Annotated in this window: 100 protein-coding genes and 2 pseudogenes (2 of these 102 cut by a window edge); 29 read left to right on the forward strand and 73 right to left on the reverse strand. The window is 56.3% G+C overall.

The window, feature by feature from the left end; all coding sequences use genetic code 11:
- The 3 genes from AB1644_09265 to mazG all read right to left on the reverse strand — a co-directional run.
- Positions 1-474: the start of a protein kinase gene (locus AB1644_09265; GenBank protein ID MEW6051232.1), read on the reverse strand. Its footprint begins 1,263 nt before the window's first position; the window shows 474 of its 1,737 coding nt (coding positions 1-474); it begins with the start codon at positions 472-474; its stop codon lies off the left edge, out of view.
- 133 nt (positions 475-607) lie between these two features.
- Positions 608-1,918: a hypothetical protein gene (locus AB1644_09270; GenBank protein ID MEW6051233.1), complete on the reverse strand. Its 1,311-nt coding sequence runs from the start codon at positions 1,916-1,918 to the stop codon at positions 608-610.
- 432 nt (positions 1,919-2,350) lie between these two features.
- Entirely contained in the window at positions 2,351-3,151 is an 801-nt protein-coding gene (gene mazG, locus AB1644_09275) for a nucleoside triphosphate pyrophosphohydrolase (protein MEW6051234.1), read from the reverse strand.
- 155 nt (positions 3,152-3,306) lie between these two features.
- Between mazG and AB1644_09280 the strand changes: the two genes are divergently transcribed.
- Positions 3,307-5,973, forward strand: coding sequence for a valine--tRNA ligase (locus AB1644_09280; protein ID MEW6051235.1), 2,667 nt, complete (start codon positions 3,307-3,309; stop codon positions 5,971-5,973).
- Between the two features lie 553 nt (positions 5,974-6,526).
- Here the strand turns inward: AB1644_09280 and AB1644_09285 are convergent.
- The 13 genes from AB1644_09285 to serS all read right to left on the reverse strand — a co-directional run bounded on the left by AB1644_09285 (position 6,527) and on the right by serS (position 20,102).
- Positions 6,527-6,973 carry a hypothetical protein gene (locus AB1644_09285; GenBank protein ID MEW6051236.1) on the reverse strand — a complete coding sequence of 149 codons (447 nt, stop codon included), beginning with the start codon at positions 6,971-6,973 and terminating at the stop codon, positions 6,527-6,529.
- Positions 6,974-7,256: 283 nt separating this feature from the next.
- Positions 7,257-8,681, reverse strand: coding sequence for a sigma-54 dependent transcriptional regulator (locus AB1644_09290; GenBank protein ID MEW6051237.1), 1,425 nt, complete (start codon positions 8,679-8,681; stop codon positions 7,257-7,259).
- Between the two features lie 100 nt (positions 8,682-8,781).
- On the reverse strand, positions 8,782-10,920 hold the full coding sequence (locus tag AB1644_09295) for a response regulator (GenBank protein ID MEW6051238.1): 2,139 nt from the start codon (positions 10,918-10,920) through the stop codon (positions 8,782-8,784).
- Positions 10,917-12,314: an ATP-binding protein gene (locus tag AB1644_09300; protein ID MEW6051239.1), complete on the reverse strand. Its 1,398-nt coding sequence runs from the start codon at positions 12,312-12,314 to the stop codon at positions 10,917-10,919. Before AB1644_09300 ends, AB1644_09295 begins: the two co-directional genes overlap by 4 nt.
- Positions 12,308-13,234, reverse strand: coding sequence for a cyanophycin synthetase (locus AB1644_09305; protein MEW6051240.1), 927 nt, complete (start codon positions 13,232-13,234; stop codon positions 12,308-12,310). The genes AB1644_09300 and AB1644_09305 overlap by 7 nt, the downstream gene beginning before the upstream one ends.
- Positions 13,231-13,590, reverse strand: a complete 360-nt coding sequence (locus tag AB1644_09310; protein MEW6051241.1) for a hypothetical protein — start codon at positions 13,588-13,590, stop codon at positions 13,231-13,233. Before AB1644_09310 ends, AB1644_09305 begins: the two co-directional genes overlap by 4 nt.
- Positions 13,587-14,432, reverse strand: a complete 846-nt coding sequence (gene accD, locus AB1644_09315; protein MEW6051242.1) for an acetyl-CoA carboxylase, carboxyltransferase subunit beta — start codon at positions 14,430-14,432, stop codon at positions 13,587-13,589. The genes AB1644_09310 and accD overlap by 4 nt, the downstream gene beginning before the upstream one ends.
- A gap of 13 nt (positions 14,433-14,445) precedes the next feature.
- Positions 14,446-14,922 carry a ribosomal protein S18-alanine N-acetyltransferase gene (gene rimI, locus AB1644_09320; protein MEW6051243.1) on the reverse strand — a complete coding sequence of 159 codons (477 nt, stop codon included), beginning with the start codon at positions 14,920-14,922 and terminating at the stop codon, positions 14,446-14,448.
- Positions 14,897-15,580, reverse strand: a complete 684-nt coding sequence (gene tsaB, locus AB1644_09325) for a tRNA (adenosine(37)-N6)-threonylcarbamoyltransferase complex dimerization subunit type 1 TsaB (protein ID MEW6051244.1) — start codon at positions 15,578-15,580, stop codon at positions 14,897-14,899. The genes rimI and tsaB overlap by 26 nt, the downstream gene beginning before the upstream one ends.
- A complete protein-coding gene (gene tsaE, locus AB1644_09330) occupies positions 15,577-16,017 on the reverse strand; it encodes a tRNA (adenosine(37)-N6)-threonylcarbamoyltransferase complex ATPase subunit type 1 TsaE (GenBank protein MEW6051245.1) in 441 nt (146 codons plus the stop codon). Before tsaE ends, tsaB begins: the two co-directional genes overlap by 4 nt.
- The gene (locus tag AB1644_09335) at positions 16,014-17,573 is read right to left on the reverse strand and encodes a response regulator (protein MEW6051246.1); all 1,560 of its coding nucleotides are present in this window, start codon (positions 17,571-17,573) and stop codon (positions 16,014-16,016) included. Before AB1644_09335 ends, tsaE begins: the two co-directional genes overlap by 4 nt.
- Positions 17,530-18,837, reverse strand: a complete 1,308-nt coding sequence (locus tag AB1644_09340) for a HAMP domain-containing sensor histidine kinase (GenBank protein ID MEW6051247.1) — start codon at positions 18,835-18,837, stop codon at positions 17,530-17,532. Before AB1644_09340 ends, AB1644_09335 begins: the two co-directional genes overlap by 44 nt.
- Positions 18,837-20,102, reverse strand: coding sequence for a serine--tRNA ligase (gene serS / locus AB1644_09345; GenBank protein ID MEW6051248.1), 1,266 nt, complete (start codon positions 20,100-20,102; stop codon positions 18,837-18,839). Before serS ends, AB1644_09340 begins: the two co-directional genes overlap by 1 nt.
- Before the next feature lie 204 nt (positions 20,103-20,306).
- On the opposite strand from serS, the gene rpmB reads away from it, so the two are divergent.
- Entirely contained in the window at positions 20,307-20,528 is a 222-nt protein-coding gene (rpmB, locus tag AB1644_09350; protein ID MEW6051249.1) for a 50S ribosomal protein L28, read from the forward strand.
- Positions 20,529-20,613: 85 nt separating this feature from the next.
- On the opposite strand, the gene AB1644_09355 is transcribed toward rpmB, so the two are convergent.
- The 15 genes and pseudogenes from AB1644_09355 to mraZ form a co-directional block, all read right to left on the reverse strand.
- Positions 20,614-21,381, reverse strand: coding sequence for a flagellin (locus tag AB1644_09355; protein MEW6051250.1), 768 nt, complete (start codon positions 21,379-21,381; stop codon positions 20,614-20,616).
- Positions 21,382-21,982: 601 nt separating this feature from the next.
- Positions 21,983-23,008, reverse strand: a pseudogene (gene ftsZ / locus AB1644_09360) (cell division protein FtsZ).
- 32 nt (positions 23,009-23,040) lie between these two features.
- Positions 23,041-24,264 (reverse strand): cell division protein FtsA, encoded by a 1,224-nt coding sequence (ftsA, locus tag AB1644_09365; protein MEW6051251.1) that lies wholly within the window; start codon positions 24,262-24,264, stop codon positions 23,041-23,043.
- Positions 24,257-25,261, reverse strand: coding sequence for a hypothetical protein (locus AB1644_09370; protein MEW6051252.1), 1,005 nt, complete (start codon positions 25,259-25,261; stop codon positions 24,257-24,259). Before AB1644_09370 ends, ftsA begins: the two co-directional genes overlap by 8 nt.
- A 23-nt stretch (positions 25,262-25,284) precedes the next feature.
- Positions 25,285-26,718: a UDP-N-acetylmuramate--L-alanine ligase gene (murC, locus tag AB1644_09375; GenBank protein ID MEW6051253.1), complete on the reverse strand. Its 1,434-nt coding sequence runs from the start codon at positions 26,716-26,718 to the stop codon at positions 25,285-25,287.
- Positions 26,715-27,863 carry an undecaprenyldiphospho-muramoylpentapeptide beta-N-acetylglucosaminyltransferase gene (murG, locus tag AB1644_09380; GenBank protein MEW6051254.1) on the reverse strand — a complete coding sequence of 383 codons (1,149 nt, stop codon included), beginning with the start codon at positions 27,861-27,863 and terminating at the stop codon, positions 26,715-26,717. Before murG ends, murC begins: the two co-directional genes overlap by 4 nt.
- Complete coding sequence (gene ftsW / locus AB1644_09385; protein MEW6051255.1) at positions 27,860-28,960, reverse strand: putative lipid II flippase FtsW; 1,101 nt, start codon at positions 28,958-28,960, stop codon at positions 27,860-27,862. Before ftsW ends, murG begins: the two co-directional genes overlap by 4 nt.
- Positions 28,944-30,332, reverse strand: coding sequence for a UDP-N-acetylmuramoyl-L-alanine--D-glutamate ligase (gene murD / locus AB1644_09390; GenBank protein MEW6051256.1), 1,389 nt, complete (start codon positions 30,330-30,332; stop codon positions 28,944-28,946). The genes ftsW and murD overlap by 17 nt, the downstream gene beginning before the upstream one ends.
- Positions 30,329-31,417, reverse strand: a complete 1,089-nt coding sequence (mraY, locus tag AB1644_09395; GenBank protein MEW6051257.1) for a phospho-N-acetylmuramoyl-pentapeptide-transferase — start codon at positions 31,415-31,417, stop codon at positions 30,329-30,331. Before mraY ends, murD begins: the two co-directional genes overlap by 4 nt.
- Positions 31,417-32,802: a UDP-N-acetylmuramoyl-tripeptide--D-alanyl-D-alanine ligase gene (murF, locus tag AB1644_09400; GenBank protein ID MEW6051258.1), complete on the reverse strand. Its 1,386-nt coding sequence runs from the start codon at positions 32,800-32,802 to the stop codon at positions 31,417-31,419. The genes mraY and murF overlap by 1 nt, the downstream gene beginning before the upstream one ends.
- Positions 32,803-32,807: 5 nt before the next feature.
- Positions 32,808-34,274, reverse strand: a complete 1,467-nt coding sequence (locus AB1644_09405; GenBank protein ID MEW6051259.1) for a UDP-N-acetylmuramoyl-L-alanyl-D-glutamate--2,6-diaminopimelate ligase — start codon at positions 34,272-34,274, stop codon at positions 32,808-32,810.
- 24 nt (positions 34,275-34,298) lie between these two features.
- Positions 34,299-36,377: a penicillin-binding transpeptidase domain-containing protein gene (locus AB1644_09410; protein MEW6051260.1), complete on the reverse strand. Its 2,079-nt coding sequence runs from the start codon at positions 36,375-36,377 to the stop codon at positions 34,299-34,301.
- Positions 36,374-36,868 (reverse strand): cell division protein FtsL, encoded by a 495-nt coding sequence (locus tag AB1644_09415; protein ID MEW6051261.1) that lies wholly within the window; start codon positions 36,866-36,868, stop codon positions 36,374-36,376. Before AB1644_09415 ends, AB1644_09410 begins: the two co-directional genes overlap by 4 nt.
- Before the next feature lie 2 nt (positions 36,869-36,870).
- The gene (rsmH, locus tag AB1644_09420; protein MEW6051262.1) at positions 36,871-37,815 is read right to left on the reverse strand and encodes a 16S rRNA (cytosine(1402)-N(4))-methyltransferase RsmH; all 945 of its coding nucleotides are present in this window, start codon (positions 37,813-37,815) and stop codon (positions 36,871-36,873) included.
- The gene (gene mraZ, locus AB1644_09425; GenBank protein MEW6051263.1) at positions 37,796-38,269 is read right to left on the reverse strand and encodes a division/cell wall cluster transcriptional repressor MraZ; all 474 of its coding nucleotides are present in this window, start codon (positions 38,267-38,269) and stop codon (positions 37,796-37,798) included. Before mraZ ends, rsmH begins: the two co-directional genes overlap by 20 nt.
- Positions 38,270-38,702: 433 nt before the next feature.
- Here mraZ and AB1644_09430 point away from each other — a divergent pair, with 433 nt between their 5' ends.
- A complete protein-coding gene (locus AB1644_09430) occupies positions 38,703-41,015 on the forward strand; it encodes a C25 family cysteine peptidase (protein MEW6051264.1) in 2,313 nt (770 codons plus the stop codon).
- 12 nt (positions 41,016-41,027) lie between these two features.
- Here the strand turns inward: AB1644_09430 and AB1644_09435 are convergent, their stop codons facing one another.
- The 9 genes and pseudogenes from AB1644_09435 to AB1644_09475 all read right to left on the reverse strand — a co-directional run bounded on the left by AB1644_09435 (position 41,028) and on the right by AB1644_09475 (position 52,081).
- Complete coding sequence (locus AB1644_09435; protein ID MEW6051265.1) at positions 41,028-42,275, reverse strand: glycosyltransferase; 1,248 nt, start codon at positions 42,273-42,275, stop codon at positions 41,028-41,030.
- Positions 42,272-43,348, reverse strand: coding sequence for a glycosyltransferase (locus AB1644_09440; GenBank protein MEW6051266.1), 1,077 nt, complete (start codon positions 43,346-43,348; stop codon positions 42,272-42,274). Before AB1644_09440 ends, AB1644_09435 begins: the two co-directional genes overlap by 4 nt.
- Entirely contained in the window at positions 43,345-44,274 is a 930-nt protein-coding gene (locus AB1644_09445; GenBank protein ID MEW6051267.1) for a GNAT family N-acetyltransferase, read from the reverse strand. The genes AB1644_09440 and AB1644_09445 overlap by 4 nt, the downstream gene beginning before the upstream one ends.
- Positions 44,271-46,493, reverse strand: coding sequence for a hypothetical protein (locus tag AB1644_09450; protein ID MEW6051268.1), 2,223 nt, complete (start codon positions 46,491-46,493; stop codon positions 44,271-44,273). Before AB1644_09450 ends, AB1644_09445 begins: the two co-directional genes overlap by 4 nt.
- Positions 46,460-48,043, reverse strand: a complete 1,584-nt coding sequence (gene lnt / locus AB1644_09455) for an apolipoprotein N-acyltransferase (protein MEW6051269.1) — start codon at positions 48,041-48,043, stop codon at positions 46,460-46,462. The genes AB1644_09450 and lnt overlap by 34 nt, the downstream gene beginning before the upstream one ends.
- Before the next feature lie 7 nt (positions 48,044-48,050).
- On the reverse strand, positions 48,051-49,652 hold the full coding sequence (gene gpmI / locus AB1644_09460; protein ID MEW6051270.1) for a 2,3-bisphosphoglycerate-independent phosphoglycerate mutase: 1,602 nt from the start codon (positions 49,650-49,652) through the stop codon (positions 48,051-48,053).
- A gap of 5 nt (positions 49,653-49,657) precedes the next feature.
- The gene (gene purM, locus AB1644_09465) at positions 49,658-50,707 is read right to left on the reverse strand and encodes a phosphoribosylformylglycinamidine cyclo-ligase (GenBank protein ID MEW6051271.1); all 1,050 of its coding nucleotides are present in this window, start codon (positions 50,705-50,707) and stop codon (positions 49,658-49,660) included.
- Positions 50,708-50,763: 56 nt separating this feature from the next.
- Positions 50,764-51,462 carry a pirin family protein gene (locus tag AB1644_09470; GenBank protein MEW6051272.1) on the reverse strand — a complete coding sequence of 233 codons (699 nt, stop codon included), beginning with the start codon at positions 51,460-51,462 and terminating at the stop codon, positions 50,764-50,766.
- Between the two features lie 22 nt (positions 51,463-51,484).
- Positions 51,485-52,081: pseudogene (locus AB1644_09475) on the reverse strand (superoxide dismutase).
- 346 nt (positions 52,082-52,427) lie between these two features.
- On the opposite strand from AB1644_09475, the gene AB1644_09480 reads away from it, so the two are divergent.
- Positions 52,428-53,060 carry a hypothetical protein gene (locus tag AB1644_09480; GenBank protein ID MEW6051273.1) on the forward strand — a complete coding sequence of 211 codons (633 nt, stop codon included), beginning with the start codon at positions 52,428-52,430 and terminating at the stop codon, positions 53,058-53,060.
- A 16-nt stretch (positions 53,061-53,076) separates the two neighbouring features.
- On the opposite strand, the gene AB1644_09485 is transcribed toward AB1644_09480, so the two are convergent.
- The 3 genes from AB1644_09485 to AB1644_09495 form a co-directional block, all read right to left on the reverse strand.
- Positions 53,077-54,621 carry an NAD(P)H-hydrate dehydratase gene (locus AB1644_09485; protein MEW6051274.1) on the reverse strand — a complete coding sequence of 515 codons (1,545 nt, stop codon included), beginning with the start codon at positions 54,619-54,621 and terminating at the stop codon, positions 53,077-53,079.
- Between the two features lie 3 nt (positions 54,622-54,624).
- Entirely contained in the window at positions 54,625-57,051 is a 2,427-nt protein-coding gene (gene lon / locus AB1644_09490) for an endopeptidase La (protein ID MEW6051275.1), read from the reverse strand.
- A gap of 87 nt (positions 57,052-57,138) precedes the next feature.
- Positions 57,139-58,179 (reverse strand): DUF933 domain-containing protein, encoded by a 1,041-nt coding sequence (locus AB1644_09495; GenBank protein MEW6051276.1) that lies wholly within the window; start codon positions 58,177-58,179, stop codon positions 57,139-57,141.
- Positions 58,180-58,410: 231 nt separating this feature from the next.
- Between AB1644_09495 and AB1644_09500 the strand changes: the two genes are divergently transcribed.
- Both AB1644_09500 and AB1644_09505 read left to right on the forward strand, forming a co-directional pair.
- On the forward strand, positions 58,411-58,869 hold the full coding sequence (locus AB1644_09500) for a hypothetical protein (GenBank protein ID MEW6051277.1): 459 nt from the start codon (positions 58,411-58,413) through the stop codon (positions 58,867-58,869).
- A gap of 137 nt (positions 58,870-59,006) precedes the next feature.
- Positions 59,007-59,573 (forward strand): hypothetical protein, encoded by a 567-nt coding sequence (locus tag AB1644_09505; protein ID MEW6051278.1) that lies wholly within the window; start codon positions 59,007-59,009, stop codon positions 59,571-59,573.
- Positions 59,574-59,586: 13 nt separating this feature from the next.
- On the opposite strand, the gene AB1644_09510 is transcribed toward AB1644_09505, so the two are convergent.
- From AB1644_09510 to AB1644_09520, 3 genes are all read right to left on the reverse strand, one after another.
- Entirely contained in the window at positions 59,587-60,432 is an 846-nt protein-coding gene (locus AB1644_09510; GenBank protein MEW6051279.1) for a deoxyribonuclease IV, read from the reverse strand.
- Between the two features lie 158 nt (positions 60,433-60,590).
- Positions 60,591-60,785 carry a DUF2892 domain-containing protein gene (locus AB1644_09515; GenBank protein MEW6051280.1) on the reverse strand — a complete coding sequence of 65 codons (195 nt, stop codon included), beginning with the start codon at positions 60,783-60,785 and terminating at the stop codon, positions 60,591-60,593.
- Positions 60,786-60,858: 73 nt separating this feature from the next.
- The gene (locus AB1644_09520) at positions 60,859-62,283 is read right to left on the reverse strand and encodes an aldehyde dehydrogenase family protein (protein ID MEW6051281.1); all 1,425 of its coding nucleotides are present in this window, start codon (positions 62,281-62,283) and stop codon (positions 60,859-60,861) included.
- A gap of 227 nt (positions 62,284-62,510) precedes the next feature.
- On the opposite strand from AB1644_09520, the gene AB1644_09525 reads away from it, so the two are divergent.
- From AB1644_09525 to AB1644_09545, 5 genes are all read left to right on the forward strand, one after another.
- Positions 62,511-64,190 (forward strand): PilX N-terminal domain-containing pilus assembly protein, encoded by a 1,680-nt coding sequence (locus tag AB1644_09525; protein ID MEW6051282.1) that lies wholly within the window; start codon positions 62,511-62,513, stop codon positions 64,188-64,190.
- A 324-nt stretch (positions 64,191-64,514) separates the two neighbouring features.
- On the forward strand, positions 64,515-64,880 hold the full coding sequence (locus AB1644_09530; protein MEW6051283.1) for a prepilin-type N-terminal cleavage/methylation domain-containing protein: 366 nt from the start codon (positions 64,515-64,517) through the stop codon (positions 64,878-64,880).
- 8 nt (positions 64,881-64,888) lie between these two features.
- Entirely contained in the window at positions 64,889-65,725 is an 837-nt protein-coding gene (locus AB1644_09535; protein MEW6051284.1) for a hypothetical protein, read from the forward strand.
- Positions 65,726-65,754: 29 nt separating this feature from the next.
- Positions 65,755-66,579, forward strand: coding sequence for a prepilin-type N-terminal cleavage/methylation domain-containing protein (locus AB1644_09540; protein MEW6051285.1), 825 nt, complete (start codon positions 65,755-65,757; stop codon positions 66,577-66,579).
- Between the two features lie 17 nt (positions 66,580-66,596).
- Complete coding sequence (locus AB1644_09545; protein ID MEW6051286.1) at positions 66,597-68,246, forward strand: PilX N-terminal domain-containing pilus assembly protein; 1,650 nt, start codon at positions 66,597-66,599, stop codon at positions 68,244-68,246.
- A 68-nt stretch (positions 68,247-68,314) separates the two neighbouring features.
- On the opposite strand, the gene sppA is transcribed toward AB1644_09545, so the two are convergent.
- From sppA to AB1644_09560, 3 genes are read right to left on the reverse strand one after another with little or no spacing between them, the layout of a single operon-like run.
- Complete coding sequence (gene sppA, locus AB1644_09550) at positions 68,315-70,741, reverse strand: signal peptide peptidase SppA (protein MEW6051287.1); 2,427 nt, start codon at positions 70,739-70,741, stop codon at positions 68,315-68,317.
- Positions 70,741-71,799, reverse strand: a complete 1,059-nt coding sequence (locus AB1644_09555; protein MEW6051288.1) for a hypothetical protein — start codon at positions 71,797-71,799, stop codon at positions 70,741-70,743. Before AB1644_09555 ends, sppA begins: the two co-directional genes overlap by 1 nt.
- 4 nt (positions 71,800-71,803) lie before the next feature.
- Entirely contained in the window at positions 71,804-72,595 is a 792-nt protein-coding gene (locus AB1644_09560) for an RNA methyltransferase (GenBank protein ID MEW6051289.1), read from the reverse strand.
- Positions 72,596-72,665: 70 nt separating this feature from the next.
- On the opposite strand from AB1644_09560, the gene AB1644_09565 reads away from it, so the two are divergent.
- The 11 genes from AB1644_09565 to AB1644_09615 all read left to right on the forward strand — a co-directional run bounded on the left by AB1644_09565 (position 72,666) and on the right by AB1644_09615 (position 84,676).
- On the forward strand, positions 72,666-75,275 hold the full coding sequence (locus tag AB1644_09565; GenBank protein ID MEW6051290.1) for a patatin-like phospholipase family protein: 2,610 nt from the start codon (positions 72,666-72,668) through the stop codon (positions 75,273-75,275).
- Positions 75,276-76,041: 766 nt separating this feature from the next.
- Entirely contained in the window at positions 76,042-76,269 is a 228-nt protein-coding gene (locus tag AB1644_09570; protein ID MEW6051291.1) for a hypothetical protein, read from the forward strand.
- Positions 76,262-76,582 carry a hypothetical protein gene (locus AB1644_09575; protein ID MEW6051292.1) on the forward strand — a complete coding sequence of 107 codons (321 nt, stop codon included), beginning with the start codon at positions 76,262-76,264 and terminating at the stop codon, positions 76,580-76,582. The genes AB1644_09570 and AB1644_09575 overlap by 8 nt, the downstream gene beginning before the upstream one ends.
- 171 nt (positions 76,583-76,753) lie before the next feature.
- A complete protein-coding gene (locus tag AB1644_09580; protein MEW6051293.1) occupies positions 76,754-77,200 on the forward strand; it encodes a hypothetical protein in 447 nt (148 codons plus the stop codon).
- Between the two features lie 125 nt (positions 77,201-77,325).
- A complete protein-coding gene (locus tag AB1644_09585) occupies positions 77,326-78,270 on the forward strand; it encodes a VanZ family protein (protein MEW6051294.1) in 945 nt (314 codons plus the stop codon).
- An 82-nt stretch (positions 78,271-78,352) separates the two neighbouring features.
- Complete coding sequence (locus AB1644_09590) at positions 78,353-79,039, forward strand: head GIN domain-containing protein (GenBank protein MEW6051295.1); 687 nt, start codon at positions 78,353-78,355, stop codon at positions 79,037-79,039.
- A gap of 262 nt (positions 79,040-79,301) precedes the next feature.
- Positions 79,302-79,637: a DUF721 domain-containing protein gene (locus tag AB1644_09595; GenBank protein MEW6051296.1), complete on the forward strand. Its 336-nt coding sequence runs from the start codon at positions 79,302-79,304 to the stop codon at positions 79,635-79,637.
- A gap of 5 nt (positions 79,638-79,642) precedes the next feature.
- Complete coding sequence (gene gyrB, locus AB1644_09600; protein ID MEW6051297.1) at positions 79,643-81,586, forward strand: DNA topoisomerase (ATP-hydrolyzing) subunit B; 1,944 nt, start codon at positions 79,643-79,645, stop codon at positions 81,584-81,586.
- 29 nt (positions 81,587-81,615) lie between these two features.
- Positions 81,616-82,701, forward strand: coding sequence for a phospholipase D-like domain-containing protein (locus tag AB1644_09605; protein ID MEW6051298.1), 1,086 nt, complete (start codon positions 81,616-81,618; stop codon positions 82,699-82,701).
- Positions 82,698-83,984, forward strand: a complete 1,287-nt coding sequence (locus AB1644_09610) for a DNA methyltransferase (protein ID MEW6051299.1) — start codon at positions 82,698-82,700, stop codon at positions 83,982-83,984. The genes AB1644_09605 and AB1644_09610 overlap by 4 nt, the downstream gene beginning before the upstream one ends.
- A 101-nt stretch (positions 83,985-84,085) precedes the next feature.
- A complete protein-coding gene (locus AB1644_09615) occupies positions 84,086-84,676 on the forward strand; it encodes a tetratricopeptide repeat protein (GenBank protein ID MEW6051300.1) in 591 nt (196 codons plus the stop codon).
- Between the two features lie 23 nt (positions 84,677-84,699).
- On the opposite strand, the gene AB1644_09620 is transcribed toward AB1644_09615, so the two are convergent.
- The 18 genes from AB1644_09620 to AB1644_09705 all read right to left on the reverse strand — a co-directional run bounded on the left by AB1644_09620 (position 84,700) and on the right by AB1644_09705 (position 98,846).
- Positions 84,700-85,188 (reverse strand): hypothetical protein, encoded by a 489-nt coding sequence (locus AB1644_09620; protein ID MEW6051301.1) that lies wholly within the window; start codon positions 85,186-85,188, stop codon positions 84,700-84,702.
- Positions 85,185-85,592, reverse strand: coding sequence for a hypothetical protein (locus tag AB1644_09625; GenBank protein MEW6051302.1), 408 nt, complete (start codon positions 85,590-85,592; stop codon positions 85,185-85,187). Before AB1644_09625 ends, AB1644_09620 begins: the two co-directional genes overlap by 4 nt.
- Positions 85,593-85,688: 96 nt before the next feature.
- Complete coding sequence (locus tag AB1644_09630; protein ID MEW6051303.1) at positions 85,689-85,901, reverse strand: hypothetical protein; 213 nt, start codon at positions 85,899-85,901, stop codon at positions 85,689-85,691.
- Positions 85,902-85,992: 91 nt separating this feature from the next.
- Positions 85,993-87,795, reverse strand: a complete 1,803-nt coding sequence (locus AB1644_09635) for a penicillin-binding protein activator (GenBank protein MEW6051304.1) — start codon at positions 87,793-87,795, stop codon at positions 85,993-85,995.
- A complete protein-coding gene (locus tag AB1644_09640; protein ID MEW6051305.1) occupies positions 87,796-88,290 on the reverse strand; it encodes a bifunctional nuclease family protein in 495 nt (164 codons plus the stop codon). It lies immediately after the preceding gene.
- 3 nt (positions 88,291-88,293) lie between these two features.
- Entirely contained in the window at positions 88,294-88,740 is a 447-nt protein-coding gene (gene rplI, locus AB1644_09645) for a 50S ribosomal protein L9 (protein ID MEW6051306.1), read from the reverse strand.
- Between the two features lie 31 nt (positions 88,741-88,771).
- Complete coding sequence (locus AB1644_09650; GenBank protein ID MEW6051307.1) at positions 88,772-89,809, reverse strand: DUF2232 domain-containing protein; 1,038 nt, start codon at positions 89,807-89,809, stop codon at positions 88,772-88,774.
- A complete protein-coding gene (gene rpsR, locus AB1644_09655) occupies positions 89,793-90,035 on the reverse strand; it encodes a 30S ribosomal protein S18 (GenBank protein ID MEW6051308.1) in 243 nt (80 codons plus the stop codon). The genes AB1644_09650 and rpsR overlap by 17 nt, the downstream gene beginning before the upstream one ends.
- 27 nt (positions 90,036-90,062) lie before the next feature.
- Positions 90,063-90,629 carry a 30S ribosomal protein S6 gene (rpsF, locus tag AB1644_09660; protein MEW6051309.1) on the reverse strand — a complete coding sequence of 189 codons (567 nt, stop codon included), beginning with the start codon at positions 90,627-90,629 and terminating at the stop codon, positions 90,063-90,065.
- 51 nt (positions 90,630-90,680) lie between these two features.
- Positions 90,681-91,268 (reverse strand): aminoacyl-tRNA hydrolase, encoded by a 588-nt coding sequence (gene pth, locus AB1644_09665; GenBank protein MEW6051310.1) that lies wholly within the window; start codon positions 91,266-91,268, stop codon positions 90,681-90,683.
- 66 nt (positions 91,269-91,334) lie between these two features.
- Positions 91,335-91,811 (reverse strand): VOC family protein, encoded by a 477-nt coding sequence (locus AB1644_09670; GenBank protein ID MEW6051311.1) that lies wholly within the window; start codon positions 91,809-91,811, stop codon positions 91,335-91,337.
- Positions 91,812-92,179: 368 nt separating this feature from the next.
- Complete coding sequence (locus AB1644_09675; GenBank protein ID MEW6051312.1) at positions 92,180-92,617, reverse strand: hypothetical protein; 438 nt, start codon at positions 92,615-92,617, stop codon at positions 92,180-92,182.
- A 203-nt stretch (positions 92,618-92,820) separates the two neighbouring features.
- Positions 92,821-93,519 (reverse strand): response regulator transcription factor, encoded by a 699-nt coding sequence (locus AB1644_09680; protein MEW6051313.1) that lies wholly within the window; start codon positions 93,517-93,519, stop codon positions 92,821-92,823.
- Positions 93,497-94,486 carry a HAMP domain-containing sensor histidine kinase gene (locus AB1644_09685; protein ID MEW6051314.1) on the reverse strand — a complete coding sequence of 330 codons (990 nt, stop codon included), beginning with the start codon at positions 94,484-94,486 and terminating at the stop codon, positions 93,497-93,499. Before AB1644_09685 ends, AB1644_09680 begins: the two co-directional genes overlap by 23 nt.
- 90 nt (positions 94,487-94,576) lie before the next feature.
- Entirely contained in the window at positions 94,577-96,784 is a 2,208-nt protein-coding gene (locus AB1644_09690) for a heavy metal translocating P-type ATPase (protein ID MEW6051315.1), read from the reverse strand.
- A gap of 50 nt (positions 96,785-96,834) precedes the next feature.
- Positions 96,835-97,467, reverse strand: a complete 633-nt coding sequence (locus tag AB1644_09695) for a sigma-70 family RNA polymerase sigma factor (GenBank protein ID MEW6051316.1) — start codon at positions 97,465-97,467, stop codon at positions 96,835-96,837.
- A 148-nt stretch (positions 97,468-97,615) separates the two neighbouring features.
- Positions 97,616-98,521 carry a M23 family metallopeptidase gene (locus AB1644_09700; GenBank protein ID MEW6051317.1) on the reverse strand — a complete coding sequence of 302 codons (906 nt, stop codon included), beginning with the start codon at positions 98,519-98,521 and terminating at the stop codon, positions 97,616-97,618.
- Between the two features lie 130 nt (positions 98,522-98,651).
- Positions 98,652-98,846, reverse strand: a complete 195-nt coding sequence (locus AB1644_09705) for a hypothetical protein (GenBank protein ID MEW6051318.1) — start codon at positions 98,844-98,846, stop codon at positions 98,652-98,654.
- A gap of 321 nt (positions 98,847-99,167) precedes the next feature.
- Between AB1644_09705 and AB1644_09710 the strand changes: the two genes are divergently transcribed.
- The 3 genes from AB1644_09710 (at position 99,168) to AB1644_09720 (ending at position 102,017) form a co-directional block, all read left to right on the forward strand.
- Positions 99,168-99,923, forward strand: coding sequence for an SDR family oxidoreductase (locus AB1644_09710; GenBank protein MEW6051319.1), 756 nt, complete (start codon positions 99,168-99,170; stop codon positions 99,921-99,923).
- Between the two features lie 92 nt (positions 99,924-100,015).
- Positions 100,016-101,362, forward strand: a complete 1,347-nt coding sequence (locus tag AB1644_09715) for a TrkH family potassium uptake protein (protein MEW6051320.1) — start codon at positions 100,016-100,018, stop codon at positions 101,360-101,362.
- A 4-nt stretch (positions 101,363-101,366) separates the two neighbouring features.
- Complete coding sequence (locus tag AB1644_09720; GenBank protein MEW6051321.1) at positions 101,367-102,017, forward strand: TrkA family potassium uptake protein; 651 nt, start codon at positions 101,367-101,369, stop codon at positions 102,015-102,017.
- A gap of 13 nt (positions 102,018-102,030) precedes the next feature.
- On the opposite strand, the gene AB1644_09725 is transcribed toward AB1644_09720, so the two are convergent.
- The 3 genes from AB1644_09725 to glnA form a co-directional block, all read right to left on the reverse strand.
- On the reverse strand, positions 102,031-102,498 hold the full coding sequence (locus tag AB1644_09725; GenBank protein MEW6051322.1) for a DinB family protein: 468 nt from the start codon (positions 102,496-102,498) through the stop codon (positions 102,031-102,033).
- 164 nt (positions 102,499-102,662) lie between these two features.
- Positions 102,663-102,950: a GIY-YIG nuclease family protein gene (locus AB1644_09730; GenBank protein MEW6051323.1), complete on the reverse strand. Its 288-nt coding sequence runs from the start codon at positions 102,948-102,950 to the stop codon at positions 102,663-102,665.
- A 171-nt stretch (positions 102,951-103,121) separates the two neighbouring features.
- Complete coding sequence (glnA, locus tag AB1644_09735) at positions 103,122-104,537, reverse strand: type I glutamate--ammonia ligase (protein MEW6051324.1); 1,416 nt, start codon at positions 104,535-104,537, stop codon at positions 103,122-103,124.
- A 476-nt stretch (positions 104,538-105,013) separates the two neighbouring features.
- Here glnA and AB1644_09740 point away from each other — a divergent pair, with 476 nt between their 5' ends.
- Positions 105,014-106,909, forward strand: coding sequence for a hypothetical protein (locus tag AB1644_09740; GenBank protein ID MEW6051325.1), 1,896 nt, complete (start codon positions 105,014-105,016; stop codon positions 106,907-106,909).
- Positions 106,910-106,930: 21 nt separating this feature from the next.
- The gene (locus AB1644_09745; GenBank protein ID MEW6051326.1) at positions 106,931-108,313 is read left to right on the forward strand and encodes a hypothetical protein; all 1,383 of its coding nucleotides are present in this window, start codon (positions 106,931-106,933) and stop codon (positions 108,311-108,313) included.
- An 829-nt stretch (positions 108,314-109,142) separates the two neighbouring features.
- Here the strand turns inward: AB1644_09745 and AB1644_09750 are convergent.
- Positions 109,143-109,997, reverse strand: a complete 855-nt coding sequence (locus AB1644_09750; GenBank protein MEW6051327.1) for an EamA family transporter — start codon at positions 109,995-109,997, stop codon at positions 109,143-109,145.
- Between the two features lie 218 nt (positions 109,998-110,215).
- Between AB1644_09750 and AB1644_09755 the strand changes: the two genes are divergently transcribed.
- A complete protein-coding gene (locus AB1644_09755) occupies positions 110,216-110,695 on the forward strand; it encodes a DUF2087 domain-containing protein (protein MEW6051328.1) in 480 nt (159 codons plus the stop codon).
- Between the two features lie 529 nt (positions 110,696-111,224).
- Here AB1644_09755 and AB1644_09760 read toward each other — a convergent pair.
- Positions 111,225-113,990: a DUF2723 domain-containing protein gene (locus AB1644_09760; GenBank protein ID MEW6051329.1), complete on the reverse strand. Its 2,766-nt coding sequence runs from the start codon at positions 113,988-113,990 to the stop codon at positions 111,225-111,227.
- 159 nt (positions 113,991-114,149) lie between these two features.
- Here AB1644_09760 and AB1644_09765 point away from each other — a divergent pair, with 159 nt between their 5' ends.
- Positions 114,150-114,398: a hypothetical protein gene (locus AB1644_09765; GenBank protein MEW6051330.1), complete on the forward strand. Its 249-nt coding sequence runs from the start codon at positions 114,150-114,152 to the stop codon at positions 114,396-114,398.
- Here the strand turns inward: AB1644_09765 and AB1644_09770 are convergent.
- Positions 114,395-115,343 carry the 3' portion of a tetratricopeptide repeat protein gene (locus AB1644_09770; GenBank protein ID MEW6051331.1) on the reverse strand. It continues 881 nt past the right edge of the window, so 949 of the gene's 1,830 nt are visible here — the last part of the coding sequence; its start codon lies off the right edge, out of view; its stop codon occupies positions 114,395-114,397. The genes AB1644_09765 and AB1644_09770 overlap by 4 nt on opposite strands.

Below are 115,343 nucleotides of genomic sequence, written 5' to 3' on the forward strand. Positions count from 1 at the left end.
ATTCGGGTCGGTCTTGCTTTTAGCAATTCCAAAATCGATCACCTTCACCTGACCCTGCTGATCGATCATGATATTACTGGGCTTTATGTCGCGGTGGTTGATCCCCTTCTCGTGAGCAAACTGAAGCGTATCGAGCACACGCGTGACAATGCTGATCGCCTCCGGGATCGGTATGCGTCCTTCCCGGGAGATGCGATCGTCAAGCGAGACGCCATCGATATACTCCATCGCAATGACCGTGTCTTCGCCATGACTGAAGAAATGTTTGATACGGCAGATGTTGGGATGACCGTCGAGGAGCGCGAGCTTGTCCGCCTCCTGGCGAAACCGGTCACCGAGACTCGGGTCACCGAGTATCTTGAGAATGACTTTGAGATTCGGCACATTCTGGTGCACGGCCAGGTACACCTTGGCCATGCCTCCCGCGCCGATCTTTCGGAGGACCCGATAGTCCCCAATAAACTGTTCGCTCATAACTCGTTAAATATATATGACCGTGTCTTGAGACGTGCAATGAAAAACATGTGCGAATGACCAGTGAGTAACACCGGAAAAACAAAGGGCAGGAGCGTTAGCTCCTGCCCTTGAACTATCTCGCCGAATGCGATTAGAACATCTCGTACAGGACGGAGACCTGGAAGTTCAGGTGGTCGGCTTCATCACTTCCGGAGATGAAGTTGAAACCATCCAGCACGATCTGCGGATCGGTGTAAGTGTCGATATGCAGACGATTGAAATTCAGACCAACGCCGAGGAACGTCGTGTTCTCGGCCCAGTTGCTCTTCACCTCGTCATAGTTTGAGGAGTACGTCGTTGATCCCTGGTCCCATTCAGCCTTGAAGGACTGCCAGTCTGACGTGGCTCCGAGGCGAACGTCCATCCAGTTGAACACTTCGCCCTCAAGCCCGATCCTCCAGTACGGAATATTGAACGTCCGCTCCTTCTGGTCGTCACGAGGGCTCGAACCGCTCGTGCCCTTCCACGCAATATCGGTGTTCTTGACCGAGCGATACTGAATCCCGAAGTCAAGAACGGCCAGGACGTTGGTGGTCGGCATATACTGCATACCGCAGCCCAATTCGAACGCGGCCTGCTTGCTCTTTACCCGGATGCCATTGTCATCAACCCACGGATCATCGGCCCAGCCGGCGGAATCGACCTTCTGTCCGTGCGAGCCGAACGTGGCGGCGGCATGAGGCACGAAGTTGATGGTCGGGTTGTACTGGTAAATATACCGGCCGCCAATCATGAAGTCGTAATAACCATCAGGCTCGGTCAGCTTGTATCCCAGCGGCGACTCGTCTGTCCAAGTCCCCATCGAGTATGAGATCGCCACGTCCCATTTCCCGTCCTCAGGAGTGAGCCCCAGCGCCACCGTATACTTTGAGAAGCTGTACTTGGTATTCAACGTGTCGTCCCATTTACGGCTGTCGCTACCGTGAGAGTAACCAAACCCGAATCCGAACTGGGTCGTCCCAAACTTCCGACCATACAGCAGATCGATTCGACGGTTCGTGCTCCGGGTATTGATTATCACATCGGACGGTTTAGCCGCGCCGTATTCGTACCACCAGTAGTTGCTGGTAAAACTGTAATTGGATATCTCGCTCGTCGAATATGTCGATGGAAGATCGTCCGGACCGAGCGAAATGTACGTACCAAGTACCCAGGGATTGCTTTCACTGAATTTCCAGTGAATGCCGAACTGATAGAAATCATCGAACCCCTGATAGTTCTCCATCTCGGCAATGCCAAGGTTCGGGTACTGGTTGATCCGGCTGGGATAGAGCCAGATGTTGGCATCGTCCAGCAGGACATTGTTGTTGTTGCCCATGGTGAGCACGCGGGTCCGCGTCGCGAACGCCATCGAACCCAGAGCAAACACCAACACGAGAGTGAGAATTAGCAGTTTTCTCATTGTTCCTTTTCCTCTATTACAGTTGGTTTTGATGTCAAACACTCGATACCCCCCAATGTCATCCTGACACCGGTTAAGGCATCCCTTGCCCTACGTTTCTTTCGCTTCCTGCCCTCCTTTCCGCGCCAGAGTACGTATAGCGCCACACAGCTAAGCCGCCTGTACGCCCACCCTCACTCCGTCACCGGAGCCGAAACAGACGTAAACGCGACTTGTGGAATCCTTTCAAGCTGGGCAATGCTATACAATTATCAATTCCGATTCAAGTAAAAAAACGCACAAACTGGTCAAACACAGTGCTCTTTTCCTTTGAACGGACGGGGCTTATTATCTTATTGTCCCTCAATACGTTCCGTCGGAGTATCTACTGTCGGTCCGGATTTCGTCGTCAAGATCACGAAAGAAAATCGTGGTGTTCGGTCAAATACAGAGCTATTTCAGCCGTTGCCAAATGGATTCGAGTTCTTGCAGCGAGTAGTCGTCGAAAGCCCGGCCGCTCGCCCGCACTTCGTCCTCAAGTCTTCCGAACCGATCTCGGAACTTATCAAGCGCCTTCCTGAGAGCGATCTCCGGCTCGATTTCCAGCTTGCGCGCAAATGATGCGGTCGCAAAGAGCAGATCACCGATCTCCTCGGTCATGCGTTCCTTGTCCGGTTTCGCACTGACTGTCAATTCCTTTCGGCATTCCCCGAGTTCTTCCTCGATTTTGTCAACCACATCGCGGGCATTTGCCCAATCAAAGCCAACTCCCCCCGCCTTCTCTCCCATGCGAAAGGCCATCGTAAGCGCCGGCATCGTACGCGGCAGTCCGCCAAGGACCGAGGGCTTCTCCCCCGTAGTCGTTTTGATTCTCTCCCACTGATCCCGGACTTCCTTGGGATTCAACTCCTTACGTTCGCCGAAAACATGAGGATGACGGTGAATGAGCTTCTCCACAACACCCGCAACAGCGTCATTGATCGTGAACTCCCCTCGTTCGGAAGCAAGCTGCGCGTGGAAAACGATTTGAGTCAAAAGGTCTCCGAGCTCTTCCTTGAGATCTTCGAGTTTCCCGGACTCGATCACCTCCACCACCTCGTAAGCCTCTTCGATCAAATACGGCAGCAGACTATGATGAGTCTGTTGACGGTCCCAGTTGCACCCCTCGGGCGAACGGAGGATTGCCATCACCAGCACAAGCCGCTCGAACGGCGTGAGGTTGGGGTCATTCACCCGATCATTGAGGTTGTTCATCTGCCGAGATAAATCCTTGCGCTATAAAGTAATGCCCAGCTCCATCAACAGGTGCCGCCCCTTGACAAACTCAGCCATGACGCCTATTATGCACGGCTAAAGAGCTACGGCTCCGTCATTTCCGGCGGCCGCCGAATATAACGAGCGGGAAACAGATGAGCAACAATACCGAAAGCAAAGATAAGAAATCCTCCGCCTACGATCCGCACGAGGTTGAGGACCGCATATACGCGAACTGGTTGACCGCCGGCTATTTTCACGGCGACCCTAATTCTCCTCAAAAGGCATACTCCGTGGTGATACCCCCGCCGAACGTCACCGATGTCCTTCATCTCGGTCATGCACTCAACAATACCGTTCAGGATATCCTGGTACGGCGCCATCGCATGGATCGCTTTGCCACTGAGTGGCTTCCCGGATGCGATCATGCCGGGATCGCAACACAGGTGATTGTCGAACGCCAATTGACTAAAGAAGGGACCAACCGCCGCCAGCTCGGCCGGGACAAGTTTGTCGAACGGACACGGTCCTGGGCCTACCGTAACAAAGATATCATCCTCGGGCAGCTTCGGAAGATCGGCTGTAGTTGCGACTGGGAGCGAACCCGCTTCACCCTCGATGATGGCCTGTCCAACGCCGTTGCGCTGACGTTCAGACATCTCTATGACAAGGGCTGGATCTACAAAGGGAACCGGATCGTCAATTGGTGCATATCGTGCAAGACCTCCCTGTCCGACGATGAAGTCGAACGCGAGAACAAAGACAGCCACCTCTGGTATATCAAATACAAACTCAAAGGGGCCGACGATTTCCTGACCGTCGCCACCACCCGTCCGGAAACCATGCTCGGCGACACGGCACTGGCAGTCTCTCCCAAAGATAGCCGGTACAAGAAATATGTGGGCAAGACCGTCATCCTGCCGATTCTCGAACGCGAGATACCCATCATCGCCGACAGTTACGTTGACCCCGAGTTCGGCACCGGCGTAGTAAAAGTCACCCCCGCCCACGACCCGAACGACTTTGAGATTGGCAAGCGTCATGACCTCGAAGAGATCAACATCCTCAATATCGACGGCACCCTCAATGAGAACGCCGGCAAATATAAGGGACTTGACCGCTTCGAGGGACGCCGGCAACTGGTCGATGACCTGCAAAAACGCGGGCTGATCGAGAAGGTCGACAAGTACGAACTGGTGGTCGGCACCTGTTATCGCTGTCACAACATTATTGAGCCTTATCTTTCCGAACAGTGGTTCGTGAAAATGAGCGAGATGGCCCAACCGGCAGTTGAGGCTGTCAAGACCGGCAAGCTCCGGTTCCACCCGGATTACTGGACCAAAACCTATCTGCACTGGATGGAAAACATCCGCGACTGGTGCATCTCCCGCCAACTCTGGTGGGGACATCGCATCCCGGTCTGGTACGCCGAAGACGGCACCATGTTCATCTCTGCCACCAGACCGACCGCAGAGCAGTGCAAACCATATGACCCTGCGTCCCTCAAGCAGGACGATGATGTCCTGGACACGTGGTTTTCCTCTTGGCTCTGGCCTTTTTCGACCTTCGGGTGGCCTGAGCAGACACCGGAACTCCAGAAGTTCTATCCGACCAAAGTGCTCGTGACCGCCTCGGAGATCATTTTTCTATGGGTCGCCCGCATGGTGATGGCCGGCTACGAGTTGATGGGGGAATGTCCGTTCACCGACGTCTATATCCACGGCACAGTGCGCGACGCTAACGGCATCAAGATGTCCAAATCACTCGGCAACGGCATCGACCCGCTCGAGATCATCGAAAAATACGGCGCCGACTCGCTCCGCATCTCCATGGTGCTTGCCACACCGGACGGCCAGGACCCCTGGATCAGCAAGAACACGTTCGAGGGGGGCCGCAATTTCGTCAACAAACTGTACCAGGTGTCGCGGTTCGTAATGATGCGCCTCGACGGTCGCCCGCCGGTGCTCGACAAAGTGGACGACACCGATCTGGTCCTGTTTGATCGATGGATACTCTCCCGCCTCGAGGGGACAATCGAGAACGTCAACAAGGCGTTCGCCGAGTACCGCCTGTCCGCTGCCGCCAAGACCCTGTACAATTTCGTGTGGGATGATTATTGCTCGTGGTATATCGAGTTGATCAAGCCGGACCAGCCGGGGCAGCCGATCCGCGAGAACTCCCTCAATGTCGCCACCTATGTGCTCCAGCAGATTCTTCGGCTCATGCACCCGTTCGTGCCGTTTGTCACCGAGGAAATCCAGCGCCAGTTATCGGGCGATGACAAGCGGACACTTGTGCTCGGTCCGTGGCCTTCCACCGATGGACGCCACAAGGACCTGAGGTTGGAGAACAGTCTGAAACAGATACAGGATGTGGTGACGGCTGTTCGTTCCATGCGCTCTGAGCTCAATGTCCCGCCCGGCAAGAAGGCGGACCTGTATATCAAAGTGAACGAACCGTCGCTGGGCACACTGCTCCAGAACCATATCGAGTATTTCCGCTCGCTGGCTCGTGTGGAGCAGTTGCACTGCGGCACCGATGTCAAGAAGCCGCCGTTTTCTTCATCAGCCGTAATCTCCGGCGCCGAGGTATTTTTGCCGCTCTCCGGGCTGATCGATCTGGAAACGGAAAAGGGACGCCTTCAAAAGAATCTGGACGAGTTGAAAGTGCAGCTTGAGAAGATTTCCAAGAAGCTGGCGAACGCCGATTTTCGTTCCAACGCCCCGAAGGACATTATCGATCGGGAAAAGGCCAAGAAGGAAGACTACCAGGAGCGGATCGAGAAACTCAACCGCAACCTCGAGCAGATCATGGGGTGGTGAGTTCTGTGCCGCACCTAACAGGTGCGCCTCCCCTTTGTTCGGTCAGGTCCTGCGACGCCGCGAGCGTCGTGTGACCTGACGGTCCCGCCCTCATTCCGCCGTAAGCCCTCCATTCCTCACGTTCGTCATTGCGAGCCCCGCTTCGAGCGGGGCGTGGCAATCTCGTTCCGTTGTAAGGCGGCAGACTGCCCACCATGTACGGTGGACCGACTGACCGAGGCGTCATTCCGAGAAGGCCCGCGCTTCGCGGACCGACGAGGAATCTGTCACGCACATCCATGCACACCTTGACGTGTCAGCGCATTCTCGCCGTCGTCGGATTGTCACGTCGTCCGCCTTCGGCGGACTCCTCACAATGACAGTTGAGCGGAAACGAGAGTCGCCCTCGTGTGTCATTCCCGCGTCAAGCGGGAACCCAGCGGGTGCCTCTGCCGTCTGTTCGAGCGGAGTCGAGAACCGCGTGCAGCCAGAGCTGGCTTCGCACACAAACAAGAAGACCGCCCAGAGGGGTCGGACGGTCTTCAACGGGAATGGGAAGGATATAAAACGGCAGTCAGTTCCGGTGCTTGTGTGCCAGTTCACCAAGAAACGTTGCCAGGCTCTTGGCTCCGGCGGCATCCGGATACGACGCCATCTCCAAAGGGAGTACGTAGTCAACTGCGTGTCCAATGGACTCGCCGACAAATTTGCGTATCGTCTCAGTCAATCGTCGGCCCGCCGCCTCCGCCCCCTGGCGCGAGGTTTCGGGAAACAACAACGCCAGCGAACTCTGGTCTACAAAACTGACCACATCGCTGGCTCTAATGTGTGCCCGCACAGCACCCTCGATCCCGGACAATCGGTCCGGACTCCAACCGCCCAGCAGGTTTTCCAGACCGGACAGGTCTATGACCACCAGCGAGACAAAGATCCGGTACCGCTCGGCCCGTTTTAGCTCAATCCCCGCGTGGCTGAGAAACGGGTCTCCACTCACAAGAGACATGCTCGTGCTGTCATTCATAGCTCACTCCGTCCAGGTGCCCGTACCTGTTCAACCTTAGTACAGCAACATTCATTCCATAATTCTGAACGCCCGGTTATCCACAGCTTTTCTACATGAGTTTATACATCGCACGGTAACAGAGCGCGCACAACCTGCTTTCGTACAGAAAGTTATGAATGAACCTGCTGTGGCGTGACATCAGCGCGGCTGTTCAGCAATGTTCAGAAATTATGCAGGGTTTTGCAGGAATGTGGTGGGGTGGCCAGTAAATGCGAGACCGGCTGGATCGGCGCAATGATTGTTACTTGGCGGTATTGAGATTGTAGTCTTTGATCTTGTACAGCAACGACCGGTAGCTTATCTGGAGAATCTCAGCCGCTTTCCGCCGGTTCCAGTTCGTCTTGTTAAGGACTTCGGCGATGAGCTTCTTTTCTTCGTCGGCGACCGTGCGGCCTACGCGGTTTTTGAGGGCAAACGAATCGGTTCCATTCCCTGCCGGCGTCTCAGCCGGCATCATTTCCTGGTGGTGTGGGGCCGTATGCAGAGGGGCCGGCGAAAATTGGCTCGTTGCAATGAGTTCTCGGATAATGCTCTCGTCACCTCGTACTACTACCTGTTTGATCATATTCTCGAGCTGCCGGACATTCCCAGGCCAGCTGAAATTGACCAACTGGTTGACCGTATCCGGCGAAAGTTGCCCGTATTCGCGTTTGTACAGCCTATTGTACTTGTCGAGGAAATGAGTCACCAGCAGTGAAATATCTTCACGTCGCTCGCGCAGTGGGGGAAGAAGCAAGGTGATCTCATTGAGGCGATAAAACAGGTCGTCGCGAAAACCATGCTCGGCAATCGCCCGCTCCAGGTTTCGGTTGGTGGCACAGATAATCCGGACATCGACGTGGATGTTGTGGATACCCCCCACCCTCACGAACTCCTGCTGTTCCAGCACCTGAAGCAGCTTGGACTGGAGCTCGAGCGGCATGTCCCCGATTTCATCGAGGAACATCGTCCCTTTGTTAGCCAGCTCAAAGCGTCCCTGTTTCTGCTTGTGAGCACCGGTGAAGGCTCCCTTTTCGTAGCCGAACAGTTCCGCCTCAAGGAGGTCGCGCGGAATGGCGGCACAGTTCACTTTGACAAACGGGTGGTCCCGCCGGCCCGACAACTGGTGCAGCGAACGAGCAACTATCTCTTTGCCGGTACCGGATTCTCCCCGGATAAGGACAGTCAGTTCCGAGTCGGCAACCTGTTCGATGATAGCTTTAACACGGCCCATTGCGCCGGAGTCGCCGATAAATCCGGCGTAGCTGCTTTTTGACTGGAGCTCTTTTCTGAGATCACTCACCTCGCGTTTGAGCCGTGACTTTTCAAGGACCCCGTTGATATGGATCTCGACTTCTTTGACATCGAACGGCTTGTCGATAAACTCCGCAGCCCCCAGTTTCACCGATTCCACCACGTATTTGGTGTCACCATGCCCGGAGATCATGATCACATCCGGGCGCCCCTCGAGTTTGTTGAGTTTTTCGAGCACCTCCAGACCGGTCATGCCCGGCATTTTGATGTCCAGCAGGATGAGGTCCGGCTTTTCGGTCGAGACCATCTGGATCCCCTCAATGCCGTCTCGCGCGGAGACAAACTCGAAACTGTTGGCGAGTCCCTCGGTCAGGATCCAAGAAACCTTCGGGTCATCATCGATGACGAGTATTTTTACCTTTGGTTTGGCCATATCTTGCTTGGACTTACTTCACTGGAAAGTATCGGCAGGGGTCCGAACAAATCAAGTCCGTTTTTGAGGTTTATTGCCACTTTTCGGCAAATCTGTGCAGCTATGCAGTGGCGGGAATCGGGAAATAGACAGTGAAGCAGGTGCCGACCCCTTCTGTCGACTCTACCTTGAGTGTGCCACCATGAGCGGATATGATCCGTTCGACTACTGCCAGTCCAAGTCCGGTACCAGTTTCTTTGGTGGTGTAATAGCGGTCGAATATCTTGGCCAGGTTCTCTTTCTTTATGCCGAATCCTGTATCGGCCACCCTGATCGCCAAATAGTCCAGCTTCTTGTGTTCCGGTCTCTCTTTGAGACCGGTGACGGTCAAGGTCCCCCCTTTCGGCATGGCATCGACAGCATTGATGAACAGATTCAAGAACAGTTCGAGGACCTGGTTCTTATTGACGATTATCTCATAGTCGAATTCATCGAAAGCGGTCTTGAAAGCCACCCGTTTCTTGCGCATGTCGGGACCGACCAGCTCTGATGCGCGGATGATGATCTGCCGAAGATCCGTCTTGGTTGTCTCGTACTTATTGGGATTGGAAAAGTCGACCAGTTCGCGCACCAGCTCGTTCATGCGGTAGATCTCGTCCTCGACCGTTTTGAAGAACTCGGAGCGTTCGGTCAATTCCGGCCAGCGCTGGCGGATGATATCGAGTCCCCCCTTGATGGAGGTGAGCGGTTTGCGCAAGTCGTGGGAGATCTCCGAGATCATGTTCCCCATAGTCAGCAGACGGGTGGCGTTGAGGAGCGATTTCTCCCGTTCAAACAGGAGGGCCGCCTGCGATATTACCAGCCTGGCCAGCGAAACATCATCCCGGCTGTAGCGGCGGTCCGACCTGGCGCCAAGACAGAATACATAGGCCAGTTCGCTGCTCCGGAGGATCGGCACGGCCATGAAAGCACCCGACGGATTCGGATAATGCACGTGGTCACTGAGGCGGGCGGCCACAATGGCCGATACCCGCGACACATCTCCCAGATCAACGTTCTCGAGATCCAGGCCCCCCAGCATCATGCTGTCGCGCGACATGCGGCTAAGGTCGATCCGTCCGCTTTCCGTCAGGGGGATATCGGCCAGACCAACTGCGCCATCGGGGACAAGTGTGCCGGTTGCGGCGATCCAGTTGAACCAGATGGCGTAATCGATGGGAAATACGCGCTGCAATTTCTTCACCAGCACGTTTCGAAAACTCGCGATAGTCTGGATGTTGGGCAACTCGTTTGATATTTCGTGGAGGATCTCAAATTCTTCCAATCGCCGCCGGCTCTTCTCGAATTGGTAGGCGTCATCGACCGCAATCGCCGCCTGCGAGGCAAACGTGCTGAGGAGGCGGAGGTCATCCTGCGTGAACGGTTTGCCCTCCTGCTTGTTGGCCATATTGATGACCCCGAGAACATCGTTCTTGATGCGGAGCGGTGTGCAAAGCAGGGATGCGGTGCCGTACCGTTCCTGGTTGATCCGCCGAAAGCGCTCATCGTGTTCCACATCGACCACCATCAGGGCTTCGCCGGTGTGGGCCACGTATCCGGCAATCGACTCACCAATAGGAAGACGGGTTGAATGAACGATTGTCTCATCGAGGCCGATGGCAGCCTCGATAGTGAGGAACTCCCTGGCCTCATCGAGCAGCATGATCGAGCCGACCTGCGCCTCGGTCACGGCCGAGGCGAGCACCACGATCTGGCGGAGCAGTTCGGAGAGATTGAGCGATGAACCGATCGATTTGCCCGCCTCGTACAAGGCATTCAGTTCGCCGATGCGCCGCTGGAGTATGATGTTGGAGAGTTTAAGCTCTTCCACCAGGCGAAGACGCGCCAGCTCCGCGCGCCGCTTGTCTATCGCCCGTTTGACCGCCAATTCCAGGTGGTGAAACTCGACCGGTTTGAGCAGGTAGTCGTACGCCCCTTTGCCGATAGCTTCGAGCGCAGAATCCAAAGAGGCATACCCGGTCATCAGGATGACCGGGATCCCTTCGTCCACTTCTTTGACGGCACGGAGTATTTGGATACCGTCCATCTCCGGCATCTTGATATCGGTCACCACCAGATCGACTTTCTCGGTCCGAATGACTTCGACCGCCTCGACTGACCGCTGGAAACCGGCCACTTGGTAGCCATCTCCCTGCAGCAGAGCGGTCAGCGAGTCGCACATCCGCTTCTCGTCGTCGATGATGATGATCTTCTCGCTCATGTGATCTGGCGTCCCTTGTCCTTCGGAGCGGTCGGCAGACTGATGGAGAAGCAGCCGCCGGGATGAAGGTTTCTGAATGTTATCGACCCGTTGTGGCTGCGGATTATGCTGTGACAGACCGAAAGTCCAAGTCCGGTCCCCTTCCCGGGCTCCTTGGTCGTGAAAAACGGGTCAAACACGCGAGGCACCAGTTCTTCGGGAATTCCCGGACCGGTATCACAGAAATCAATGGTCAGGCTCTCCCCCTCGGCGTAAACGGAGATGGTCAGTCGGCCGCTTTCCGGCATGGCGTCACGCGCATTGATGATCAGGTTCAGAAACACCTGTTTCAGATTGTCCGCTACCGCCAGAACAGCGGGCGTTGGCGCGTCTATCCGCGTTTCCAGCGCGATATTATTGGCCGCCAGCAGTCGTTCGGTCAGCACCAGCACCTCGGCAATGATGGGCGGTACCGAGAGCGGCTCGAACTTGAGCGGCTTGGGACGGTGGAAGTCGAGCAATTGTCGCACAATGGCCGCGATGCGATCGATCTCCTGCTCGACGATCCCGGTAAAGGCACGGACATCGCTACTTGCCGCGGCCGCTCGTTTGATCAGGACCAGATAGTTCTTGATGATACCGAGCGGGTTGTTCACTTCGTGCGCGATCTTCGCGGACATTTCTCCCAAAGCCGCCATCCGTTCCGACTGGATGAGCTGTTCCTGTGCGGCGCGCAACTGTTGAGTGGCCAGCCGCTCCCCCTCGTACAGGCGTGCGTTTTCAATTGCCACCGCGATCTGGTTGCCAAGTATGGAGAGAAACTCGATATCGTCGGTCTGAAACTCGCGACCGGAGATCTTATCCGCCATAGCGAAGATGCCGATGAGGCGCGTCTGATATATCAACGGTACTATGATGCCCGGATCAAAACAGAGCAGGATGGCCGTCTCAGAAGGCGTGGCGAGGTCTTTCAGCAACTCGGCGGTCAGGACCGGACGATTCAGTTTCGTCAGGTACTCTGCTACACGGGAGCTGGATTCGAACTGGTGTTCCGGTGGCGGGAAGTTGCCCGAGCCCTTGTATTTGGTGAGATAGAACTTCTCCCCCTGTCCATCCTTCTTGAGGAAGATCGCGCCTTTGAGCGCTCCAACCTGCCCCAGACAGGTAAAGATGAACGTGTCGAGCAGTGACTGGTATTTGAGGACAGCGCTGAAGTTCCGGCTGATCTCGAAAATGGTGTAAAGATCGAAGATCTTTCTCTTGAGTTGGCGGTTGGTCTCGGTCAGCAGGACCAGCTTGTCCTCAAGCTCCCCCTTGAGTTCCTCAAGCGACTCGCCCGTCGGACCGTCGTGGCCGCCGGGCTTGGCGGCCGGAACCGCAGCCGGTTTGCCGCTTTTTTTCAACCGTTTCACCATTTCAATTTACCGTATATGCTCAAGAACTCGCCTACCAGGTAGTGTGAACCGGACACGACTATTATATCGTCAGGTGTCAGGGAGCGCACCAGCCTTTCGTACGCACCGCGTATATCGTGGCTGCGGCGCGCCGTCATGCCCAATTCAGTGCAGATCTGCTGCATCTCGCGCGTGTCGCCGCTGCGCTTAGTCTTCAGTCTCACGATGTCGATCGATGCCGCGATCTCGGACAAGGATTTGAACATCTCACGATGCTGTTTCTTCTTCACGAACCCAACAATTACCGCAGCCCTTCGGCTGGGAAATTTGAGCTTGAACGCCTCTACGAAGGCAGACACACCGCCCATGTTGTGGCCGACATCGAGGATCACGGTGGGCCGGTGTGGCAAGCGAAGAATCTGAAAGCGGCCCGCCCAGGCGGTGCCTTCAATGCCTCTCTGCACTGCCGCCTTCGTCAGCACAACTCCCCGTTTCTTGAGCACGGAAACTGTCAGCAGGACCAACGCGGTGTTGCGCAGTTGGTGGACACCTATGAGCGATGGTTTCAGCGATCGCAAAGTCAACTGGTCAGAACGAAAATCAAGTTGCAGCGATCTCGGATGGATAATGAAGCTATCCTCTCTCAATCGATGCAAGGGCGCCCGCCGTGCTTCACACGTTCGCGACATCACTTCATCTGCCACTTTGGGCAGAAGCCCGATAACATGAGGCACGTGCGGTTTGATGATCCCGGCCTTCTCGCGAGCTATGTGTCTCAACGTTGAACCCAGAACATCCGTGTGATCGAAATTGATATCGGTGACGATCGTCATGATCGGTGCCAGGACATTGGTAGCATCGAGCCGTCCGCCGAGGCCAACCTCGATAACCCCGATGTCAATATGAGCGTCCGCGAAATGCCCGAACGCCAGCGCGGTCACCAATTCGAAAAACGAGAGTTTTTTTTTACGAGTTCAGGGCGATGCGCATTGATGAAGCGGGTCACCACCCGGCGCGGGATCATCTCACCGTCCACCCGGATGCGTTCGCGGAAATCGACCAGATGAGGCGACGTATACAAACCGGTGCGGTACCCCTGTGCCCGGAGAACGGCATCGAGCATAGCGGCCGTGGAACCCTTACCGTTGGTGCCGGCGATATGAATGGTACGATATGCGCGCTGGGGGTTTCCGAGTCGGTCGAGAAAGGCGGTGATATTCTCAAGCCCGAGTTTCATACCGAAGAACTCGCGGCTGAGAATGAACCGCTCGGCCTGGGCGTAGGAGTGACGCTTCACCGCTGCCTCCAGAAATAATGCAGAAGTTTGACCAAGGTGTCTCTCATGTCCTTACGGTCCACGATCTTGTCCAGGAATCCTTTGTCGAGAAAGAATTCTGATGACTGGAACCCTTCGGGCAGATCCTGTCCGATCGTCTGTTGAATGACACGCGGCCCGGCAAATCCCAGGAGCGCCTTTGGTTCCGCGATGATGACATCTCCAAGCGACGCATACGACGCCATAACGCCGGCGGTGGTCGGATTGGTCAGCACCGAGATATACGGAATTCTCTTTTCGGCCAGAATGGCAAGCAGCCCGGAGGTCTTGGCCATCTGCATCAGCGAGAGTATCCCCTCCTGCATACGGGCGCCGCCGGAGCACGAAACGATGATCAACGGTATTTCTTTCTCGATCGCGCGCTCGATGGCGCGTGCGATTTTTTCGCCGACCACTGACCCCATGGAACCACCGATGAAGGAAAAATCCATGATCGCAAATGAGACCGGCATGCCGTCGATCTCGCCCAGGCCGCTGATAACTCCCTCCACGCTTTCTGCCTTTTCCTGCGCAGCCTTCAGTCGGTCAGGATACCGCTTGGAGTCTTTGAAACCGAGAGGGTCGACTGACGACAGCATGTTGTCGAACTCCTCCAGGCGGCCGCCGTCGAGGAGGATCTCAAGGTACTTGCGGCTGGATATGCGGAAATGGTAACTGCACTTGGGGCAGACCCAAAGCAGCGTTTCCATTTTCTTGGTATAGACTATCTCGCCGCAGGACTCGCACTTGGTCCAGAGTCCCTCGGGAATATTCCGTTTTTCCTGCGGGACCAGTCCCGATTTGGCTTTACGAAACCATTCCATAGTCGATCCGCCGTTACGGTCGGGTCAGGTATCTCACCATCACCTGGGCATCCTCGATCGGACGGCGATAATAATTGCGCCGCCGATAGAGCTGTTCGAAGCCGAACTTTGTGTAGAAGGCGATGGCGGCTGCATTGGAGATACGGACCTCCAAAAGCAGCATTTCGCACCGGTGTTCATTAACGATGTCCAAGATACGCTGCATCAACCGGTTGGCAACTGATTTTCGACGCCACGCCGGCGCCACCGCGATATTCGCCAAATGCGCCTCCTGGGCCACAATAAGATAGCAGGCATAACCGATTATTTCTCCCCGGCATTCCGCCACCAGCCCGCCCCAGTCGGGACTCTCGAGCTGCTCCTCAAACGCCTCTCGCGGCCACGGGTCAGGGAACACCAATCGCTCCATAGCCAGTACGGTATCGATATCCTGCGGCCCAAGATACCGGATTGTGATTGCCGGTTCAGCCCTGTCGGTTTCGCTGTTCAAAACGAATCTCCGCCTGAGACTTTTGAAGGTACAACGGTTCGAGCGTGGTGAGGTCGTCCGGCCGGCCCTGTTCCAGTCGCAACCTACCAAGTTGCAGAAGGTAGGCCGCATCGAATGACAACTCGGATTGGCCATCGGGACTTCGCAATCGCGGAAGCGAATGTTGCAGATCGAATCCGATCGCCACATGATGAAGCTCTCCACTCTCTTGTATCACCTGTTCGTGCGTTAGAATGCGAATCTGGTTCAGATCACAGGCGCCATTTACTACGGTACCCATGAACAGTTCATCTTTCTTGAGAGGGATGAGAACACGGATTGGCTCGCGCATTTCCGACAGGCGGTAGGCCGCAACCTCGAACGTACTTATGCCCACAACGGGCAGGTGGAGCGCCACGGCCATCCCCTTTGCGGCTGCAAGGCCGATGCGAAGACCGGTAAACGAGCCGGGGCCGATCGAGACAACTATGCCGTGGAGATTTCGAGTCGTCAGCCCAGCCGACGCCAATAGCTCCCCGATCTTCTTGGTCAACACTTGCCCGTGCGAGCGCTCCATCAACTCTTCTGATTTCACCAGCCGGTCGGCACCGAAGCTCACCGCCAGTTTGAGCGCTCTGGTGGAGCTGTCGATTGCCAGCAGATTGTCAAATGGACTCACGACTGCTCCACAAGCGCGATGTCGATAGTGCGCCGGGTGTCATCGACCAGCGTGAACTCGATGAGATAGTATCGTGCCGGCAGGAGAAATTCGGCCCGTTCTCCCCATTCGATGACCGTGATACCGTCACGACTCAGATATTCGTCCCAACCGATTTCATACAGCTCAACCACGTCGCTGAGGCGGTAGAGGTCGAAATGAAACAGCGGCGGCTTGCCGGGGTACTCGTTGACGAAACCATATGACGGCGACGTGACCAGTTGGTCGTCAATACCCAAGCCTTGTGCCAGGCCCCTGACGAAAACAGTTTTGCCGGCACCCAGCGGGCCTTTGAGCACAATGACCTCACCGGTGTGAAACGAGGTCGCCAGCCGCTTGGCCAGAGCCAGCGTCTCCAGTTCCGAATGTGATGTGATGCTGAGCGCGTGCACGGTCATTTGGGACGTAGCACGGCCACCGGCACCACCATTTCATCAAGCGAGATGCCGCCATGCTGGAACGAGTTCTGGAACTGTCGCACCATCTCGTTGTAATTGTTCGGATACACGAAATAGAAATCTTCTTTGGCCAGAATATAGGTGGTAGCCAGATTGAATTTCGGCAGGCGCCACTGCTCCGGTTTCTTGATGAGGATCGATTCCTTGGGATCCGAGTTTAAGTTGTCGCCGTATTTGTAGCGCAGGTTTGTTGAGGTGCTCCGTTTTCCGTGCGCCATGGTGCCGCGCTGACACAACACCGAGCCATGGTCTGATGTGATGACCACCGTGAACTTACGCGAGGCGAACGCCTTGATGATGGCGAAAAGCGGTGAATGAACAAACCAGGTTTGCATGAGCGTCCGAAACGCCGCCTCGGTGCCGGCGATCTCCTTGAGGATGACATTATTGGAGCGTCCGTGCGCCAGAATATCGAGGAAGTTGAAGACGAACGTGACGAGCGCCGAATCGAAAAAGTCCGCTACGCGCTTGGCGTATTCCTCCCCCTCCGTATTGTTGTACACTTTGAGGTACTTGAACTGCTTGTCCAGCCGGATCCCCTGACGGGCCAGGTTGTCCGCCAGGAAGCGGTCTTCCATGCGGTTGAGCGAGCCCTCGTCCTGGACCTTGTAGTTGTCCGGGTAGGTGCGGTCGATGTCATCGGGAAACATCCCCGCGAACAGCGCGTTGCGCGCAAAGGGCGTGGCACTCGGCAGAAGGGAAAAGTAATAGTGCCTTTCCACATTGTAAAACTCCGCCACCAGCGGTTCGACCAGCATCCACTGGTCCAGCCGCATGCAGTCCACCACGATGAAGAGAACCTTTCGCTTCTGCTTCAGTTCGGGGACGACAAAGCTCCCCACCACGTCGGGTGAGAGCATGGGGCGCTTTTCCGACGACAGCCACCGCAGATACCGGCTTTCTATGTACTTGGTGAACTCCGTGTTCCACTCCCGGTGTGTCCCATCATGCGTGTCCCTGAGTCCCGGGTCGTTGCCGCGGTCGAGTTCCAGATTCCATTCGGCGATCAGGCGCGCCGCTTCGTGCCAATCCCGTGGCTCAATGTCGCCATAGAGCTTCTGGCTGAAACGGTTGATCTCGGTGATATAGCGCCGCATCGAGGAGGAGCTGATGATCCGTTTGGCATCAAGGATCCGCTTGATGACCAGCAGGATCTGCGAAGGGATGACCGGCTTGACAAGGTAATCATCGATCTTCTGCCCGATCGCCTGATCCATCAGACTCTCTTCTTCGGATTTGGTCACCATCACGACCGGCAGATGCGGCCTGAGGTCTTTGATCTCTTCCAGGGTGGAGAGGCCATCTTTGCCGGGCATATGCTCATCCAGGAGCACCAGGTCATACGCCTGATTCTGGACAGCCGCCACCGCATCATCACCCGACATGACGGGCGTAACGGCAAACCCGCGCTTCTCCAGAAAGAGAATGTGCGGTTTCAGCGAGTCGATCTCGTCATCGACCCACAGGATTTTCTTCTGATCGACTGTTGTCGCCATTCTTCACCCGTCGATTAGCTTGTTCGAGCGGCAAGGCCAAACGAAAGATCGTCTCACCGGGCTGTGATTTGTCCAGCCAGATGCGTCCGCCGTGATACTCTACGATGATCCGTCGCACCAACGTCAGGCCAAGTCCCCAGCCTCGTTTTTTGGTCGTGAAACCGGGCTGAAAGATCTTCCGCGCCGCGGCCGGCGTTATACCTTTGCCGCTGTCTTTTACTTCCACTTCAATGTGTCGTCCGTCCCCCGAAGGTGTAGTTCTCAAGTCGATTGCACCGGTTTTGGAGTCGACTGCCTCTATGGCGTTCTTCGTCAGATTCTCAAGCGCCCAGGTGAATAGTTCCGGATTCAGGGGAACCGTCGGAATCTCGCCAGGGTTAAACCGGATCTGTATTCCTTTGCCCTGAAACGGCAGGCGCCGGCGATAATAGTCCGCCACTTCCTGCACCAGTTCATTCGCGTCGGACATCCGGAGTTCCGGGGTCGACCCGATCTGTCCGAAACGGTTGGTGACGCGCTGAAGCCGTGCGATATCCACTTTCATATTGTCAACGATTGAGCCAAGCTGCTGGTTCGCGGACGCTGAGCCGCGCTCGGCACACTCTCCCTCGATCATTTCAATCCACCCCATGAGCGACGACAGCGGCGTCCCAAGCTGGTGTGCCGTCTCCTTGGCCATGCCAACCCAGATATGCCGCTCTTCGCTGCGCCGGATGGTCTGGAAGCCGATGATTCCCACCACCATGAACGCCAGCACAATGCCGATCTGGATAAACGGCATGATGCGAAGCTGATTGATGACTTCGGAATCGCCGTAGAGGAAATAGTTGACATGCTTGCCGGCAAAGTAAAGCGGATACTCACCATTATGGCCGTGCATCGAAGCGGCTTTCAGTCGCAACAGCGCATGGGACGTCGCGGTGGTGTCCTCGGGCGAAATGCCTGCCAGGTTTCGCCAGTAGAGCGGCTCGTGCATCGAGTCGGTCACGATGATCGGGAAGGTGGCCTTGACGATGATCTCGTTGAAGATGAACTGAAGCTCGTTGCCCGAGGTCGGCGAATTGGCGGCCAGCTGCCACAACTTGACGTATTTCTCCACCTGGTCCCGCGTGTCATGCTGCAGCTGCCGGATAACCGCGAACGTGTACCAAATGAACATTGTGGAGATAACGATCACTCCGATCAGGAGGAACACTTTCAGATACGTGGACTTCCCGATATACAGATCGGACGTCCGCGGGAGGATTCGCCCGGACCACGCCATCAGCCGATCTTTTCCATTCCGCGCATGTATGGCCGAAGCGGTTCCGGTACGGTAACGGTGCCGTCGGCGTTCTGATAATTCTCGAGTATGGTCGGAACCAGTCGAGCCAGCGCCAGGCCTGAGCCGTTGAGCGTGTGGGGGAATTTGACGGTCTTATCGGTGTCGCGAAACTTGCAGCCCATGCGGCGCGCCTGGAAATCCTCGAAATTCGACACGGAAGAGATTTCGAGATACTTCTCCACTCCTGCCGCCCAGAGTTCGATGTCAAAGCACTTGGCAGACGCGAACGAAAGGTCGCCGGAAGCAAGCATGGATATCCGATACGGCAGCTTGAGACCCTGGACTATCTTCTCGGCTTGAGCCAGAAGTGAATCCAGTTCGCCGTAGGAATTTTCCGGTCTGACAATCTTAACCAGCTCAACCTTGTCGAACTGATGCACGCGGATCATCCCTCGGGTATCCTTGCCGGCGGCGCCGGCCTCGCGGCGAAAACAGGGTGTGTAGGCCACCATGTAGATCGGAAGCTGCTCGTGCGAAAGTATCTCCTGCTTGTAGAGATTCGTCACCGGCACTTCGGCCGTCGGGATCAGCCACATCTGGTCCCCTTCGGTCTTATACATATCCTCCGCCAATTTGGGCAACTGCCCGGTTCCGAACATCGTGTCCGAGGTCACCAGGTACGGTACTTTGTGCTCAACGAAACCGGCAGCGGCGTGAGTGTCCAGCATGTAATTGACCAGCGCCCGTTCGAGCAGGGCACCAGCCCCTTTCAACACATAGAACCCTGATCCGGAAATCTTCGAGGCTCTGGGTAGATCCATAATCCCAAGCTTCTCACCGATCTCCCAATGGGGCAGGACCTTAAAACCGGGTTTCGGGATCTCGCCCCACTGCTTGACCACAACGTTGGCGGACTCGTCTTTCCCCACCGGCACCGATTCGTGCGGGATATTGGGGACCCAGATGAGCAGTCCGTTCATCTCATCTTCGAGCCGCCTCAGTTCGGCATCGTTCGCGGCGATCTCATCCCCCACCTTTCGCATCGCGGCAATGGTCGCTTCGACCGGTTCTCCGGCCTTCTTCTTTTTGGCGATTTCGTCTGAGACACGGTTTCGCTCAGCTTTGAGCTGGTCGGTCTTCTGAATGCCTTCACGTCGCCGGTGATCCAGCCGGAGGATGGCGTCAATATCACACGAGTGGTTTTTCTTGTTTATTCCGGCCTTGACCAGGTCTGGATGTTCCCGGATGAATTTAAGGTCAAGCATCTAATGTCCTGTCTGCCAATAGGTTCTTTCGTATTAGGTGGCAACTGGTGCGGCTACAGTATAGGGGATTGCAAGCGGCAAGTCAAACCCAGTCGGGTGGGCTGATGCTGCCGACAGTCGACGCCCTGTCCTCAGATTCCGCTTGCGCTTTCTGTATTGGGCTATAACTTAGAGGACTTTTGTAGAAGGAGCGACCACAGGACTATGGCCAAAGTTTGTGATATTTGCGGGAAAAAGCCGCTCAGCGGTCATCGGGTCTCACACGCCCACAACATCACCAAGCGACGCTGGATGCCGAATCTGCAGGAAGTCCGCGCGTATGTCAACGGAGTTCCCAAACGGCTTACGGTGTGCACGTCGTGCCTGAAGGCCGGCAAGGTCATCAAGAACGCGCAGGTCAAAACGGCAAAGCCGGCAGCGGCATGACATAAGGGGCGTCCCCCGGGTAATCTTGCCTTCGGCCCAGTTTACTCACCGCCCGGTCCCACGGGCGGTTTTCATTTATCCACCATCAACGCTTGAAAAGGTTGGCAATTTCACTACCGAGCATAGTCGAATGCGCCAGCATGGCAAGCGTGGCTTTTGTTTGTATCATACCGGCTACGAAATTGGAGTAGACGTCCGCGAAATCGGCATCGCGCAGCCGTGATTCGGCCGCGATCAGATTCTCTCGCGTAACTTCGAGCGAATCGCGACGCGACTCAAGGCCATATTTCTGCTCCGAGGCCAGATGTATCTCAACGGCGTCAAGTTCGCGTGTCGCCTCATCGATGATGGTCAGCGAATCCACAGCAAGGCTTCCGGATGACAGGTCCACCCCTGTCAACTCGCCGATATTGGCCAGCGCTCCGTCGTGCGTGCCGAACAGAAGCTGCCCGCCATACTCGGCACTGCGCACCGTGCGGTTGTAGCTCTCCACTAGAGCAGCGGCAGATGTCACAAAGGCTTCCTGGACCACCGGGTCGTTGCCCCCTTCGTTGGCGGCTCCGACCGCCAATGCTCGAAGCTCCCGCAATTGATCGTGCAATCCCAAGGTGGTTGAAGACGCAGCCTGATAGCGGCCGATCGACTGCGAGATCGATTCGATCTCGGCATTGAGCGAAGCGATCCGGCTGCGAAGCTGCTCGGATATAACCAGTCCTGCGGGGTCATCGGCGGCCGAGTTAATACGCCAGCCTGATGACAACTGCTGCAAGGCGCTGAACATGCGCGCATACGCCGAGCGGATAGCCGAAAGGCTGGGTCTGGCGGTATGGTTCGAAACAAGCGAACTCATCATAACCCCTCCCGGTGTGGGTGTCATGGTGTCGAGTAACAAATCCACAATAGCGAAGGCAAACCAGGTGCCTTCCCGACCGTCATTTGTATCACTTTGGATACTTTGAGGTTATGCACCGTCCGGAAATCGCGTTTTGAAAAAGTGATCAGACTTCATGGGGAAATGACCATACTATGGTGTCAGTCCATGACAAAGGGGAAATAGTAGCGCCGCCGGTAGGGTAGTTTGACCGGCGGCGCCGTTGAGGAACCAAACACCGTTGGGTTGATACAGTTGCGCTATATCAGTTGACCTGTTTGGTGATCAACATCTTGTCAAGTCGGCTTGCTTATCTCTATCTGTTCTGATCCAATCGCCGGATGTAGGCCGGAATGGTCCTGTCGTCCTCGCTGAAGATCGGCACGCGATGCCGGGTGTTGCCATTGCCGTTGCCGCCGGTCGGATGCGTCGATGTGCTGCTGAACATGGCGCTAGCGGCAATCGTGGTTTCCTGCGATTCGGAGGCTACCGCCTCCACCGGCTCGATAATTGTCGGAAGTGGACCGGGCGCGTGGTGCACTTCGGTGAAAGTCTCTTCGGGGAACAGAGAGATAGTCTTTCCCGGCTTCATCTCCTCGACTTTGCGTTCTTCGACCTTGACCGGCTCCTTCTTGGTTTCGCCGAGTCCGGTGGCGATCACCGTCACGCGCATCTTGCCGGGCATGGTGGGATCGATGACAGCGCCAAAAATGATGTTGGCGTCGGCGCCGGCCTGTTCATAGATCAACGATGTCGCGGTGTTGACATCGAACAGCGTCATGTCCTCGCCACCGGTCACGTTGATAAGGACACCGCGCGAGCCGCACAGAGAGACATTGCCGAGCAGCGGCGAGGAGATGGCGGCGCGGGCGGCATCGATAGCTTTGTCCTCACCTTCGCCCGATCCGGTCCCCATCAGAGCATCCCCCATTTCGAGCATAACCGTACGGACATCGGCGAAATCGCAGTTGATCAGGCCCGGGATCGTGATGAGGTCGGAGATCCCTTTGGTGGCCTGGTGGAGAACATCATCGGCCGTGGCGAATGCCTCGGTGAGCGTGGTGTTCTTGTCGACGATCTCCAGGAGACGTTCATTGGGGATAGTGATGAGCGTATCGACTTTTGATTTCAACTCAGCCAATCCCTGAAGAGCGCGGACAGAGCGCTTGTTCCCCTCAAAGCGGAATGGGGTGGTGACAATGGCCACGGTGAGCGCGCCGGACATTTTGGCGATCTCGGCCACGAGCGGTGCCGCACCGGTACCGGTACCACCTCCCATACCCGCCGTGATGAACACGAGGTTGGGGGTGCCGATCTCACGTGCCACTTCCTGGCGGCTTTCTTCGACGGCACGCCGTCCCACATCGGGGTTGGCGCCGGCGCCGAGGCCATTGGTGGTTTCACGTCCGATCTGAATTTTCTTCTCTGCCAGATTCTGGTCGAGCACCTGGGCATCGGTGTTGATGGCGATGAACTCGACACCGCGCAGGTTGGCTGCGATCATGCGATTGATCGCGTTGCCGCCGGCGCCGCCGACGCCCACCACTTTGATGTTGGCGTAGCCGACATAATCGGCCGCAAAATTGAACTGATGCTTGTGGTCCAACATGTCCGATTCCTCCTTGAATCAAACTACCCTATTTAGAATTTGTCTGTTATCCAGCTCTCGACACGTTTCCACCAGCCGCGAACGGCCCCCTTGCGCGAACCGATGGACGGCTCGTGGCCGAAACCATACAGGAGCAAGCCATGCGCGGTGGTGTACCGCATGCTGTTAAGTTCGTCCGGAATATGGGAGAATCCGCGGATCGTCCCGGTCCGGACCGGCATATCGAATATCTGTTCGGCAAGTTCCACCGTGCCCGGCAGAAGCGCGCCGCCGCCGGTGAGGATCATGCCGGCCGCCGCTGTGTCGCCACGATGCACGTTCTTGAGTTCCCGTGCGACCAGCGACAGTATCTCCTCCATGCGGGGCTCTATGATCGAGGCAACCACGTTGCGGGAGATATCGCGGCTGGCACGCCCGGCAATCCCCTGTACGTTTATCAACTCTTCCGGGTCCACCTGCGAGGCCAGGGCGTTGCCGTAGATGATCTTGATCTCCTCCGCCTGGTCGAGTGGTGTCCTGAGGCCGATCGCGATATCGCTGGTGACATTCTTACCGCCAAGTGAGACAACAGCGGTATGCCTGATGGAGCCGTCGTAGAAAAGCGCGATCGTGGTGATATCACCGCCCAGATCGACGATGATCGCGCCGCTGTCCAACTCGTCATCGGTCAGCAGCGCCTGCGACAAGCCGAGCGCTTCGAGCACGATATGGTCCACGCCGAGTTTGCACCGCTCCAGCGACCGGTAGATATTGCGTGCGGTGGTGACCGAGGCCGTCACCAGATGCGCCTCGACCTCAAGTCGCACGCCCGACATCCCCACCGGGTCCTTGATGCCTGTCTGTTCATCGACCGAGAATTCCTGCGGGATGACATGGATGATCTCGCGGTCGACCGGAATCGCCACCGTTCGGGCCGCTTCAATTGCTTTGGCGACGTCGGCCGATGTCACCTCGCTATCCGACCGGCTCACCGCCACGACACCGTGGCTATTGATAGACCGGACATGCTCGCCGGCGATCCCCACGCTCACGCGGTCGATCTCCGTGCCCGAGACCATCTGAGCATCCTCGATCGCTTTGCGAATTGAACGCACGGTTTTGTCCATATCGACAACCACGCCCCGGCGCAGCCCCTCGGCAAGAGACTGGCCATGCCCAATGACATAGATGTCTCCCTTTTCATCCATCTCTCCGACCAGGACGAATATTTTCGTGGTGCCCACATCGAGAGCGGCAATGATGCGCTCGTCAGCCATTCGATTTGGCCTTTCCCGCGCCGGAATGAGTATTTCCCGAAGGGGTTTTCTTCGGGGGCTTACTCGGGGCAGCATTCTTGCCGGACGGTTTCTTTACGATCTTCGACCTGGCGCCTGATGAATCTGCCTTTTTGGTCGAGGGTCTTTCCGCCGGTTGTGCGGTAATCTTTTTGGAGGCGGGCGTTTTTGATTGCGATGCCGCCGACTTCAATGCGCCCGCTTGAGACAGCGGCTGCCTTGTCACTGTGGACGCGATTGTGCCTGAGTCGCCGACCTGAGCGGCGCCCTTTTTCTTTTTCTCCGGCTGTGCCTCACGCACGATCATATTGTCATAGCGAAGATCGAACACCGAAGCGGTGAACAGATCCGCCTGGTATCGCTCGGCGAAACTGACAAACTCATCCAGTCGCTCGAGCAGCCGGTCAGCGTGAACCTTGAGCAGACAGGGCAGGCCGGAAACGCGGATGGTCAGGTAATCGGGGTGGCTGCAATCCACTTCGTTGATCAGCCGGTATAGCTGTGGATGCCGGTCACGAATCGCCAGGAGTTGCGGGACGATCAGGCTCACGCGTGCATCGGTGCTGTAGCTGTACATGCGAATCACGGCGGCGCCGGTGATAAACGGTTGTTCCCAATCGGGCGGTGCGTTCTTGTCCAACGGCACGACGCGGCCCGAAGCATCCAGCCCATACAGGATGCCGATATTAGCATCGAGAATGACACACACCGCTGTCAGGTCATTGGTTTCGATTCGGAGCATGTTGGGCAGCACGTAGTCAATGTTCACCGAACGGATCCCTTGTTGGGTCAGGAGTGCATCCGCCACACTGTCGACCGGTTGTTGCAGGATGGTGGCCGAGCGGCGAAGCCCCAATTGCCTGTCCCACGCCGGCACCCTCTCACCGTTAAGTGTGACGGCCTTGAGCTCGCACAACTCGGTGTAGCGCACGGCGAGAATGAGCGCCAGCGAACTTACCAGGAGTATGCCAGTGAGCAAGCGAATTTCCCGCGACACGTCTCTTATGCCCCTTGCAATCGATCCAATATGATTTTCTTAATATGGGTGATGGAGCCGGCCCCGATTGTGAGTACGATATCACCCGGTTTAGCTATCTTAAGAACTGCTTCGACGGCATGTTCCTTAACGCCGACATAACTGAAATCGCCGATCCCTTTGGTTGCTGCCGCCAGGCGAATCGTATCCGACGTGACGCCCGGAATCGGGAGTTCTCGGGCCGGATAAATGTCGGTCAGGATGCATTTGTCCGCCAATGCCAGAGCCTCGGCGAATTCATTGACGAACTGCTTGGTGCGGCTGAACAGGTGCGGCTGGAATATCGCGATGATCCTGCGCCCCGGATACAGGTCGCGGGCAGCCGTCAGCGTCGCCCGAAGCTCGGTCGGATGGTGCGCGTAGTCATCCACGACCATCACGCCGTTGGCTTCGCCTATGATCTCAAACCGGCGACCAACACCGCGGAAACTGCGAAGCGCATCGGCGATGGCCACGAAAGGTACATCGAGTTCTCTGGTCGTAGCGATGGCTGCCAGGGCATTGGCCATATTGTGCCGTCCCGGAACCCGCAGGATGATCTCACCCAGCAGTTCTTCGCGATGATAGACCGAGAACGTCGTGCGGCCCGCTCCCATCTGGATGTTGACCGGTCGATAGTCCGCCTGTGGCGTAAGGCCGAACGTGGCGTACGGCCGAGCGATCCGGTCGCGGAAACTGCGGGTGTTGGGATCGTCGGCTGAAATAATGGCCGAACCGTAGAACGGCACCCGGTTGATGTACGTCAGGAACGCATTTCTGAGATCATCCATGCCGTCGTAGCATTCCAGATGATCCGGCTCCACGTTGAGCACCACCGCCATGCTGGGGAACATGGAGAGAAACGACTTGTCGTACTCGTCAGCTTCGGCCACCAGGTAGTCGCCGCTGCCCAGTGCGGCGCCGGTGCCGAGCTCCGCTACCACGCCACCCACGATGAGCGTCGGGTTGAGATTCGCCTGCTGGAGTATGCGGCCGATCATCGAAGTGGTGGTGGTCTTGCCGTGCGTGCCGGCCACGCCAATCGAGAATTTGAGACGCATCAACTCACCAAGCATCTCGGCGCGTTTGATCACCGGGATGCCGTGCCTTTTGGCCTCGATTACTTCCGGGTTGTCCTGGCCGATGGCCGACGAAATAACCAGAACATCGACTTCGCGGACATTGGCGGCATCGTGCGAGTCGTTGATGCGAATCCCCTTGGACTTGAGATACTCCGTGATCTCGCTTGGGGTACCGTCCGAACCGCCGACCTGATAACCCAGATTGTGCAGGATCTCGGCGATACCGGACATACCGGCGCCGCCGATGCCGACGAAATAGAGTCGCTTGAATCGTCCAAACATTATCTTGTCACTCTGGAAGCGGTGAACGGTTTTGCTGAGCGTGGTGTCAAGTGTCAAGCCTCTTCTCCCTTTGTCTCCGGCCCGGAGATCAGTTGAATGATTTCTTCTGCGATCATATCGACAGCCGGTGTGCGGCCCTGATTGTTCTGTCTCATCCGCTCCCGCATCCGCGCCGCCTCGCCGTTGGCAAGCAGGTCATTCGCACTATCAACGAGGTCGATGCCCGGCAGCTCGTTCTCCTCGACCACCACCGCATACCCATTGGCGGAGAAGGCGGCGGCGTTCTTGCGTTGGTGGTCCCCGGCGGCGTGCGGATACGGTACCAATACGGCAGGGACTGCGCACGCCTCCAGTTCGGCCATGGTGATAGCTCCGGCTCGGGCGATCGCGATGTCCGCTGCGGCATACACCAGTTCCATCCGATTCTCAAAGGGGAAAAGAGAGTGACCGTGAACCTTCTCACCCGCTGATGCGATTACATCCGTGTAACCTCTTTTCCCCGTTTGCCACAAGAGTTGAATGTCTGAGTTGCCCGACAACCTGCCAAGTGAGTTCAGGACGGCCTGATTGATCGCTAGTGCTCCCTGGCTGCCACCCAGAACGAGAATTGTCTTCTTATTTGCATCGAGATTAAACGCGCGTTGCGCCTGAGCTCGATCACCGCCCGCGATATTTCGACGCACCGGATTGCCGGTGATCAGCACTCGGGCCTCAGTCTTGAGATACTCGGCTCCTTCTTCAAATCCCAGGAATATCCGCTGGGCATGCGGCGCCAACTGTCGCGTGCTGATACCTGGGAACGAATTCTGCTCTTGCAGCACCAATGGTATGTTTCTGCTTGCAGCCATTCGCCCGATCGGAAGACAGACATAGCCGCCGGTGGCTACCACGAGGTGCGGTTTGAATTTCGCCAGGAACGCCGACGAACGCCAAAGCGCCATCAGAAACACGAATGGCACTAACAGATTCTTGAGAGTCAGGGAGCGGGCCAGACCCCACACGGTGATGATATGCAGCGGGTAGCCAAGCGTGTCGCGCACGCGATATTCGATACCACGTTTGGTGCCGATAAACACGATCTCGACTTTCATTCGGGATTGCAGCAGCTCTTTTACTCGGTCGGCAATGGCGACCGCCGGGTACAGATGCCCGCCGGTACCACCGCCTGCAAAGACCAGACGCGCGACTCTTGGGGAATTCATGACACCGGCCTCTTTCTTGACAAGTTCAAGAGAACCGCGATGGCCGCGCTTGAGACAAGCAAAGACGATCCACCATAGCTGATGAACGGCAGCGGGACGCCGGTGACTGGAAGTATGGCGGTCACCACGCCGACATTTACGGCGATGTTGATAAACAGGGTCCAGGTCATACCGGAAGCGAGCAGATAGCCGAACTTGTCCGGCTGTGAGGTGGCGATCTTGAAGCCGCGATACAGGACGAAGAACAAGAGGCAAAGGATGAAGAGCAGGCCGATGAATCCGATCTCTTCGCCCGTGGCGCTGAAGATGAAGTCCGTGTGTGGATACGGCAGGAAAAACAACTTCTGCCGCCCTTCGCCGAGTCCGGTGCCGAGCAAACCGCCTGATCCCAGCGTGAGGGCCGATTGCTTCACCTGGTAACTCCCCATAAGCGGATCCATGACGGCATCGACGTGGTCGATGATACGAGCCCGCTTGTACCCCAGCACGAACACGACCAGCGCCGCCAGCCCGGCCAGGGGCAGGGTGGCGGATATGAGATGCTTCCACCGCATCCCGGCCAGAAAAAACAGGCCGAGTGCAGTAACCGAGACCAGAATGACCATGCCGAGATTCGGCTCGAGCATGATCAGCAGTAAACCGGCGCCTATCAGCGGCCCGTACGGCATAAGCAACTGCTTCAGATTGGTCAGGTCACGCTGCGGGTTGGCCAGCGAAAAGGCCAGGTAGCAGATCATAACGAATTTGAAGATCTCGGACGGTTGCATCGTAAGCGGTCCGAACATCAGCCAGCGGTGAGCGTCGTTGCGTGCCGGCATCAGAAAAACCAGCGACAAGAGCCCGAGTGAAACAAACAGCGCCGGGACCGACCAGACCGCGAGTTTTCGCAGATCGAGACGGACGATCAGGAACATTGCCACCAGCGACAAGAGCGTCCAAACCGCCTGATTGCGCAGAAAATGCAGGTGCGAACCGAAACGACTGTCGGCCATGATGGATGAGGTCGAATAAACCATGACCAGGCCAACCGCCACCAACAGCAGATAGGCCAGGAGCAGCGGTTCGTCGAACCGACGGCTGTCAGGATACGGTCTCACCCTTCTTCTTCCCGTTCTTCAGTGATGCGACCGCCGCTTTGAACACGCGACCGCGATGTTCGAAATTCTCAAACATGTCGAAACTGGCACAGGCCGGCGAGAGAAGCACTGTTTCGCCCGGGTGTGCCTGATCGAATCCTTTGGCCACTGCTTCTTCGAGGCTCTCCGCGAACACCACCGGAAATGTTCTTCCGAGCGCGTTGAAAATCTTTTCTCTCGCCTCGCCGATCACGATCAATCCGCGAATGACCTTCTTACCTGCTTCGACAATCGGCATGTAACTCCCCCCTTTGTCCCGTCCGCCGAGTATCAGGTAGGTGGGCTGGGTCATGGAGCGAAGCGCCACACATACGGAGTCCACGTTGGTCGCTTTGGAATCATTGATGAATGTCACTCCCGCCACGGTGCCGGCCCGTTCGAGGCGGTGTTCCACGCCGGCGAAACTCGCCAATACGCCGGCGATGACACGGGGTGGGATCTCGAACGGCAACGTGCACGCCAGAGCCGCAGCCGCATTCTGGAGGTTGTGCGGTCCCGGGATCGCAATTTCCGATGTCGTGCAGATAGCTCCCTCGCGGCCGCCAAACCGAAACCACAGCCGTCCGTCGCGCACGAAAGTGGCGGCATTGTCGTTTTCGCGCGTGGAGAACGTCATGCGAGTGGCTTTCGTCTCCGGTCGACTCGCCACGGACTCCGGGTCTTCACCGTTCAGAATGAAGTAATCATCGGCCGATTGGTTCTCCGCGATCCGGAATTTGGTCTTTCGATACTCGACCATCGAGCCATGGCGATCCAGATGATCGGGGGTGATATTCAGGATCGCGGCGACATGAGGTCTGAAATCGGCGACCGTTTCGAGTTGGAAACTGGACACTTCGACCACCGCGACACCGTTGGGTGGGACCTGGTCGGCCACCTCAGTGAACGCCAGACCGATATTGCCACAGACAAACGTGCTGAACCCGCCCGCTCTGAACAGCTCCCCGGCAAGCGTGGTGGTGGTGGTCTTGCCGTTCGTGCCGGTTATCGCCACGATGGCACCGCGGCAGACCCAGGATGCGAACTCCAACTCGGAAAAAACCGGGAGTCCTTTATGGAGAGCTCGTGTGATAATCTCCGCCTTCAGTGTGACACCCGGCGAGACAACGAGGTAGTCTGAATTCAGGAGCAGATCGGTGTGACCACCCACTTCAAAGGGGATACCGGCTTCTCTCAGACCTGCCATTTGCGCGGCCAGCTTTTCGGCCGGAGCCGTATCGGAGACAAACGGAATACCACCAAATCGTTTGGCGAGATGCGCCGCCCCCAGACCCGACCGGGCCATGCCGACAATGCCAATTCGTCGCTCTTTAATCCGTTCTTGTATAGTCATCGTATCTTCAATGTCGCCAGGGTTGCCAGCGCGAACATCGCGCCGATGATCCAAAACCGTACGACTACTTTCGTTTCTGACCATCCGGACAGTTCAAAATGATGATGTAGCGGTGCCATTTTGAATACCCGCTTGCCGCCACGATACCGATAGGAAATGACCTGAATGATGACCGACAAAGCGGTCAGCACAAATACGCCACCGACAATGCCCAGCAGCAGCTCCTTCTTGACGAGTATAGCCATAGCGCCAAGAGCGCCGCCGAGCGCAAGCGACCCGGTGTCTCCCATAAACACTTCCGCCGGATGGGAATTGAACCACAGAAATCCCAGCGAGGAACCCAGCGCCGCCCCGCAGAAGATCGCCAGCTCTCCCGCGCCGGGGAGATATTCAACCTGCAGATAATTGGAATAGTCCACACGACCGGTCACGTAGACGATCCCGCCGAAGGCCACAAAGCAGATCGCACACAATCCGATAGCCAAACCATCGAGTCCATCTGTCAGATTCACCGCGTTCGAGGAACCAGTGATCACCAGCATGATCCACGGGATATAGAGTATCCCCAGATTAAGCATGAAGTTCTTGAAAAACGGGATGCTCGTGGTGCCGTCGTATTGGCCGTCGGGTGCGACATAGGCAAGCAGCAGCCCGAATATCAATCCCAGTGCCAATTGGCCGGTAAATTTCTTGCGCGCCACCATGCCGCCGGGCTGCTTCTTGATCGCTTTGAGATAGTCATCCATGTAGCCGAGCAAACCGAGCCAGGCTGTGACCAAAAGGACCATCAACACGTAAAAATTGCTCAGGTTGGCCCACAGCAGCGTGGGGATGATAATGCCGGCGAGAATGATAAGTCCCCCCATCGTTGGTGTGCCGGCTTTTGCCTTATGGCTCTGCGGACCCTCTTCGCGGATATTTTCCCCTATCTGGTACTTCTTGAGGAGTCGTATGAAAAACGGACCCAGAAGCAGGCATATGATCAGGGCGGTCACCACTGCGCCGGCGGTGCGAAACGTGATATACCGGAACAGATTGAAGCCGGTGAAATACTGCGTGAGCGGCACCAGGAGGTGGTACAGCATTATTGCATCCCTCCCTGCTTCTGCCATGATTCGAGTATCGCTTCCAGCCCGATCCCACGCGAACCTTTCAGGTACACCAGGTCGTCTGCTTTCAGTAGTCCGGTCAGTGCCTCGGCACAGGCTGCGGCATTCGTGAAGTGCTTGAGCAATTCTCGCGGCACGCCATGCGAAGCGGCCTCATCGCGAGTGTGCACCGACATGGGGCCGACCAGGAGCGCGAGATCAATGGTCTGATCGGCCAGGAGGCGGCCGATTTCACGATGCAGTTGCTCGCTATCCGAGCCAAGCTCCAGCATATCGCCGAGCACGATGAGACGCCGGCCACGCGAGAGCACCTGCGCAAACGACTGAAGGCCCAGCTTCACTGATTCCGGATTGGCATTGTAACAATCAGCGATGAACGTAACGCCGTTCAGTACCACGTGCTGACCCCGCAGGGGAGCGGTGTCGAACTTGATGACAGTAGTGTCCATGTCGTCGAAGTCATACCCCATCGTCCGGCAGACCGCATAGCCGGCGAGGAGATTGTAGACCTGATGTTGGCCGAACAGCGGCATCAGAAACTGATGCCCCTCGACCGCTATCCGGGTGCCACCATCGGTATTCGTTGAAACTGAGTCAGGTCTGAACGAGGCGGTCGGTGACAGACCAAAGGTGATGATATCCTTGCGGATTTTGAGCGCAGCCGGAAGAAGCACCGGGTCATCCGCGTTGATTATCACAGGGACATCGGGGCGTGACGACGTCACCAATTCGAGCTTTGCTTTGGCTACCCCTTCGATCGAGCCAAGAAACTCCAGATGGGTAGCGCTGACATTCGTGATCACCACAACGTCCGGTCGGACTACCTGGGCCAACCGGGTCATTTCACCCGGGGTCGATATCCCCATTTCCATTACGGCGACACGTGTTTCCCTGGGCATGCCAAACAGCGCCAGCGGCGTACCAAAAGTGTTGTTCAGATTCCCCTGCGATTTGTAGACATCGGACTCCACCGCGCACAACAGCGCGTGGGTGATCTCTTTGGTGGTCGTCTTGCCGTTGGAACCCGTTATCCCGACGATTTCGGCACGGCAACTTTGACGATACTCCGAAGCCAACCGTATCATTGCTTCATGGCTGTTATGGACTGCAATAATCGCGACCGTGCGGGCGAGACTCCTGTTACCTGCGTACCGAGATTCCAGAACGATCCCCGCCGCCCCTTTATCGACCGCCTGCGAAATAAAATCGTGTCCGTCGACGCGTTCCCCCCTGATGGCGAAAAAGAGCTCGCCGGGGCGCAGAGTCCGGCTGTCGATCGACACGCCGGTAAACGTCTGGTCGGCCAGTGCCGTCGTTTGCAATGTACCCCCGCTCACGCGGGCTGCTTGATCGAATCGCAAACTGATCACCGCTCCTCTGCAATGTTGACGCCGGAGTAGCCCATACCGACGAGGCACTCTTTGGCCACTTCCATATCGCTGAAGGGGTGTCGCACCCCTTTGATCTCTTGATATGTCTCCGCCCCTTTGCCGGCCAACAGGACGGCGTCGCCCGGATTCGCCTTGCGGAGAATCGCCGCGATCGCCTCGCGGCGATCCGGGTGAATCTCGTAGTTTCGCCCGGTGAGTCCCGGCTTGATCTCTTCGATGATGGCAAGCGGCTCTTCGCTTCGCGGATTGTCACTCGTGACCACAACATGATCGGCGCTCGCCGTGGCAGCCTTCCCCATGAGCGGTCGTTTTCCTTTGTCCTTGTCGCCGCCGCAACCGAAGAGAAGGAGTATCCTGCCCTTGGTCACACCGCGGGCGGATTCACACAACCGCTCAAGGGCATCCGGTGTATGCGCAAAGTCGACAAATACTGCGAACGGCTGCCCCATTGAGATATGGTTGAACCGCCCCGGGATAGGCTCGGCCCGCTCCAATCCCGCCACAACACTCTCCAGGTCAACACCACAGGCGAATCCGCCGGCTGCTGCTGCTAGCGCGTTCATGAGGTTGAACCGTCCCGGCAGATGGTAATTGACCGTCCGCACACCCATCGGCGTTACCAGATCGAACGTGCTGCCGTCAGGGCGGATTTCGAAATCGCCGGCATAGATATCGGCCTTGCGATTCTGCAGCGAGTACGCCATGAACGCGCTGTTCACTTCGCCGAACAGCGCCTTGAACTCCGGCACGTCGAGATTGATCACCGCATAGCTCAGCGGACCTTCCAGCCGTTTGAGCAGAGTGGCCTTGACTCTGAAGTACTCTTCCATGGTACCGTGAAAATCGAGGTGGTCGCGGGTGAAATTGGTGAAGACCGCCACGCGGAAGCTGATATTGTCAACGCGGTGCAGTGCCAGGGCGTGCGACGACACCTCGACCACCGCGTTCACACAGTAGTTCTTGCGCATGAGGAACAGGAGTCGCTGCATATCGAGCGATTCGGGAGTGGTCCGTTCGGCCGCGAACCGCTCGGCGCCCGTGTCGTACAGGAGCGACGTGACCAGCCCGGTCCGTTTGCTGCGCGCCTCAAGGATCTTCTTGATCAGGTTACAGGTTGTGGTTTTGCCGTTCGTGCCGGTGACACCGCACACTTTGAGCCGCTGGCCGGGAAAGCCGTAGAATTTCGCCGCCACATATGACATCGCCTGCCGAACATTCTGCACCTGCACATACGCGCCTATGTCGCAGCTCTCGCGTTCGCCCATTACCGCCACCGCTCCGGCGCTCTTGGCCTGGTCCACATAGGCATAGCCGTCGGCACGATACCCTTTGATCGCCACGAACAGGGAATTCGGGCGGATCAAGCGGGAGTCGTATTCGATATTCTCGATCGCCACATCGGCGTTGCCGTGGAGCACCATTGATTCAAGACCTTCTGTCAATTCACGTAGCGTAATGACATCACCTCATAATGGCTGGCATTCCAGTTGACACATGGAGTCCGACCGGAGCGCTTCCCCCGCCGGAATCGACTGGCTGACCACGCGTCCATTCCCCTTGATCGTAAAACTTATACCGACATGCCGAAGCAGCGCCGACACCGTTCGCACCGGCAAACCGGTCATGTCAGGCATGTGGGCAACAGTGTCGGACGGCGACAGCAGGTGGACGACAACCTCTTCGCCCTTGAATATCAGTCGATTAGGAGCCGGATACTGCCAGATGACTGTTCCCGTGGTGTCTGCGGAACGGAGTTTAACCCCCCAGTATTCAGCCAGCTTGGCGGCAGACGCTATACTCCGGCCTACCAGATCGGGGGCTTGAATGGCGCTGTCCAGTCCGACCGGCTTTTGGGCGAGGTTGCCGCCATCGGTCGCAAACAGTTCCGGATTCAACGCGGCGTACCGCTCGGCGATGCGCCGGAATGTTGGACCGGAGGTGAGGCCACCGTAATGGATCGGTTGAGGGTCCACCAGAAGCACCACACCAGCAATGGCCGGCGACTGACACGGAAAGAACCCGGCGAAACTCCCCGCAAACCGATTCTTGAAATACCTGCCGGTCTCAAGGTCGGGCAGTTCCGCTGTTCCGGTCTTGCCGGCGATCTCAACGACTTTTGAGTTGACGACCTTGGCGGTTCCATTCTCGACGACGCCGCGAAGAAATGCTTTCAGCGAATCAAGCCCGCGGTTGCGCATAACCTCACCGATCACCTCTCGCGGCGCACTTGAGACGACGTATCCCTGATCACCGACCTGTCCCAGTATTAGCCGCGGTCGCACCAATTCGCCGCCGTTGGCAATGGCCGCAAAAGCTGACGCCAATTGAAGGGGGGTGACGGCGATGGAGTGACCCATGGCCACGGCGGCGATATTGTAGTCGGACCATTTCGACGGCGGCACCAGTCGTCCGGCTGCCTCGCCAGGCAGACCGCATTTCAGTCGCTTGCCAAAACCGAATCGGCGGTAGGTCTCAAATAACTCGTCCCCATCACGCTGTATCGCCCATTTGGCAATGCCGATGTTCGAGGACAGCTCAATGATCTCCCGAAAGTTCAACCAGCCGTGTTTCTTGTCGTCGTGAAGCGTTCTCCGCCCAAGCCCCCAGGCACCGTTCTCGCAGTATACCTGCTGAGTATAATCAACTTCGCCGGCGTCAATAACGCCGGCGGCGGTAAACGCCTTGAACACGGAGCCCGGCTCGAACTGGTCGCTGATCGCCCGGAGTTTGGTCGGCTTATCGCGGTTGGTTTCCGCCGGATCGAAATGACATATGGCCAGAATGTCACCGGCATTGCAGTCCAGATAGACGGCCATGCCGGCAGAGGCGTTGAAGGTGTCGACGGCGTGTTGCAGTTCCTGTTCAACTATATCCTGAAGCCGCCAATCAATCGTCAGTACCAGCGACGTTCCGGCGGTCGGCTTGATAAGAGCATGTTCGTCTACGCGATAGGTGTTGCGGAGACCATCGCGCCGAATATCGGCAAGCCCGGCCTGGCCCGCCATGAGCGAGTCGTACGCCAGTTCGAAGCCGGACTGTCCCTGGTTGTCAATATCCGTATAGCCGACGATCTGTTTGCCGACCAGACCAAACGGGTACTCCCGCTGGAAATCCTTGCGCAAATGTAATCCCGGTTGGGCATCGGCTTGCAGGCGGTTCGCTTCACCATCGGACAGGCGTCGCTTGATCCACCGGAATCGTTTGTTCTCGAGTTTGTACTCCCGCCTGGCTGTCCCTTCAGGCAGCTTGTAGAATCTGTCCAGATACCGCGCCACTGAATCGACTTCGGCCGGGCTGTCGGGATAGGCGTAGAGCGATGCTCCGATGACGTTCTTGGCCACCAGTTGTCCGTTGCGATCGTAGATAAGCCCCCGCTCGGCAGGGATAGTCAGCTTGCCGGAGGACTGCCGCTCTACGATGGCGCCGTACGGTTCCCTCAACAAGATCTGCAAGTGAACCAGACGCCCGACAAAAATCACGAAGCAGGTAATAACAAGGGCGAAGAGCAGACCAAGACGGCGGTTTTCCTGTTGGGTGCGACTCACTGGCCCGACCTCCCGGCGTTCACCGAATCGAATCTGATCGGCTTCAATTCGGCTGCCCCCGCCTGCGTCTCCGTGAGTACTGGGAGATATTCGGTCACTCGCTTTATCGATGTAATCATTTCGGCGAACTCGTCAGGACGGGTGCTGTCGCGCAGTTCTCGGACCAGCGTGAACACACGGTCCGGCGCGATCGGGGCCAGAGCGAGCGAATCGGCGGCGAACGATTCGATCCGAGAGGCCATGGAGAGCGCCGCGATTTCGGTCTGCACTTTCTTGGTGGCATCGACCAGCGACCGGTTTTCGGCCGCGAGATCACCGACTTCGCGAACCAATCGGATGACATGCACGCGCTGCCAGATATGCACGCACGCCACCAGCAGCACGGCGAAAAGCACCAGACCGATCGAGAAGTAAGGGTGTGAACGAAGACGCGTGAGAGGCGTCTCCCGCATTTCGAGGGTCTCTTTGAACTTTCGTACCGGCCCGGCCATTGTCAGACTTTCTCCGCCGCCCGCAGCTTGGCAGAGCGGGCTCGCGGATTGTTCCTCACCTCGGCAGGTTCAGGCGTAACAGGTTTTTTGGTCAGGAGGCGCAGTTGCGGCAGGCGGCCGCAGTCGCACACACCGATATCACGGTCGCAGTTGCACGCGGAACTCGACGCCGCTCGGAAGAACTGCTTGACGGTACGATCCTCAAGCGAATGATAGGAGATGACCACCAGCCGCCCCCCCACGTTCAACGTTCTCACGGCTGCCGGAAGGACTCGCGCAAGTTGGCCAAGCTCATCGTTGACGGCGATGCGCAGAGCCTGGAAGACACGGGCGAGCGATTTGGTTTGGTGGGGCGGATGAATTGTCTGTCGAACGACTGTCGCCAATTGCCGGGTGGTGAGGATCATATGCTTGCGTCTTTCCCTGACCAGCGCCTTGGCTATCCGCCGAGCCATCCGCTCTTCGCCGAAGTCGCTTATTATTGCTGTCAGTTTCCCTTCGTCGAGCGAGTTCACGAGATCGGCGGCGGAGTCACCGACCGACGGGTCAAATCGCATGTCCAACGGTCCGTCGTGCTGGTACGAAAATCCCCGCTGCGGGTCATCGATCTGCCTCGAGGAAATGCCCAGGTCCAGCAGGATGCCGTCGAACCCCTTCTCGTGTAACCGGCTCCGTTCAACACTCAGGTCGCCAAACGAAGCGTGCAAAACCTTTTTGAATTGACCAAACTGTTGGAGAGTCGCCGTGGCGTGTACGATCGCGGCAGGGTCCTTGTCCATCCCATACAACCGAGCCTGCTTCCCCAGTTTGGCAGCGAGCGCTTTCAGGTGCCCGCCACCACCAGCCGTCAGGTCGAGGTAGGCGCCATCAGGATCAGTGATGAGCAGCCCCACGACCGTATCGGCCAGGACCGGCTCGTGATAGGGATCAGCCTCCCGCGCGATCATGTCGTGTGAACAGTCTTTCCGCTACTTCCTCATAACTCCCGGCGTACTGCTCCAGGTACCCCAGCCACTTGCCCGGGTTCCATATCTCTACCGAACGATTCACTCCAATAATCAAAAGCTCCCGCTTGAGATCCGCCTCTTCGATTAAGTGCGAGGGGATTAGGATGCGACCCGTCTTGTCCGGCGACACGACCGTCGCTGCCGAATAGAAACGTCGACCGAAGAAACGAAAGTCGCGCTGTGTGAAATTCAGCGTCGACAAGCGCTGTTGTATTTCGTCCCACTCAATCTGGGGATACAGGCTCAGACATCCCTCCAGCCCTTTGGTCAACACCAGGTCTCCCTCCAGAAGCGGCTCCTCGGACAGCCCCCGCACGGCTCGTAATTTCGCGGGCAGTGCGAATCGACCTTTGTTGTCGAGAGTCGTTGGGTATTGTCCGTAGAACCCGGTCAAGGAATCCTCGCCACTTTGTCCCACTTTTGTCCGTTATCTGGTCTGATTATGGCACTCTTTCCCACCCAAGTCAAGTGCTTTTTGGAACTTGGTTCTGATTTTTTTTGAAATCGTAATTCAATACGGCGCAACGAATAACCAGTCACAGTTTTTTCATTTTTTTCATGCCATTGCCGCACATTGAGCACGCTGCACATCGATTTGACTTGACAACCACATTGAACTCGCTAAAGGCCAATTTGGTATTGGTTTAGTCCCAGTGTCTGTCCGGCCGGGTTACTGGAATTTCTTTCCCGTGTGCCAAAGTAGCGCTCTCTAATTCAATGCCGCGTAGTCGGTTTGAATTCCCTGTGTGTCAATATCGGCCTGTGCCTGCCCCGGCAAAGCTGTTGCGAATAGGGCAGCGGGTTCAACCTGAAACACGGGGTACACAGTGAGGAGAACGTTCGCGGCTGTCACAATTGCGCTCTGTCTGGCAAGCGGGAGTTGGGCCGAACTGCACACTATCGACATAGACCAGTATAGTCTTCATTTTGACGCGACTCAGATCTCGGTGCCGGACGGCAGCAATAAGTTGGCCGCAGTGGGCGCTGATGTTCGCCTTTCCATACTTTCGTTCGTCGTGCGTCTGCAGGACAGCGAACAGCTCTCATCCATTCGTTATCAAACGGCCGTACAGGAGACGCTCGGCGTCGTGAGTGATGCCAACGTATTGATCGACCAGCCAACGTCGATCGACAGCAGCTACGCCAGCCTGGCGCACCGTATTCCTGATTCGATGCGTCTTGGTCGGCGACCGGTTGTTGTTGAGGGTGAGACTGTACTCAACGGTGCTCGCTACGCAAGGCTGCTCGTGTTTCCGATCACAGTCGACTCAATGGGGCTGCTTCGCTCCAACCGTGCGATCGATCTGTATGTCGGGTCTCGGAAGATCGAGCCCGCAGACCTGATAGACGATGTGACATTTGCGGCAATCCAGTCAGCTGATAAGGCTGATGTCTCCCGTGCCGCCGACGCATCTGTTCTGGATTATGTCATTGTAACATCACGGGTACTGGCCGATGCGTTCGCACCTCTGGCCCAATATAAGAACGAAACCGGCATCAGAACGCAGATTGCAGCTATCGACAGCGTGCTGTCGCTGAATCCCGGTCGTGACGATGCTGAACGGCTGCGCGAATATTTCAAGCAGTTCTATGCTCAGGGGGGCCGATACGTGCTGTTGGGAGGAGACGGCCATATCCTCCCGACGCGACACGCATTCGATTTCAACGCCGACACGCTGCCGCATCTCGAAGAGCAGCAGGCGTGCGATTTATATTTCGCTGATCTGACAGGTGAATGGGACCGCGATAATGATGGTATCTGGGGAGAGCCGAGCGATGATCGCCCGGACCTGACTCCGGAGTTGTTTGTGGGCCGACTCCCGTTCGACAACATTCAACAGGTGACGAACTATGTCGAGAAGCTGAGCGAGTACGAGACGAATCCGGGATTCGGTGATCCCACCTATCTGGGGCGAGCGTTCTTCTTCTCGTCCGATCAGATGCGTGACTACTCCGGCGGGCAGCACAACCGGATCGCCGAAGTCTATCCCGCCACCATCACGGTTGACACGACATCTGGTGTCGAGCAGAGTAGTGGTAGTGATCCCGCACCTTACAATTTGCCTGCGGCAGAGCTACTCCCGGTGCTTTCGCAGGGGTACGGGATTGTCAATATTATCGCTCACGGCATGGCCACGAAATTCGGCGTGCGCAGCTCAGGCTATAACAACGCCCCGAGTTCGGCGTTTCGCACGGATACCACGGTGGTTGGCCTCGATCAGATCACTCGTCTCGACGCCAATCATCGCACATCACTGTACTATTCGTTGGCCTGCGACAACGGCGCTTTCGATAAGAACCTCCCGCCCTTCAATGCCGACCAGATGTGCGTGGCGACAGCTCTTCTCGCGCTCAAAGATGCCGGTGCGATTGCTTTTGTGGCCAATAGCAGATGGGGGTGGGTTGGATCAAGCTATCTGCTGCAACGGAGCTTTTTCGATTCGCTGTTGGCCCATCCGGATCGCCCCGCCGTTCAGGCAATGTACGGAGCCAAAGCGGAGCATTATTACTATCGCGACGTTGTATACGGTCAGTGCTTCTTCGGCGACCCCACTCTCAAGATCTACAACCGCGTGCCCGACCGGCTGGCGGTCACCGTTTCAGCCATCTATGATTCTCTTGTTGTGTCGGTAACCGCACTGACATCGCCTATTATCGGCTGCAGTGTCTTTGTTTCCCTTGACGGCACAGTCATCAAGACCGGCGTTACCAACACTGTGGGAGAAGTGGCGTTCGTGAACGATCTTGCCCTGGGCAGCCGCTATATGGTCTCAGCAATTCGACCGGGCGGCACGGTGGGACAAGCGTCCTACACGCCCGGCATAGCCACCGATGTTGCCGACGAATCGGAGACGATTCCGGACCGGTTCTCCCTTGCTCAGAATTATCCAAATCCGTTCAATCCAAGCACGGTCATTTCGTATGAATTGCCGCGCGCCTCGCAGGTCACGCTCACGGTTTACAACCTTCTCGGCCAGGTCGTGCAGACACTGCGCACGGGATCGGAGACTGCCGGACAGCATCAGATCGTCTGGAACGCCAGGGACGGCGAAGGACGTGAGTTTTCGAGTGGGACATATTTCTACAGGCTTGAAGCCGACGGCTTCAGCCAAACCCGTAAGATGATGCTGGTGCGGTGAGGCCGCAGGGCCCTAAGCGTTGACAGTCTTGTCGAGCACCTGCGCAAACCGCTCGACAATTCGTTCCCAGGAGTAGATCTGTGTCTTTAATGGAAGCGGCTCTATTTTCAGAGAACCGTTCTGGCCCCTCTTAAGAATATCAGTGAGCCAAAGGACAGCCGTCTCAATGTCCGTACCCTGAAAGCAATACCCCGCCCCTGACTCGTGCACCAATCTGCCTATTTCGCTTTCTGCGGGCACATGCGCCAGGATCGGCCTACCGGAGGCCAGCAAATCGAACATCCGCCCGGGCAGGATTGACGTCTCAGTTTTCGAGTCCAATCCAATATAGAAGAGCGAACAGCCGGAGAGCAACTCGACCGTTCTGTTCCGGGGTCGACGTCCGTGGCAAACCGCCATACCATGTAGTTGATGTTGGTCCAATTGGGCATCTAACCATCTCCGATCAACCTGACCCACCTGAATTATTTGCAGATTCTCTCGCTGCGCGGGCAACTTCTCGATCAGCCGAGCGACGACTTTGAGCAACGGTTCGACCGACACCAGATCGTTGAATGTTCCGAGCAAGCCAATGCGAAACTGGTCGCTTGCGGGCGGCGTACGCCATTTCATTGCCTCCTCCGGGTCGTACCCGTTGGTGATGACCGTAGCTGCACCAACATAATCGGCGATGCTCTGGCTGACCGCTGTTATGGTGGCAGCTTCGCGCTTTATGCTCTTCAGAAAATCCCGACCACGCGATACCATGTGCTGACTTTCGAATGTCTGCTCAACCCGAAGGCTCGTCCAGAAATCCCGGAAATCGGCGACCCAAGGGAGGTGGCTCACTCGGGCGAGCCGTTGGGCCACGAGATGACAACTCATGGGAGGTGATGTCGATACGATCACATCATACGCGTGACGCTCAATGAGTTTTCGGCCCATTCGCACCGCCGGTCCCACCCAGCCGATCTTCGAATCAGGGAAAAAAAATCGCGACAGTCTTCTCCCGCTCTTGAGAATTGGCTCGCCTGCGGTCCGCACCCCTAACTGATAAAGCAGTCGCTGGGGATCATAGGAGCCGGAACGAAATATCTTCGATTGGTCGAGACTCTCAAGAAGTTCGGGTTCAAACGCGCGGTACGCAACCGGCTTGACGGTCAGAACGTGGCATTCGTACCCGAGCTGAGGGAGGCGCTGGAACAGATTGAGTGGCCGGGCAACGCCGCTGAGACCGAGCGGCGGGAAATAATAACAGATGAGCAGTGCTTTGCGGCTCACTGCTTTCGTTCCTCGACCAGAGTCCGCATGATTCCGATCATGTCTGCGACGTTCTGCTCAAACAGTGCTTCCCTCTTTACGCGTTCCAGGTTCCTTTGTCGCATCTTGACATGCGGGTCGCTGGTTTCTACCAAGCGGGTCACAATCTGCAGCAATTGCTCGCCATTATACAGCTCGTATCGATAACCGCTCTCGGGTTCCAGCCATTCGCGCACACCGGGAATATCAGCAGCGATAGGAATCAGTCCGAGCGCCTTGGCCTCGATGAGCGATACCGGTGACGAATCCGAAATGGCGGCGGACAGATAACAGTCATGCTGTGCCATGAACCTCATGAATTCCGCGCGCGATAATCGCTCGTAATAATTGAGCCGGTTCCCGACCAGTGACTTCGCAATCAGACGGAAATGCCCTGCCATGGAACCGAATGCCGGAAAGGTGACAACCACCCGCCCGTCAACGATTAACGGCGCCAGCGCCCGGACGATGAATTCGTTGTTGTATACTTTCTCATGGTTGCGCGGCACGATTATCCGGAGTGGAGTCTGCAGCGCATATTCTGTCCGGTGATGCTGAAGGTGTCTCTCTTCGATTCCCCACGGGATCATCCGTACCCGTTCGAGCGGTGCCAGCTTCTGGGCCTCCTGCATTATATACTCGGAGTCACCGGTAACGAAATCGGACTGGTGCAGCGCAAACATAGTCTTCCGCCGATGAAAAATGGATTTGTGCGGCACGATAAGCACATCGGAACCCCACAGATGCGTGAGGACCGGGGCGAACCGTCGCGCCTGCGCCAGCGCTGCCGTGAAGCCATAACCGGAAACATAATGCGGATTGACGACATGCGGCTGAAACCGTCGGATCAGCGTACGGACCTCAGTAGCGGCCAGCGCGTACCGCCACGACTTGATGAATCCCCGCGGTCTCAATTGGTGATGCAGCAGCTGACCATCCTCGAGCGAGGCCAGCAGCACACGGCAATTTTGCCGGCGCAACTCCGCCACATATCGCGCCGTGTGAAAGGCGCGGCTGTCCGCCAGAACCAGCACGCGAAGCCGGTCAATCGTCATAGCAGCTTCCCCAGCCAGGACCTGTGGACATAGGTGGGATACGCATAAGGCAGAGCGCCCCACTTCTCCTTGTATGCCGCCAGTCCTTCTGCCCCCGGCGGCGACATTCCCAGATTCAAACGGGTGACCCCCTCGTTAGCGAGCTGCCTGGTCATCGAGTACAGAATGTATTGATTCGGTTTGGCGAAAGAAAAGTTCTTGTCGAAATAGACCTGCCAATGAAGCACCGAAGCCCCGTCGACTAAGAATATGTGTGAGGCAGCAAGTTTACCATCGACTTCGCCAATCACCCAGCGAATGCGCCTCTCCTGCTCGGCCAGGAGCGCTAGTGCATCGAAAAAGGAATCGCAGTATTTGGGTGGCCGCTTATGCCGGTGTTCGGTTGAGGTCATCAATTCAAGAAATCTCTTTCGATGTCGGCCCGAGTCATACGGCTCAACGGTTACCCCTTCACGCCCGGCTTTGCGTATCTCCGACCGCAGCGTTGCGTCCGGTGGCTCCCAGTCTGGATTCGAAATGTCGACAACGAGTGTTTCGTTCTCCTGTCGTTGAAACCCGTGCGATACCGGGAACTCGCATTCAAAATCGGTCAGATACAGACGGGCATAACCGGCCATAGCAAGAGCGTGAGATATGTAGCCGGCCGCCTCAGTCATGTTCAGTGAGGATGATTCGTCCACCCAGATTCTCGCATACAGCCCGTCGACCATCGCCTGAAAACAAGTGAACGGATGCGGCCGGAACTCAACACCCGGCAGCGCCGCAACAATCCGGGTTCCTTCGAGTAGCACCCAGCAGACCGGCGTACCGCTCATGGTCTTCCAGAGCGACACGAAAGGAATCGATGCATACAGCGAGAATGAATTGATCCGAGGCTGCAGCTCCGTCGGGACTGCTGATGCCGCCATGCGCTGAACTATCATCATGGGCGAATCAACAGCAGCTTGCCGCGCGCCGTGACGCCATCGTTCCCGACAAGCACAAACAAATAAACGCCCGATGCCACCAGACGTCCGGACTCATTGCGGCCGTCCCAGTACATCAGTGATGTCTGGCGAACCAACTCTCCGGAAAGGGTGTGTATCTGCAGCTCGAACGGTCCGGCAAAGTTGAAATTCAATCGCTCGGAGCCATCGCGGACCTCGAACGGATTGGGATACGCGACAACGTTTTGAGGATCAGTGGTGGGGTGTGTGACCGCCGCGCCGTACGCCGAGATCCCGGACGCAGTTGCGATATACAGAATGCCACTCTCCCGGTCGAGCGCCAGCGCGCGGATATCATTGGAAACAAGACCGCCGCTTAGCGAGGTAAACACGATGATCTCCCCCGTAACGGCATCGCGTCGGGCCAGGCCGTTGTGGGCGCCGATCCAGAGATTGCCCCGGTCGTCAAACTCCAACGCGGTAATATCCGGTCCGATTCCGGGAGGAAGGTCGACATTCACGAATCGTCCGCCATCCCCAAGATCAATATCGAATCGTGACAGTCCAAAATTGGTCCCGGCCCAGAGCTCGCCAAAGGGTGAGAATCGCACCACGCGAACAACATCCGATCGCAAAAAGGAGTTGCTCTCCCGGTGTTGCCACACGACGTCATCGGCGCGATCGCGAATGTCGGGGCCCGTATAATATCGAAACAATCCATTCGCCTCGGTCGCTACGGCCAGGTACTCGCCGAACCGGTCGATCGAACCGGTGAACGCATCGGTGATACCATCGGCGTACCCCAGCGAGTCCCACGACGCCAGATTGTCCAAAGAGTCAAGCAGACCGATCGCCACCGGGTAGCCGTTCAGGGCGCGATAGCACGATGCGAACAGGTGTCGATAATCGCGTGTCACGGCTCGCGTCACCACGTACGACGCAAGCTCCGAGACACCCCGAAGTGTCGAATTCAGATTGCTGTACTTTGTGACGCTGGAATCAGTCAGGCGATAGACGCCGTCCCCCTCGGTACCGGCCCAGACTGCACCAGTGCGATCTGCGACGGCCGCCGTGGTTGCACGAAACAGACTCATCGTCTGCACGCTCCAACTCCCGTCTCGCAGCGTGCCGGCCCCTTTGTCAAAAAAGAGAGCCGTGAGATCGCCGCGGTCGTTGACCGCCAGTCCCGTGACATTGTTGCCGGGCATATCGGAAGCGAAGAACCTGACATAGCTGCCCGTCGAGTTTTGATACATGCCCCCCGTACGAACCGCCAGCCATCGGAAGACCCCGTTGTTGGCACCGGTCACTGTTGAAGTCGTTATGCCCGGAGTCGGCAATATAGTAACAGCGTCATTCTTGATATATCCGAAGGCACCCAGCGAGTACACAAACATCGTGTCGCTATCGATCTTGATGTCCGCGCAGTTTACACCCGCGCCGATCGCTACACTGGTTATTGTCGTGTCGGCCGGCGAACGATCCAGTTGAAACAGCCCTTTGGGAGTCGCCAGGTAGATATGCGACTCGAACCCGACCACCCGCCGCACGGTATCGGTCGCCAATTGGGGGAAATTGTCAATGGAGAACGTCGTCCAGTTGGCCGGCGACTTCAAATTGTCCGGGTTACTTTTGTCAGCAACAGCCAATCCGGCAGAGGTAGCCAACCAAATGGAATCCCCGTTCAGCCAGATATCATAGACTGCCGGAGACGGGTTGAGCGCACCGAAGAGTCCATAGCTATCCTCGATCTGGCCGCCGTCGGTTGATTTGGAAAACAGGACCAGCCCCAGGCTGGTGCCAACCCAGAGGTTGACCCCGTCATCGACCACTCTGTACAAACCAAAGAGGTTGTTGTTATTGTCGAAAAACAGGAACTGACGGCTGGTGGCCCGGTCGAATTTCACCAATCTACCGAATCCGGCCATCCATTTCTGACCCGATGTATCGACCGCCACATCGTGGATGTCGGTCGTGCCCAGGCCATCGAGGTTGGCATAACGCTCTCGTGGACCGGATGGATCCGTGACCACCAGCAGTCCGCCGGAGGTGGTGACGTACAACGTGTCATCGATGTCGATGATCCGACGGACATCAGCGAACGAGGAAAGCGTGTGCCACTCCCCGGGCGCAACCTTGATGGTGGCAGCCGAACTATTGGTCGCCAGGAGGAGGCCGATATGAACTATCGTCGCAACAAGAACTTTCGGATTAACCATATGGCGGGCAATATAGTCAAAACGGAAACCAGAACCAAGAACGAGAACCGCCCGGCGAGGTCCCCGTGCCGAGTGAAGAACGTGTACTGGTCGAGAAGCCCGACCTTCCCTTTGAGTGCGGCCACAGCATTGTGCGGAAGCTGCTCGCGGATACGGCCGTACGGGTCAACGATATAGGTCAGTCCCGTATTGGCGGCCCTGGCCATCCAGCAACGATTCTCCACCGCCCGAGTCAGGAATATCCGCGAGTGCATATGAATACCCACCGAACTTCCGAACCAGGTATCGTTGGTGATGCCAACCAGAAACCCTGCGCCATCACGTACCATTTGCCGCGCGAATTCCGGGAAGGTGGATTCGAAACAGATCAGTACCCCGAACGTGACATCGGGAAGCTCGAACAAGTGAATGGAATCACCGGGATAGAAGTCCGACCACCACTGGATATCGTATCGATCGATGAGAGTAAGATACTTGGTGAGGATGTCCCGTTTCAGAAACGGCATGTTATCCTGGTACGGAACGGTCTCCGAAAACGGCACCAGTTTCATCTTATCGTAATGAGCTCCCATCCGACCGGACGGCTCGAACAGAAAGCAGGAGTTATAGTGGTGCTGTACCTTGCCGACCACGTCTTTCCGCAGTCCTCCGACCAGATGAAGTGCTCTCGTCTTGCGGGCTGTCTCTCCCACCATGCGGCGACAGTATTGGTCTATCGACAGATAACAGGGGGCCGCGCTTTCCGGCCAGACCTGCAGTTTGATCGAGCTGTCAGCTACCGTTTGTGCCAAAGAATCATACAGTTTGACACTGTATCCCTCATTCTCGAGCTCCCACTTGATGTCCAGAGGCACCGAACCCTGAAGCAGCGCCACGCCATATCTTCCTTGCTGCGGGTACGGAGGCAGTTCGATCCAGCCGTACGCCAGAAGGCCAAGTACTATTGCGAACGAGGCGAACGCGGCAGTGACTCTTCGCTCAGCCGCCTGATCGTGTCGCCATACTTGCCAAACCAGTACATTCACGATGACGATCAACAGCGACAAGCCGTGCACTGAGACCACGGAGACGATCTGGAGAATATAGAGGTAATAAGATTGTGTATATCCCAGGTCGGACCAGGGGAAAGCAAACTGCGACAAGGTTCGAAAATACTCCATGCCAACCCATAGGAGAGGGGCACCGATGATTCCGGCAAGCGGGCGCCACTGGTAGAGACGGTTGAAGGCCAGCAGCACGATCGCGTAATAGAGTGCTACAATCATCACGGCCGCCAATGCGCCGGGCGGCGTCACCAGCCAGACCCAATAGAGTGAAAACGCATTGAAGAAGAATCCAAAGAAATATGCGGCGTTGAATGCTTGTCGGCCGCGAAGCTTCGCGATGATCATAAATGGCCGGGCAAGAGAAAACCAGGCCAGAAAGCCAAACCATCCGGGATAATACGCCAGTGAAAGAAGGAACGACCAAACCAGTAATTCGAACCGCCGATTGCGGAGCTCGATGTCTGGTGGGAGGATCAGGGCGCCGATTTTGGAACGCACAGACACCGGCGGATCACCCTCGTACGATCAGGGATTTCCCCGTCATCTCTTTCGGCTGCTCCAGGCCCATGATATCGAGCACGGTCGGCGCCACATCGGCCAGCACGCCGCCATCCCGCAACGTAAACGTCGTCCGCGCCTTGGTGGCGTCGAACGGCATCAGCACGCCGCCATCTCCGACCGGTCGATGCCCCAGTTGCCCGCTGGGATCATACACGATGAACGGCACGAGATTCGTCGTGTGTGCGGTCCACGGCCCGCCGGTAGCCGGATCGATCATCATCTCGGCATTGCCGTGATCGGCCGTCACCAGCGCGATCCCTCCCTCGTTCTTTACGGCTTCGACCAATCGCCCCAATCCCCGGTCCACCGCTTCCACCGCCGCTTTTGCCGCCTGAAAGCTGCCGGTATGTCCCACCATGTCACAGTTGGCGTAATTGATAAGTACGAAATCGAACACGCCGGACCTGATCCGCTTTATTACGTTGTCGGTCAATTCCACACTCGACATCTCCGGCTGCAAATCGTAGGTGGCCACTTTGGGCGACGCGATCATATCGCGCTCCTCGCCCCGGAATGGTTCTTCTACGCCACCATTAAAGAAGAACGTCACGTGCGCATATTTCTCCGTCTCGGCCGTCCGCAGTTGACGCCTCCCGGCCCGGGACAGGAGCTCGCCGAGGATGTTCTTGAGTCGAGTGGGATGGAAGGCGATCTTGGCCTCGAACATCTTGGTGTCGAAATTGGTCATCGTGATGAGTTCGATGCGCGGGTGTTCCGGGTGGATGTACCCCACGATATCATGCCCGAGCAGCATGTACGACAGCTGGCGCGCGCGGTCGGCCCGGAAATTGAACATGATCGCCACGTCGCGGTCGGCCAGTCGTCCCGTCTCCGGAGAACCCAGGTCGACAACGCACGGAAGGATGAATTCGTCGGTGACCTTGTTGATGTATGATGCCTGAATCGCCCCCACCGGGTCCCTGAACCGCTGCCCTTCACCGTAGACAATCGCCCGATACGCCTTGTCGGTCCGTTCCCACCGGCGATCGCGGTCCATGCCATAATACCTGCCGCACACAGTGGAAACCTGTCCCAGTCCCAGATCCTTAAACTTGGCCATGACTTCGTTCATGTATCGCTGCCCGGAGGTGGGCGGTGTATCGCGTCCATCCATAAACGCGTGCAAATACAGCCGCTGGACTTTCCTTTGTTTCGCCAGCTCGGCCAGCGCGTACAAGTGCTTCAATGAGGAGTGCACGCCGCCGTCTGAGACCAGTCCGAACAGATGCACGGCTTTCCCTTCCTCGGCGACACGCTCCATGGCCGCATTGAACACTTCGTTTTCGAAGAATTCGCCGTCCACAATCGATTTGTCGATCCGGCTCACGTCCTGATACACAACCCGCCCCGCCCCAAGGTTGAGATGCCCCACCTCGCTGTTCCCCATCTGGCCGTCAGGTAGCCCCACCGCCGGCCCGGAACCATCAATCTTGGTGTGCGGAAATGAGCGCATGAGATAATTGTAGGTAGGCTTGTCGGCCGCGGCGACGGCGTTGTCCGGGGTTGCTTCTCGCAACCCGAAGCCGTCCAGAATGACCAGAACCACCAGCATTGTCGTTATACCAGACTGACCACGCCTCGACCACCGACGATCCGGCCGATCCGATACGCCTTCTCACCGGAGTCGGCAAGATGACGCAGAATCTCACCTGCCTGCTTCTCCGGCACGACCAGGATATAACCAATCCCCATGTTGAAGGCCGAGTACATATCCAGTCGATCCAGATTCCCTGCCGTTTCGAGATATTCGAATATCGGCAGAATTGGCCAGGTTCCTTTGCCGATCTCGGCGTCGAGATGTTTGGGTAAAATCCGATTGAGGTTCCCCGGTATGCCGCCCCCGGTGATATGCGCCATCCCGTGAACGGTGTACTTTTCGAGCAGCCCGAAGACGAGCGGCGCATAGCAACGGTGCACCGCCATCAGTGCATCGGCTATTGTCCCGTTTAGTTCGGGCACGACAGCATCCGGTTGAAGTCCTGCCTTCTCAAAGACGACTTTTCGCGCCAGCGTATAGCCGTTTGTATGGAGACCGGTCGAAGGGAGCCCTATGCAGATGTCCCCCTCAACGATCGTGCTGCCGTTGATGATCTTCGACTCTTCGACTACCCCCACGATACAACCGGCCAGATCATACTCGCCAGGATAATAGAGGTCCGGCATCTCCGCTGTCTCCCCACCTATCAATGCCATACCGACTGAACGGCAGGCGTGGGCGAGACCCGACACCATTTCCGCCACTACTGCCGGTTCGAGCTTGTGAATCCCGATGTAATCGAGAAAAAATAACGGCCGTGCCCCATGGACCAGGATGTCGTTGACACAGTGATTGACCAGATCTTCGCCGATTGTGTTGTGCCGACCGGTCATAAACGCCAGTTTCACCTTCGTACCCACACTATCGGTCGATGAGACCAGCACCGGGCTTTTCAAGCCAGAGAAATCCGGTCGGTAGAAGCCGCCGAACGAGCCGATTTCGGAGAGGACCTGCGGCCCGAATGTCTGACGAGCCAGGCTCTTTATGCGCGCTACCGCCTCGTCATTGGCGCGGACATCAACCCCCGCTTCCGCGTATGTCATCTTTTTGCCGGAAATATCTTTCGACATGCGGGCAAATGTACCCCGGCGGACCAGTGAAGTCAACTATTTGCGCTGACGCAGACTTACGCCAGATCGAACAGCAGAAACTCGGCTTGCCGTGAAGCGGTGATCTCAAGGCTCAGCTCGCCGCTCACCGCCGCACCGTCGCCGTCGGTCAGTTTCTGTCCGTTCAGGGCCAATTCCCCGGTCACCAGTTGCAGCCAGGCGTGCCGGTCCTTGGCGAGTTCATGCCGCACATGATGCTGCGGTTCCAGAATCGACGCATACAGCGCGACGTTCTGATGAAGTGTAAGCGCTCCGTCTGTCTCGTTCGAAGAAGCAATGACGCGCAGTCGGTTCAGTTTTTCCGCGTCCGGGAAACTTTTCTGATCATATCTCGGCTTCAGTCCCGCACGTTCCGGCAGTATCCAGATCTGAAGCAGATGAACTTGCTCCGTGCGGGAATGATTGAACTCACTGTGCATGACACCGGTTCCGGCGCACATATACTGCACATCGCCTCGTCGAATGACACCGCCACCCCCTGAGCTGTCCTTGTGCTCGAGAGCGCCGGCCAGAATGTACGTAATGATCTCCATGTCGTTGTGCGGGTGCGGTGGAAACCCCTTTCCACCGGCGACTCGATCTTCGTTGATGACTCGAAGATCGCGAAACCCCATGTGCCCGGGATCGTGGTAGGTATTGAACGAGAAAGTATAGTGCGTATCGAGCCACCCGTAATCAGCGTGGCCGCGCTCGGCGCTTCTCCGGAGTGTGATCATCGATTTCTCCTCGCTATCATGTTCATTCGGCCCTCATGCCGGTCGCCAGGTTTTTTGAGACCTCGCTCCAATTCACCACGTTCCACCAGCCGGTCACATACTCGGCACGACGGTTCTGATATTTCAGGTAGTACGCGTGCTCCCAGACATCGATCCCCAACAGCACTGATGCGCCCCAATGCGCCATCTTCTGCTGGTTCTCAACCTGGGTGATCACCAGACGGTCATCAGCGGGCCGGTAATGCAGGAGAGCCCAGCCGCCCCCTTCAACTTTGATAGCTGCCTCAGAAAACTGCTTCTTGAACAGTTCCAAGCTGCCGAAATCGCGGGTGATCTTCTCAGCGAGTGGGCCGGACGGCTCACTGCCTCCTGAGGGGGACATCACATTCCAGAACATCGAATGGAGATAATGCCCGCCGTAGTTAAATGCCAGTTGACGGGACCAATGCTGTATCAGCGCGAAATTACCGGACGCGCGAGCCTTGGCCAACTCCAATTCGGCCGCATTGAGCCCATCCACATACGCCTTATGATGCTTGTCATGGTGCAGTTCCATAGTCTGGGCGTCGATGTGCGGCTCGAGTGCGTTGTAGGGGTACGGCAGTTTCGGCAGTTCGTGTTTGGTGAGTTCGCCTGCAGTCGTGGCCGTGCCGGCTGACTGCCCACCACCACCCTGGCCAGGTGACTGGGCGATCGCGTTCAGCGACGACATCACCACTGCCCCGCTCGCCAACGCCCCTCCGGCCACTTTCATGAAATCACGACGATCGGTATCCATGCCTTGTCCTTCTCGTTATGCAACCAAATCTGGACTGTTTAATTCCACTTTCCCTTAAACAACGGGGAGTCGCGCCGGTTCACGCCCTGCGAGTATCGGACAGCACGAAAGATTCCGCTTGAAGGATGGCGCCGTCCACGATATATTGTGCGCAAGAAAGCCGCATTCCGACTGAGGAGGAGTCCGCATGACACCACGTTTCACCACTGCCTGTCTGGTATTCGCATCAATGGTTGCATCGAACATGACGGCGCGCGCGCAATCAGAATTCATCTACGACGGTTCCGACGGCATAGGCATTTTCGGTGGCTATGGCTTCAACGAAGACTTGCGCGGTCCGTCCGTGAATGCCGGGTTTTCCTCGAAAGGAAAATTCGACCTTGGCATGAACATCGGCTACATCACCGGCGACAATGTCTCTGTGAAAGTACTCGGTGTAGGCGCCAATGTACTGGTGGTGAAAGAGGATACTGAGGTTCCGTTTACTCTGGCATTGACCGGCAGGGCTGAGGTCGACGTATTCTCAGTCGACGAGTATTGGTCCAAGCGACAGTTCGATATCCAGCTCGCCACTCTTGGTGTCTGGGGATACAAAAGGATAGTGCTTTCTCGCACCACCTTTCTGTTGCCGTCGATTGGACTCATGAAAGTAAGCTCAATCGACGATGAGATCGACGGCTACACGGTGGCGTCCGGGGCGTTCCAAATAGCTTTTGGTAATCCGGTGAAGAAACTCTGGGTAATTGGAGTGACAATCTCGAGAGCCGAGGAGCGCACCACCGGGTACGTCGGCGTCGGGCAAGTTCTCATGCGCGAATGACATAAGGACGCGTTTATTATACGCGTTCAAACGCTTTCGGCAGGCACTCCACGATATCTCCGGCGATCATACCGCGCTGCGTGAACAGATCGGCGGCAATATCCCCGGCCGTGCCGTGCACATACACGCCGCAGATAGCGGCATGAAGCGCCGACATCCCCTGAGCAAGAAACGAACCAATCACACCGGACAACACATCGCCCGAGCCTCCTGTTGCCATACCGGAATTGCCGGTTGGGTTCAACCAGCAGCGAAGGTCCGGCGATGCCACAAGAGTCGGGCTCCCTTTCAACACCAACACGACATTCAAGTCGTGAGCCGTTTCTCTGGCCAGAGCGATCCGCTCGTGAATGTCCACCGGTACCACTTTGCCGGTCAAACGTGCGAACTCACCCGGATGCGGGGTCAGGACGAGTCCGGCGTCATGCGGGCGATTCTTAATTAAGTCGGCGTTGTTGGTGAAAGCCGTGACACCGTCGGCATCGAGAACGGCCGGTTTGTCCAGTGATGCTACGAGCCGACGCACCAACTCAAGGGTTTCGTGATGCAGCCCCAGACCGGGGCCGATCACCAGCGCGTCGTGTTCCGCGGCCAATTTTCTGATTTCGCCAAGCGAGCGGAGCGCCAGCGCCCCTTTCTTGCCGACATCCGGAAGCGGAATGGTGGTGGCCTCGGTCAGTTTGATGGCGAGCACCGGTTGTGTTGTTGCCGGGCAAGCGAGCTTAACCAGCCCACATCCGGAACGAATGGCGCTTCGTGACGCCAGCGCTGCCGCACCGGTCAGACCGGTGGAGCCGGCTACTAACAACAGTTTGCCGAAATCCCCCTTGTGACCATCCGGCTTTCGTTCGGGCAGCAGGCCTGCTAAATCCCAGGGCATGGTCAATTCCGTGCGCAGATTGAACTTCTCGATGGCGGTGTCGGGAATTCCGATCGGCACCACCACTACAAAGCCAGCTGTCTCGCGCCCGGGCGTGACGTACAGACCGTACTTGGGAAGGGCCAGTGTGAACGTGTGATTAGCAATTACCACCGCCCCTTCATACTGGCCGGTATCAGCATTGAGGCCGGAAGGCAGATCGATTGAAATTATCTCTGTCTCTTGCCCGTTTATGTACTCGATCAGTTCAGCGGCGAGCCCTTCAGGCACGCCGGCGAATCCGGTTCCCAAAACGGCGTCGATAACATAGTCGCATTCCAATTCTTCGGGGAGGTCATCAATAGAGGTCACCGGGTTCGGTTTGATTTTGCACTCTTTGAGCCGATCGTGGTTGAGCCGGGCATCAGGTGACAGCTTGTCCACCGGTCCCATGAAATAGACTGATACATTTACACCAGATTTTGATAGCCGACGGGCCACCACGAACCCATCACCACCGTTGTTCCCCTTACCGCATATTACGGCACAGCTGGTCTGCTTGGGTTTGTCGATAAGAAGATTGAGAATAAACTCGGCGATCCCGTTTCCGGCATTCTCCATCAGCTCAGGTCCGGAGATACCGCAACGGTCAATTGTTTCGCGGTCAATCGCGCGCATCTCGGCCGATGTGACCAGCTTCATATGTCAGCCCTGGCAGCGCACCTTCGACAGTTGGCCCCCCGACCTGCCCCTTTTCGCCGATGCATCGAGCGCGAACCGGATAGCTGACAGCACGTCTGAGAAAAACTTCATCTGCACATTATCTTTGATTTCCGACGGAATGTCCGACGTGTCCTTCCGGTTGTCTTCCGGCAGTATCACCGTTTTTACTCCGGCTCGAACGGCACCCAGCAGCTTCTCCTTGAGACCGCCGATCGGCAGCAGTTCACCGCGCAGTGTGATCTCGCCGGTCATCGCCAGACAGGATTTTACCGGTTGCCCAGTGAACATGGATGCCAAGGCAACGGCGATTGTGATCCCGGCCGACGGGCCGTCCTTGGGCGTTGCCCCCGACGGCACATGAATGTGCACATCCCGACCATCGAAAAGTTTCTGATCTATTTTCAGGTCGGCCGCATTGGAGCGCACAAACGACAGTGCCGCCTGTGCTGATTCCTTCATGACGTTACCCAGGTGACCCGTAAGCGTGAGCGAATTCTTCCCCGGCATGACGGTTGCCTCGACAAAAAGGACCTCCCCTCCCACCGATGTGTACGCCAGTCCCGGCACCACTCCGGCGCGCCCCTGGCGCTTCAGCACCTCGCGGGTGAATCGCTTCGGCCCCAGCAGCCGCGAAACCTCCTTGGCGTTCACAATCATCTTCCGCTTTGAACCCGATGCAACTTTCCGGGCAATTTTCCGGACGACACTGGCGACCTCGCGCTCGAGATTGCGAAGTCCTGCTTCGCGCGTGTAGCCGTCGATCAGGAGCTTCACCGCGCTGTCATCGATAGTCAGTATGGCCTTGCTCAGCCCATGGTTTTCAAGCTGTTTGGGAACAAGATATTTTCGGGCAATCGAGAGTTTTTCCAGGTCCGTGTAACCCGGGATTGAAATCACTTCCATTCTGTCCAGAAGCACCGGCGGGATCGGCTCCAGCCAGTTCGCCGTGGTGATAAACATCACCCTGGACAGATCGAACGGCAGATCGAGATAATGATCGGTGAAGGTATCGTTCTGTTCCGGGTCGAGCACCTCCAGAAGCGCCGAGGCCGGATCCCCTCTGAAATCGCTGCCAAGTTTGTCGACCTCGTCGAGCATGATGATCGGGTTGTTCGAACCGCACCGCTTGATACTCTGGATGATACGCCCCGGCATGGAGCCGATATACGTGCGGCGATGTCCCCGAATCTCCGCTTCATCCCGCATGCCGCCCAGCGACACCCGCGCAAACTCGCGTCCCATCGCGCGCGCTATCGACTTGCCAAGTGAAGTCTTGCCGACGCCGGGAGGCCCGACAAAACAGAGGATCGGCCCCTTGATATCGGATTTCAATTTGCGGACCGACAGATGCTCCAGTATCCGCTCTTTGACCTTCTCCAGATCGTAATGGTCTTCGTCGAGGATCTTCTGTGCCTTCTTGATATCCAGAATATCCTTGGTGGATTTCTTCCACGGGAGCGTCACCAGCCAGTCAAGATAGGTGCGAGAGACCGTGTACTCGGCCGATGACGGCGTCATGTGTGACAGGCGATCCAGTTCCTTATAGGCGGCTTGCTCTGCCACTTCCGGCATGCCGGCCGCTTTGATCTTCTTCTCAAACTCCTCGATCTCCCCTTTGTCATCCCCATCCCCGAGCTCCCGTTTGATTGCCTTGAGTTGCTCGCGGAGGATATAATCGCGCTGAGATTTGCCCAGTTCACTGGCCGCCTGCGCCTGAATCTTCTGCGACAACTCCAGTACCTCGATCTCCCGGTTGATCGCCTGATACAACATGTGCATCCGCTTGTGAACATCGAGCTCTTCCAGTATCTCCTGCTTCTGCTCGATCGACATGTTCAGACTGGAAGCAACGAAATCGGTCAGCTTGGATGGCGTGTCCTGATTGATAGCCGTAACATGGAACTCCTCAGTCAGATACGGCGCCAGATCAACGAGCGTTTTCACCCGTTCGAGCAGATTCCTCTGCAGCGCTTCCAGCTTCACCGTTTCGTGCACGGTCTCGGAAAGCTCCTCAATATCAGCGGTCAGATATGGCGTCGTTGCCACGAACCGCTTGATGCGAATGCGGCTCAGGCCCTGGATAAGAAAGCGGACCGTACCATCGGGGAATCGCAGCATCTTAAGAATGTTTCCGGCCGTCCCGACCAGATACAGGTCATCCGGTCCCGGATTCTCTTTCTTGGCATCCTTCTGCAGAAACAATCCGATGCGCGAGCCGCGCATGAGCGCCTCATCCACCAGCTTGGTCTGATCCACCTGCTGAATCATCAGGGGGACAACCAGGAATGGATATACAATCGTCCCGCGGAGCGGCAGGATCGGGATAGCGTGCGTATCGGACGGGGACTCGGTCCCCTTTTTTTCTATTACCGTGGTCATCGTTTCCTCAATAACGGCTCGTTCTTTCATTCCATCCTATAATGAATCGGTCGATTCGTTCAAAAATTGAACATTCATGGGAGCGGTTCGGTTCGCCGGGTCTGCCGACGATGTCGGTTAGACATTGAACCGGAACAGGATAACATCGCCGTCCTGGACAACATACTCCTTGCCCTCAAGATGGAATTTCCCGGCCGCCTTGAGCGCCGCCGGTGTCTTGTACTGGATATAGTCGTGGTACTTTATCACTTCGGCGCGTATGAAACCCCGCTCGATATCACTGTGGATCACCCCGGCCGCCTGCTGGGCGTGCGTACCGGACCTGATGGTCCACGCCCGAACTTCCGGCTCGCCGGCCGTCAGGAACGAGATGAGTCCCAGCATGCCGTACGATTTCTGGATCACCTGTTCCATGGCAGGGCGTTCGATCCCGAGTTCCTTCAGAAACTGCGTCCTTTCCGCCGGTTCCAGCATGACCAATTCTGCCTCGATTTTCCCGCAGACTACCGTAACATCTCGCTTGCCCGGTGCTGCGAACTTCTGAAATCGCGCGCTAATCTCACCTGCTTTGGCCAAGTCGTCCTCACCGATATTCACGACTATCAAGAGCGGCTTCTGAGACAGGAACATGTAGCCGCGAATTGGCCGTGCTTCTTCGTCGGTCAGGTCGAGATCGATCAGCGGTTTCTCCTGCTCCACCTGTACCAGACACCGTTTGAGAATATCGAGCTCCCGCTGCTCGTATTTGTCGGATGTCAGGTTAATGCGCCGCGCCTTCTTCTCAATATTACTCTCGATCATCGCCTGGTCCAGCAAGATCATCTCATCGATGAGATTCCTGATATCACTTTCGGGGTTGGCATCCGGCGCGAACGCGTTCACTACCAGCATGAATGCGTCCTGTTTGCGAAGGTCTGGGTGGATCTCCAATCCGGCAGACTTTTCCCCTTCACCGGAAAAGCCGGGGGCATCCAGAAACTCGATCTCCGCATGGGTGATCTTCTTTGGATTCACCAGTTCGGCCAACTGTTCGACCCGGTTGTCCGGGACCTTGATGACAGCCCGGTGGACCGCTTGTGAGAAATCCCCAACCGTCTCCTGAGTGCCGGCAGCAGCGTTGAAAATAGTCGTCTTGCCACTTTGCGGCTTGCCAATCATGCCTAATCTCATACCGGTTCATAGTATGTCACCAGTCGTGTGATGGCAAGGAGTATGTGGGTACCGATTCGACTTGACTGCCGGACCGCTTATTGGTATGGTGATACAGAACTCCATGATATGACCGGGAGGCAGCCCCCATTGCCCTGGCGGATTGAATTCGTATTCGTTTCTCTTCTTTTTGTGGTGGTTGTATTGGGCGAAGGCCCTACGGCAAGAGCAGACGACGCCATGCGAATACAAGCCGGCCAGCGAGTACGTTTGACCGCGCCGGCATATGGTCCTGCGAGAATAACCGGCGAGATAGCAGGACTGGGGGTGAAGGGAATGGTGGTCAAAGTACTGACCAACTCGGACACTCTTCTGTCAGTTCCTTACAGCTCCATAGAGAAAATGGAGGTTAGTCTTGGGCGCCGAGGACACGCTGCTGCTGGAGCCGCACTGGGCTTCGGGGCCACGTTGTTTGCGGAGTTTCTGATTGGCAAAGCCAGCAGTGACAAAGCCGGCTTGGGTACACTCTCCAAAGGCAACGGCATGATTGTGTTGGGCGGTGTGACAGCAGTAGGGGGGTTGATCGGCTCGTTCATCAAGACAGACGAATGGAGACAGGTCTCAACACCAACAATTCAGGTCGGCATGCGCCTGTGGGAAGAAAGGGCGGGATTGGTAGTTTCGCTGTCGTTCGACTGACTCCGCGTTGAGCTGCCACGGAAATGCCATAGGCGTCAAAGGGGCGAAAAGATTGGCTGGGGAACGACTTTCAGTTGACCAGACATTACGAAGCGACTTCCTTGACTTCGATATCCATGATAAGAGAAAGGCCCCGCATGTCTGCACGAAGAACATTCTTTCGGACTCTCAGTGCGCTTGTTGTCTCAGTACTGTTCATTACCCCTACTGTCTCATCAGCCGAAGACTCGCGTGATCTGCTGAATCATCGCGTGCGGGTGACGGCTCCAGCATTTTCATCTCAGAGAATCGATGGCCTGGTGGCGTCATTCAACGACAACACCCTGCGTCTCGAGGATTGCCGCCCAAATCTGGACCTTCAGCTTGTCCCGACAGCATCGATCACAAAGATCGAACGCTTTGAGGGACGACACGGCAACACACTCAAGGGAGCTTTGATCGGCGGAGGGATCGGATTGGCGACATTCGGCATTCTTGTGGTCACCGACACTGACAATGATCCGAATGGTTGGGAGGAATTTGAAGATGCGATGACTGTCGCTTTTGGCGTCATGTTCGTCGGTGGCGGGACACTCACCGGCGGACTGATCGGAACGTTTATTCGGAACGACCGGTGGCGGGAAGTACCGTTAGATCAGTACAAGTTTAATCTGTATCCAGCAAACCGGCATGGAGTGGGACTGACTCTGTCGATGAGATTCTGAATGGGCGAACCGGCTACTTGACCAGCCCGCGCAGGACCTTCAGATTTTCAATATCTTCTTTGAGGTCGTCCTCTTTGGGTGTCTCGAGGACTTTGGGAATTTTCGCCAGCTTCTTGTCGTTGACCAGATTGCGGAACCCCTCCAGTCCTATCTCCCCTTTTCCAATATGCTCGTGTCTGTCCACACGCGAGCCGAGCCCTTTCTTACTGTCATTGACGTGGATCACCTTGAGCTTGTCGAGCCCGATCACGTCATCGAACGACTTGATTGTCTTCTTATAATCCTTCGGATCGGTGATCGGATATCCGGCCGCGAAAATATGGCAGGTGTCCATGCAGACACCCATCAGCGCCTTGTTCTCGACTTTGTCGATCATATAGGCGATCTGTTCGAATGTGTAGCCAAGGTTGGAGCCCTGACCGGCGGTCGTCTCCAAACAGATTGTGACCGCATTGTCTTTGATCTCACTGAGCACGCGATTCAAATTCGCGCAGATCCGGTCCATTCCTGCCTGCTCACCCAGTCCCAGATGCGAGCCGGGGTGGATGACTAAACTCGGAATCTTGAGCAGATTGCATCGATCCATTTCTTCCTTGAATGACAGATACGATTTCTCATTGAGCGCCGCATCCGCCGAGGCCAGATTGATCAGATAGCTGGAATGAGAGCAGGCAACCGAGATTCCCGTTTCTTCGATCGTTGCGAAAAATTTGCCGACTTCCTCAGTCGAGAGCTTCTTGGCGCGCCACTGGTTGTTTGATTTGTTGAACATTTGGATCGTGTCACACGTGGCGGTTCGGCCGCGCAAAATGGCATTAAACACGCCCCCCTCGATCGATTCATGTGCTCCGAATTGCATGACTCATCAGTCTCCCATCGAACGGCGGTTAACCCGAACACTGTGTCCGGTGGAAAATAGACAAAATAGGGCTATGACACAACCGGCAAATTAAACGGTAATCTTTGATGCAATGCCACAGGCGTTTGTCGATACCGGCATACGACGATGGGGAAGTGTTACGCCTGCTTCTTTGCAGTTCCTGTGTTGATCCCGATCAGTGTATAGAGCGGACAGAAACCACCTATCGCCGAGATCAATGGCAGTATACCCACCAGCCCCCACCATGACTTCAGCACCACTCCAACTGTAAGTATAGCCAGCCCGGCGATGATTCTCACCACTCGGTCGGCGCCTCCCACGTTTGCTTTCATCCGTGACTCCTTTTCTTGGCGTCTGTGACAATGAACCAGAGGACCCGCCAAGCGAGTCCCGATATTCACGTGCTCACCTTGGATTCATAACCAGCAGCTTCGGCTCCGTCATATCCTCGATCGCGTAGCGAACCCCTTCACGCCCCATGCCGGAACGCTTCATCCCGCCATACGGCATCTGGTCAACGCGATACGTGGGGACATCATTGATGACTACGCCGCCGCACTCGATACGCCTGAAAGCGTACATGATATCTTTCATTCGATTCGTGAACAGACCCGCCTGCAGACCGTACTCGGAATTATTGATTGCTGCCACAGCTTCTTCGAAAGTGTAGTACTTCTCGATTATGCCTACCGGAGCAAATATCTCCTTCGAACAGACGGCCATTGATGTCTTGGTATCAGTCAGCAGGGTTGGCTCCATAAGCCGCCCACGGGCGTTTCCGCCGACAAGGAGTCTCGCACCTCCCAATACTGCCTCTCTGATCGATGCCAGCGTGTTTTCGACTGCCGTGGTGTCGACCAACGCGCCGATATCGGTCTCGTCGTCGAGCGGATTTCCGACCTTGAGTTTTTTCACCCGATCGACGAACATATGAATGAACCGGTCATAGATGGAATCGTGCACATATATTCGCTGAACCGATATGCAGGACTGACCGGCGACACCAAACGTACCAAAGAGAAGGCGAGTAATGGCATACTCAAGATCGGCATCATCCGCCACTACCACTCCGGCATTTCCGCCCAGTTCGAGCACGACCGGTTTGGCCCCGCAATGAGCTTTGATCCACCAGCCTACGTCAGCCGAACCAGTGAACGTGATCAACTTCACTCGATCATCCTCCAGAAGCGGTGATGCCTCGGCAGCGCCGGCGGGCAGGATCGAAATGGCTCCTTTTGGATATTCGGTGGCATCTATCAACTCCGCCAGCATAAGCGCAATGATGGGCGTCTTCGAAGCAGGCTTGAGCACGATACTATTGCCGGAAGCGATCGCCGGTCCAATTTTGTGCGACACCAGATTGAGGGGGAAATTGAACGGTGTAATAGCGCCTATCACGCCGCGAGGGAAACGTCGGACCAGTCCCATTCTCCCTTCGCTGCCGACATTCCAGTCAAGGTCGATAAGCTCCCCGCCTATCCGCTTCGCTTCCTCCGCTGACGTTCGGAATACCCCAATGGCGCGATTCACTTCCGCCCGTGAGTCTTTGATCGCCTTCCCCAGCTCAAGCGACATGGTGCGCGCGAACTTCCCGGCGTCCTGCTCAAGACCATTGGCTATGGCGCGGCATACCCGCTCCCGGACGTAAGCCGGGAGCTCGCGCGTTCGTTCAAAGGCACTCTGTGCCCTATCGATGGCAGCCGCAAACGACTCTCGCGAAGCAGCCGCCACCAAGCCCAACAGCGAATCGTCGTACGGCGACTCCACCCGTATTTCCCTGGCACTGTCCACCCATTCTCCCCCGAGGTACATCTTGTACTGGTCGGCCATAGCTTCCTCGACTTTCGAATCCGATTTGTGATGAAAAGATAGGACGAGGTCGGCATAAACTCAAGGGGCGGGTATGAGCTTCCGCATAAATGGACCCGGACGCTGTTGTCCATGAAAGTTTTACCGATATGAATACTATATGAATTGAATGCCGGGGGCTGCCAGCGCGACTCTCCACTATCCCGGCACGCCGTATCGTGGCGAACACAATACCTGAGGAGCAGTCTATGTCACGCAATAGCTACCCGATGGATCTCTGTCGCCGGCCTAAGGGATCGTCAGATCAGTCCGGCATGGCCGCCGTCATGGCGCTGCTCATGGTCGGGATGCTTACCTTGATAGGTCTGGCCGCCCTGTCAACCTCCGACGACGAGGTACAAGTAGCCGGCAACCAGTTTCGAGATACCCGGGCGTTTTATGCCGCCGAGGCCGGCCTTGAGACCGCGACCGCAGCGGTGCAAACCGAATACGAACTCACGGGCTTTCCACCCACTACTCTGCCGAGCGGCTCGGACAGCATCAATGAAAGTGTCGTATCATATACCACTGTAGATAATGGCCCTGCCGTACAGAAGACACTGACCAGCGGCAACCTGTCCGGCCTGCATGCTCTGGTGAAGGAGTATACCATAACATCAGATGCCACAAGCGATGTTGATCGTGCCCGGACCGTGTTAGTTCAGCGATTCGAGGCGGCCCAGGTCCCCATCTTCCAGTTCGCCGTGTTCTACGACGACGAGCTCTGGACCTCCCCTGCCGAGAAGATGACCATCAATGGGCGGGTCCATGCCAACGGCGATATCTGCCTGCAATCCTCCAATGGGCTATACCTCGATAGCTACCTGAGTTCGGCCGGCAATATCTATCACGGGTACAAGTACGGTCTCTACCCGGGTGTCAACGGCGATGTGGCCATCAAAGACCGCGTCGGTCTCTACCAGAGCATGAAGGTCGGCGGCACCTGGCTTGACGCCAACGATACCGAATGGTACTCCAAAGCAGCGACCCGTTGGGGGGGCCAGGTGCAGGACAAAGCATTCGGCCAGGAAAAACTCAATGTTCCCCTGACCAACAAAGGGGAGCCGCACAAACTGATCGAGCGAGCGACAGGCAATCCGGACTCATACGAAAACAAGGCTACGCTTAAGATCATCAACGGTCAGGCCTTGAAGTTTGTCGCCGGCACCTGGGTCGACGTCACCGCTGATATGACCACGAAAGGGATCATCACAGCCACCACCGACAAGTTCTATGACAGTCGCGATAAGAAATATGTCGACGTGTGCGACCTGGACGTCACCAAGCTCTACAGCAACGGCTATGGTCCCGACAACGGCGTGCTGTATTTCTCCGATGATATCGCCGCTTCCAGTGAATGGCCCGCCTTGCGCCTGAAGAACGCGACATCGCTTGGAGCCGGACTGACCATTGCCAGCGAGAATCCAGTGTATACCGTGGGGAATTTCAATACGAGTGACAAGAAACCGGCGGCGATCCTCACCGACGCACTCACCATCCTCTCGGCCAACTGGGACGATGCCAAGAGCACGCAGTCCAAGAGTAACCGACAGGCGGTCTCCACCACTGTGAACGCGTCATTCATCACCGGCGACACCTACCTCGGCCCAGGCAAATACAATGGCGGACTGGCCAATCTTCCCCGTTTTCTCGAGTACTGGGGGGACGCCAGGACTGCCTCCATCTGCGGTTCGATGGTCAACCTGTGGCAATCCATGCAGGCCAAGGGGGACTGGAGTCTCGATTATTATGAGCCCCCCACTCGAAACTGGATTTATGACATCGACTTGGATGATCCTGCCAAACAACCGCCTGACGCACCAAAGATATTGGTGTTCCGCCGCGGCGGCTGGATGCAGCAGGACGTCGCGTACACTACCAACGAATGAAATCACAATGCTGATTGATCTGCGGGGTCGGCGTGACTGCGTCGGCCCCTTGTCATATCTCAGAACGCCACATAGCCGTCAGATCAAGCGTCGGATCTCAGCTAAGGGGTATGGCGGGCATCCCATAGTCTGTGGGTAGGGATGGTTCGTGTCCGTAGCCCCATCACACCAGAAACGGCCCTACGGGGGGTTCCCCGCAACGATCCATAGCGCCCAATCCAATACTCCGCAACGAGATACTGCCAGTTCCGATCCCGACCAATTCGGGACCTGCTGACGGCACGGTGGTTACATACTTGTTCGGCAAACGGAAGGATTGCCACTATGAAGATCAGACATATAGGGTCCGAGGCTGGAATCACGCTTCTGGAAGTGATGGTGGCCATGATTATCCTGAGCATCTCGCTCTTGCTCCTGTTGGATATGGCCATGGTGGCTCTGGATGGCAACGACTGGTCCAACAAGACCACGCTGGCCACCCAGATGCTTCAGGAGAAACTCGAAGAGTTGCGCAGCACGGCTGCGCTGGTGGACGGTTCGGACAGCGCCGACGGTATCGCTCGGAGTTGGACCGTGACCAACGTGGGGAGCCATTTGCGGAGGGTCGATGTACAGGTTCAATGGCAGGACGTACGCAGCCGTACCAAGTCCAATACCATGACCGCCTTCATCAAGACAGATTCAGTGTAGGTGATATCATGAACAGATCGACTAATCCTCTTGCAAATCAGCGCGGTACCAGCATCCTGGAAGTGCTGGTGGCGCTCGTCCTGACAGGCATGGTGACCGCCGCGATCTTCCAGACGTACATCACGCAGCACCGGAGTTATGTAATCCAGGACGATATAAGCGAGATTCAGCAAAGCGCCCGTGCAACTATCGACCAGCTCACGCGGCAGATTCGCATGGCCGGTTTTGGTCTGCCGCAAGGTGTCTCGCCCTTTGAGCCGGGGGATGGGAACGGGACACCGGACACCATCGCCGTCACCTATCGTGTCGGTACGTGCCAGGCGGCATTGTCAGTAGACATGGCCAGCACGTCGTCGGACCTTGAGACCAATGACGACGTCTCGTGTTTCGTCGATGGTCAATGGGCATATATCTATCACCCTGACTCAGGCGGCGGCGAGTTTTTCCAGATTAGCTACGTCGACGTCGGCACCAAACGCCTGCAGCATACGGGCAGCCCGTTCTCGGAGGCCTATGCCAAAGACGCGCTGGTCATCATCCTGGACCGGGTGCAGTTCTTTATCACCGCGGACAACGACAGCAACCCCCAACTGATGGTGCAAAGTCTGTCGCTGTCGCCGCAGGTGTTTGCCGAGAATATTTCGGACATACAGTTCCGGTATCGCATCACCAATGGGACGGTCGTCGACCAACCGATTCTCTTGAGCGACGTCCGCGAGATCCTTATCGCCGTCACCGGGCGATCACGTCATACGGGCGTGGGCGATGTGGATGCCGATGATTATCGCTACCGGACATATGAGTCATCGGTGGCGCTTCGTAACCTTAATCAAGCAGGCAGTTAAGCATGTGCCGGAGGGGAGTTGGTGTAACCATGACAACGCGCATTAACAGTATACGGAACAACAGGGGCTTCTCGCTTGCCGAGGTGCTGATCGCCCTGATACTGACCGGGCTGGTGACGACCGCGTTATTCGGTACCTACATCACACAGCATAAGAACTACATTGTGCAGGACGATATCACGGAGATCCAGCAGGCCGCCAGAGCTTCGATCGATGAGCTGCAACGGCAGATCCGAATGGCCGGGTACGAACTGCCTCAGGGGATGGCTTATCTGGTGGCAGCGAATACCGATCCGGACACGATCACGCTGGCCTACGCCAACGAAGGTTGTGACACCTATCTGTCCGCAGCCATGCCACAGCCGTCGTCCGAGCTCAAGTGCGCCACCGACGTTTCCTGTTTCTCCGCAGGTCAGTGGGTGTACATTTTTGAGCCTGATTCAGGCGGTGGCGAGTTCTTCGAAATCACGCACGTCCAGCCGGGGTCCAATCATCTGCAGCACAATACGATGACGCTGTCGAAAGCCTACAGCCAGGACGCCGTCATTCTCTCGGTAACTCAGGCGAAGTTCTTCATCGACAGCACCACCGATGCCAGCCGCCCGTGTCTCATGATGCAGCTTCTTGGGCAGCCGGCGCAGGTGTACGCCGAGAACATCAGTGACCTGCAGTTCCGCTACCGGTTAACCAACGGCATGATAGTGGACCTCCCGCCGGTACTTGAGGACATACGACAAATCGATATTACCGTTACCGGACGATCCCGCAATCCGGAGGTCGACCGTGAAGGACATGACAATTATCGCTATCGAACCTACACCTCGTCGGTAGCTCTGCGCAATCTTGGGGTGTAAAGGCAGGATATATCGCCATGAAACGACATGTACTTCGAACAGAGAACGGCATCGCCGCCCTGGTGGCGCTCATCATGATCGGCATGCTGACGCTTATTGGTCTGGCCGCCTTGACGACTTCCGACGACGAAGTGGCTATCTCAGGCAACCAGCTGCAGGAGACGCGCGCCTTCTACGCCGCCGAAGCCGGCCTGGAAAAAGCTGCGGCCGCTCTACAGGTCGAGTTTGAGACTACCGGCGCACCCCCCACGACACTACCGGTGGGAACCGAAGAAGTTAACAACTGCTCCGTGTCGTATTCGGCGGTCGATGATGGACCAGCAGTTGTTGACGTACTGACAACCGGCACACTGGCGGGACTTCACGCCCTTATTAAGTCGTTCACGATAACATCGACCGGCGAGAATCCCACCGACGCCGCCCGCGTGGTGATGTCCCAGTCGTTCGAGACGGCGTTGATACCGCTGTTTCAGTTCGCCGTGTTTTACGGCAACGATCTGGAGATCGCTCCGGGCCCTGCCATGTCCTTGATCGGACGGGTACACTCCAACGGCAACATGTGGCTGCAATCCGGCGTCAGCCTGCGTATGGACAGCTACGTGACCGCCTCAGGAGATATCCTGCACGGTAGAAAGGGACCCGGAGGAGTCAGCACGGGTGACGTTTTGATAAAGAACGCCGCGGGCACATACGTGTCGATGAAAGACGGCTCAGAGTGGCTCGACGCCAACGATACCAACTGGTACGATGCGTCCGTCAGCCGCTGGAACGGTCGCGTGCAGGATCAGGCCCATGGCATGACTGAGCTGAACGTCCCGTTGACCGGATCAAGCGACCCTCATAAGCTGATAGAACCGGCCACCAGTAACCCCGATTCGTACGAAAACAAGGCGACGCTGAAGATCATCAATGGCGTAGCATACCAGAAGATTGCCGGACTATGGACCGACGTCACTGCGGGCATGCAAGCGGCAGGAATCATTTCATATTCGGCCGACAAGTTCACGGATAAGCGTGAAAACAAGAAGGTAGATGCCACCGAGCTCGACATCCAGGCCCTGTATAACAACCCCGCATTCGTACCGAGCAACGGCGTGATCTATTTCTCCGACGACATCGCCTCGGCGAGCGAATGGCCTGCCTTGCGTATCAAGAACGGTTCTGAACTCGGCGATGCTCTGACTATCGCCAGCGCGAACCCCGTGTATACGCTGGGTAACTTCAACAGCGTCAACAAAAAGCCGGCCTCGATCATGGCAGACGCGCTGACTTATTTGTCAGGCGCCTGGAACGACGCCAGAAGCGCGGATGTGAATTACACCACACGAATTGCCACTGCGACAACCGTCAACTGCTCGTACCTGACCGGCAACGTGGAGACGGATGCCACGTATTATAGCGGCGGTTTCGAGAACCTGCCCAGATTCCTCGAAGACTGGAAGGGCAAGAACTTCACCTGGAGCGGCTCGGCAATTAACCTGTGGGCATCGGTGCAGGCTATCGGCCCATGGGGCGCAACGGCCTACTACCGCCCCCCGAACCGTGTCTGGTCCTATGATACGGACCTGGACGACCCGAACAAGCTGCCTCCGGAAACCCCGGTGGTCCGCGTGTTCCAGCGCTCCGGTTGGAAACAGGATTACGTCAGTCTGGCAGCCGGTAACTAACCAGAGTTCACAACACCTTGCGAAAACCCGCCCTCTCGGCGGGTTTTTGCGTTGATGACCACCACGAGCTATTCAATGGTGATATCAAACGGCAAACGGGCCAGCAACATTCCCTCGGCAGGCAAGTCGGCAATGTCGGCCAATTGCTCAACTGGATTCCGTCCCGTGAACACTCGTACTACAGCCCCTACCAACGGTGCGGCCGGCAGCATCACTAATGGCCGACGACGAGGATACACCTCGACCGTGTACGCATCCCCAAGCCCAAGCCGCTCGTTGAGAAAGTCCGCTGCCTTCTTGATGCCGCCAATTTCATCTATTAAACCGGCCGATAGCGCTTCACTTCCCGACCAGACACGTCCCTGTCCCAGCTTGTCAACCGAATCGGACGGCAGCGACCTATTCTCAGCCACCAGACTCACAAAATGGTCGTAGAAGGCCTTTAGCTGACTGTAATACTTCGACCGCTCCTCATCCGTGAATGGGCGAACCGTACTCATCATGCCGGCAAATCTCCCTCTGGTGTACAGCTCTTTGCCGAGAGCGATTTTCTGGTACAGCCCGGACAAGTCCGCTTTACCGCCATAAATGCCCACGGAGCCGGTAATGGTTCCATGGTCGGCGAACAGGTGTCTCCCGGACAACGCCACATAGTATCCCCCGGAGGCCGCAACATTCCCCATCGAGACCACCAGCGGTTTCTTCGTGGCAGCTTTGGCGATCGAATGAAGGATCTCGTCAGATGCCAGAGCCGAGCCCCCCGGCGAATCTACGCGAAGAATTATACCTTTCACCCGGGAATCAGCGACAGCCTGCTCCAGTGCCTGACGCATCGGTGTCGGTGTCACATCTCCGGCACGCCCAAAGGGCGAGATGTCGCCGCCGTCGGAAGTGATCTCTCCTTCAGCAACCACGACCGCCAGCGATGGCTGCTTCTCCCATCGGTCAGACATCACCGTGTCGGCCATATACTGTCCGAGCGATTGCATTCGAGCTTTCGAACCGGCTGCGGACTTGAACTCATCCGGATAGCATAAGCCATCCACCAGGCCGGCCGTCAGAGCATCGACAGACGTAAACGGCCCATGGTCTATAATACTCCTGACCGAATCTTCGCTCAGGCCGCGCCCTTGAGCGATTCCGGCCACAAACTGGTCGTACACGTCATCGAGGAGGCGATTGACTTGCTCCCGGTTCTCTTCTGTGGCAGCTGAACGCGTGTAGATCTCGGCAGCGCTCTTATAATCACCAATGCGGACCATATCGATCCTGGCCCCCAGCTTTTCAAGAGTCCCGCCATAAAACGTGAGCTCAGTGCGTAGTCCGACCAGATTCAGTCGGCTGACTGGACTTATCAGAATCGAATCAGCGGCACAAGCCAGATAATAGGACAAGTTGCCGGGTTCACTGAGGTGACAAATTACCCGTTTCCCCTTCTGGCGGGCGCGCTGGAGCGCCTCCCTGATCTCCTGAGTTTTGGCGAATCCGCCGGCATAGGGTCCAACCGAGACTTGAAGCGCGCTGACCGAGGGATCATCGGCCGCTCGGTAGAGAGTTCTCACAAGCGAGATAAACGGTATCGTCGATCGCCCAAATACGGGGCGGGGCGGGTTTTCCGGTAGCTCACCAGCAAGACTAATGGCAAGGGGACGCTGCGGCCGGGTGATCAGCGACGGTTGCATCAAATGCGTCGTCCCAATGAAAGCGGTTGTGCCGCGCCCATCACCACCACGTGAAAAGCGGCTCTTGAAACCCGCGAACTGACGCAGGATGTTTACCCGCAGACCGATCTGCCAGCCTCGATCGGAATCGACAAAGCCATTCACATACAGACCGGCGCGCGGGGACAATTCGGCATGATACACGAAATCCGCATTGTTGAACTGCGTCTTGGTGGAAAGAAACGCGTCGACGGCGAGCGTCAGACGATCCTGCCACGTGCGATACGCCAGCGAATAGCGCTGTTCCGTCTCGGTTCGCTCGCCGTTCACTTTGCTTCGATTCAGATTGGAGTAGACCGCGGCCCAGGAGATTACGCCTCGAGTATTTCCCTGTGCGCCAATCGTCCAGTTGTGCTGCCCATCGTACGAACCCGGGCCGTCGGGGAAATATCGGTACGACAGGCCGAGGTTGAACATCCCTCCAACTGGCATCCCGCCCGCAAACACCCATTCCTTGAAATTCCCGCCGAATTGATCGTCGAGATATCGGAAGGCAGTCGACAGCCGGTCCGCCTGCACCACCCAGCCCCAGCTTCGCGCCACATCGCCGTCGAAATAGTCGGCCATCACCTGCATGCTGGAACTGTTGAATCGTCCCAACCCGGCCGGATTCACCCAGACTGCTTCCGACCCAAACACGCTGGCCGCCGGCTGGTAATAAAATACACCTTCCGGTTGCGCGATGCGTTTCACCGTCTGTCCCTGTGTTGATTGGGTCAGAAGCACACCGTGCCCCACAATCGCCGCCAGGAAAATGCTGAAACTTGTCTTCATCAATCCGCCTTTACTCCCCGCACATATATTCTCCCCTTCCCCCGGATCGAACCGCTGATCTCGGCGTCCCCGTTGCCCGTGCGCAGATTCAAACGATCTTTCTCCACCAGATCTGTCTTGAATCTCAGGTTGGTGGTTTCGATGGCGCCGTCTTCGTCGACGGCCAGCGAAAAATTCGCCGAGATACTGTCCGGCACGGTCACCTCGATATCCTCAAACTGGTTCGTGATCACCAGGCGGCCGTCGCGCATGGAACGTATCTCAACGATCACGGGCGCGGAATTGCCACGCACGAAACTTGGTTCTCCCTGCGGTCGAAAATCGTTCAGATCGATCCGTCCATAACTGTTCTTGGCGTTCACCGCCCCTGTCAAACCGGTGATTTTGATGTCGCCCCCTTCGTTGCGAAATCGGGCGGCGTTGCCAGGGCAAGCGATATTGGTGGCAACTATCGACGCATTGGTAGTGGCAGCCGAGATATCACCGGCAATCTCCTCAAGCAGAATGCGCTGGTTGGCGGTGGTAACATCCAGTTTAGCGGTCACCTTGTGCGCCTCAACCTTTCCCAGCGACGGCTGGACCACCAGCGAGTGCAGCGGCCCGACCGCGGACACGTCGAAACCGGAGGCATCGATCCCCACCACGGCGTCAGTCGGCACCACGAGATCCGCGACAACTATTCCAGCCTCGTCCTCCTTGTCCCACGGGGCCGGATTGGGCGCCCGCATCTCCAGCCGCGTGTGATCCGCCATCTGGTCGAGTGATACCGCTATCAGGTCGATATAGTCGATCCCCTTGGCTTTGCTGTCGGCTCGTGCCCGCTTGGTATAGGCCAGCGTGACGGAGTTGGACTTCTCCGTCGTGATGTTCAGCGAGCCGCTCAGTCGGATCGCCGAACGGATCACCAGCCGCTTATGCGGACCCATAGTCACATTGGCGCGAATCTCGCGTGTGACATACAGCCCCGGTTCCTTCTCGGTTATTTCCTGCCCGCATGCCGTACCGGCCATTACGATTGCGAATACCAATCCTGACCAAACCAAAAGTGATCTCTTCATGTGTTTAACCCCGATTCCGATGATAAATCTCTCTCATGAGGATAGACCCCGCCACCGCCGCGTTGAGTGATTCCACTTTCGGTGAATGCTCAACTCTGACGCGCAGTGTGGCGGTGTGCAGCAGTGCGTCCGACAACCCCTCAGCTTCCGAACCTATCGCTACAGCGACAGGTGCGTCGGGCAGGTCGGCCTGCAGGCGGTCTAGATCCATTGAGCCACCAATATCGGCGGCCACGATTACAAACCGGTGTTGCTGCATGGCGCCAAGAATCTGATCTGTTGAGTCAACCGCCAGGTTCAGGCCAAACAATGCACCTGCCGAAGCTCGGGCCACCTTGGGCGACCACGGCTCGGCGCAGTTCCCGGCCAGAATAACGTCGTCAAAACCAAATGCCAGCGCCGACCGGAACAACGTTCCCAGATTCCCCGGATCGCTGATATTCTCGCACACAAGAACACTACGCGTGCGCCGGGCCAGGAGTTCGGTCAAATGCATGCCCGGTACCGAAAACCGCCCGACAATCCCCTGCGGACTTCTGGAATCCGCAATCGCCGCCAGCTGCCGAGCCGGGAGCTCCTGCAACGGTATCTTCTGCCCTCTGAGACGTGTCACCAGCGCACGACCGCGCTCCGAGAGCATTGACTCCGACCAGTAGACTACCAATGGCCGGTAGTTGTGCCGGTCTGCCTCTTCGAGCAACCGAACGCCCTCCGCCAAAAACTGATGTTTCAGTTTTCTACCTTTTTTCGTCAACAGCGATGCAATATCTTTGAGTTCTGTTCGGGTCAGTGACACGATGTACCTTAAACCTGTTGTGCGAGTCAATCATTCAGTGCGGTGCCGTTTCGGGCAAGTTAAATATCGTGTGTTTCTGCTGGTCATGGTGCTGTTCGCGCACGGCGCCGCGATGGGTGCCGACACCCTGCGAATAGGAGGGGTCGATGGCCCTGATCCTGCCGACGACCGGCGGACCTATCCTGTGTTGTTGGCTCTGTCGGGTGGCGGAGCGCGCGGCCTGGCCTCCATCGGAGTCCTGAAGGCATTCGAAGAAAAAGGGATTCGCGTTGCGGCCGTCGCGGGAACATCGATGGGCGGCGTCATCGGGGGCCTCTACGCGTGCGGCTATTCGCCCGACGACCTCCGGCGCATCATGCGGCAAACGGATTTCAACAGCCTCTTCACCAACGAGCCGGCTCGCTCCACCATGTTCCTCACCCAGCGTCAGGAACGGGACCGACATCTCCTGTCCATCCGCTTTCGAGGACTCCGCCCGCACATTCCACAGGGACTGACCGCCGGACAGAAGCTCACGTCGCTCCTTGCTGAACTGACTCTTCCCGCCACCTATCGCGCCGGCGGCGATTTCGGACGGTTTCGTATCCCGTTCAAAGCTGTTACTACCGACGTAGCCAGCGGCAACATGGTCGTCCTGTCTCAGGGCTCGCTGGCCGAAGCCATGCGCGCGACCATGGCGTTTCCATTGGCCTTTACCGGTCTCGACCGTGACCACCAACTGCTTATGGATGGCGGCATGGTGATGCCGATTCCAGTCGAGATTGTCCGTCAGATGTGTGACTCTGTCCCCCTCGTTGTGGCGGTCAATACCACCAGCCCCCTCCTGCCCAAGGAAGAATTGAGCACGCCGGTCGATATCGCCAACCAGGTCACCACCATCATGGTAGCCGACCAATTACGCGCGCAGTTGCACATGGCAGACTTCGTCCTGCAGCCGGTAACTGACAATTACACCTCAACAAGTTTCGCTGAAAAGGAGAGCATCATCGATGGCGGCTATCAGGCCGGACTTCTCGCAGCCGACAGTATCATTGTGCTGAGTAAGGCAATGCAGGAAGGCGGCCGTCTTGTGGTGAATGGCATTACGCTCTCATCGCGCGCAGCGGTCGACTCCAACGCGATTGCACAACATTTTGTCGGACTTCGTTTCAACCGGCAGGAGTTGGCCGACTCCCTCAAAAGCATCACTCGGCAGTACGGCCTGTTTGAGATCCGCGCCTGGTTTGATCAACCGTTTCAAGGCGAATCGAACAGCCGGTCGGAAGCACGAGCAGCCAAGCTTCACATCGATGCCTACCCATGTCTGCCTGCGAGCAAGGTACGATTTCAGTTCCAAGGGATCAGCAGTTTCACCGAAAACGAACTTCTGTCCATTATGCAGCTTCCGGATACCGCATTGTCGCCCCCGGTCCTTCGGTCGGGACTGATGCGCATCATCGACCATTACCGCCGCGACGGTCATGATCTGGCGAACATCAAACACCCCGAGGTCGTTCACGACAGCAGCCTGGTGCGAGTCGAGATCGATGAAGCGATCATCCGGCGAATCGTGGTAAAGCAGAACAGACACACGCGCGACTGGTTTGTCCGCTCGTACCTTCCTCTCAAGGCCGGCAAGCCGTATTCCACCGGCGCCGCGGCACGGGGGATTGCCGATATCTATGGCACCGACCTGTTTGACCGGGTTGGTTTTGATCTGCAACCGGCCGGCGACAGCGCTGTTATGACCATCACCGTCGACGAGAAAAACTACTCGCAGGTCCGGTTGGGCTGGCACTGGCATGACGAGTACAAATCCGAGGAATTCGCCGAGCTGCTCAACGACAACTGGCTGGGGATGGGCGTCGAATATCAAATGCATGGTCGGTACAGCGACCGTCGGCGCGAACTGTTCGGCGAACTGAAAGCCAACCGCATATTTGCCACCTATCTCACCGGACAGGTTCGGCTCTACGGCACCCGCCTGGTGCGAGTGATGTACGACGTCGAAGGCAACGAGCAGGGCATGCGCACGGAAAAACGCTTCGGCGGCTTCCTTCGCTTCGGACAGCAGATAGCCCGCCTGGGTACGGTAACGGGTCGCTTTCTGCGTGAGCAGGTGTCGTATGTCAGCGGCGATCCCGCGGTCGAGAGTCACTGGCAACGGACCAGCTTCTCCCTTGAGTCGTTGGTCGAGACACTCGACCGCTGGCCGTTTCCCGAGTCAGGCAAGAAGCATCAGTTTGAACTCGAAGCCGCGGTGAAGTTCCTTGGCGGCGAGGCCCAGTACACCCGGCTGCATTGGTCTGTGGAAGCCTATTTCCCGATTTCTGCCCGGCTCAACTATCATCCGCGATTCGCACTTGGCTGGTCTCGCGACGGCCTGCCGCCGTCTGAACGATTCTATGTCGGCGGGCAGCGCTCGTTTGCGGGCTATCGCACCGATCGCCTCTCCGGCGACAAAATGATCCTGGTCAACCAGGAATTGAGACTGGCGCTGCCGTTGCGGTTCTATGCGACGGCTCAGTACGATCTCGGTGAAGTGTACACTATCACCGATGATATCAAGCTCCGTAATCTTCGTCACGGCCTCGGAGTATCTCTGGCATTCGATTCCCCGCTTGGGCCGGTGGAACTCGGCTACGGGCGGGCGGAAAATGAGAGTGACCGCCTCTACTTCTCCGCCGGCCTTGATTTCTGATGCAGTCCTCTGCCACCGAGTAGATGGACTGACTCCATTTTTCCCCTTGACACCGGACCATCAATAGCGTATTGTTTATATGAGAAGGGTCACTACGAATAATACCGCGCCGGCCCCCTCCCTCACGGGTGGCCGACTCAGCGCAGACCTGAAAACGGAACATTCCCTAAGTCCCCATCCTTCACCCTTCAGTGTTATACGTGGACGTATAGCCCTAAAGAACGGAGGAACAACTATGGCAAATTGGTCTTGCTGGCCACACGTCGAGTACAGTCCTCGTCGGCGTCAGTGAAGACAAGTGTAAACATGGATTGGGGCGCGGAACCTCCACTCGAGTTGCACGCCCAGGGCCGAACTGGGTCAGGGAAACGACCCCGCCTGTTGGCTCAGACAGGTATGTCTCCGATCGGCACGCTTACCTATCATCCTATCGGAGCAAACAGTTCAGCCAATTTAAGAGTGACCCGGCGCCGGTGATGGCGCCAACCATATATCCGCAGTACGAACGACCCGGCGGCAAGTTATGCCGCCGGGTTTCGTCTTAGACCATACCCTGTGGCGTCGCTCCCATACTTGTGTCTCCCTTTGCCTCGGACTAACCCAGGGAATCAATTTCCCTTTGAGCAACCCCTGCACAGTTTCCTCTCGGAGTTCCTTGCTGCACAACGAGTAACAGTTGCCGGGAGAGAACACCGTCCTCTATGGCATCCCCGTTGCAATTATCCCCGTCTGACAGGACCAAACTATTCAGGCTGGGATGAGTATTATGAAGGTCAAGTTCGTACTTACTATGGACGACGTTGAAGTGGACAACCGGAAGATCGACCAGCTCATTATGGACTGGGAGACGGATGTCGACCAGCAGGAGATACTCGAAGTGTCCCACCAGTGGATTACAACCCAGAATTTCCTCACCAGGCGGATGATCGGCCTCACCCGCGTCGGCGAATCCTCGCTGACCATTGAACCGCTCGAAGAGGGCGGGAATGCTTGAACACGCCGCTGCGATCGTGCGCAGCATATTTGAATTCGCAGAACAGAATGTCGGCGCCCTCGAATCGGCGCGGGATTACATTCTGCAGCGATTCGGCCAGAATGGCCTCTACGCCGCCTATGTGGTTCTCGGCGTGCTCGGGGCGGTCATCCTATATCGCCTGGTTAAGATAAGTCTGCTCGCGATCAAGTATCTGGTAGTGCCTTCTGTGGTGCTGGCGCTTCTGGCTTCGTTCGTTCTGCCGTATTCCTTTTCGACTATCCTCCCGATCACCGTTACGCTGTGCTCGCTCATGCTCCTGGTGAAGGCCTGAGCCCTTTCACCTTCCTTTTCTGTCCATACACTGAACCATAATTCTCAAAACGCAAACGCCGGTCGAAACAAGCTTCCCTCTGTCCGACACAACCTTACGTCATTTCGGATGATTGGGCCGTTCTCTCGCAATCATCATCGCTCAAAGGAATTCAACAACCGGAGATAGGCGATGAACAGCCCTGTTACATGTGTAAATTGCGGCCACGACCTTGAACAACGACGAGGCGTCTGGCTCTGCCCGACCTGCAACACCGAGGCCGCCAGTTTCCTTCCGTTCCGCGACGACACCGATCAGGAAGGATTCGTGCTCATAGACTGCCCGGGCGCCACGCTGTATCAGCCGGGAACCGATACAATCGTGGCCGGCGCGAAGTTCCTCGACGAAGACGACCCGGTCAAAGGGTTTGAGATTGTCGACCACGCCGTATTCGCGCCGACTCATACCAAGCGCCGACGTATCAAAATCGAGGCCCTGGGCAAGATTCGACGCTGCCAGGGATGCCAGGACCTCACGGTCCGGATGCGCCGCCGCGAGGGACCGGACTTCTTCATCCCGTCGCCGAAACACCCGGGGCGAAAGAAACTGAAATCGGTCACCCCGCGGTCCAGCGGCTGAGCACGGTCACGGTGGTCGACACGGCGAGTTCGCTAATTTGTCAAAGTGCCTTTTGACGTCAATCAGCGTATAATAGCCCGGTGATCGCCCCATGGTCGGAGAATAGGGGATTCCGAGCATTCGTAATGCTCGCGGGCGCGGCAGCGCTGGTGATCCCGCTGGTGTTTCTGAATATCCCGGAAAACACGCGGCTGCTTCAGGCGCTCTTCAACGCCGGGCACGCCCCGCTGTTCGGCGCTGTCTCACTTTTCTTTCTCGGATTATCGTTTACGCTCCTCGAACCGCATATCGAGCGGCGGTATTGGCACTACGTGATAGCGGCGGGCATGGCCGTGGCATTTGGCTTCGGCACTGAATACGCCCAGATTTTCACGGGGCGCGATGCCGGACTCGACGATGTCGGACGCGATATCATCGGCACCGTGGCCGTACTTGGCATCACCATGACCTACGACCGCAAGCTATTCCGTGTCCGCAGATTATCGCTAAGCAAAGTATCGACCATGCTGAGAACCGCTCTGTTCATCCTGCTCCTCAGTCCCCTCGTTCCCGTGGCGATCTGGGCGGCGGCATACGATAAGCGTGACTCGATGGCGCCATATCTCTACCGATTCGATTCCTATTTGGGACGACACTTCGTTTGCACTGAAACCGCCGATCTCGCCGTTGTTGATCCACCTGCATATTGGAAAAACAATAGTGACGGCAAAGTCGGGCGGCTGTCCTTCCACAAAAGTCTCTACCCACAAATGTACATCGACGAGGTCTATCCCGATTGGACCGGCTATGATAGTCTTACATTCGACATCGTTCTGCCCCGCTCGGATTCGGCGCAGCTCACGCTCCGCATAAACGACTGGGTCCACAACCAGGAGCATGGCGACCGGTTCAACAGCAGTTTCTATATTTATCATGGTCTCAACCACGTCGCAATCCCGCTTGCCGATGTCGCCCACGCGCCGCTTGGCCGGCCGATGCAGATGGACCACATCAAGACAGTCATCTTGTTCTGCGCCGAGCCGCTGGACAGCTTCACCGTTTTTATCGGCCCCATGCTCCTGACCAAATGACCGCGGCCACTTGTGAAACTTTCGCGCAGACGGACCCGTAATTAGTCCTAAGGTCACAGAGAAAGATCCGCAGGAGGAGATTGTGCACTGGCGCAAGACAGTATTGGTATTGGCGGCTCTGGCGATAGCGTCGTCAACCGCCTCCCCCGTTCGAGGCGATGAGTACTTCGGTAACTGGTTCGGACGGATGGAAAAGGGCTCCGGGAAAATGCAGAGCGAGGAACGGGACGTGGGGGAGTTTGCCCGTATCCAGACCCAGATCAGCGTGGATCTGCACATTGTCGTCGGCAAGCCGCAGAGCGTGGTCGTCACCATCGACGACAACCTGCTCGATAACGTCAAAACGCGTGTCCGCGGCGGAACGCTTCGGATAACCTCCCGCGGTTCCTTCAGCACACGCCACAACTGCAAGATCGAGATCACTATCCCAAGTCTGGCAGGTGTCGTTTCGGAAGGTTCCGGAAACATCTCCGTTGAAAATCTCTCCGGTGAGCGCTTCGAATTCACGCTCGCCGGCTCCGGCAATCTCACCGCCGAAGGACATGTCGATGAACTCGACATAGAACTTGATGGCTCCGGTGATATCGACACGCGAGAATTGACTGCGGAAGATGTCACCGTGACGGTTAATGGCTCCGGTGATGTTAAGGTGCACGCCAGGAAAGGGCTCGACGGCACTATCAATGGCAGCGGCGACATCGGGTATGTCGGCGAACCTGAGCACGTCGCGACTCGCGTGTACGGTTCAGGGAGTATTCAAGAAATATAATCGCTCTACGAAAATTCACGGTTCACTTGTGATTGTGGCGGCATCTTGGCATTGTTCGATTTGCCGCCACACCCGTTTTTGACGCGCCGAATCGTTGGCAATCGACATCCACTATTGCCCCATTTCCGTCACTCCGCAAATCATCCCATCACAAACCTCAATACCGGCCATAACATACTGTGCCGCAGCATGTTATGACTTGGTTTTTGCTTGCAATTGTTTCAACAATTGGGTATCTTTCAGTGTTACGGAATTGTACAATATGAAGCACAGACGACCATCGACCGGAGGTCCAGTTCGCGCCCCAAAACCGATTTCAGGCGCTCTCGATTCGCTCATCGGATCGCTCGGCATCGCCGACAGTTATCACGGCTGGATGGTGGTGACAAAGTGGCCGGAGATGTTTGCCGGACCGATCGCCAGACGCGCGCACGCGTTCAAGTATGATAGCGGCACACTGTTTGTCGCGGTCGAAGATGCAGCGTGGCGGCAGAACCTCTCCATGGAGACCGAGGCCATGTTGGAAAAGATCCACAGTTATCCGTTCGGCCGTGTGGTGAAAACCTTGCGGCTGGTGCGGAGTGAGAAAGGAATATAACACAGATGGCGACCGAAGTCGAAGAGGCAACCAACAAGACAAAAGCCAACGGCGGCAACGGCAACTACGATGCTTCCAGTATCACCGTCCTGAAGGGCCTGGAAGCGGTTCGCCATCGGCCGGCGATGTACATCGGCGACACCGGTCAGCGCGGGCTGCACCACATGGTGTACGAAGTGGTCGATAACTCCGTCGACGAGGCGCTGGCCGGGTATTGCGACACGATCACCGTCGAGATCGGCAAGGATGGTTCGATCACCAATACCGACAACGGCCGCGGCATCCCGGTCGAGATCCACCCGCAGCAAAAAGTCTCGGCGCTTGAGGTCGTGATGTGCACCCTGCACGCCGGCGGCAAGTTCACCCACGAAAGCTACAAAGTCTCCGGCGGCCTTCACGGCGTCGGTGTTTCGGTAGTGAACGCCCTGTCCGAATGGTGCTGGGTGGAGGTATGTCGCGATGGCGCCGTCTGGAAACAGGAATACCGCCGCGGCGTACCGGTGAAACCGGCCGCCAAGGTCGGCGCGAGCAAGAAGGTTGGCACCAAAACCTGCTTCCTGCCGGACTCCGAGATCTTCTCCAAGATCGAATTCAAGTTTGATATTGTGGCGTCACGTCTTCGCGAACTGGCCTTCCTCAATCGGGGTCTGGAGATCATTCTGATCGACCACCGGGTCGGCAAGGAGGTCTCGTTCAAATACAAAGGGGGCCTCTCCGCGTTTGTCGAGCACCTCAATGAAAACAAAGCGGTGTTGTTCACCAAACCGATCCATTTCCAGAAAACCCGCGAGGATGTCGAGGTAGAAATCGCCTTGCAGTACAACGACGGCTACTCCGAGTCGGTCTATTCGTACGTCAACAACATCAACACTATCGAGGGGGGCACCCATCTTACCGGTTTTCGCACCGCGCTGACCCGCACCATCAACAGTTATGCCTCCAAAAATAACCTCTTCAAGAAAGAGAACATCCAGCTCCAAGGGGACGACGCCAAAGAGGGGTTGACCGCGGTCGTCTCCGTCAAAGTGCGCGACCCGCAGTTCGAGGGTCAGACCAAGACCCGCCTGGGGAACTCCGAAGTACGAGGCGTGGTGGAGTCGGTCACCAACGAGAGTCTGGGAGAGTTCTTCGAAGAGAACCCCTCGGTTGGGCGCAAGATCGTTGAGAAGATGGTGCTGGCGGCCACGGCTCGCGAAGCGGCCCGAAAAGCCAAGGAACTCACGCGCCGCAAGACCGCGCTGGATACCGCTGCGTTGCCTGGCAAACTGGCCGACTGCAGTTCGCGCGACCCGGAATCATCGGAAATATATATCGTCGAGGGAGACTCGGCCGGCGGCTCCGCCAAACAGGGGCGCGACCGCAGATTCCAAGCCATCCTCCCGCTCAAAGGGAAAATTCTCAATGTTGAAAAGGCGCGCCTGGACAAGGTTCTCTCCAATGAGGAGATCCGCACGCTTATTACCGCTCTCGGCTGTGGAATCGGCGATGACTTCGATGCCGAAAAAGTGCGCTATCACAAGGTCATCATCATGACCGATGCCGATATCGATGGCTCCCATATCCGCACGTTGCTTCTCACATTTTTCTTCCGCCACATGCGCGGCCTGATCGATCTCGGGCGCATTTACATCGCCCAGCCGCCGCTCTTTCGGCTTCGCCACGGCAAGTCCGAGGCGTTTGCGTATTCCGATGAAGAGCGCGACAGACTTCTGAAGAAAATGCCCAGCCAGGGTCTTACGGTGCAGCGCTTCAAGGGGTTGGGCGAAATGAACCCGGAGCAACTCTGGCGGACCACCATGGATCCTGAGGTGCGGACACTTCTGCAGGTATCGTGCGAAGAAGGGGCGGCCGCCGAGAACCTGTTCACGGTACTTATGGGGACGGAGATCGAGCCCCGCCGGGCATTCATTCAGGAAAACGCACAGTACGTGCGGAATTTGGACGTATAGGAAACTGACGGATAGCCCGGGAGGGGAAGATGATCAAGATCGAGCTGGCTAGTGAGAACACACTACGGAAGGCATTGGACGGCAGCATGTCAGAGTTTTTATGCACGCCGTTCTTTTCAAGAGATGGCCTAAGGCTTGTCGAACAACACTTGGCCAAGCCCAGTCAAGTAGATATCGTGCTGAGAGCCAATATCTACGATTGGGTCACTGGCTACGGCGACTTGACTGAAATGCGTGGTTTCCTCGAAGGATTAAGAGAGAGTAACGTAGTGCCGTCACTTTTCATCGTGTCGAATTTGCACGCCAAAATATACGTCGGCGTTACAAAAAAGCGCGCCTACTTTGGATCTGCGAATCTCTCGGCGGCAGCATTTCAGAGCAATGTGGAGATCATGACGTTCACTGACGGCGCCGATTCAGATCCGATCATAGAAGTCGTAGACCAAATCAAGGCGAACGCTCTGGCGGTCTCCTTTGAGAACTTCAACGCCATGATCGACGTAACGAAAGACACGGTCGTTCGAGCGGCAAGGACGCAGAAGCAGTCCTTCGAAAGCGATCCAGACTTTGACGTCGCTGTGCAGCTATTCTCCACAGAGCTACAGAAACATGTCATACGGCGCAAGCGTGCTACCAAGACCAGTAAGTCGGCTGTATTACCAGATGAGTATGGGGACTACACTCCGCTTCCAGCCCCCTGGCCGACGATTGTGGAGTTCTTGACGTACTGCGGAGAGGTCAAGTCCAGTGTAGCTCGGGAGATAGTCGATCGTTTCGAAGGAAAGAATAACCTTCAGGGCCACATTAAGCACATTTTCTACGGCTGTCTGTTCTTCTTTTTTGAACACCCCAGCTACATTGAATCAATTCCACACGACCTTGCCAAGCGCGATCATGTGAATTGGGCCGACGAGCCCTGGCTAGCGCATTGGAAGTCATATTTGTCCAGACACAAGGGTGAGTTCTATAAGAACATAGCCTTTAGCTATCATTCGCTAATTACATATCTTCCGGCTTCACTGGGTGGCGTTCAAGTCACTGGAGGCGCATCAAGTGGCAATTTCAAGAAGATCCTCCCACTTCTCGCAAGGATGCTAAGGGACCGAATTAAATGATTGAAACTAACCGGATCCACCACACCAACTGCCTAGAAGGCCTTCCGAAGTTGGAATCTCATACGGTGTCGGCCATTCACACAAGCCCTCCTTACAACATTGGCCGCGACTACAACGGGTACAATGATTCTCTTGAGAAGCGTGAGTACCTTGAGTTTATATCAAGCGTTGTTGATGAGATGTACCGCGTCTTGCGACCTGGGGGAAGTCTCTTTTGGCAAACTGGTTACACGAGCTTCGATGATAACTTCATTTACCCTATTGACCATCTGACTTTCCATTGCTTTACAAACGCTGGGTTCAAACTGAAGGATCGGATTATTTGGCGTTACTTTGGGGGGATGTCTTTCAAGCAAAAGTTCACAAACAAACATGAGACGATTTTGTGGTGGGTCAAACCGGGAGCTGAGTGTCATTTCGACGTTTTCCCTATCCGCGAGAGGTCTCGCGAGCTCGACCCACGTAACAATCTGTTTGGCCGTAATCCGGGGAATGTATGGGAAGTAGATCGCGTCGCCTACGGTTCCCTCGAACAGACATCTCATATTGCTGTATTTCCTGAAGAAGTATCCGATCGTATAGTGTCTTCAGCGACATGTGCTGGGGACTTGTGTCTTGATCCCTTTTCTGGTAGCGGAACTCTCTGCAAAGTGGCCAAGACACGAGGTCGTGAGTTCGTAGGGTTTGAAATCGCAGACCAGTACTACGCAGACAGCGTTAAGCGTCTGTCACTTGTCCCAACTGGCGAGTACCGCAATGTCTTGTCGGCACTAGTCAAATTGAACGCTTTTGTGGGAAATGGAAAGTCGCTAACTCTCCTCAAGCTTCATGCACATATCGACCTTCTTCTCCGAAACCTCGGCCTTGACAAGGTCGGCCTGTTTGAAAGTCCAGACGAAATCGAATGGATAAGGACAAAGACGGACTCCTTCTCGAAGGCGCGTAAAGTCTCGTTCTGGAGATCGACCGACGATTTCTTCGAGTCCCCAAAGAACGCAGGTCACCCGCTATACGTACTCAATCAGTGTCTCGAGTACGCGTTCAAGCTCACGCGCGTTCAGAATGGTGTAATGCGTCTGCACAAGATTCTTGAATGGCACGACCAGTACATGTCCCGTAAGGATGCTCTTGCCGACGACCTCAAAGCCATATTCTCGGAAGAGAAAGAGTCATTCGTTCGCTCCGGCAGTCGAATAACTCTTAGAAACAAGTTCCGTGAGGTCCGTACTTCCCCACGAAAGACCGCCTCCAAGAAATCGTCCCAGACCAGTTTCATTTCCTAAGACCTGCGGTCCGCAAACCACAGGTCGTTTCTCATACCCATTGAACCACCGTGCTGTTATGTTGTTCTAATCAGCAAGCAAATATTAGACAAGGAGACTCCATGACCACAATGTCTACCCGCCTACAGCTGATGATCACCGCGCTGTCACTCCTCACCTTCGCTGCCACCAGCACCTTCGCCCTCGGCTCCGGTGAGAAGTCACCTGAGGAAAAAGCAGCCGACGACCAGAAAAAAGCCACCCGCTTGTATAACGACGGTGTCAAGGCGATGGAATCAGCGCGCACCATTGGCCAAAAGGGAGACTCGATCTTCGCATACAACTACCGCGCCACTTCGGATGCCAAAGCACGCAAGGAGTTCGAGAAAGCAGTCGGCAAATTCAATCAGGCGGTCGAGCTCAACCCAAAACTGGCCGAGGCACACAATAATCTGGGCTACTGCTATCGGAAACTCGGCAAACTCGATGAGTCACTCAAGGCGTATGAGAAGGCCATCGGCCTGAAACCGGATTTCGCAAAGGCCCGCGAATACCGCGGCGAGACCTATCTCGCCATGGACCAACCGGACAAGGCGACGACAGAACTGGATTTTCTGAAACAGATGCGCTCACCCCTCGCCGACACGCTGGCCAAAGCCATCGAAGTCTATCAGCTCGAGGCGATCAGCGCCAAAGCGCATTCCGGCAAATGATGACGGTGATGTAATAGGAAAGACTATGCGGGGCGGCCCGATGGCCCGTCTTCTTTTTTGTCGTTAGCCGATGAATCCAATGGCGGATTCAGCACACTATCCGGGATGACCACTCGCGGCGTGAAAACACCCAACCAGCGCTGATACCATTTCCACTTCTTCTTTTCTTCCTTGAAGAACTTCTTGATACGTTTCTCACGTGCCAGCGACACGGAATCGTACGCCTCAATCCTCTGAATCATGATTTCGAGCGACTGACGCTTCTCCAGCGCACACCGAAACGTATCGTAATCGCGCAAATTGAAAATGCTCTGGATTATCGGTTCGAAAAACACCATCGCCTGCGAACCAATGAAATTCAAGGGCTTCACTGACTCCAAAAACAGGATCGCCGGAACGGTCCAACCCTTGTCCACAACCTTGAATGCCACGCGGTCCAGCACGGCAGCTTCATCTTCGGGAAGTGCATCAGCCGGACTCGGCAGATCGGTGCCACCTTTGAAAAAACTCATGGTCGGATTCCTGGTTGTAGCATATCCGCCGTCGGGCGATTGATGCGAGCCTTGACGAATGCCGTTACTTCAGTGGCATTATCATCAAAGAGTAGAAAGATGCCCCGAAAATTCTCGAGTCGCGACTGCTCAACGAACGGCGACAGGAGGATGCCGTTCTTGTCGGGCCAGCAGCTTCGGAAGATGCTCCATTCCTTGTATAGTGTATGTGTCGTCGTTTTGATCATGATCCGCCTGTCGCTCAGCCGATAGACCGTCGGAAAATAAAATTTCGACAGCGATAACAGAAGCACGACCAGAGCGAGCACGGTAAACAGTCTTGACCCCGTGCTCAGATACACGAGCAGGCTCACCAACAGAACAAACGCCGACGTCGCTATTGCCATCATCGGCTTCCGTTTCATTGGATGGCTGGTCCACTCCAGGACCGCCCCTTCACCTTCACTGCCCGCGGTCGCTGCCGCTCCCTTTGTGTTTTGACCTGCATCGGCCATGATACACTATGCGTTTGGCTTGTCCGGCTGGCGGTACCGTTCTTTTTTCACCTGTTCCATGCTTTTCAAAAGCTCGTTAGGCTGGAACAACTTTTTTTCGACCATGAGCCGCACCAGCGCCTCCAGCGCCAGATTGTTGGAAAGCGCCAGTTCCTCGAAACTCACCTCGCGCTCCTTGCCGTCGACCACCATTTTAATCGCTACGCGTTTTTCATCCACAACGGTCTTTCTCTTTCAGGTTATACGTGAATGATCATGTCAAGAATCCACTGCGGTCCCGCTGTTGAAATCAGAACGTCCAAGTGTCCATTCAGCGCGGTGCCGTCGGCGCTGGCGATGTGGAACGCGTCGGTTCGAGCAGCCGCGGCTGTCCCGATTCGATCTGGTACAGCGGCAGGTCAATATTCTCTCGATGTGCGCCGAAACTCAGTCTCGCGGCAGCCCCTTCAAAGGAACTGGTCGCTGACAGTTGCCGGACCAATTGCTCCCGTGTGACCACGTCTTTTGCCGTCGCCTGCGCCACCAGTTTCACCGCGTCATGTCCAAGACACGCCAGCCGAGCCGGTTTCTTGCCGTACCGCGCCGTGTACGAGGCTGAGAACCGAAGAAACGCCTCGGATTGTCCCGCATCGAGAAACGGCGACGGAAACACCACGTTGCGCGTGATGTCACTGCCCAGCCCATAGATGGCGTCGTCGCCCCAGCCGTCGGAGCCAAGGTAATGTCCTCGGAGATTATAGAAATTCAACTGCGGCAGGAGCAGACGAAGCTGGTCCGCGGAACCAGGCAGGAACAGACAATCCACCCGTGCCGGCGCAGCATCCGGTTCCAGCGTATCACCCCGCTCATTTATGTAAAGCGCCGTATCTTCCGAGCGTCCAAGCAGGATCGATTTGACATCGCGTATCATACCGCCGAAATCTTTGTCGCGCGAGCGGTAGTATTCGACCGCCACCACTTTGCCTCCCAGTTCCTTGAATCGACGCTCGAACGACCCCGCCATCGTCAGATTCTCGGAATTCGATGATGTCATGATCACCGCCGAATCCGCCTTGAGATTTCGCACCGCGTACTCGGCCATGACTATCCCCTCAAGCTCGATATTGGGAGATAACTGGAACGATGTCTGGCTGAGAAGAGTCAGTCCGCTTTCCGTAGCCGCCGGCACCAGGAGCGGCAGCGATCTGCACGACAGCGATGCCGATGCCACCGCCGTTTCCTCGCTGGTCAATGGACCGATCACCGCATCGATATCCGCATCGGCCAGCGTGCCCACCAGACGACCGGCCGCCACTGGCTCCCCTCTGGTATCAAACGGTACTATCGTGAGCGATCGGCCGGCCTGGCCCCGGTACATCTCTGCCGCGACCACGGCGCCATTCAAGATGTCTTCGCCGTAATTCTGAAGTTCGCCCGACAGCGGAACCGCCACACCAATGGCGATCTCTTCACCAAGAACTGCGAAATCCGACCTGTTTGCAGTCGGTCGCTTCGCCATATCCGGGCACAACGCGAGCAGCTTGGCGGCTTCGTCGTTCTGCCTCACACTCAGCAGCCGGGTGCCGAGCGTCCGCGCCGCCAGACATCGCTGCGGTTCCGGGATCTCCACGATCCTCCCCGCATCGATGCGCAGACGCGGATTCGACACCAGCGCCCGATCCACCGATTCGAGCGCCAATGCCTGCAGCTTCGGATCCGAGGTATGACCCAGCGCCTGAAGGTACCTGCCTACCGCCCTGTCCGGTGACCCCGAGGCATACTGGATATTCCCCATGAAGAAATAGGCGTACGGAACATACGCCGATTGCCCGTGCTCCTTTTCAAGTCTGCGAAATGCCGCCAGCGCATCGGTAAAATTGCCGGAATGATACAGCGCCTTACCGTAAAGATAGGTTTGAAAATCTCGATTGGCCGAATCGGCGTTGTTTCCCTGCAGTTCGCCGAGTGCGCGTACAGCCAGCGTGAACTTCCCCTCACGCATGAGTCGCATGCCATCATCGAGGGCGCGATCCGCTCCGGCAGCGGGACTTGCGGCCGACTGCGCGAACGACCCGGCCCACAGACACGACATCGCCAGCGTCGCGCCGAGCACACGGAGAACTCTCCAGGACATCTACAGTGAGTATTTTCCGAAATCTTCAGGATTGATGCGTTTCAGGCGTTCCCGCAGCGACTCCCGGTCGGTCGGCATATCGAGCGGCTCGGCCGTCCCCTCGCGCTTCAGGTCGAACAACTCCTCGTTCACGAAAATGGCGGCGCCGGTTTTCAGAGCGAGCGCGATCGAGTCTGAAGGGCGCGCATCGACCTGACAGGTCTGACCGTCGACGGTAAGATGAATGATCGCGTAAAACGTCTGTTCCCGTAGCTCCGTCACTTCGATCCGCTCCACGTGGGCATGAAGCGTCTCGATCACCCGCTTGAGGAGGTCATGGGTCAAGGGGCGTTTCGACCCCACGCCGGAAAGCTCCATCGCAATCGCCCAGGCTTCGGCGTGGCCGATCCAGATAGGCAGCACCTTGTCCAGCCCGGTCGGCGACAGCACCACGACCGGCGTGTTGGTGGTCATATCCAGCGCCAGACCCTCCACCTTCACTTCAAGCATCTTCATGGATCAGCTTTTCTTGATCACCCACAGCTTCAGATTGGCGATCACATCCTTGTCTATCTTGACCGGCACCGTGTACACGCCCAGCGCCTTGATCGGTTCTTCGAGATGAATGGCCCGCTTGTCCACCATCACCCCTTCCGTCTCCAGCAGGCCGGCGATCTCGTGTGCGGTCACCGAGCCGAACACCTTGTCCTCCTCGCCTACCAGCACTTCGGCCGAGAGCGACAAGCGCTCGATCTTGTCTTTCACCACTTCTGCGGCGCGGCGACGTTTCTTCTCGCGCGAGGTCTTTTGTTTGGCGATCTCGCCCACTGCCGCCAGGTTCGCGCGCGACGCCGGAATCGCCAGATTGCGCGGGATCAGAAAATTGCGGCCATATCCGTCCTTGACCTCAACCGTCTGACCGGCCTCGCCCAACGACTCCACGTCTTCACGAAGGATCACTTTCATGATATCCTCTTTTCTAATATACGCTATTAACCTACGTTTCGATACTTGTGTTCGCACCCGACAGTTTTCGCCAATCGGTGAAACTGTCGATGAATCCGAGCAGCACTGCCGCTGCCAGACCGGCCACCTGCGTGAAAAACAGCAAGAGATAGAACAACACGCGAAGCAGACGGCTCACGCCGAATCGCCTTAGAAAATGTTCGATCACCGCCAGCCCGGATATGCAATAGAAGATCGCCATCACCACGATGGCATTGTCGGCCAGCATCCGTACGGTCTCGTTGCCCGCCAGCCGCGCCAGGATCGCCAGGATCAGCACCGGCGTGAGAGCAAACGGCACTTTCCAAAGCACAAAGTTGTCGACCCCTCGGGTGGCCTTACCGCACCGATGGATCCGATTCAAGAACAACAAATAGCCCACACTGAACTGCGTTATAACGGTCATCACCATCGAGGCTGGTGTCAACCGAACCAGCCAGTCCAGCAGCTTCTTGATCACCTCGCCGTAGCTCTGCACCATTTCCGGTGTGTAGCCGCCGGCCAGCAGGCTGTTTTGAATATCGCTTTGCACTATCGAACTCATGCCGGTCATGAATTGCATCAGCATCGCCCATCGTGGCAGCATCTCGATCGCCGAGATAATGACCAGCAGCAGAACCCCGCTCACGTATACCATCGTGCGGGTACGCTGCGCCAGGATTAGACGACCCGCCACCACGGCCACCAGCCAGACCATACTCCAGGATGTGAGCACCAGCCAGACGTCGTCAAGTCCTCCAAGCGCGGCGGCCAGCACCGCCCCGCCCAACCCGGCCAGCCAAAGCAGAACGGTTCGGCGGTTGTACGCCATGTCAGCTATCGAGAAATACAGGAACATCGCCAGGAAATATGCTATCGCCGAGGTGACTGCCGCTGCCGCCGCCGACCCGTCGACCCGAAACGCACCGACCTTCAACGCCGGATACAGCAACATGCCTGCTACCGCCAGCCAGGTTAGTGGCCCGCGACGGTATCGCACAGTCGACTTTGGGGCCGCCGTCTGCTCCAATTGCTCAGCGGTACGATTCACTCACAAACGGCAGGATGGCCATGTGCCGCCCACGCTTGATCGCCTGCGTCAGCTTCCGCTGATGGGTGGCACAGTTTCCGGAAATGCGACGCGGCACCATTTTGCCCCGTTCGGTCATAAACCGGCGCAGCAGCCGCTCATCTTTATAATCGATGAAGTTGATCTTGTTTTCGCAGAAACGACATACTTTCCTGCGTCTCTTGTCGCCAAATTCACTCATGGGAATATCCTCACCTCAGATTGTCCGATCCTCTTACAGTTGCTCATCGTCCGTGTCGTTCGCCTCAGGCTCCTCAACCGGAGCTTCCACCGGCTTTGCCTCAACCCGCGGCTCGGGCCGTGGCGCTACCGGTGCCGGAGGCGGAGCCGATGGTGCCGGGCGACGGGAATACCGCCGATTATCCCGGTCGTCATCACGATCACGGTCACGGTCTCTATCCCGATCACGGTCACGATACCGCTCCCGGTCCTCTCGCTCCCGCTCTTCAAGACGAGCTGCAAACTCTTTCTGGCGTTCCCGCACCGCCGCCGGGTCCCCTTCGAACACGATCGTGAGATACCGCAAATACGGTTCCTCAATTCGATAGTGGCGGTCGAGGATCGGGACAATCGTGCCGGATGATTCGAAGATCAGACTGGCGAAATACCCTTGCGTCAGCCCCGCGACTGGATACGCCAGACGGCGCGTGCCGAGTCGATCCTCGAAGATGATCTTGCCCCCGTTGGACGTGATGACATTAGTGACCGCCTGTACCTGACGGTCTATCGTCGCATCATCGGCCTGGGGATTGACAATAAAGGTGGTCTCGTAATAGCGCACGAGCGTACCTCCCTTTGGACGTTGGTTAAGGTTCAAACGGCTCCGTCGGCGCTACGTGTTGTTCGACGGAGCAGGGTTACTGTTATATTTCGACATCGCCTCTTCAAGACGATGGTCTATGGCAAAGTGCACTGCCTCGGTTGCTCGAACAAGCATCTCGTCGGCTTGTTTCCGCTCAGAAGCCGTAAATTTCGAGAGCACAAAATCGACAATATCAATCGATTTGTCAACAGGCCCGATCCCCATTCTTAGGCGGGGGAACCGCTCCGTCCCGATTGTCTCGATGATCGACGCCAACCCGTTATGGCCCCCATCCGAACCCTCTGACCGAAACCGGAGAGCCCCAAGCGGCAAAGCAAAGTCATCGACCAGCACAAGCATTTCCTCAAGTGATATCTGCAACTGCTCCAACAACTTAACCGCCGCCTCACCTGAACCGTTCATGTAGGTTTTCGGCCAAGCGATCCAGACCTCCAAATCCCCTTTTTGCGCTTTAGACAGCCAATACTCGCCGAAATCCTCTTTCTCGCCAGCCTTCAATTCTACTGCTACTCGGTCCCCAAGCTCAAACCCAAGATTATGCCGAGTCCCGACATACTTCTTCCCTTTGTTGCCGAGAGCCAAAACCAGTGAAATCATGTCGACCAAGAAACATGATTTTCGGCGATTTGCCAAGAACCGACACTACTCGCAGACCCTGCAAAGTCAACTCTGCTCATAGGCACGCTGCAACGCAGCGAGATCGAATTTGACCATCTGCATCATGGCGAGCATCACCCGCTCCCTCTTGCCCGCGTCCTTGTCCGAGATCATGCGGAAGAAAGCGGTCGGAACGATCTGCCACGCCAACCCGTACTTGTCCTTCAGCCAACCACATTGAATAGGCTGTCCCCCCTCAGCGATGAGCTTGTCCCAGTAGTAATCAACTTCCGCCTGCGTCTCGCAGTTCACCACGAACGAGACCGCCTCGGTGAACTTGAACATCGGCCCGCCGTTCAGCGCCACGAACTCCTGCCCCTCGAGTTGAAATGAGACGGTCATCACCGATCCCTTCGGCCCCGGACCGTGATCGCCATACCGTGTAACGAGATTGACTTTCGAGTTCTTGAAGATCGAAACGTAGAAATTGGCCGCTTCTTCAGCCTGCGTGTCAAACCACAGAAACGGGCTGATTTTCTGAATCATGTGTGACTCCCTTGGATGTACGGTTTACTCGTTCGGACAATGTACCATCTGATACGGCGGGCGGCACCCAAGATGTTTGGTCAAATCTCGGGGGTGATTGCAGATGTGATATTTGCCGTTCAGTCGGGTCTTGTGGTCCGCTTCGGACCGTGTGACCCGACCGCACGTGTTGTATCGGCTGCCTTGGCTGTCATTCCCGCGACAAGCGGGAATCCAGCCGTTGGTTCACCTGGGTACCCCGCCGCTTGCGGCGGGAAAGATAACTCAAAATAACTGGTGATAGTGACGCGCGCAGTTTCTAAGTTGCGGCAGGTCCTGACTTCTGCCGACCAGGCAGAAGTTGTGACCTGCCGCCCGTAAGGGAATCACGCCCAATCCTTCCAAACTGGCACCGGTCCCGGACTGCCAGCCAAGTAGTCAGCAGCGCTGCTCCATCGCCAAAGCTCGGGCCGGATAACCAGACCCGCTCTCACCGGATTCTGATGAATGTAATCCAGCTTAATACGAAGAATCTCCTCGGCCTCGATTTGGACACGATCATATCTGGGCATCCAGACAGGCGATTTATTGATGCCAAGTACCGGCAACGATTTCTGTGCTGTGAACTTCTTTAAATCCCGCATGAACGGGCCAAGTTGTTTTCCATCGATGAAAAGAACGACGTGCAGATGACTCGGCATGAACACGTACCCGGCGATCTTGGCCCGATAGACTACTGCATAATGGGCAAGTGAATCGCTGAGGGCCTCGTACACTCCTGGCCAATCGCCGAGCCGTCGCCACTCCGCAAACGTTGTTGTCACGAAGAAGCAGTACCCAGAATTTTGATCAGGATATCGCAGTCCCATGATTTCCCTCTGCGCCCGCACGTGTCAGGTCACACTATCCGCCTTCGGCGGACAGCAAGACCTGACACAACCCATTTCAAAGTCACATGCCGTAATAGTTGCGGCAGGTCCTGACTTCTGCCGGTCAGGCAGAAGTTGTGACCTGCCGCCCTATCGCTTCAGGACCTCTTCCCCCAAAACCTATACCCCACCCCCCTAATCGTCTCAAAATAGACCGGGTTCTTCGAATCCTCCTCGAATATTTTCCTAATCTTCAAAATGAAATTGTCCACCGTCCGGTTGGTCGGATAAATGTGATACCCCCACACCGCGTCGAGCAACTGGTCCCGGCTCACCACCTCGCCCTCACGTTCTACGAGATATTTCACAACCATGCACTCTTTGCGAGTCAGCACGAACTTCCCGCCCGGCCCCTCCGCCTCGTACGTCTTGAAATTGATTTTCCGCCCCTCCCACTCGTACGACCCGGCTACTGTCTCTTCCGTAGCCAGCCACGCCTGCCGACGGAAAATCCCCTGTATGCGCGCCGTCAGTTCCTGCACGTGAAACGGCTTGGTGATATAATCATCACCGCCGGCAAGCAAACCTTCAATCTTCTGCTCTGTCTGATCACGCGCAGTGATGAACAGAATCGGCACCGTGGACCCGCCGGCCCGTATTTTCTTACAGATTGTTAGTCCGTCCATCCCGGGCAGCATAATATCAAGCAACACCAGGTCGAACTGCCCCCGCTCGAACGCCTCGAGTGCCTGCAGGCCGTTGTCGATATGCATAACCTGATACCCCTCCGCTTCGAGGTTCATGATCAGACCGTCGGCCAGATGCTGGTCATCTTCAACTATCAGTATCGTTTTCATAGCCGTCCGCCCTTTTCAGTGTGATTGTAAACTCCGCACCCTTGCCCGCACCGTCCGATCGCGCCGTCACACTGCCACCGTGCGCACGGATGATCTCCCGGCAGAGATACAGCCCCAATCCCGTCCCCGAATTTCGTCTCGTCATCTCATCCCCAACTCGATAGAACCGTTCGAATATCGCCGATGCCTCTTTCGGCTCGAAACCTATTCCCTCATCCGCTATCGCCAGGCTGATCCAATCCCCATCCGTGCCCAGCCGAACAGAAATATGCACCGTCTCATCGTTGTGGTATTTGAGTGCATTCTCCAATATCGCATCGACCGCCCGCCCCATGGCCGATCTGTCACCGTGAACATACACTCCATTTGGTATCTCTCTGTCGATTGACTTAGGAACTTTCGATGGTACCCTGGCCACAACATCCAACCGTTCGGTCACCAGCGCCGACAAATCAAACCTCGATTTCTCAATATGGTACCCGCTCCGATCGAATCGCCCTGCTTCGAGAATATCTTCCACCAGCTTCTCCAGCCTCGCCACATCTTCTTTCATGCGCGGGACGATCATCTCTTTCTTCTCTGGCGCTACCTTGGCCGATTCCAGCGTATCGAGATAGAGCTTGATGGAGGCGAGCGGCGTCTTCAGTTCATGCGTAACAGCCGACAGGAAATTCTGCTGATGGAATTTCAACTCTTCCGTCCGCACCAGCGCGCGATAAATCAGCCACGCGCCAAGGAGAATAAGAACCAGAAAGAACACACCCTCCGTCCCAACCATGATCTGCCGGGTTATTTCCTGGCGATGAATCTGCTCCACCAGCTCGGGCGAACCTCCCAGTTCCTTCGCTATATCCACCTTCTCCCCGACCACCCGTGCCATGAAAATGATCCACCAGAGCGCCTGCGCCAACGCAAACGCCACCATCGACACAAATAGAATAAACGCCGCCCGCGGAGATAGCTTCATAGTTGGGAATATAGCTATAGGAATATGTCAATCGAAAGGAAAGAAGTCGGCGTGTGGGTTCTCGCAGGAACCCTTGCCACAACGCGCCGTTCAGTCCAGCTTGAGACGGCCGAGGCGCACCGAGTTCGAAACGACAAACACTGAAGATAGCGACATCGCCAGCGCCGCCAGCATGGGCGACAACGTCCACCCAAACACCGGATACAACAGCCCGGCGGCAACCGGAATCGCGACCACATTGTAAAAAAACGCCCAAAACAGATTCTGGCGAATAGTCCTCATGCTCGCTCGCGCAATCGTGAACGCCCTGTTTAACAAGTGAAGGTTCGGCTTCACCAGCACTACATCCGCCGCCTCAATCGCGATATCGGTGCCGCTCCCCATGGCAATCCCCACATCGGCCGCAGCGAGCGCCGGGGCATCGTTTATCCCGTCCCCCACCATCGCCACCCGGTATCCCGCATTGCGGTACGAGCCAATCACCGCCTGCTTTTGATCCGGAAGAACCTCCGCTTCATACCTTTCCAATCCAAGTGAGCGCGCCACCTCCTCGGCGGTCCGTCGATTATCCCCGGACAACATGGTCACCAGGGGAAACTGCTTTCTGAGTGCGGTAACCGTTTCCCTGGCGTCACTTCGAATTCGATCGGCCAATGCCAGGCAACCGGCCACTTTGCCGTCGATAGCCGCATACGCTACCGTCTTCCCCTGCGACATTGCCTGATCCGCGGCCAACTGCACCAGTTCCAGAGATATCTGTCGGTCCTCCATCAGACCCCTGCTTCCGATCAACAGCTCTTTGCCGTCAACGATTGCCCTCACGCCAAATCCTGGGAGCGCTTCCAGCTCGCGTACTGTCCCGAACTGAGTCCTTTGCTCGGCGGCATACCTTGCAATAGCCCTCGCCACCGGATGCTCGGATCGAGTCTCCACCGCGCCGACCAGTGACAGGAACTGTACCGACGACATCGACGGCACCGTATGAACTTCCAGGACTTGCAGCTCCCCCGATGTAAGTGTGCCGGTTTTGTCGAACACCACGCCGTTGACCTGCGCCAGCTTTTCGAGGACATCTCCGCCGCGAATGATCACACCTGTACGTGCCGCCCGCCCGGTCCCGGCTAGCACCGCGGTCGGCGTGGCCAATCCCAGTGCGCACGGACACGCAATAATCAGTACCGCGATAACGGAGCGAACCATCATCGGGCTCCCCGGTGCTGCCAGATACCACGCGACCAGCGTCACGGCCGCCAGTACGAGCACTATCGGCACAAATACCGCCGCCACACGGTCCGCCAGTTTCTGCACCGGCGCCTTGCGCCCCTGCGCCTCTGACACCAAGCGGATGACATTGGACAAGAAACTCGCCGCTCCGGTCGCCGTCACACGCATCTCGAACGAGGTGTGTCCGTTCAACGCCCCTCCGATCACGCGATCTCCAACCTGCTTCTCCAGCGGCAGCGATTCACCCGTCATCATCGACTCATCAACTGTCGCGGACCCCTCGCCGATTTCACCATCCGCAGGTATCCGTTCTCCCGGCTTGACCAGCACCATCATGCCGGGCTGCAACGACACCGCGTCTACTTCAATCTCAACACCGTTTATGATGGCCGTCGCTGTGGTGGGCTGTAACTGCATGAGCGCCTTGATGGCATCACCCGCCTTCCCCTTGGCCCTCGCCTCAAGAAACCGTCCCACCAGTATCAGCGTCACAATCATCCCCGCCGACTCGAAATACAGCAAGTCGTGCTGTGCCCCGCCATGTGCAACGAGCACCCAGAGACTCCAGCCGAACGCCGCCAGCGTCCCCATCGCGATCAGCGAGTTCATATTGGCTGTGACATGGATCGTCTGTTTGGCGGCATCGGACAGAATCGAACGCCCTGCCACGAACAGCACGACCCCCGCGAGGATCGCCTGCAGCCAAGCATCAACCGTATGTCCGAAAAGCGGTGTCAGACGCCACATTGGCAGCATGGCCAGCGCCATCAGCGGAACCGTGAGCGCCAACGAAACCAGAAAGTTTCTGCGGGCTTCACCAAGTTCCTTCTGTTGAGCGCTCAGAATATCCTGCTGGCCGACCTCCGCGCCGTATCCAAGTTCCTCGATCTTGCCGACAATACGCTCTTCATCAAGCTGAGTCGCGTCGAACGAAACCACCGCCGAATTGGTCGCCAGATTGACTCGGCACGCCTCCACCCCGTCCATCCCGCTCACACCCTTCTCTATCGATGCCACACAACTGGCACAATGCATCCCCTCAATTCGTAGAGACAGTTCCTGACGTTGCGCCATACTTCACCCAATATACTCTCTGTTTTGGTGTGGAAAACGACGGAAACCGGCTATTTGATCCCAAGGGCAATCAACAGTTGCGGGCAACGCTTGAGAAGTTCTTTCCGAATCTTAGCCCGCGCCCTATGAAGGTACCACCGCACGGTGGCTTCCGGCATGTTCATGATCGTCGCAACATCGTCCACGCGGCAGCCCCCGACATCGCGAAGCATAAATGCCGACCGTTGCTTGTCGTTCAGCGTGTTGGCCGCCTGCTGAATATAGCCGTCGAGCTGCTGTCGTCGAAACGCTGTTTCGGGACTCGCCGCCCGGCTCTCGACCACATCGTAAACGTTTTCGAGTGGCTCGTGGCGATGCCGTCGTATTTTGCGAAGGTGATCGATCGAGGCATTGACCGTGACGCGGTACAACCACGTGTAGAATTTCTTGGAATCGTCATAGCGCCAGATATTGGCCGCCATCTTGACAAAGACCGTCTGGGTGATATCGGCCGCCTCGTCGTAGTCACCCACGATCTTATAGGCCAGTGCGGCCACCTGACTGCGATATCGTCGGACCAGCAAACTGAACGCATCGCGCCGTCCCTGCTTGATGGCAGCCACCAGACGCCTGACTTCCAGTTCGTCATGCTCTTCTTGAGTCAGCGGTTCGATTGGGTATTTGGCTCGCTTCCATACCGCCATAACACTCCCCTTGCCCCCTCTTGATGGTTCAACAGTTGAAACCGGACAAAGTTCCTGTGTTATGCGATCTGCCCCCACCCTCCGCTCTCGGGCCACAAAAAAAGAGCCGCCCTTGCGGACGGCTCTTTCAGTTAACTAATTGATTGGCTTACATGCCGTTAAGAATAAACTCGCGAGGGTCAAGCGGCTTGCCGTTGCGCCAGACCTCATAATGCAGGTGCGGACCGGTCGAATAGCCGGTCGAGCCCATAAGCCCTAGAACTTCGCCCCGCGCCACGGACTGCCCGTTCCTAACCTGGATCTTGGACAGATGGCCGAATCTCGTCAGAAAGCCGAACCCGTGGTCGACCGCTATCAGGTTCCCCAAACCACCCGGGTCCTTTCCCGCATAGACAACTTTGCCTGTGGCTGGCGCTACGATCGGTGTTCCGGCGTGGTTGGCAATGTCGACCCCCCGGTGCATCTGGCGGTACCCGGTGAACGGGTCATAGTGCATGCCATATCCCCGTGATGCCCATCCCTGGGTGGGGTTGATCGACGGCGTGTGGTCCAGCCTGTCTTTGAGTCCGGTCAGCGCCGCTTCGACCTCGCCGAACTTGCTCAACTCAAACTCAGATACCTTGAGCAGGCGATCCACCTGCGATTCCGTAAGCACAGCGTCCTGCTGGGTCTCCGTCATTGACGCGAACCCGAGAGGTCCCGGGCCGCCAATACCGAGCTGCCGCTCGCTGACATTGATTTCGGGCAAATTGAAGAGTGTCCGAATGGCGATCTCTTTGTTCACCAGGTCGGTGAACCGGGACTCCGCCTCAGACAGTGTCCATCGGATTTTTTCGTACTTTTCGGCCAGGAACTGGTTCTCGGCCTTCAACCGCTTCAGCTCCGACTTGTTGACCCGATCGCCGAAGAATGTCGAAAGCAGGACCAGACTACCGAGTAAGATAGCTACGAAAATGCCAGGCGCGCAGTACAGCCAGATCCTTGGGATGCTGATCTGCTTGGCGTCCGAATAATTATCCGGCAGAAACCACAGAATGATCCGTTTCTTTAGCATCAAAACCTTCCCAGACCCTTAAGAGGGTGAAATCGGTACCCCGAGACGGCCAGGCCCGAAGTCGTATGGCAACAAACCGCCGCCAAGCTACCTCGGTTCAAAAGGGGTGTCAAGGGAAAAAACCCTGCTCTTACTTGATCAAAACAAACTCTCTCTTAAGGACCTTGTTGATAACCTTCATGAACTTATCCCCTTCCAGGTTCTGAAGGCTGTACAGATGCCAATACGTTTTTTTCGGCAGGCCGACATTCCTTTTCTTTGTGCTTGCCATTGCTGTGCCCTTTTTCTGCTCCCGACCTGCCCAGAGCAGTAGGGCGATTGCCATACTGGTTTTATCGGGCGATCAAGGAATTCTTTAACGTTCCACCACCAGCAACTGCAGAGGACGTGCCGGAGAACCGCCCGAAAACTGATTATTGGTGCCCGCTTAAGACGTTGAAATAATACATCTTAACTTTTCTTGGCGGGCTTCGTGCCGGACCAGTGCGGTCGCCGAATGCGCAGATTATGGTCATCTGACCATAATTCCCTCAATCCCGACTGGTGGTCCGTCGGTGCCAAAACCACCGGCCCGTTGACTTGATGGCCCGTATGGTTTACCTTTGGCGCCAATTTGCTATTGTACAATCGAGAGGGTCTTCGAGCCGTGCTAAAAAACAGGACCGTTTTTGTAACAGGGGCATCTTCAGGTATCGGCCTCGCCACCGCCCGCAAGTTCGCAGAAGCAGGCGCCCGCGTGCTGATGGCCGCACGACGTATCGACCGACTCGAGAAACTCGCCAGTTTGTTTCAAACCGAAACCCATCTGCTCAAACTCGATGTTCGCAACAAGGCGGCTGTGGAAAAGGAAATAAGCGGACTTCCCTCGGCCTGGCAGGAGATAGACATCCTCATTAATAACGCCGGATTAAGCCGGGGACTCGATAAGCTGCACCAGGGAGACACCGCCGACTGGGATGAGATGATCGACACCAATGTCAAAGGCCTCTTGTACGTTAGTAGAGCCGTCATCCCCGGCATGGTTAAACGCGGACGGGGTCAGATCGTCAATATCGGCTCGATCGCCGGCCATGAGCTGTACCCGGGCGGCAACGTCTACTGCGCCACCAAACATGCCGTCAATGCCCTGACCCGCGGATTGCTGATGGATCTGGTGGACACGCCAGTGAGAGTTTGCAGTGTCGATCCGGGACTGGTCCAAACCGAGTTTTCCGAAGTGCGGTTTCATGGCGACACGGAGCGTGCCGCCGGAGTATACCAGGGGTACAAACCGCTTTCCGGCGACGACATCGCCGAGTCGATACTCTGGGTATGCAGCCGCCCGGAGCATGTCCAGGTGGCCGAACTGATCATCCTGCCCAAAGCCCAAGCCTCGGCCATGGTGGTGCACAAGCAGGTCTGAGAAACCGTCCTTATCGCCACTATTATCTTGCATAGATCGTTGCCGACATTCCTCTTATCCGAAGCTCTGGGACAGAATCGCACGAGCACTATATGCAGTTATTGACTCGCGTACCGGGCCGCCAGGTCATCCTCGCCTTTGGTCTCACTATTATAGTGGGAGCGTTGCTGCTGAGTCAGCCGGTCTCCGGAAGACAGCACCGGATCCCCTTCGTTGATGCCCTGTTCACTGCCACCTCAGCAGTTTGCGTAACCGGTCTCACCGTTGTAGACACCGAGAAAGACTACACCCGTTTCGGTCAGATTGTCATCCTGACACTTATCCAGCTTGGCGGCCTCGGGGTGATGACATTCATGACCGCCCTGTTTGCGGCGGTCGGAGCCAGAATGTCGTATCACGAACGTCTGGGTCTCACACAATCACTGGGAAGCGGCAAACCACTTCATTTCAAGTCGCTTCTCAAAGCGGTGTTGCTGATAACGTTTGGGATCGAGGCAATTGGCGCCCTCCTCCTGTTTGTGAAACTCCAGGATCAATTTGCGGCGCCCGATGCCGCCTTCCACGCCGTATTCCATGCCGTCTCTGCATTCTGCAATGCCGGCTTCTCAACCTTTTCGACCAACCTCGAGGCGTTTCACAACGACATTCCGGTCATCCTGATAATCGGATCCCTCATCGTAGCCGGCGGACTCGGCTTTGCCGTCATCCGCGAGCTGGCTGATCGCGCCATTCATCCCCGCTCGACTTTGTCGCTTCATAGCAAGCTGTCGATCATCAGTACAACCGTTCTGCTTGCTGCAGGCACCGTGATCTTCTACCTGGTCGAACGGCGTTCCGCCTATGCGGGTATGAGCCTTGGTGACAAGTTGGCCAACGCGTTTTTTCAGTCGGTGACGCCTCGGACCGCCGGTTTTGACACCATAGCGCAAGGGAGTCTGACCGATGTCAGTATCCTCATTATCATTATCCTGATGTTCATCGGCGCCTGCCCCGGCTCCACCGGCGGCGGTATTAAAGCCACCACCATGTCCGTGATCTCGCTTCTGGTCTGGAATCGCTTTGTCGGGCGAAGTTCGGTGACTGCGTTTCGACGCTCCATCACCGTCGAGTCGATCGTGCAGGCCATTACTGTCTTCATTCTCGCGTCGCTTGTTATTCTGCTGATGTTCGGGGCGCTGATGTTCGTCCAGGAACGGGCGACTCCTCACTCCGCCGGCGGTGACTGGTTTGTCCAGCATTTGTTCGAAACCGTGTCGGCCTTCGGCACCGTGGGCTTGTCGCTGGGCCTCACCCCTTCCTTGAGTACGGGGGGCAAGATTGTTATCATTCTGACGATGTTCATAGGGAGGGTCGGGCTGCTGACCCTGGCGTTCGCGCTGGCGCGGCTCCCCAAACGCGGAGAGATCGTGTTCTCCGAAGAGTCTGTTATGGTAGGTTGAGCGTATGAAAGAGTTCGCTGTTATCGGTCTGGGAAATTTCGGCGCCATGGTGGCGCGCAAGCTGCACGAACTGGGGTGCAAGATCACTGCCATCGATGTTGACAAAAACAAGGTGCAGGATCTGCAGGACCACGCGCACCAGGCAATCGCCGCCGATGCCCGCGAGCGGCGGTTCCTCGAACATATCGGCGTCGACAGCTACGACTGTTTCATCGTCTCCACCGGTCAGGATTCACACGCGTCGATCCTGATAACGCTGCATCTGAACGATCTGAACGCTAAGCGCATCATCGTCAAAGCCAACTCCGCGGACCATTCCAAGATTCTCTATAAGGTCGGCGCCGATGAAGTGGTGATCCCCGAAGAAGATGTTGCCAGCAAGCTGGCCCGCTCCCTCGCTCAGCCCAATCTGCTGGACTTTCTGCCGCTCTCCGATGAATACTCTATCGCCGAGATCGCGCCGCCGCCCCGCTTTTATGGCAAGTCGCTCACGGATCTCAATCTCCGTTCCGAATTCCGCCTCGAGGTGATTGCCATCAAGGATGTCCTCACCGGCGACTTCCAGTTCATTCCAGGTCCGTCATTCAAGATCAAAGACACGGATATCCTTGTCGTGTTGGGGCGACAGGTCGATATCGAGCGGATCCGCGGATAAGCTCGCCGCATCCTCAGTGGACATAACCGTTTCGCACGGCGTGAATAAAATCGGTGTACGACGGCTCATGGCCGGCCTGGCGCAGTATCGAGGCAATCTGACCGCGATGATAGCTCCCGTGCATAATCACGTGCAGAAGAATGTCGCCCACATTGCTGGTGAACGGCTCACCCTTGCTATTCTTGTATGATACCGACCGTGTCAGACCTACCTCGTCTGCACCGCCCAGCACTGTTTGCCACATAGACCGCAACTCCGGCAATTGCCGCTCGCACTCATTTGCCGTGAACTCCGGCCAGACCGCCACCGACGACGGCGCGTTGTGCAATCGATGCCACCAGAGCCGCTCGGCGGCGATGATATGTGCGAATATCGCAATGGCCCTTGAGGGGGATCTCCCCTCGGTAATGAGTCTCTTTACAACTTCGCAATTAGCCCAGTGGTTGTAGGCAAAGAGCCGCGACAACTCCTGTATTGGCATGGATGCTCCGAGGATCTGAGTGTGTCTTAAAGAGCTTTACGGCCCCAAGGCCATCGTTGTTTGGATAGTCCCAAGCGCGCGGCTTTGCGGCGAATATCAGATTCCAGTTTCCGGCTTAAAAACCGTGTCACTGGCGTCATTCCAGCGAAAGCTGGAATCCAGGTTCATTGCATCTCTTCATAGAGATCTCGCCAACTGGGGTTGAATCTCTCTATCAACGCAATTTTCCACTCCCGTTTCCACCACTTCAGTTGCTTCTCTCGTGCAATTGCGTCTTGCGGACTGCCAAATGACTCAAAGTACACGAGAGTGTGAACGCCATAGTGCGCAGTGAAACCAGGAGTCAATTTGTTCTTGTGTTCGAACACGCGTCTGGCCAGGTCATTTGTCATCCCAATATACAGGGTACCGTTCCTCTTGCTGGCCAGGATGTAGACATAATAGTAATGCACTTCTTGCCAATCTGAACCGCACTGGACCCCAGCTTTCGCTGGGGTGACCAGAAATCAGACATTCATCGGACGGAACACAAAGCCTTCTGGTTGTCACTCCAGCGCATGCTGGAGTCCAGCCCAAGCGAAAGGGTGGACCCCAGCTTTCGCTGGGGTGACAGAATCTGATTATTACAAATCATAATACAACTCAAACTCGTGCGGCGTGGGGCGCACCCGAATCGCCGCCACTTCTGTCCGTTTGAGCTTGATCCAGTTCTCCAGCAGATCCTCGGTAAACACTCCCCCCTGCATCAGATATTCGTGGTCCCGCTCCAGCGCATCGAGCGCCTTCGTGAGCGAGGTTGGCAACGTGTGAATCTTCGCCAGTTCTGCCGCCGGCAATGTGTCCAGATTCTTGTCAAGCATCTTCCCGGGGTCGATCTTCCGCTTGATGCCATCCAGACCCGCCATCACCATCGCCGCATACGCCAGGTGCGGATTCATGGTGCCATCGGGCGGACGGAACTCGAACCGCATGGTCTTCGGATTCCGCTGATAACCAGGTATTCGTATGCATGCCGTGCGATTCCCCACCGAGTATGTCCCCGCCACCGGTGCTTCAAACCCCGGCACCAGCCGCTTGAACGAATTGGTCGAGGGATTCGTGAATGCCAAAAGCGAATCCACGTGCGCCAGCACCCCGCCGATATAGTACAATCCCAGCTTGGAAAACTGCGCCGGACCCTTCTTGTCGTAAAATAGAGACCCTTTGCTGTCAGTCAGATACTGATGCACGTGCAACCCAGAGCCTGGTTCGTTGAACAGCGGCTTCGGCATAAAGGTCGCCGACTTCCCCATCCGAAAACACTGGTTCTTGATCATGTACTTGATGATCATCGAAAGGTCAGCCATCTGCAACAGTGGAGCAAACTTCACCTCGATCTCGTGCTGCCCGGCCCCTCCAACCTCGTGGTGATGATACTTCAACTCGACTCCCACCTTGGCCAGCATGGCCGAAATCTCCGAGCGGAGATTGTAGGTCCGGTCCATCGGCGGCGCGGCGTGATACCCTTTCTTGTATGGAATCTTGTACCCCAGACTCTCCGCATCCTGCGCCGCATTCCAGGCTGCCTCGGCCGTGTCCAGATGATAGAACGCCGACCCCGACCCCTGAAAGAAATTCACCTTGTCGAATACGTAGAACTCAAATTCGGGGCCGATTATCGCCTGCGCTCCCTTGACTATCTTTCCGAGATACTTGTCCGCATCCTTGGTGACACGACGCGGGTTGCGTGAATATGGCACGATCGTATCCTTCACCTCAACCATATCACCAAGCATCGAGACCGTGGGACGATCGAAAAACGGATCGATAAACGCCGTTTCCGGATCCGGCAGCATGATCATATCCCCCCGCTCTATGGATGAGAATCCAGGCATCGAGGAACCATCCACCCCGACTCCGGTCACGAACAGTTCATCGGTGAGCGATGATATCGGCAGCGTTATATGGTGCCAGAATCCGAGCAGGTCATCGAATTTCAGATCGATATATTCAACGCTGTGGTCTTTGACGAGTTTGGTCAGCTTGTCTGCTTTCACCATTAGTTCCTCTGCACACGGGTTGTGACAATTTTCACATAATCTAACCAAATCTGTCGATTTTGACAAGCACAAGAAAACCGTCTCTGCGCCCGTCCCATTCGAACGTTCCGGCAGGTCTTGCCCGGCCGAGACCGTCACTTCACTCACAACCAACTTCGTCACATCGCTCTCGAGGACGGGTGTGACCTGCCGGTCTTCCCGCGTTGCGTTGGGTCCTGCCTTCCGCCGTCAGGCGGATGGTGTGACCCGACGCTTTCGTGCAACGTCGACCGGTCGGTGGTGTACCCCACCTGCTTCAGGCGGGTCCCAGTTCCTCTCGTTGCGTCGGGTCCTGCCTTCCGCCATCAGGCGGATGGTGTGACCCGACGCACCAAAAAAGGCCGTGTGTCACCTGCCGGATATCCAGCACCATCAATTATCTTGTCCCCTTCTCCACCCCGCGCTAAGTTTCCCAGTTCAACATCAGGAGAATACACATGAAGACATTCGCTCTCATTCTCGGCTTTCTACTTTCACCATTTCTATCCCTCGCCCAGGACATCCCCCTCTTCGACACCGCCCTCGCCCAGGTCGGCCTGACCAGCGAAGATCTCCGGTTCGACCGCGATGAAATGGCCGGATGGGGCGGCGACCGATGGCGCCTCACCTATTTCACCATGTTCCACCAGAACCCGCTCAAGCTCCCCAAATACGGCCAGATCAACCTCGAAGGTTTCAGCACCGATGTCACCAATATCACTGCTCTAATAAGCGGTGCCGGTCGACGGATAGACTGCCCGGTCCGCCGCGGCCTTATCGGCGAACAACTGGCCGAGTGGATGAATTTCCCTGACTCATTCCCCAAGCCCTCCATTACCTCCAACCGCAACGTGCTAACCGGCGAGAAATACAAAACACTGCGACAGAAAATCGATCTGTTCTTTCGCGTCGTCGATGACCCCAAGTCGATGTTTAAGCAGAGCATCAACGAGATCAACAAGGACAAACATCGCATCAAACTCTACCAGTACTTTGTCGCCGACAGCCAGCAGTACAACGATGATGTCGAGGCGATGGTCGACAAAGTCGATTTCAACCGCATGATCGGCGGCGCCGAGGATATCGCCGAATCACTTCGCCGTCTGGCCGATTCACTGGAGTTCTGCGAGTTCCCTTCTTTCCGCGTCGAGATCAAAACCCATCAGGGGCTGATCGTGGTGGGCACGAAAGAAGACGATAACTACGCCTATATCGCCCCGCCGCTGCTCATCATCGATGGCGGCGGCAATGACACTTATAGCTATTCGGGCTATCCCGATGATTTCCCCCTGGCCGCCATTGTCGATGCCGAAGGGAACGACCGGTATATCTCGACTGACAGTCTTCGCCCCGGAATCGGTGGCGCCGTCATTGGTATGTCGGTGCTGATTGACAAAGCGGGCGATGACATCTATCAGGCGAAAAATCTGTCACTCGGTAGCGGCCTGTTCGGTGTCGCCGTCCTCTGCGACAAATCCGGCAACGACAAGTACTCGTCGCGAAGCTACACTCAGGGGTGCGGCCAATTTGGGGTCGGGATACTTATCGACTCGGTCGGCAATGACTCTCTCTATTGCTACGCCAACGCTCAGGGATACGGCTACACTAAAGGGTGCGGTCTCTGTATCAACTACGCCGGCAACGATGTCTATATCGCGGAGGACAGTATCCTGTTTGCACCCGCTTCGCAGACCAAAGAGCATAACTCCTCACTCGCGCAGGGGGTCGGATTCGGCAGACGGGCGGACTACATCGATGGTCACAGTTGGGCCGGCGGTGTTGGCATTCTGTGCGATGTCTCCGGCGATGATCACTACTCCGCCGGACTGTTCGCGCAGGGGTGCGGCTATTGGTTTGCGGTCGGGATGTTGCTCGACGGCGCCGGTAACGACCGTTACGATGCCGTCTGGTACGATCAGGGGTCCGGGGCGCATTTCGCGGTCGGGTATCTCGATGATTTCGCCGGCGATGACATCTACACCGCTACGATGAACATGTCGATCGGCTCAGGACACGATTTCACGATCGGCTATTTCAACGAGCGGGGCGGTAACGACGTTTACAACGCGCCAACTCTCTCCGTGGGAGCAGGGAATTTCCAGGGGATGGGAATATTCGATGACTGGTCCGGCGATGACACCTACAACACGCACGGCGGCGCAGTTCTCGGCCGTTCAAACCCATTGAATCAGGGCCCTCGCGCATTTCTAAACACCTTCGGCGTCTTCCTCGACCGCGGCGGAAACGACTCTTACAAAGAACCCTGGGCATCTAACAGTGCCAAGTGGATCGGCCCCAAATCCGACACCACCAAACCGAGCGCGTACGAGATTGGGGTGGGGGTGGATGAATAGCATAGAAGAGGGAGTGCCAAAGTGAGCCAGGAGTTAGACAAGTTTGTTAAATGCGTTAGACCGTTCTTCGACGCTTATAAGTCGTTTGATCTTCGCATTCTTACCTTTCAAAGGTTTGGCAACTGGGTGAATCTCGTCACCCAATTGATTCCGCTCTACGAGAAAGCGAGCGGCCGACCTTGGGGCACAAAGGCCCCGATTACAGATAATTTGGCACTCATCACCGGGCGCTGGCCAATATGTGAATTCGACCCAGTCATCCGGCGTATTGCAGAAGGCAGGTATGCAGTCTGCGATTGTGAAATCGGTTACGGAAGAGTGAGTGCAGGAGAATTCCAATCGACTCAGAGGGGCTTCTTTCAGAGGACCCTCTCGCCTGACCAAGCGTATCGAGAATATGGAATCCACCAAACCGTGCTCGCTCTTTGCGCATTGGACGACAGCTTTCAGAATCTTGTTCAGGACATCGACATGCTCGACTTGGCACTGAACAGGATGAATGAGCCATACGCTGACCTATTCGATTTAATCCACGACCAGTTTCGCCTCGCAGTCAAGATAGGGCGACGTGAGCTTTCAAGTGTCGATGTGATTGCTGTTCCACCCGTCTCTCTGGGGTCAGGAACAAGTATCGAGGATACCAGGCTTATGATAGGTATAGACGTATTTGGTGAGACCGTTATGAATGATGTTTCAATTGGAATCATCGCACGACGCGCAGGAGCGCGGGCCAACCGGGTAACCTACCGCCTTGACCAACTTGACATCCACATGGACCAAACGTCTGTTGAGCACTGGGCATTTTCAATGCCAATCCAAGAGGCGAGTAGGGTAGACCTTTTCCTAAGATACAAGAACGAAGTCGCGGACCAGAGATCACTTGAGAATCCGCGACTCGCCCCGTCACTACTGGAAATCTACAATCAAATGGATGATGGAGGGGAGATCCTAGAAAGATTCCTCAAGGGAGAAGGAACCGACAAAGCGCGAGATTTCGAACTCGCTGTAGCCTTCCTTTTCTCGCTTAACGGATTTGCATGCATGCCATACTCTCACATGAAGGTCGGAAATCAAGAGAAACGACCTGACGGAATTGCGGTCGCGCCCAGTACACAAACAGCGGTTGTCTACGAATGTACGACCAGCTTGGCCACACAGGAGAACAAGTTGGCAAAGCTACTTGAACGCGTTAATAAGCTTCAATCTGCCGTTAGAGGTTTCGAGTTTGTCCCTGCACTCATCGTATCAATGCCGCGCGAGGCAGTTTCGCAAAGCACGTTTGGCGAAGCTAAGCAGGACGGAATCTGCGTCCTTACCGTCGAAGACTTGACGGAGTTTCTTGATCGATGCCGGAAGAGCACGAAACCAGACGAGATTCTCGCTTACATTCAGAGCCGGTTATAGGGGGCACAAACCGGAGACATCCCTGACTGTCCATGTAGGTCATTACCCCACCACTGCCAAGAACGTGGGTAGGGGTCTTGACACTCGCTTGGTGCCCCACCTAACAGGTGGGTTTTCATTCTCCTTCACCGAATCCCCGCCCACTGTCGCCGTGCTCTCGCCCGCCGTTTCCCTTCTCGCTAATTCGTATCTCATCCAACGCCAATCAGCCTGCAAATCAACTTCGCTACAATCTCACCTTAAATTGCTCATCCAGTCCGCTCTTTGGAGATTCCTAGGCCATAATATGCCTGCTATAACGACAAAAACCGGTAACACACCTACTCAGGTGCCGCTTGCGAATTCGACGTAACACCATGTCAGCAAATCACATACAGCAACGTGCACTCATGAGTCCGCGCAACAGAGTGCCCGCAAGCCGCTACACCATAATGGATTACAAAGGAAATTCCTGTTTGGTGAATTCAAAAAATGACAAAACGAACCCAATTCCCCCATTGCGCCACAACAACTTCACGGCTGGGTGGCCCACCGCTTCGCGGTGGGTTTATACACACCGGTTCTATGTTCCGGCAGCTCTTGCTCGCCCGAGACCTTACTATCGCGCGTCTCAAAGCCATCCTCACAGTCGAGGGCGAGTGTGAACTGCCGGTTTGATTCTGGATTCTCCCGAAGGTGTACCCCTCAGAACATGTGGTCCCCCATCCCTGATTCCATAAACGGCAGACGTCCTCGTCTGCCGCTTGCGGCCAGTGGCAGACCGGGAGGTCTGCCATTTACGAGTTTCCACAACGGATTCAAAGACGGCGGAACCAGAAGCGGTTCCGCCCTACTTCCGCACCACCATCGCCACCCCCGCCAGTATTGCGGCGGCGCCGACAAGTGTCAGGGTGGAGAGTGTCTCATCGCCGAATACAACGCCGATCAGTATCGCCACCAGCGGCGTGATGAACGCAATCAGCGAAACCGTCACGGCTTTAGTGTGTGTGAGCAGCCAGTAATATCCCAAAAACGCCACCACCGTCCCGAATACTGCCAGATAGATGATCGACCCAACCGACTGCGAGGTGACTGCAAAATTGGACCAGTTCTCGAACAGCAGTGCGCCAAGAACCAGCAGTATTCCCCCCATGAACATCTGCACGTTTGCAGCCACCACAATGTTCACCGTGGCAGCGTACTTCTTGTGCTGTATCAACCCCCACGCCGACGCGAACGACGCTCCCAGCGCCAGCACCGAACCCAGGAACAGCTCACCGGAGGTCTGCAGCGAATCGTACGAGATCAGCACCACGCCGGCAAACGACAGCACCAGTCCCAGCCACACCGCACCATGAATCTGCTCGGTCTTCAGCCGATAGGCGGACAACACTGCCACGAAAACCGGAAACGATGCAAACAGCACCGCGGTCATGGCCGAGTTGATATGCCGTTCGGCGAAATAGACCATCGCGTAGCTGGCGCAGTACATGAACAGCCCTGGATGCCCGACCCAAAACAGATCGCGAACCCCTTTCGGATACGCCAGCCCTTTGACTTTCACTATTGCTGTGAGAATTGTGACCGCCAGCGCGAACCGAATACTGGCCGCCCAGAGCGGGGGAGCATCGGCCAAGCCGAGCTTGATCGCCATCCAGGTGGAGCCCCAGATAACGCAGAGGACAATGTAAACGAGCGCGGTCATCGGTCGCGCCAATAACGACTAATTACAGTGCGCCGTCAATCACCTGAATCCTACCGCGGATCACGTTTAGGCGTCAGAATAAGAGCCGCAAGCGGCTGGCAACGCCACCTTTTTTCTTGACAATGGGTTCAGCTTCTTGCTATGCTTAACGATACTATAAAGTACTTCAAGATACGATATACTGTGACATTATTATAGTCGATATACAGGAGCAGCACGTGAACGCTTACGCTGAGGGGGTCATCAAGAACACCGAGTTTTTCACCACCACCGAACTGGCCGAGAAGCTCAAAATGAACGTTCAGGTAATCACCCGAAAGGTCCAGGCCGGGGAGATTTTCGCCTATAAAATTGGCAAGGACTGGCGAATCCCGGAGCAGGCCGTGCACCAGTGGTTACAAAAACATTCCAACATCAATGGGCCGGCCGACCCCCGACAGAAAGTGGTTGGTAACTTCCTCAAGAACGACCATATCGATATTCTCCCGGCTCAGCGGAGCAAGCGCAAATATCTGCTCGAATATATTCTCGCGCAGTTCGAGCCGAACAAGGTGTACGCCGAGGAGGAGGTCAACAAGATCATCCAGCGGTACCACGAGGATTTCTGCACCGTGCGCCGGGAGTTTATCGCCGAGCGAATGATGGACCGGACCGAGGGGAAATACCGCCGCCGGACCGGGTACAAGTTTTCGGATTAGCGACGGTGATTGAACGGCGTCTTGCGCCATTCACTCACCGGCACAAACCCGCCCCAAGGGGCGGGGTACCCCACCGCTTGCGGAGGATCCAGGGGTTGAGCAGTGGTGACTCCAAGGCGCCGTGGTGAGCGGAGCCGAACCACGTTTGCAGGTAACCGAGTCATTGCGAGGCGCTTCGCTGAAGCAATCTCAACCGCAGGCTAGATGTTCGCATTGTCGCGTCGTAGGTCGGTGTTCCGAGCCCGCTTCTGGCGAGAAACCCGACATGGGGGGATAAGAGCCGCCAGGTCACAATCCCCTTCGGCAGAATGCCTCAGGGGATCAAGACCCGGCGGAACGAGGTTGAGGCTGGTTTGGTCGAGAAACCCGACACGCGTCGCAGCTTGTCATGCCAGCGAACGCTGGCATCCAGTCCAAACCTACGGGTGGACCCCAGCTTTCGCTGGGGTGACACCTTTGCAAAATGGGAAGCAAAAAAGCCCGTCGGCGATAGCGGCCAACGGGCTTCCGAATCGTCTGAGGAGTTCGCCTATTCCGTCGGAGGGTTCAGCCCCTGCGTATTTGAGATGCCAAGTATGCGCTGGAGGAACGGGTCGGACAGATTCACTTTGTACTCCGCGAACATCTGCGCTGCCTTCTGCAGATCTGTGAACTTGCCGTCCTGCGAAAGCACCGAGATCAGTTTCCGGAACCCGTAGCTGCTGTTGGGATCCAACATAAACGCATCCCACAGCTCGCGCGTCCCCTCCGCGGTCATCGCCTGGTCTTTGAGCCGTCGACCCAACTCATGCCTGGCCAGACCGAGATCCTGGCGGTAAAACAGGTTGTCCGGACTCGCTTTGGAGAAGGCCGACAGTGTATCGATCAATTGCTGATACAGACCGTTCGCCTTCGTGGTGTCCCCCTTCTTGTCGTAATAATCGCCGAGCACCATGTAGGTCTGCCAGTATTCCGGGTACTGTGCGATCATCTTGTTCGCCAGAGCTAGCGCCTGTTCCTCGCGGCCGCGTTTGTTTTCTTCATCGAAAACGCGCAGCGCGCTCATGCCGAGACTGATATAGACGCCGGTCGCATTCTCATCGCGGTACACCTTGGAGTTCTCCATGCCGGTGAATTTATACGTGTTCATGAACAGATCGTACGAGCGGTCAACATCAATCAGTCCCGGAATTGGGTCCTTATCCAGACGGTACACCATGCCGACTATCGCCGCGTGGTCGCGGAGACTCAACGGTGATTCGGCGTACGGCGGCGAACTGAAAAAGATCGGGTCTTTCCAACGATTCTCGATGACGATTTCATCGACCATCATTTCGCTCACCCGGACTATCCGGTTCCCCATTTGGTATGGTGACATGTATGTCTCGCGCTTGCGTGGGCGGTCGTTGAATGTCTTCCTTGGGCGCGAGAATTCAACCCCGTCCCGCACTTCCACCGGATACCAGAGAATTTGCTCATCGGACAACGAAATAGGAACATTATAGAAATGCTTGAGCTGGTACACGTACCAGTCAACCTGCAAGAGCGAGAGGTTCACCACCCGCACGTCCTTGCGGTAATTGTACGCCTCCTGGAGGCACCAGACAGGGAATGTATCGTTGTCGCCGGAGGTGAACAGAATGGCGTTCTGATCGCAACTATCGAGGATATTTTGCGCGTACGTTCTGGCCAGCACGTTGTGGGAGCGATCATTCACTCGCCAGTTGGCATCGAGCGCATGGAGCGGCAAGAGGACGAGCAGTGTAGTTGCGTAGACCGCTTTACTTTCCATCTCCGGTTTGCGAGCGACCACCCATTTACGGAACCACTGCGCGACCCCCGACACGCCCATCCCCATCGCGATGCCAAAAAACACAAACGCCGGCGTGAAGAAATAGTCGCGGTTGCGCACCTCCAGATAGGCATCGCCGGTCTGGAAATCATACTTGGTGCCGTCGGCGAAATTCATGTACAGGATCAAACCGACCGAACAGGCAATGAAGAGGGTGAAAAACGGAAGTCCTACTTCCCGTCTTTTTTGAATCGCCACATACATCCCGATCATGCCGAGTAGGAAGAAGGGGAATATGAACAGCCAGCCCGGTTTGGAATACTGTCCCTCAAAGTAGGACCAGAACCCCATGTTGGGATGCCGCCCAAACTGGTTTTCCCAGGTGCCGCGACGTTTGAACATCCGCTCGGTCATGGATTGCTGACCGTACTGCTTGCGATCGAGGAAACTGACGAATGTTCGGTAATCACGGGCCGGGTGGTTCTCATCGATACGCGGATTGTCGGCCGACCGGATCGGGAGATACAGGTGGACCGAGAAACCTATGAGAGCGATTACCAGAATTGTAAGCGCCGGTTTCCAGTCAACATTCCAGCCGCGCTTTGATGCCATCAGCGCAATGAGGATGATAGCCACCAAGCCGATCGGCATGAAGATCAAAAACCACTCGAATGCGACCATGATTGAGGACACGCAGCCAATAGCAATCGCCACAGGCCAGTTGATTTCTTTGTACAGTAGCGCCAATAGCGCCAAAGAGGCGATGGCCGAGAAGAGAAAGAACATCGGCTGCCCACCCCGTCCGTTGGAAAATGCGACGATCAGGAGCAGTTCCAGAAGCACGTAGCCGCAGACGAACAGGAAGTCGCGCGGCAGGGCATTTTTCTTCAGGAGGAAAAAAACCGCGCACATCGGCATCACCAGAAACACCGTCATATGAATACCGACCCCAACCAGCGCCAGGTAAAACGCCAGCACCATCATCTTGACCGCTTTGCCGGTACCGCGGTGCTCGAAATACTCAACTGTCAGCCAGACGATAAGAACCATAAGCGCCAGCGAGAGTCCATACACTTCGGCCTCGACTGCGTTGCTCCAGTTGGTCTCCGAGAAGGCCACAAAAAAGGCGCCGGCAACCCCGCCTATGTAGGCAATCCATCGGCTGAGCGCGTTGGTATCGACATCATCGAAGAAATACCGCACGATCTTGACAACCAGCAGATAGCTCAGCATAGCGGTGAAAGCTGAAGAAATGACTGAGATGTAGTTCACTCGGTAGGCGACATCGGTTACGAATGGTATCATGGCAAACAACCGCCCGATCAGGACGAACAGCGGAGTGCCGGGCGGATGAGGGATACCCAGAATTGCCGAACAGGCGATAAACTCACCGCAGTCCCAGAACGGGATCGATCGCTGCACAGTGAGCGCATAGACGATAAACGAAACTACAAACACCAGCGCCGCCAACACGACATTGGTGCGGTCAAACTTTCTGCCGTTCAGTATGGGAAAATCAGGCAATCGGGCCTCCTAAAGTCCTAATCCGCGTAAGCCGATAGAGTACATAGATATATCACATATTCGCTGCGCGAAGCAGAGAATATACTACGGTCGCGACCATGCACAACTTAATTTTTACCCCGGCGACCAGGTTGCGATTCATGGTGAGAGGAGGAAACGATGTTTATCTGGTGCGCTGTCCTGTTTGGACTGGGAATTGTGGCGTTCCTCGATTCGATCTTCAACATGGGTGAGATCTTTAGGACCGTCAATTCCGTGTTGTTCTTGCTGGTTTCCCTCGGCCTGTTGGTACGGACCACGACCAAAATGAAAGACAAAAAGCTCGAGACCAAGGAGGATCGGATCTTCAACCTTGAGAAACAGCTTGGAAGTCTGAAGAAATCACAGGAACAGTTGTCGAAGTTCTAACCGACCTTGAGGTCGGTCTCGAGCTGCCGAAGTTTCTTACGCACTTCGGAGCCGAACGGATAATTTGGATACTTTTCCAGAAGTTGCCGGTAAATAGTCTTGGCTGCTTCTAACGTGGAAGGTGTGTCCGCCAGAATATCCGCCTTGAGTTTCAGGCCAAAGGGGACGTAGTAGGATTCGGGGAAATTGGCCGCGAGATCCTCGATTTCACCAAGAACTCGTGCCGTATCGCCGCGTTTCATATCCACCTGAACCATCCGAAACAAGGCATCGTCCGCCAGTGTCTTGTCGTCGTTGTTCACCAACCGTTCCAATTGGGCATGGCATGAGTCCGGCATCTGCCGCTCCTGATACCAGAGAGCATCGGCATATGCGGCCAGCAGTTCCGGAGAGCCGCCGGCATCATCCAACACCAGCAGAAGCTGTAGTGCATCGTTGACATAGAATCCCTGAGGATATGCCACCATCAGCTTCTTCAGCATCACTTTGGCGGAATCAAACTCCTGGCGGTAGAATTTGATCGCACCCAGATTGAAAGCTATTTCTTCGTCGATATCCTGATTGAACGGCTGGGAGGCCAGCGACTGAAACCGCTTTTCAGCAGCGTCAATATCCCCCATACGAAGATAGCAGTATGGAGTACTGCGCTGCGCGTTCAGGAAGCTCAGCCCGCGCGGAAAGCGGGTCACCACCGAATCAAAATACGACAAGGCTCGCGGATAATCCGATAGCCGGTCAAAGCAGATCATGCCCAGAGCGTATACCGCGTCCGCTTTCTCACCTTGATCGGGAGAGACGGCCACGATAGTATCGTATCGCGCCATGCCTTCATCGAGACGCCCCGTCTGCACCAGCGCGTTGGCGTAGAGGAAAGCGGCATCACCGACCAGCGGAGTTTTGTTTTGGCGTAGCGCCAGTTGTTCCCCCATATGCACAACCTGAGCA

Source organism: Candidatus Zixiibacteriota bacterium (genome assembly GCA_040753875.1).
In the GTDB taxonomy this organism is placed as follows: Bacteria; Zixibacteria; MSB-5A5; order GN15; family FEB-12; genus DATKJY01.

What these genes read in the sequence shown, in the direction of transcription:
- AB1644_09270 (MEW6051233.1), bottom strand. Translation starts at nt 1,918, where the DNA reads ATGAGAAAACTGCTAATTCTCACTCTCGTGTTGGTGTTTGCTCTGGGT.
- mazG (MEW6051234.1), bottom strand. Translation starts at nt 3,151, where the DNA reads ATGAACAACCTCAATGATCGGGTGAATGACCCCAACCTCACGCCGTTC.
- AB1644_09280 (MEW6051235.1), top strand. Translation starts at nt 3,307, where the DNA reads ATGAGCAACAATACCGAAAGCAAAGATAAGAAATCCTCCGCCTACGAT.
- AB1644_09285 (MEW6051236.1), bottom strand. Translation starts at nt 6,973, where the DNA reads ATGAATGACAGCACGAGCATGTCTCTTGTGAGTGGAGACCCGTTTCTC.
- AB1644_09290 (MEW6051237.1), bottom strand. Translation starts at nt 8,681, where the DNA reads ATGGCCAAACCAAAGGTAAAAATACTCGTCATCGATGATGACCCGAAG.
- AB1644_09295 (MEW6051238.1), bottom strand. Translation starts at nt 10,920, where the DNA reads ATGAGCGAGAAGATCATCATCATCGACGACGAGAAGCGGATGTGCGAC.
- AB1644_09300 (MEW6051239.1), bottom strand. Translation starts at nt 12,314, where the DNA reads ATGGTGAAACGGTTGAAAAAAAGCGGCAAACCGGCTGCGGTTCCGGCC.
- accD (MEW6051242.1), bottom strand. Translation starts at nt 14,432, where the DNA reads ATGGAATGGTTTCGTAAAGCCAAATCGGGACTGGTCCCGCAGGAAAAA.
- tsaE (MEW6051245.1), bottom strand. Translation starts at nt 16,017, where the DNA reads ATGACCGTGCACGCGCTCAGCATCACATCACATTCGGAACTGGAGACG.
- AB1644_09335 (MEW6051246.1), bottom strand. Translation starts at nt 17,573, where the DNA reads ATGGCGACAACAGTCGATCAGAAGAAAATCCTGTGGGTCGATGACGAG.
- AB1644_09340 (MEW6051247.1), bottom strand. Translation starts at nt 18,837, where the DNA reads ATGGCGTGGTCCGGGCGAATCCTCCCGCGGACGTCCGATCTGTATATC.
- serS (MEW6051248.1), bottom strand. Translation starts at nt 20,102, where the DNA reads ATGCTTGACCTTAAATTCATCCGGGAACATCCAGACCTGGTCAAGGCC.
- rpmB (MEW6051249.1), top strand. Translation starts at nt 20,307, where the DNA reads ATGGCCAAAGTTTGTGATATTTGCGGGAAAAAGCCGCTCAGCGGTCAT.
- AB1644_09355 (MEW6051250.1), bottom strand. Translation starts at nt 21,381, where the DNA reads ATGATGAGTTCGCTTGTTTCGAACCATACCGCCAGACCCAGCCTTTCG.
- ftsA (MEW6051251.1), bottom strand. Translation starts at nt 24,264, where the DNA reads ATGGCTGACGAGCGCATCATTGCCGCTCTCGATGTGGGCACCACGAAA.
- murG (MEW6051254.1), bottom strand. Translation starts at nt 27,863, where the DNA reads ATGAATTCCCCAAGAGTCGCGCGTCTGGTCTTTGCAGGCGGTGGTACC.
- murD (MEW6051256.1), bottom strand. Translation starts at nt 30,332, where the DNA reads ATGACTATACAAGAACGGATTAAAGAGCGACGAATTGGCATTGTCGGC.
- mraY (MEW6051257.1), bottom strand. Translation starts at nt 31,417, where the DNA reads ATGCTGTACCACCTCCTGGTGCCGCTCACGCAGTATTTCACCGGCTTC.
- AB1644_09415 (MEW6051261.1), bottom strand. Translation starts at nt 36,868, where the DNA reads ATGGCCGGGCCGGTACGAAAGTTCAAAGAGACCCTCGAAATGCGGGAG.
- rsmH (MEW6051262.1), bottom strand. Translation starts at nt 37,815, where the DNA reads ATGATCGCGCGGGAGGCTGATCCCTATCACGAGCCGGTCCTGGCCGAT.
- AB1644_09440 (MEW6051266.1), bottom strand. Translation starts at nt 43,348, where the DNA reads ATGACGATTGACCGGCTTCGCGTGCTGGTTCTGGCGGACAGCCGCGCC.
- AB1644_09445 (MEW6051267.1), bottom strand. Translation starts at nt 44,274, where the DNA reads ATGATGATAGTTCAGCGCATGGCGGCATCAGCAGTCCCGACGGAGCTG.
- AB1644_09450 (MEW6051268.1), bottom strand. Translation starts at nt 46,493, where the DNA reads ATGGTTAATCCGAAAGTTCTTGTTGCGACGATAGTTCATATCGGCCTC.
- gpmI (MEW6051270.1), bottom strand. Translation starts at nt 49,652, where the DNA reads ATGCTGGTGGTTCTGGTCATTCTGGACGGCTTCGGGTTGCGAGAAGCA.
- purM (MEW6051271.1), bottom strand. Translation starts at nt 50,707, where the DNA reads ATGTCGAAAGATATTTCCGGCAAAAAGATGACATACGCGGAAGCGGGG.
- AB1644_09470 (MEW6051272.1), bottom strand. Translation starts at nt 51,462, where the DNA reads ATGATCACACTCCGGAGAAGCGCCGAGCGCGGCCACGCTGATTACGGG.
- AB1644_09480 (MEW6051273.1), top strand. Translation starts at nt 52,428, where the DNA reads ATGACACCACGTTTCACCACTGCCTGTCTGGTATTCGCATCAATGGTT.
- AB1644_09485 (MEW6051274.1), bottom strand. Translation starts at nt 54,621, where the DNA reads ATGAAGCTGGTCACATCGGCCGAGATGCGCGCGATTGACCGCGAAACA.
- lon (MEW6051275.1), bottom strand. Translation starts at nt 57,051, where the DNA reads ATGAAAGAACGAGCCGTTATTGAGGAAACGATGACCACGGTAATAGAA.
- AB1644_09495 (MEW6051276.1), bottom strand. Translation starts at nt 58,179, where the DNA reads ATGATTGGCAAGCCGCAAAGTGGCAAGACGACTATTTTCAACGCTGCT.
- AB1644_09500 (MEW6051277.1), top strand. Translation starts at nt 58,411, where the DNA reads ATGCGAATACAAGCCGGCCAGCGAGTACGTTTGACCGCGCCGGCATAT.
- AB1644_09505 (MEW6051278.1), top strand. Translation starts at nt 59,007, where the DNA reads ATGTCTGCACGAAGAACATTCTTTCGGACTCTCAGTGCGCTTGTTGTC.
- AB1644_09510 (MEW6051279.1), bottom strand. Translation starts at nt 60,432, where the DNA reads ATGCAATTCGGAGCACATGAATCGATCGAGGGGGGCGTGTTTAATGCC.
- AB1644_09515 (MEW6051280.1), bottom strand. Translation starts at nt 60,785, where the DNA reads ATGAAAGCAAACGTGGGAGGCGCCGACCGAGTGGTGAGAATCATCGCC.
- AB1644_09520 (MEW6051281.1), bottom strand. Translation starts at nt 62,283, where the DNA reads ATGGCCGACCAGTACAAGATGTACCTCGGGGGAGAATGGGTGGACAGT.
- AB1644_09525 (MEW6051282.1), top strand. Translation starts at nt 62,511, where the DNA reads ATGTCACGCAATAGCTACCCGATGGATCTCTGTCGCCGGCCTAAGGGA.
- AB1644_09530 (MEW6051283.1), top strand. Translation starts at nt 64,515, where the DNA reads ATGAAGATCAGACATATAGGGTCCGAGGCTGGAATCACGCTTCTGGAA.
- AB1644_09535 (MEW6051284.1), top strand. Translation starts at nt 64,889, where the DNA reads ATGAACAGATCGACTAATCCTCTTGCAAATCAGCGCGGTACCAGCATC.
- AB1644_09540 (MEW6051285.1), top strand. Translation starts at nt 65,755, where the DNA reads ATGACAACGCGCATTAACAGTATACGGAACAACAGGGGCTTCTCGCTT.
- AB1644_09545 (MEW6051286.1), top strand. Translation starts at nt 66,597, where the DNA reads ATGAAACGACATGTACTTCGAACAGAGAACGGCATCGCCGCCCTGGTG.
- sppA (MEW6051287.1), bottom strand. Translation starts at nt 70,741, where the DNA reads ATGAAGACAAGTTTCAGCATTTTCCTGGCGGCGATTGTGGGGCACGGT.
- AB1644_09555 (MEW6051288.1), bottom strand. Translation starts at nt 71,799, where the DNA reads ATGAAGAGATCACTTTTGGTTTGGTCAGGATTGGTATTCGCAATCGTA.
- AB1644_09570 (MEW6051291.1), top strand. Translation starts at nt 76,042, where the DNA reads ATGAAGGTCAAGTTCGTACTTACTATGGACGACGTTGAAGTGGACAAC.
- AB1644_09575 (MEW6051292.1), top strand. Translation starts at nt 76,262, where the DNA reads ATGCTTGAACACGCCGCTGCGATCGTGCGCAGCATATTTGAATTCGCA.
- AB1644_09580 (MEW6051293.1), top strand. Translation starts at nt 76,754, where the DNA reads ATGAACAGCCCTGTTACATGTGTAAATTGCGGCCACGACCTTGAACAA.
- AB1644_09585 (MEW6051294.1), top strand. Translation starts at nt 77,326, where the DNA reads ATGCTCGCGGGCGCGGCAGCGCTGGTGATCCCGCTGGTGTTTCTGAAT.
- AB1644_09595 (MEW6051296.1), top strand. Translation starts at nt 79,302, where the DNA reads ATGAAGCACAGACGACCATCGACCGGAGGTCCAGTTCGCGCCCCAAAA.
- gyrB (MEW6051297.1), top strand. Translation starts at nt 79,643, where the DNA reads ATGGCGACCGAAGTCGAAGAGGCAACCAACAAGACAAAAGCCAACGGC.
- AB1644_09605 (MEW6051298.1), top strand. Translation starts at nt 81,616, where the DNA reads ATGATCAAGATCGAGCTGGCTAGTGAGAACACACTACGGAAGGCATTG.
- AB1644_09610 (MEW6051299.1), top strand. Translation starts at nt 82,698, where the DNA reads ATGATTGAAACTAACCGGATCCACCACACCAACTGCCTAGAAGGCCTT.
- AB1644_09615 (MEW6051300.1), top strand. Translation starts at nt 84,086, where the DNA reads ATGACCACAATGTCTACCCGCCTACAGCTGATGATCACCGCGCTGTCA.
- AB1644_09620 (MEW6051301.1), bottom strand. Translation starts at nt 85,188, where the DNA reads ATGAGTTTTTTCAAAGGTGGCACCGATCTGCCGAGTCCGGCTGATGCA.
- AB1644_09625 (MEW6051302.1), bottom strand. Translation starts at nt 85,592, where the DNA reads ATGAAACGGAAGCCGATGATGGCAATAGCGACGTCGGCGTTTGTTCTG.
- AB1644_09635 (MEW6051304.1), bottom strand. Translation starts at nt 87,795, where the DNA reads ATGTCCTGGAGAGTTCTCCGTGTGCTCGGCGCGACGCTGGCGATGTCG.
- AB1644_09640 (MEW6051305.1), bottom strand. Translation starts at nt 88,290, where the DNA reads ATGAAGATGCTTGAAGTGAAGGTGGAGGGTCTGGCGCTGGATATGACC.
- rplI (MEW6051306.1), bottom strand. Translation starts at nt 88,740, where the DNA reads ATGAAAGTGATCCTTCGTGAAGACGTGGAGTCGTTGGGCGAGGCCGGT.
- pth (MEW6051310.1), bottom strand. Translation starts at nt 91,268, where the DNA reads ATGATTTCACTGGTTTTGGCTCTCGGCAACAAAGGGAAGAAGTATGTC.
- AB1644_09680 (MEW6051313.1), bottom strand. Translation starts at nt 93,519, where the DNA reads ATGAAAACGATACTGATAGTTGAAGATGACCAGCATCTGGCCGACGGT.
- AB1644_09685 (MEW6051314.1), bottom strand. Translation starts at nt 94,486, where the DNA reads ATGAAGCTATCTCCGCGGGCGGCGTTTATTCTATTTGTGTCGATGGTG.
- AB1644_09690 (MEW6051315.1), bottom strand. Translation starts at nt 96,784, where the DNA reads ATGGCGCAACGTCAGGAACTGTCTCTACGAATTGAGGGGATGCATTGT.
- AB1644_09695 (MEW6051316.1), bottom strand. Translation starts at nt 97,467, where the DNA reads ATGGCGGTATGGAAGCGAGCCAAATACCCAATCGAACCGCTGACTCAA.
- AB1644_09700 (MEW6051317.1), bottom strand. Translation starts at nt 98,521, where the DNA reads ATGCTAAAGAAACGGATCATTCTGTGGTTTCTGCCGGATAATTATTCG.
- AB1644_09705 (MEW6051318.1), bottom strand. Translation starts at nt 98,846, where the DNA reads ATGGCAATCGCCCTACTGCTCTGGGCAGGTCGGGAGCAGAAAAAGGGC.
- AB1644_09715 (MEW6051320.1), top strand. Translation starts at nt 100,016, where the DNA reads ATGCAGTTATTGACTCGCGTACCGGGCCGCCAGGTCATCCTCGCCTTT.
- AB1644_09720 (MEW6051321.1), top strand. Translation starts at nt 101,367, where the DNA reads ATGAAAGAGTTCGCTGTTATCGGTCTGGGAAATTTCGGCGCCATGGTG.
- AB1644_09725 (MEW6051322.1), bottom strand. Translation starts at nt 102,498, where the DNA reads ATGCCAATACAGGAGTTGTCGCGGCTCTTTGCCTACAACCACTGGGCT.
- glnA (MEW6051324.1), bottom strand. Translation starts at nt 104,537, where the DNA reads ATGGTGAAAGCAGACAAGCTGACCAAACTCGTCAAAGACCACAGCGTT.
- AB1644_09740 (MEW6051325.1), top strand. Translation starts at nt 105,014, where the DNA reads ATGAAGACATTCGCTCTCATTCTCGGCTTTCTACTTTCACCATTTCTA.
- AB1644_09750 (MEW6051327.1), bottom strand. Translation starts at nt 109,997, where the DNA reads ATGACCGCGCTCGTTTACATTGTCCTCTGCGTTATCTGGGGCTCCACC.
- AB1644_09765 (MEW6051330.1), top strand. Translation starts at nt 114,150, where the DNA reads ATGTTTATCTGGTGCGCTGTCCTGTTTGGACTGGGAATTGTGGCGTTC.